This window comes from Paenibacillus uliginis N3/975 (assembly GCF_900177425.1).
In the GTDB taxonomy this organism is placed as follows: domain Bacteria; phylum Bacillota; class Bacilli; order Paenibacillales; family Paenibacillaceae; genus Paenibacillus_AQ; species Paenibacillus_AQ uliginis.
On sequence record NZ_LT840184.1, the window covers coordinates 4749376 to 4864718 of the forward strand.

General features: G+C 45.4%; 116 protein-coding genes, 1 tRNA gene and 1 other annotated feature (2 of these 118 only partly in view). Of the genes, 45 read left to right on the forward strand and 72 right to left on the reverse strand.

Features of this window, described 5'->3' with window-relative positions; genetic code table 11:
• Together B9N86_RS22365 and B9N86_RS22370 are read left to right on the forward strand one after the other, a co-directional pair.
• Positions 1 to 379 carry the end of a class I SAM-dependent methyltransferase gene (locus tag B9N86_RS22365; protein ID WP_208915330.1) on the forward strand. It extends 386 nt beyond the left edge of the window, so the window shows 379 of its 765 coding nt (coding positions 387–765); the start codon falls outside the window, past its left edge; it ends in the stop codon at positions 377 to 379.
• 48 nt (positions 380 to 427) lie between these two features.
• Positions 428 to 647: a binding site (T-box leader), on the forward strand.
• A gap of 40 nt (positions 648 to 687) precedes the next feature.
• Entirely contained in the window at positions 688 to 2550 is a 1863-nt protein-coding gene (locus tag B9N86_RS22370) for an arginine--tRNA ligase (RefSeq protein ID WP_208915331.1), read from the forward strand.
• A 61-nt stretch (positions 2551 to 2611) separates the two neighbouring features.
• On the opposite strand, the gene B9N86_RS22375 is transcribed toward B9N86_RS22370, so the two are convergent.
• Together B9N86_RS22375 and B9N86_RS22380 are read right to left on the reverse strand one after the other, a co-directional pair.
• Positions 2612 to 3055, reverse strand: coding sequence for a hypothetical protein (locus B9N86_RS22375; protein WP_208915332.1), 444 nt, complete (start codon positions 3053 to 3055; stop codon positions 2612 to 2614).
• A 193-nt stretch (positions 3056 to 3248) separates the two neighbouring features.
• Positions 3249 to 3322 (reverse strand) — tRNA-Arg (locus B9N86_RS22380).
• Positions 3323 to 3484: 162 nt separating this feature from the next.
• Here B9N86_RS22380 and B9N86_RS22385 point away from each other — a divergent pair.
• Positions 3485 to 3778 carry a magnetosome magnetite crystal formation protein family gene (locus B9N86_RS22385; RefSeq protein WP_208915333.1) on the forward strand — a complete coding sequence of 98 codons (294 nt, stop codon included), beginning with the start codon at positions 3485 to 3487 and terminating at the stop codon, positions 3776 to 3778.
• Between the two features lie 85 nt (positions 3779 to 3863).
• Here the strand turns inward: B9N86_RS22385 and B9N86_RS22390 are convergent, their stop codons facing one another.
• From B9N86_RS22390 to B9N86_RS22400, 3 genes are all read right to left on the reverse strand, one after another.
• A complete protein-coding gene (locus tag B9N86_RS22390; RefSeq protein ID WP_244562799.1) occupies positions 3864 to 5336 on the reverse strand; it encodes a copper amine oxidase N-terminal domain-containing protein in 1473 nt (490 codons plus the stop codon).
• Positions 5337 to 5663: 327 nt separating this feature from the next.
• Positions 5664 to 6026, reverse strand: coding sequence for a hypothetical protein (locus B9N86_RS22395; RefSeq protein ID WP_208915334.1), 363 nt, complete (start codon positions 6024 to 6026; stop codon positions 5664 to 5666).
• Positions 6027 to 6040: 14 nt separating this feature from the next.
• Positions 6041 to 6364, reverse strand: coding sequence for a hypothetical protein (locus B9N86_RS22400; protein ID WP_208915335.1), 324 nt, complete (start codon positions 6362 to 6364; stop codon positions 6041 to 6043).
• A 161-nt stretch (positions 6365 to 6525) separates the two neighbouring features.
• Between B9N86_RS22400 and asnB the strand changes: the two genes are divergently transcribed.
• Positions 6526 to 8370: an asparagine synthase (glutamine-hydrolyzing) gene (gene asnB, locus B9N86_RS22405; protein ID WP_208915336.1), complete on the forward strand. Its 1845-nt coding sequence runs from the start codon at positions 6526 to 6528 to the stop codon at positions 8368 to 8370.
• A 193-nt stretch (positions 8371 to 8563) separates the two neighbouring features.
• Here the strand turns inward: asnB and B9N86_RS22410 are convergent, their stop codons facing one another.
• From B9N86_RS22410 to B9N86_RS22420, 3 genes are all read right to left on the reverse strand, one after another.
• A complete protein-coding gene (locus B9N86_RS22410; RefSeq protein WP_208915337.1) occupies positions 8564 to 9184 on the reverse strand; it encodes an XTP/dITP diphosphatase in 621 nt (206 codons plus the stop codon).
• 3 nt (positions 9185 to 9187) lie between these two features.
• Positions 9188 to 9946, reverse strand: coding sequence for a ribonuclease PH (gene rph / locus B9N86_RS22415; RefSeq protein WP_208915338.1), 759 nt, complete (start codon positions 9944 to 9946; stop codon positions 9188 to 9190).
• A 95-nt stretch (positions 9947 to 10041) separates the two neighbouring features.
• A complete protein-coding gene (locus B9N86_RS22420; protein WP_208915339.1) occupies positions 10042 to 11094 on the reverse strand; it encodes a GerMN domain-containing protein in 1053 nt (350 codons plus the stop codon).
• A 162-nt stretch (positions 11095 to 11256) separates the two neighbouring features.
• On the opposite strand from B9N86_RS22420, the gene B9N86_RS22425 reads away from it, so the two are divergent.
• On the forward strand, positions 11257 to 11814 hold the full coding sequence (locus tag B9N86_RS22425) for a phosphatidylglycerophosphatase A family protein (protein ID WP_208915340.1): 558 nt from the start codon (positions 11257 to 11259) through the stop codon (positions 11812 to 11814).
• 65 nt (positions 11815 to 11879) lie between these two features.
• On the opposite strand, the gene B9N86_RS22430 is transcribed toward B9N86_RS22425, so the two are convergent.
• From B9N86_RS22430 to B9N86_RS22470, 9 genes are all read right to left on the reverse strand, one after another.
• Entirely contained in the window at positions 11880 to 12938 is a 1059-nt protein-coding gene (locus tag B9N86_RS22430; protein WP_208915341.1) for a LacI family DNA-binding transcriptional regulator, read from the reverse strand.
• Positions 12939 to 13116: 178 nt separating this feature from the next.
• A complete protein-coding gene (locus B9N86_RS22435) occupies positions 13117 to 14145 on the reverse strand; it encodes a Gfo/Idh/MocA family protein (protein ID WP_208915342.1) in 1029 nt (342 codons plus the stop codon).
• 177 nt (positions 14146 to 14322) lie between these two features.
• On the reverse strand, positions 14323 to 14949 hold the full coding sequence (locus B9N86_RS22440; protein ID WP_208915343.1) for a hypothetical protein: 627 nt from the start codon (positions 14947 to 14949) through the stop codon (positions 14323 to 14325).
• 31 nt (positions 14950 to 14980) lie between these two features.
• Complete coding sequence (locus tag B9N86_RS22445) at positions 14981 to 15883, reverse strand: helix-turn-helix transcriptional regulator (RefSeq protein WP_208915344.1); 903 nt, start codon at positions 15881 to 15883, stop codon at positions 14981 to 14983.
• A gap of 323 nt (positions 15884 to 16206) precedes the next feature.
• Entirely contained in the window at positions 16207 to 18648 is a 2442-nt protein-coding gene (locus B9N86_RS22450) for a glycogen/starch/alpha-glucan phosphorylase (protein ID WP_208915345.1), read from the reverse strand.
• 26 nt (positions 18649 to 18674) lie between these two features.
• On the reverse strand, positions 18675 to 19778 hold the full coding sequence (gene glgD, locus B9N86_RS22455) for a glucose-1-phosphate adenylyltransferase subunit GlgD (protein WP_208915346.1): 1104 nt from the start codon (positions 19776 to 19778) through the stop codon (positions 18675 to 18677).
• 21 nt (positions 19779 to 19799) lie between these two features.
• Positions 19800 to 20975, reverse strand: coding sequence for a glucose-1-phosphate adenylyltransferase (locus B9N86_RS22460; protein WP_208915347.1), 1176 nt, complete (start codon positions 20973 to 20975; stop codon positions 19800 to 19802).
• A 365-nt stretch (positions 20976 to 21340) separates the two neighbouring features.
• The gene (locus B9N86_RS22465; RefSeq protein ID WP_244562800.1) at positions 21341 to 22351 is read right to left on the reverse strand and encodes an MBL fold metallo-hydrolase; all 1011 of its coding nucleotides are present in this window, start codon (positions 22349 to 22351) and stop codon (positions 21341 to 21343) included.
• An 11-nt stretch (positions 22352 to 22362) separates the two neighbouring features.
• Positions 22363 to 23112 (reverse strand): class I SAM-dependent methyltransferase, encoded by a 750-nt coding sequence (locus B9N86_RS22470; protein WP_208915349.1) that lies wholly within the window; start codon positions 23110 to 23112, stop codon positions 22363 to 22365.
• Positions 23113 to 23334: 222 nt separating this feature from the next.
• Here B9N86_RS22470 and B9N86_RS22475 point away from each other — a divergent pair, with 222 nt between their 5' ends.
• Together B9N86_RS22475 and B9N86_RS22480 are read left to right on the forward strand one after the other, a co-directional pair.
• Entirely contained in the window at positions 23335 to 23961 is a 627-nt protein-coding gene (locus B9N86_RS22475) for an FMN-dependent NADH-azoreductase (protein WP_208915350.1), read from the forward strand.
• Positions 23962 to 24216: 255 nt separating this feature from the next.
• Complete coding sequence (locus B9N86_RS22480) at positions 24217 to 25227, forward strand: phosphotransferase (protein ID WP_208915351.1); 1011 nt, start codon at positions 24217 to 24219, stop codon at positions 25225 to 25227.
• Positions 25228 to 25395: 168 nt separating this feature from the next.
• Here the strand turns inward: B9N86_RS22480 and B9N86_RS22485 are convergent, their stop codons facing one another.
• The 3 genes from B9N86_RS22485 to B9N86_RS22495 form a co-directional block, all read right to left on the reverse strand.
• On the reverse strand, positions 25396 to 27111 hold the full coding sequence (locus tag B9N86_RS22485) for a proline--tRNA ligase (protein WP_208915352.1): 1716 nt from the start codon (positions 27109 to 27111) through the stop codon (positions 25396 to 25398).
• Positions 27112 to 27458: 347 nt separating this feature from the next.
• Positions 27459 to 27764: an ArsR/SmtB family transcription factor gene (locus tag B9N86_RS22490; protein WP_208915353.1), complete on the reverse strand. Its 306-nt coding sequence runs from the start codon at positions 27762 to 27764 to the stop codon at positions 27459 to 27461.
• A gap of 2 nt (positions 27765 to 27766) precedes the next feature.
• Positions 27767 to 28822, reverse strand: a complete 1056-nt coding sequence (locus tag B9N86_RS22495) for a flavin-containing monooxygenase (protein WP_208920639.1) — start codon at positions 28820 to 28822, stop codon at positions 27767 to 27769.
• Positions 28823 to 29049: 227 nt separating this feature from the next.
• Between B9N86_RS22495 and B9N86_RS22500 the strand changes: the two genes are divergently transcribed.
• From B9N86_RS22500 to B9N86_RS22510, 3 genes are read left to right on the forward strand one after another with little or no spacing between them, the layout of a single operon-like run.
• Positions 29050 to 29301, forward strand: a complete 252-nt coding sequence (locus tag B9N86_RS22500; protein ID WP_208915354.1) for a FeoA family protein — start codon at positions 29050 to 29052, stop codon at positions 29299 to 29301.
• The gene (locus B9N86_RS22505) at positions 29298 to 30044 is read left to right on the forward strand and encodes a FeoB small GTPase domain-containing protein (protein WP_208915355.1); all 747 of its coding nucleotides are present in this window, start codon (positions 29298 to 29300) and stop codon (positions 30042 to 30044) included. Before B9N86_RS22500 ends, B9N86_RS22505 begins: the two co-directional genes overlap by 4 nt.
• Positions 29995 to 31380 carry a nucleoside recognition domain-containing protein gene (locus tag B9N86_RS22510; protein ID WP_208915356.1) on the forward strand — a complete coding sequence of 462 codons (1386 nt, stop codon included), beginning with the start codon at positions 29995 to 29997 and terminating at the stop codon, positions 31378 to 31380. Before B9N86_RS22505 ends, B9N86_RS22510 begins: the two co-directional genes overlap by 50 nt.
• A 391-nt stretch (positions 31381 to 31771) precedes the next feature.
• Here the strand turns inward: B9N86_RS22510 and B9N86_RS22515 are convergent, their stop codons facing one another.
• The 3 genes from B9N86_RS22515 to B9N86_RS22525 form a co-directional block, all read right to left on the reverse strand.
• Entirely contained in the window at positions 31772 to 32035 is a 264-nt protein-coding gene (locus tag B9N86_RS22515) for a hypothetical protein (RefSeq protein WP_208915357.1), read from the reverse strand.
• Positions 32036 to 32162: 127 nt separating this feature from the next.
• Complete coding sequence (locus B9N86_RS22520; protein WP_208920640.1) at positions 32163 to 33983, reverse strand: APC family permease; 1821 nt, start codon at positions 33981 to 33983, stop codon at positions 32163 to 32165.
• Positions 33984 to 34166: 183 nt separating this feature from the next.
• On the reverse strand, positions 34167 to 34391 hold the full coding sequence (locus B9N86_RS22525) for a helix-turn-helix domain-containing protein (protein WP_208915358.1): 225 nt from the start codon (positions 34389 to 34391) through the stop codon (positions 34167 to 34169).
• A 278-nt stretch (positions 34392 to 34669) separates the two neighbouring features.
• Here B9N86_RS22525 and B9N86_RS22530 point away from each other — a divergent pair, with 278 nt between their 5' ends.
• Genes B9N86_RS22530 through nagA form a run of 3 tightly spaced genes read left to right on the forward strand, consistent with a single transcriptional unit; the run spans position 34670 to position 37461 of the window.
• Entirely contained in the window at positions 34670 to 35545 is an 876-nt protein-coding gene (locus B9N86_RS22530; RefSeq protein WP_208915359.1) for a MurR/RpiR family transcriptional regulator, read from the forward strand.
• 3 nt (positions 35546 to 35548) lie between these two features.
• Positions 35549 to 36277: a glucosamine-6-phosphate deaminase gene (gene nagB, locus B9N86_RS22535; protein WP_208915360.1), complete on the forward strand. Its 729-nt coding sequence runs from the start codon at positions 35549 to 35551 to the stop codon at positions 36275 to 36277.
• A complete protein-coding gene (gene nagA, locus B9N86_RS22540; RefSeq protein ID WP_208915361.1) occupies positions 36274 to 37461 on the forward strand; it encodes an N-acetylglucosamine-6-phosphate deacetylase in 1188 nt (395 codons plus the stop codon). The genes nagB and nagA overlap by 4 nt, the downstream gene beginning before the upstream one ends.
• Positions 37462 to 37546: 85 nt before the next feature.
• Here nagA and B9N86_RS22545 read toward each other — a convergent pair whose 3' ends face one another.
• The 15 genes from B9N86_RS22545 to B9N86_RS22615 form a co-directional block, all read right to left on the reverse strand.
• Positions 37547 to 38608, reverse strand: a complete 1062-nt coding sequence (locus tag B9N86_RS22545; protein ID WP_208915362.1) for a YhcN/YlaJ family sporulation lipoprotein — start codon at positions 38606 to 38608, stop codon at positions 37547 to 37549.
• Positions 38609 to 38702: 94 nt separating this feature from the next.
• A complete protein-coding gene (gene rfbB / locus B9N86_RS22550) occupies positions 38703 to 39728 on the reverse strand; it encodes a dTDP-glucose 4,6-dehydratase (protein WP_208915363.1) in 1026 nt (341 codons plus the stop codon).
• A 4-nt stretch (positions 39729 to 39732) separates the two neighbouring features.
• Positions 39733 to 40290 carry a dTDP-4-dehydrorhamnose 3,5-epimerase gene (gene rfbC / locus B9N86_RS22555; protein ID WP_208915364.1) on the reverse strand — a complete coding sequence of 186 codons (558 nt, stop codon included), beginning with the start codon at positions 40288 to 40290 and terminating at the stop codon, positions 39733 to 39735.
• Between the two features lie 170 nt (positions 40291 to 40460).
• Positions 40461 to 41636: an ATP-grasp domain-containing protein gene (locus B9N86_RS22560; protein WP_208915365.1), complete on the reverse strand. Its 1176-nt coding sequence runs from the start codon at positions 41634 to 41636 to the stop codon at positions 40461 to 40463.
• On the reverse strand, positions 41633 to 42766 hold the full coding sequence (locus B9N86_RS22565) for a DegT/DnrJ/EryC1/StrS family aminotransferase (RefSeq protein WP_208915366.1): 1134 nt from the start codon (positions 42764 to 42766) through the stop codon (positions 41633 to 41635). The genes B9N86_RS22560 and B9N86_RS22565 overlap by 4 nt, the downstream gene beginning before the upstream one ends.
• A gap of 27 nt (positions 42767 to 42793) precedes the next feature.
• Positions 42794 to 43822 carry a glycosyltransferase family protein gene (locus B9N86_RS22570; protein WP_208915367.1) on the reverse strand — a complete coding sequence of 343 codons (1029 nt, stop codon included), beginning with the start codon at positions 43820 to 43822 and terminating at the stop codon, positions 42794 to 42796.
• Positions 43823 to 43840: 18 nt separating this feature from the next.
• Entirely contained in the window at positions 43841 to 45046 is a 1206-nt protein-coding gene (locus tag B9N86_RS22575) for a glycosyltransferase family protein (protein WP_208915368.1), read from the reverse strand.
• 4 nt (positions 45047 to 45050) lie between these two features.
• Positions 45051 to 45302: a hypothetical protein gene (locus B9N86_RS22580; protein ID WP_208915369.1), complete on the reverse strand. Its 252-nt coding sequence runs from the start codon at positions 45300 to 45302 to the stop codon at positions 45051 to 45053.
• 20 nt (positions 45303 to 45322) lie between these two features.
• Positions 45323 to 46648: a glycosyltransferase family 2 protein gene (locus B9N86_RS22585; protein WP_208915370.1), complete on the reverse strand. Its 1326-nt coding sequence runs from the start codon at positions 46646 to 46648 to the stop codon at positions 45323 to 45325.
• Positions 46645 to 47682, reverse strand: a complete 1038-nt coding sequence (locus tag B9N86_RS22590; RefSeq protein ID WP_244562801.1) for a GT-D fold domain-containing protein — start codon at positions 47680 to 47682, stop codon at positions 46645 to 46647. Before B9N86_RS22590 ends, B9N86_RS22585 begins: the two co-directional genes overlap by 4 nt.
• Positions 47683 to 47799: 117 nt before the next feature.
• Positions 47800 to 48936, reverse strand: coding sequence for a CgeB family protein (locus B9N86_RS22595; protein WP_208915371.1), 1137 nt, complete (start codon positions 48934 to 48936; stop codon positions 47800 to 47802).
• A 39-nt stretch (positions 48937 to 48975) separates the two neighbouring features.
• Positions 48976 to 49686, reverse strand: a complete 711-nt coding sequence (locus B9N86_RS22600) for a sugar phosphate nucleotidyltransferase (protein WP_208915372.1) — start codon at positions 49684 to 49686, stop codon at positions 48976 to 48978.
• Positions 49687 to 49716: 30 nt separating this feature from the next.
• The gene (locus tag B9N86_RS22605; protein ID WP_208915373.1) at positions 49717 to 50445 is read right to left on the reverse strand and encodes a glycosyltransferase family 2 protein; all 729 of its coding nucleotides are present in this window, start codon (positions 50443 to 50445) and stop codon (positions 49717 to 49719) included.
• An 11-nt stretch (positions 50446 to 50456) separates the two neighbouring features.
• Entirely contained in the window at positions 50457 to 51599 is a 1143-nt protein-coding gene (locus B9N86_RS22610) for a glycosyltransferase family 2 protein (protein ID WP_208915374.1), read from the reverse strand.
• A 4-nt stretch (positions 51600 to 51603) separates the two neighbouring features.
• Complete coding sequence (locus B9N86_RS22615) at positions 51604 to 52350, reverse strand: glycosyltransferase family 2 protein (protein ID WP_244562802.1); 747 nt, start codon at positions 52348 to 52350, stop codon at positions 51604 to 51606.
• A 252-nt stretch (positions 52351 to 52602) separates the two neighbouring features.
• On the opposite strand from B9N86_RS22615, the gene B9N86_RS22620 reads away from it, so the two are divergent.
• The 7 genes from B9N86_RS22620 (at position 52603) to B9N86_RS22650 (ending at position 59657) form a co-directional block, all read left to right on the forward strand.
• On the forward strand, positions 52603 to 53004 hold the full coding sequence (locus tag B9N86_RS22620) for a CHRD domain-containing protein (protein WP_208920644.1): 402 nt from the start codon (positions 52603 to 52605) through the stop codon (positions 53002 to 53004).
• A 224-nt stretch (positions 53005 to 53228) separates the two neighbouring features.
• Entirely contained in the window at positions 53229 to 54140 is a 912-nt protein-coding gene (locus tag B9N86_RS22625; RefSeq protein WP_208915376.1) for a right-handed parallel beta-helix repeat-containing protein, read from the forward strand.
• A 109-nt stretch (positions 54141 to 54249) separates the two neighbouring features.
• On the forward strand, positions 54250 to 55158 hold the full coding sequence (locus tag B9N86_RS22630) for a right-handed parallel beta-helix repeat-containing protein (RefSeq protein WP_208915377.1): 909 nt from the start codon (positions 54250 to 54252) through the stop codon (positions 55156 to 55158).
• Between the two features lie 247 nt (positions 55159 to 55405).
• A complete protein-coding gene (locus tag B9N86_RS22635; protein WP_208915378.1) occupies positions 55406 to 56326 on the forward strand; it encodes a right-handed parallel beta-helix repeat-containing protein in 921 nt (306 codons plus the stop codon).
• A 266-nt stretch (positions 56327 to 56592) separates the two neighbouring features.
• Positions 56593 to 57501 (forward strand): right-handed parallel beta-helix repeat-containing protein, encoded by a 909-nt coding sequence (locus B9N86_RS22640; protein WP_244562803.1) that lies wholly within the window; start codon positions 56593 to 56595, stop codon positions 57499 to 57501.
• A 143-nt stretch (positions 57502 to 57644) separates the two neighbouring features.
• Complete coding sequence (locus B9N86_RS22645) at positions 57645 to 58655, forward strand: glycosyltransferase family protein (RefSeq protein ID WP_244562804.1); 1011 nt, start codon at positions 57645 to 57647, stop codon at positions 58653 to 58655.
• 57 nt (positions 58656 to 58712) lie between these two features.
• A complete protein-coding gene (locus B9N86_RS22650) occupies positions 58713 to 59657 on the forward strand; it encodes a phosphotransferase (protein ID WP_280174952.1) in 945 nt (314 codons plus the stop codon).
• Between the two features lie 63 nt (positions 59658 to 59720).
• Here B9N86_RS22650 and B9N86_RS22655 read toward each other — a convergent pair whose 3' ends face one another.
• From B9N86_RS22655 to B9N86_RS22665, 3 genes are all read right to left on the reverse strand, one after another.
• The gene (locus B9N86_RS22655; protein WP_208915380.1) at positions 59721 to 61253 is read right to left on the reverse strand and encodes a glycosyltransferase; all 1533 of its coding nucleotides are present in this window, start codon (positions 61251 to 61253) and stop codon (positions 59721 to 59723) included.
• On the reverse strand, positions 61246 to 62610 hold the full coding sequence (locus tag B9N86_RS22660; RefSeq protein WP_244562805.1) for a nucleotide sugar dehydrogenase: 1365 nt from the start codon (positions 62608 to 62610) through the stop codon (positions 61246 to 61248). The genes B9N86_RS22655 and B9N86_RS22660 overlap by 8 nt, the downstream gene beginning before the upstream one ends.
• Before the next feature lie 66 nt (positions 62611 to 62676).
• Positions 62677 to 63369, reverse strand: a complete 693-nt coding sequence (locus tag B9N86_RS22665; protein WP_280174953.1) for a glycosyltransferase — start codon at positions 63367 to 63369, stop codon at positions 62677 to 62679.
• 233 nt (positions 63370 to 63602) lie between these two features.
• On the opposite strand from B9N86_RS22665, the gene B9N86_RS22670 reads away from it, so the two are divergent.
• The gene (locus B9N86_RS22670; RefSeq protein WP_208915383.1) at positions 63603 to 64895 is read left to right on the forward strand and encodes a UDP-glucose dehydrogenase family protein; all 1293 of its coding nucleotides are present in this window, start codon (positions 63603 to 63605) and stop codon (positions 64893 to 64895) included.
• A 17-nt stretch (positions 64896 to 64912) separates the two neighbouring features.
• On the opposite strand, the gene B9N86_RS22675 is transcribed toward B9N86_RS22670, so the two are convergent.
• The 16 genes from B9N86_RS22675 to B9N86_RS22750 all read right to left on the reverse strand — a co-directional run bounded on the left by B9N86_RS22675 (position 64913) and on the right by B9N86_RS22750 (position 77747).
• Complete coding sequence (locus tag B9N86_RS22675) at positions 64913 to 65596, reverse strand: PIG-L deacetylase family protein (RefSeq protein WP_208915384.1); 684 nt, start codon at positions 65594 to 65596, stop codon at positions 64913 to 64915.
• Positions 65597 to 65806: 210 nt separating this feature from the next.
• Entirely contained in the window at positions 65807 to 66391 is a 585-nt protein-coding gene (locus B9N86_RS22680) for a GNAT family N-acetyltransferase (protein WP_208915385.1), read from the reverse strand.
• Positions 66388 to 66621 carry an acyl carrier protein gene (locus B9N86_RS22685; RefSeq protein ID WP_208915386.1) on the reverse strand — a complete coding sequence of 78 codons (234 nt, stop codon included), beginning with the start codon at positions 66619 to 66621 and terminating at the stop codon, positions 66388 to 66390. Before B9N86_RS22685 ends, B9N86_RS22680 begins: the two co-directional genes overlap by 4 nt.
• Complete coding sequence (locus B9N86_RS22690; RefSeq protein WP_208915387.1) at positions 66621 to 68330, reverse strand: HAD-IIIC family phosphatase; 1710 nt, start codon at positions 68328 to 68330, stop codon at positions 66621 to 66623. The genes B9N86_RS22685 and B9N86_RS22690 overlap by 1 nt, the downstream gene beginning before the upstream one ends.
• A gap of 33 nt (positions 68331 to 68363) precedes the next feature.
• Complete coding sequence (locus tag B9N86_RS22695; protein WP_208915388.1) at positions 68364 to 69548, reverse strand: phosphotransferase; 1185 nt, start codon at positions 69546 to 69548, stop codon at positions 68364 to 68366.
• 132 nt (positions 69549 to 69680) lie between these two features.
• Entirely contained in the window at positions 69681 to 70406 is a 726-nt protein-coding gene (locus tag B9N86_RS22700) for a WbqC family protein (protein WP_208915389.1), read from the reverse strand.
• Between the two features lie 57 nt (positions 70407 to 70463).
• Positions 70464 to 71057: a GNAT family N-acetyltransferase gene (locus B9N86_RS22705; RefSeq protein ID WP_244562806.1), complete on the reverse strand. Its 594-nt coding sequence runs from the start codon at positions 71055 to 71057 to the stop codon at positions 70464 to 70466.
• Positions 71017 to 72234 (reverse strand): glycosyltransferase family 4 protein, encoded by a 1218-nt coding sequence (locus tag B9N86_RS22710; RefSeq protein WP_208915391.1) that lies wholly within the window; start codon positions 72232 to 72234, stop codon positions 71017 to 71019. Before B9N86_RS22710 ends, B9N86_RS22705 begins: the two co-directional genes overlap by 41 nt.
• A 179-nt stretch (positions 72235 to 72413) precedes the next feature.
• The gene (locus B9N86_RS22715) at positions 72414 to 73502 is read right to left on the reverse strand and encodes an aminoglycoside phosphotransferase family protein (protein WP_244562807.1); all 1089 of its coding nucleotides are present in this window, start codon (positions 73500 to 73502) and stop codon (positions 72414 to 72416) included.
• 137 nt (positions 73503 to 73639) lie between these two features.
• Positions 73640 to 73981: a hypothetical protein gene (locus B9N86_RS22720; RefSeq protein ID WP_208915392.1), complete on the reverse strand. Its 342-nt coding sequence runs from the start codon at positions 73979 to 73981 to the stop codon at positions 73640 to 73642.
• Entirely contained in the window at positions 73978 to 74304 is a 327-nt protein-coding gene (locus tag B9N86_RS22725) for a hypothetical protein (RefSeq protein ID WP_208915393.1), read from the reverse strand. The genes B9N86_RS22720 and B9N86_RS22725 overlap by 4 nt, the downstream gene beginning before the upstream one ends.
• The gene (locus B9N86_RS22730; protein WP_208915394.1) at positions 74304 to 74615 is read right to left on the reverse strand and encodes an alpha-helical endospore appendage domain-containing protein; all 312 of its coding nucleotides are present in this window, start codon (positions 74613 to 74615) and stop codon (positions 74304 to 74306) included. The genes B9N86_RS22725 and B9N86_RS22730 overlap by 1 nt, the downstream gene beginning before the upstream one ends.
• Positions 74616 to 74650: 35 nt before the next feature.
• The gene (locus B9N86_RS22735; protein ID WP_208915395.1) at positions 74651 to 74986 is read right to left on the reverse strand and encodes a nucleoside-diphosphate sugar epimerase; all 336 of its coding nucleotides are present in this window, start codon (positions 74984 to 74986) and stop codon (positions 74651 to 74653) included.
• 103 nt (positions 74987 to 75089) lie between these two features.
• Positions 75090 to 75749 (reverse strand): glycosyltransferase family 2 protein, encoded by a 660-nt coding sequence (locus B9N86_RS22740; RefSeq protein ID WP_244562808.1) that lies wholly within the window; start codon positions 75747 to 75749, stop codon positions 75090 to 75092.
• Positions 75750 to 75950: 201 nt separating this feature from the next.
• Positions 75951 to 76532 carry a WIAG-tail domain gene (locus B9N86_RS22745; RefSeq protein WP_208915397.1) on the reverse strand — a complete coding sequence of 194 codons (582 nt, stop codon included), beginning with the start codon at positions 76530 to 76532 and terminating at the stop codon, positions 75951 to 75953.
• Positions 76533 to 76601: 69 nt separating this feature from the next.
• The gene (locus tag B9N86_RS22750) at positions 76602 to 77747 is read right to left on the reverse strand and encodes a glycosyltransferase family 4 protein (RefSeq protein WP_208915398.1); all 1146 of its coding nucleotides are present in this window, start codon (positions 77745 to 77747) and stop codon (positions 76602 to 76604) included.
• 188 nt (positions 77748 to 77935) lie between these two features.
• On the opposite strand from B9N86_RS22750, the gene B9N86_RS22755 reads away from it, so the two are divergent.
• Positions 77936 to 79039 carry a YheC/YheD family endospore coat-associated protein gene (locus B9N86_RS22755; protein ID WP_208915399.1) on the forward strand — a complete coding sequence of 368 codons (1104 nt, stop codon included), beginning with the start codon at positions 77936 to 77938 and terminating at the stop codon, positions 79037 to 79039.
• Between the two features lie 152 nt (positions 79040 to 79191).
• Here the strand turns inward: B9N86_RS22755 and B9N86_RS22760 are convergent, their stop codons facing one another.
• Together B9N86_RS22760 and B9N86_RS22765 are read right to left on the reverse strand one after the other, a co-directional pair.
• Positions 79192 to 79587 (reverse strand): helix-turn-helix transcriptional regulator, encoded by a 396-nt coding sequence (locus B9N86_RS22760; protein ID WP_208915400.1) that lies wholly within the window; start codon positions 79585 to 79587, stop codon positions 79192 to 79194.
• Between the two features lie 186 nt (positions 79588 to 79773).
• The gene (locus B9N86_RS22765; protein WP_208915401.1) at positions 79774 to 80466 is read right to left on the reverse strand and encodes a hypothetical protein; all 693 of its coding nucleotides are present in this window, start codon (positions 80464 to 80466) and stop codon (positions 79774 to 79776) included.
• Positions 80467 to 80802: 336 nt separating this feature from the next.
• On the opposite strand from B9N86_RS22765, the gene B9N86_RS22770 reads away from it, so the two are divergent.
• The 6 genes from B9N86_RS22770 to queF all read left to right on the forward strand — a co-directional run bounded on the left by B9N86_RS22770 (position 80803) and on the right by queF (position 84783).
• On the forward strand, positions 80803 to 81231 hold the full coding sequence (locus B9N86_RS22770; protein WP_208915402.1) for a hypothetical protein: 429 nt from the start codon (positions 80803 to 80805) through the stop codon (positions 81229 to 81231).
• Positions 81232 to 81273: 42 nt separating this feature from the next.
• A complete protein-coding gene (locus B9N86_RS22775; protein WP_208915403.1) occupies positions 81274 to 81978 on the forward strand; it encodes an AIM24 family protein in 705 nt (234 codons plus the stop codon).
• Between the two features lie 299 nt (positions 81979 to 82277).
• Positions 82278 to 82955 carry a 7-cyano-7-deazaguanine synthase QueC gene (gene queC / locus B9N86_RS22780; protein ID WP_208915404.1) on the forward strand — a complete coding sequence of 226 codons (678 nt, stop codon included), beginning with the start codon at positions 82278 to 82280 and terminating at the stop codon, positions 82953 to 82955.
• Positions 82955 to 83446, forward strand: coding sequence for a 6-carboxytetrahydropterin synthase QueD (queD, locus tag B9N86_RS22785; protein WP_208915405.1), 492 nt, complete (start codon positions 82955 to 82957; stop codon positions 83444 to 83446). Before queC ends, queD begins: the two co-directional genes overlap by 1 nt.
• The gene (gene queE, locus B9N86_RS22790) at positions 83439 to 84239 is read left to right on the forward strand and encodes a 7-carboxy-7-deazaguanine synthase QueE (RefSeq protein WP_208915406.1); all 801 of its coding nucleotides are present in this window, start codon (positions 83439 to 83441) and stop codon (positions 84237 to 84239) included. The genes queD and queE overlap by 8 nt, the downstream gene beginning before the upstream one ends.
• Before the next feature lie 46 nt (positions 84240 to 84285).
• Positions 84286 to 84783, forward strand: a complete 498-nt coding sequence (gene queF / locus B9N86_RS22795; RefSeq protein WP_208915407.1) for a preQ(1) synthase — start codon at positions 84286 to 84288, stop codon at positions 84781 to 84783.
• A 47-nt stretch (positions 84784 to 84830) separates the two neighbouring features.
• Here queF and B9N86_RS22800 read toward each other — a convergent pair whose 3' ends face one another.
• From B9N86_RS22800 to B9N86_RS22810, 3 genes are all read right to left on the reverse strand, one after another.
• Positions 84831 to 85742: an EcsC family protein gene (locus B9N86_RS22800; protein ID WP_208915408.1), complete on the reverse strand. Its 912-nt coding sequence runs from the start codon at positions 85740 to 85742 to the stop codon at positions 84831 to 84833.
• Between the two features lie 235 nt (positions 85743 to 85977).
• The gene (locus B9N86_RS22805) at positions 85978 to 86445 is read right to left on the reverse strand and encodes a Dps family protein (protein WP_208915409.1); all 468 of its coding nucleotides are present in this window, start codon (positions 86443 to 86445) and stop codon (positions 85978 to 85980) included.
• Between the two features lie 201 nt (positions 86446 to 86646).
• Entirely contained in the window at positions 86647 to 88116 is a 1470-nt protein-coding gene (locus tag B9N86_RS22810; RefSeq protein ID WP_208915410.1) for a potassium/proton antiporter, read from the reverse strand.
• A 155-nt stretch (positions 88117 to 88271) separates the two neighbouring features.
• Here B9N86_RS22810 and B9N86_RS22815 point away from each other — a divergent pair, with 155 nt between their 5' ends.
• From B9N86_RS22815 to B9N86_RS22830, 4 genes are all read left to right on the forward strand, one after another.
• On the forward strand, positions 88272 to 89420 hold the full coding sequence (locus B9N86_RS22815; RefSeq protein WP_208915411.1) for a GNAT family N-acetyltransferase: 1149 nt from the start codon (positions 88272 to 88274) through the stop codon (positions 89418 to 89420).
• A 203-nt stretch (positions 89421 to 89623) separates the two neighbouring features.
• Positions 89624 to 89998 carry a PilZ domain-containing protein gene (locus B9N86_RS22820; protein ID WP_208915412.1) on the forward strand — a complete coding sequence of 125 codons (375 nt, stop codon included), beginning with the start codon at positions 89624 to 89626 and terminating at the stop codon, positions 89996 to 89998.
• Positions 89999 to 90146: 148 nt separating this feature from the next.
• A complete protein-coding gene (locus B9N86_RS22825; protein ID WP_208915413.1) occupies positions 90147 to 91100 on the forward strand; it encodes a hypothetical protein in 954 nt (317 codons plus the stop codon).
• 72 nt (positions 91101 to 91172) lie between these two features.
• Positions 91173 to 91412, forward strand: coding sequence for an NHLP leader peptide family RiPP precursor (locus B9N86_RS22830; protein ID WP_208915414.1), 240 nt, complete (start codon positions 91173 to 91175; stop codon positions 91410 to 91412).
• 95 nt (positions 91413 to 91507) lie between these two features.
• On the opposite strand, the gene B9N86_RS22835 is transcribed toward B9N86_RS22830, so the two are convergent.
• Positions 91508 to 93397, reverse strand: coding sequence for a sensor histidine kinase (locus tag B9N86_RS22835; RefSeq protein ID WP_208915415.1), 1890 nt, complete (start codon positions 93395 to 93397; stop codon positions 91508 to 91510).
• A gap of 183 nt (positions 93398 to 93580) precedes the next feature.
• Positions 93581 to 95524: a sensor histidine kinase gene (locus B9N86_RS22840; RefSeq protein WP_208915416.1), complete on the reverse strand. Its 1944-nt coding sequence runs from the start codon at positions 95522 to 95524 to the stop codon at positions 93581 to 93583.
• A gap of 243 nt (positions 95525 to 95767) precedes the next feature.
• Here B9N86_RS22840 and B9N86_RS22845 point away from each other — a divergent pair, with 243 nt between their 5' ends.
• From B9N86_RS22845 to B9N86_RS22870, 6 genes are all read left to right on the forward strand, one after another.
• Positions 95768 to 96952 carry a carboxylate--amine ligase gene (locus B9N86_RS22845; RefSeq protein WP_208915417.1) on the forward strand — a complete coding sequence of 395 codons (1185 nt, stop codon included), beginning with the start codon at positions 95768 to 95770 and terminating at the stop codon, positions 96950 to 96952.
• A 23-nt stretch (positions 96953 to 96975) separates the two neighbouring features.
• Positions 96976 to 98460 (forward strand): UDP-N-acetylmuramoyl-L-alanyl-D-glutamate--2,6-diaminopimelate ligase, encoded by a 1485-nt coding sequence (locus tag B9N86_RS22850; protein ID WP_208915418.1) that lies wholly within the window; start codon positions 96976 to 96978, stop codon positions 98458 to 98460.
• Positions 98450 to 99166: an aspartate/glutamate racemase family protein gene (locus B9N86_RS22855; protein WP_208915419.1), complete on the forward strand. Its 717-nt coding sequence runs from the start codon at positions 98450 to 98452 to the stop codon at positions 99164 to 99166. Before B9N86_RS22850 ends, B9N86_RS22855 begins: the two co-directional genes overlap by 11 nt.
• Positions 99167 to 99391: 225 nt before the next feature.
• The gene (locus B9N86_RS22860) at positions 99392 to 99910 is read left to right on the forward strand and encodes a hypothetical protein (RefSeq protein ID WP_208915420.1); all 519 of its coding nucleotides are present in this window, start codon (positions 99392 to 99394) and stop codon (positions 99908 to 99910) included.
• A gap of 444 nt (positions 99911 to 100354) precedes the next feature.
• The gene (locus B9N86_RS22865; RefSeq protein WP_208915421.1) at positions 100355 to 100747 is read left to right on the forward strand and encodes a hypothetical protein; all 393 of its coding nucleotides are present in this window, start codon (positions 100355 to 100357) and stop codon (positions 100745 to 100747) included.
• A 167-nt stretch (positions 100748 to 100914) separates the two neighbouring features.
• Positions 100915 to 101613 carry a peptidylprolyl isomerase gene (locus B9N86_RS22870; RefSeq protein ID WP_208915422.1) on the forward strand — a complete coding sequence of 233 codons (699 nt, stop codon included), beginning with the start codon at positions 100915 to 100917 and terminating at the stop codon, positions 101611 to 101613.
• 98 nt (positions 101614 to 101711) lie between these two features.
• Here the strand turns inward: B9N86_RS22870 and B9N86_RS22875 are convergent, their stop codons facing one another.
• A complete protein-coding gene (locus B9N86_RS22875; RefSeq protein WP_208915423.1) occupies positions 101712 to 103850 on the reverse strand; it encodes a class I SAM-dependent methyltransferase in 2139 nt (712 codons plus the stop codon).
• 166 nt (positions 103851 to 104016) lie between these two features.
• Between B9N86_RS22875 and B9N86_RS22880 the strand changes: the two genes are divergently transcribed.
• From B9N86_RS22880 to B9N86_RS22890, 3 genes are all read left to right on the forward strand, one after another.
• Positions 104017 to 104736, forward strand: a complete 720-nt coding sequence (locus B9N86_RS22880) for a 3-ketoacyl-ACP reductase (RefSeq protein WP_208915424.1) — start codon at positions 104017 to 104019, stop codon at positions 104734 to 104736.
• Positions 104737 to 104898: 162 nt separating this feature from the next.
• A complete protein-coding gene (locus tag B9N86_RS22885; protein WP_208915425.1) occupies positions 104899 to 105822 on the forward strand; it encodes an AEC family transporter in 924 nt (307 codons plus the stop codon).
• 23 nt (positions 105823 to 105845) lie between these two features.
• A complete protein-coding gene (locus B9N86_RS22890) occupies positions 105846 to 107030 on the forward strand; it encodes a MalY/PatB family protein (protein WP_208915426.1) in 1185 nt (394 codons plus the stop codon).
• A gap of 138 nt (positions 107031 to 107168) precedes the next feature.
• Here B9N86_RS22890 and B9N86_RS22895 read toward each other — a convergent pair whose 3' ends face one another.
• Both B9N86_RS22895 and B9N86_RS22900 read right to left on the reverse strand, forming a co-directional pair.
• Positions 107169 to 107693 carry a hypothetical protein gene (locus B9N86_RS22895; protein ID WP_208915427.1) on the reverse strand — a complete coding sequence of 175 codons (525 nt, stop codon included), beginning with the start codon at positions 107691 to 107693 and terminating at the stop codon, positions 107169 to 107171.
• Positions 107694 to 107896: 203 nt separating this feature from the next.
• A complete protein-coding gene (locus B9N86_RS22900; RefSeq protein ID WP_208915428.1) occupies positions 107897 to 108262 on the reverse strand; it encodes a hypothetical protein in 366 nt (121 codons plus the stop codon).
• A gap of 202 nt (positions 108263 to 108464) precedes the next feature.
• On the opposite strand from B9N86_RS22900, the gene B9N86_RS22905 reads away from it, so the two are divergent.
• A complete protein-coding gene (locus B9N86_RS22905) occupies positions 108465 to 109055 on the forward strand; it encodes a M15 family metallopeptidase (RefSeq protein ID WP_208915429.1) in 591 nt (196 codons plus the stop codon).
• 549 nt (positions 109056 to 109604) lie between these two features.
• Here the strand turns inward: B9N86_RS22905 and B9N86_RS22910 are convergent.
• Together B9N86_RS22910 and B9N86_RS22915 are read right to left on the reverse strand one after the other, a co-directional pair.
• Positions 109605 to 110222, reverse strand: coding sequence for a TetR/AcrR family transcriptional regulator (locus B9N86_RS22910; RefSeq protein ID WP_244562809.1), 618 nt, complete (start codon positions 110220 to 110222; stop codon positions 109605 to 109607).
• Positions 110223 to 110299: 77 nt separating this feature from the next.
• On the reverse strand, positions 110300 to 111058 hold the full coding sequence (locus B9N86_RS22915; RefSeq protein WP_208915431.1) for a hypothetical protein: 759 nt from the start codon (positions 111056 to 111058) through the stop codon (positions 110300 to 110302).
• 201 nt (positions 111059 to 111259) lie between these two features.
• Here B9N86_RS22915 and B9N86_RS22920 point away from each other — a divergent pair, with 201 nt between their 5' ends.
• Together B9N86_RS22920 and B9N86_RS22925 are read left to right on the forward strand one after the other, a co-directional pair.
• Positions 111260 to 111916, forward strand: a complete 657-nt coding sequence (locus tag B9N86_RS22920; protein WP_208915432.1) for a futalosine hydrolase — start codon at positions 111260 to 111262, stop codon at positions 111914 to 111916.
• Positions 111913 to 112776: a 1,4-dihydroxy-6-naphtoate synthase gene (locus tag B9N86_RS22925; protein ID WP_208915433.1), complete on the forward strand. Its 864-nt coding sequence runs from the start codon at positions 111913 to 111915 to the stop codon at positions 112774 to 112776. Before B9N86_RS22920 ends, B9N86_RS22925 begins: the two co-directional genes overlap by 4 nt.
• 119 nt (positions 112777 to 112895) lie before the next feature.
• Here the strand turns inward: B9N86_RS22925 and B9N86_RS22930 are convergent, their stop codons facing one another.
• Genes B9N86_RS22930 through B9N86_RS22940 form a run of 3 tightly spaced genes read right to left on the reverse strand, consistent with a single transcriptional unit; the run spans position 112896 to position 114736 of the window.
• The gene (locus B9N86_RS22930) at positions 112896 to 113408 is read right to left on the reverse strand and encodes a mismatch-specific DNA-glycosylase (protein WP_208915434.1); all 513 of its coding nucleotides are present in this window, start codon (positions 113406 to 113408) and stop codon (positions 112896 to 112898) included.
• The gene (locus B9N86_RS22935) at positions 113409 to 114212 is read right to left on the reverse strand and encodes a nucleotidyltransferase domain-containing protein (RefSeq protein WP_208915435.1); all 804 of its coding nucleotides are present in this window, start codon (positions 114210 to 114212) and stop codon (positions 113409 to 113411) included.
• A 20-nt stretch (positions 114213 to 114232) separates the two neighbouring features.
• Positions 114233 to 114736, reverse strand: coding sequence for an LURP-one-related family protein (locus tag B9N86_RS22940; RefSeq protein WP_208915436.1), 504 nt, complete (start codon positions 114734 to 114736; stop codon positions 114233 to 114235).
• Positions 114737 to 114909: 173 nt separating this feature from the next.
• Between B9N86_RS22940 and B9N86_RS22945 the strand changes: the two genes are divergently transcribed.
• Positions 114910 to 115343: the 5' portion of an RNA polymerase sigma factor gene (locus B9N86_RS22945; RefSeq protein ID WP_244562810.1), read on the forward strand. 103 nt of this gene lie beyond the right edge of the window; 434 of the gene's 537 nt are visible here — the first part of the coding sequence; the start codon lies at positions 114910 to 114912; the stop codon falls past the right edge of the window.

Consider the following 115343-nt stretch of genomic DNA (forward strand, 5'->3'; position numbering starts at 1 on the left):
TGAATTCGGTGGAGCCGGCAATATCGGGATGATTGCGGAGGCTATACAAGAGGTGTTATCATCCCAATACGGAATCGACACGAACAGCCGCAATCCATGGTACTACCCTAGTATTGGCGAATACGCTTCATTATTAGAGAAGACAGGGTTCAGGGTCGCACTGGCTCACCATTTCGACCGTCCAACCCGGCTTCTCGGCGGTGAAAATGGCATTAAGGATTGGCTTACTCATTTTGGCGACAACTTTTTCATTGGATTTACGCCGGACGACAAGAAGAATGCTATCGAGCATATAAGTCAGCTTACGAAACATTCCCTGTGGAAAGACGATGCATTTTATGCGGACTATAAACGACTTCGAATCGTTGCATTCAAATGATAGTTGATTTTCACGGTAGATTGGTTATAATATGAAAAACTCGAATAACGCAGTTCAATGATTGGGAGAGTACTGATCGACGTCTATGTCCAAGTGAGCCGGGAGAGTGGGAACCGGTACAGGCTCGGTCACGAAGCGGACCCATGAGATGGTCTTCTGAAACAACTAGTAGGAAGACCCGGCTTACACCGTTATTGTATTGAAGTGGTTAAACCTATGGTTTAGCAACGAGAGTGGTACCGCGAGCGCTATTGTCCTCGTCTCTTATGAGATGAGGGCTTTTTTTATTTTCTAAGGGGGAACTAAAAATGTTAAGTCAATTCATCACTACAGGCATCGAACAAGCGGTGCAGCATGTTGTGTCATCAACTCCAGGAGCGGTTCTGCCAGATGTTTTACAAGTACAAGTCGAGCAGCCTGCAAATATGGACCATGGCGACTATTCCACGAATATTGCCATGCAGTTAGCCAAAACCCTTCGCAAGGCACCGCTGAACATCGCTGAGCAAATTAAAGTTCAGCTTGAACAAGACAAGTCTTTTGCAAAACTGATCCACCATATCCAAGTTGTGCCGCCGGGGTTCATAAATTTTTATATGGATTGGTCCACATGGGCTCAAACGACTTTTGAGCTTCCTCAATTACCAGCGGAAAAGGTTGTAATCGAGCATACATCCATCAACCCGAACAAATCAGCACATATTGGTCACCTGAGAAATTCTTGTATCGGAGACACACTCGTTCGGTTGATGAGAAAAATCGGATACGAAGTGGAAGTTCATAACTACATTGATGATCTCGGCAATCAGTTGGCGGATACGGTCGTCGGCATTCAGAACATTTCCTTATCCAAAGAGCATCGCCGTTTCGGAGATTATTGCTGGGATATATACTCCGCGATCAACAAGGCTTATCAAAATGACCCGGAACTGGTTCACCAAAGAACCGATGTTCTTCATGCACTTGAGGAAGGTAACCAAAACCTGTCCTGGGTCGGGTTGCTTGTAGCTGAGAGGATTGTACGTGAGCACATCGAAGAAATGAAGCAGTTCGGTATTGAATACGACCTACTTGTCTGGGAAAGCAATATCGTCAGAGAGGGATTTTGGGTATCTGCATTTGAGCTGCTGAAGCAGACCTCCTTGTTCCATCAGGAGACAGAAGGTAAACTCGCCGGCTGCTGGGTATTAAAGCAATCGCAGGAGTCCGGGGATGACAGTGATACAGAGCACAGTATAGATAAGGTACTGGTTCGTTCTAACGGCATATTAACCTATACGGCAAAAGATATAGCATATCATTTATGGAAATACGGCTTGCTCCAAAATGACTTTATGTACAAAAAGTTTGCAGGCGAAGTATGGACGACCAGCTCTCACGGTGAGCATCAACAGTTCGGTAAAGCCGATATGGTTATCAACGTCATTGATTACAGACAGCAATATCCACAGGCGATGGTCAAGCAGGCGCTTGAAGGACTAGGGTTCACCACGGAAGCAGAGAAACTGCGTCATGTTAGCTATGGCGTTGTATCCTTAAGCCCGTCTGCTGCAGCGGATCTTGGCATTGACACCTCTGACGGTAAAGCCTCTTACGCTATGTCCGGCCGTCAAGGCATCGGCATTAAAATAACAGAACTGATCGACCTGATGGAAAACGTCATCGAAGAATCTCGTTCGGACAAGAACGGCTTGTCCAGCCGGGATATCGCCACGGCTTCCATCCGCTACTACCTGCTGCGTTTTGCTCTGCAAACCGAGGTCGTATTTGATCTAAAACAAGCTACCGAAATTTCCGGAAATACAGGCGTTTATCTGCTCTATTCCTATGCTCGCGCCCTAAGTGTACTGAACAAGGCCCATGACAAAGGTGTGATGCCATTCGTACCGGAGCAGTTCCCTGTTCTTGAAAAAGCAGAGCATGCTCTGCTCAGACATATCAGCACATGGCATGATTCACTCTATGCGGCGGGTAAAGAACTCACGCCAAGCTCTCTATGCAATTACGCATATGAGCTGGCCTCGCTATTCAACAACTTCTACGGGGCATGCCCGATCCTCAAGACGGATGGTGACGTGCTGAAGTTCCGCGTATGGCTAACCTCTATTTTCAAAGAAACGCTTGGTGAAGCATTAGAGGTTCTTGGACTGCCGACGCCGAGCCGGATGTAACATCATTTAAAAGCCCCCGTTCCTTGTCTATACAAGAAGATGGGGGCTTCTACTATTCTGATTATTGCAAACCTCGAACTGTCAGTTTAACGTTGTAGCCTTGCTCGTTTTTGCCGACTTCCGCAATCGTCCAGTTGACAGCCATAGTCTGTTTCAATCGCTCCAGCTGTTCTTCCTGCAGAGGAAGACCTTCAATAATTCCTTCACCAACTGAGAAATCGGATTCCGAACTTAAATGGAAAGCTTCTTCAAGCCATATTTTCAATCCGTTTCTCGTGTTGAACGTAATCCGGTATCCTTCTGTCTCGGCCTTCTCCAAATCTTCCCCATGCTGCTCGGCATAGCTAAACAGCTCCGTATAATCGAAATGGCCGTTTTGTGCGACATGAAATGCTTCGACCTGACCTGAACGGATAGCCTGCAAGAGTTCTTCCGCTTGCAGTCCGCATTTTCTCGCATGCTCCAAAAGAATAGCAGTGTGCTGCGAAATTTTCGTCTCTGACATCTTTGCTCTCTCCTTTTATGTATGATATTTATAAATTCACCAGTACGGTACCAAAAGGATGTCAGTTTACGCACCATCCTTTCTTGCTGGACACTATTTCAGTATAAGACTTTTTGTTCAAATTTGCAGTAAGTGGGGTTCTCACCTTCTGGAGTACGTGAAAAAACCGCCATAAAGGCGGTTTTACTTTGGACGTCCCAGAAGGGATTCGAACCCCTGACCGACGGCTTAGAAGGCCGTTGCTCTATCCAGCTGAGCTACTGGGACATATGTATGTAAGATAAGACTTAAAACAGTAACGAAATTTATTATATCGCATCTTCGCCAATTTTCAAACAATTATTTGTGAGAACAATGTGACTTGTGAATCAGCTCGCCGCTGGCAGGGTAATATGAATAACAAATGACAAGATCGAAAGGGGACTCTCTATGCGGCAATTACTTTCATCATTATCGTACTTTAGCATCTTTTTCGCACCATTTATATTGCCGATCATTGTATGGATCGTCGCTAAAGATGCCTATGTAGAAAAACATGCCAAACGCGCCCTACTCTCTCACCTCTTTCCGGTCATTGCAGCTATCGTGCTAATGATTATGGCCATAAATGCAGGTTCATACGGTGCGGTAATTGGATATGTGTTTCTGTTCGGGGTTATCTACTTCGGTGCTTTTGTATACAATGTGGTCCAAGGAATAAAGGTACTGCGGGAATACGCATAAATAGCAGCCAGCATTTTGTTATGCTCAGGCTTAATATTTGAAATCATAGAAAGGACCAGGCATAAAGCCTGGTCCTTCATCTTTTTTATTTTGTCGTAATCAGCACCATCTGCTCATTTTTATCCCACTTGACCTCACAGCCGAGCGCTGCCGCTACAAAGCGCAGCGGAACCATCGTTGTCCCCTTCACCGAACGTGGTGCGATATCAAGAGCTACCCCTTTACCGTTCACCGACGCCTGTTTTGAACCCATCTTCAACTTTATTTTAGTCGATCCCTTGGTGGAATTAACTGTCTGTGATTTCTGATCCCACTTGACGGAAGCCTGAAGCGACTCGAAAATCGGACGCATTGGAACGAGAACACTGCCGTTCACCATAATTGGCGCTTGGGCATAAGATTGCAGCTGGCCGTTTATTTTAATGCGAATCGGTTCTGCACCAATCTCTCGTCCCGCTTCATCATAATACTTCAGCTTCACACTGCTTACGCGGCTGTCGTAATCGATCCGCAGCGTTGTTGTTTCATGATCGAGCATGTACATCGAATCGGTTTCCGATCCGAGAGAACGTCCTTTAGCATCATAAGCGGTAGATTTAACGGTAATCCGCTGTGCCTTCGTTCCGTTCTCCACTCCGATTGTCACAACCAGCTTATTGTTGATCCGTGTTCTTCCCTCGGCAATAATCTTAGGTGTCTGGCTGCTGCCGGTCAAAAACACTTTAACTCCGCTGATAGCTTTACCTGCCTCGAGTTCTGCTTCAAAGTTAGCGATTTCCTTGTCTGTCAGGTAACCGGTCGTAGTATTAACTTCAACTACTTTTCCGTTTGAGTTACTACCTACAATAATGACCCCAACACGGCCGCCTTCATTTCGGTTTTGAATAGATCCGGTAATGATGAGCTTGCCGTTCTCCAAACGGCTTCCTGTCTGAAGAAGCTTTACAGCGTCCTCTGTTGAATCAATAACCGAAACCTTCACACTTTTAATCAGATTTACAGCTTTCAGTTTTATTCCATATGTAGTGACCTCACCACTAGTCATGTAGCTGTATGCCGACTTTACTTCAACCGCCTTGCCGGATGCATCATAACCGACTGCCATCATCCCTACACGGCGTCCCTCATTTGCATTTTGTACAGCACCCGAAACCTCAATGCTTCCATTTTCCGTACGTGTCCCGGATTCGAGCAGCACCGCTTGGCTGCCTGCCTGTCCTGCCGGAAGTACTTTTACATCTTTAATCTTGCTTCCGCTTTTGAGGGCAACTTCGAAAGTTTCGATTTCATTGCTCATAAGATAGGCTGAATCCCCTACGACCTCAATTGCTTTGCCGCTCTCGTCGTATCCGACCACTACAAAGCCCGCCTCTGTGCCCGATCCGCCGTTGCGAACATCAAAGCTGACCTGCATCTTGCCGTTGACCAGCTCATGAGATGATTCTACTACTGTAACACTGGAAGCCTCATCAGCTAAAGCAGTTGGCTGCATCTGTCCGAATGTCAATACCGCCGCCAACATGCCGGCTCCGATTGTTTGGATCCATCGCTTGTTCAATTTTATCTCTCCCTATGAGTAGTGTTAAAAATTGTATTGCACTAAAGCAACATTATAGGGATAGTAAGCTGTCAAGCATATAGAAGTAAAGCCCTATTTCCAAGCTCTTCATAAAAAAGTACAACTCTGGTACGCTATCCCCAATACTGACTGTAATCGGTCATAAAAAAAGTCTGAATTCTCACTTCTATTTTGCGAAAAAATGAAAAAGCCAGGGTCAAATGTGACAGAAATCAACGTGAAAAAGAGACCATGCCCCTTTCTGGGCGTGGTCTCTTGATATTCTTGGGGGGTATTCTGCTTAAGGTCCCTCTCCCGTCTGCTCCATTATGGCGTAAACCCGCCATTAAATCGTTCATTTAACTGCTGATTCAATGTGCCATAGGATAAAAGTTGCTGTCTGAACTCTTCCCGTTCCTCTTCAGCCGAACCCACTGTGCTGTTCTCAAACGCGGCGTCCGTTGCATCCTCATAAGCGGTGTGCATGCTGTTGTCAAACCAGTCATGCTCCAGAGAGGCATCACTGCGAACCACTTTCATTAGTTCGTAACCTCCCATCGGTGCCGTCGGGGCCAAGTAAGCCAGAACTACAGTATCCGCTCCTGAAGCAGGGTGAACTTCCACTTCAGCACAAGGTGTACCGCTTACGTCCGTCATACGCCGGATCTTTGCGTCTTTAATAGAGTACATATTCATTTCTCCTTTTAGTTGTCAGTAAGATGAGAAAGCAACCGAAACTGTTCCATCTGGTTGCGGGTATCAGGCGTTCCCAGACGGTAGATAGACATATACACACGGTCCAGCGAATTCTGGAACAACGCATTTGTACTCTGCTCAGGTGTATCCGGCCATGGAAATACATATCCCGGGAAGGCTTCCTCTTCCTTTTCCTGCATTAAACCCAGCTCCATCCGCACTTGCTCAGCTTCCTCCGGGGTGGCCTCAATCTCCCATTCGTAAGAGCTCTGCCCTTGCTCTGTTAAAACCGAGCGGCTCTGAACGGAAACATAATACGTCGACTTGTCCATGACGCTCTCACTCCTTCGCTTTGGATTCGTCCTCCCTCATAGTTTTCGTTAAAGGACAGACATTTTATGCCCTGCTTCGGCATATATCTGTATCACTTTGGCGATTTAGATCAAAAAAAGAAGGACAGCGTATGACAAAGACAAAGAGAGGATGAACCGTCATGTGCGGAATAACCGGATTTATTCAATGGAGTGGCGACTTAACGCAGGATTCGGAGCTTCTAGTTAGAATGACAGATAGCATTGCCCACCGCGGACCTGACGGATCAGGCACCTGGATTTCCAACCCATGCGCATTCGGTCACCGACGGCTCAGTGTTATCGATCCGGAGAATGGTGCCCAACCTATGATCATTCACCAGGAGGAAGAAGTATACGCCATTGTATATAATGGAGAGTTATATAATGCGGCGGAATTGAAAGACGAACTTATCCGAAGAGGACACCGGTTCAACACGAAATGTGACACGGAGGTACTGCTCGTCTCCTACATCGAATGGGGCCCGGACTGCCTGGATCGGCTGAACGGAATATTTGCGTTTGCGATTTGGGATAGTGTTAGAGAGCAAGTGTTTTTAGCCAGGGACCGGGTCGGGGTTAAGCCGCTGTTTTACAGCTATATTGACGGGACACTCATATTTGGGTCTGAGCCGAAGGCATTGCTTCAGCATCCAAAGGTAGAGCCTGTTGTCGGTCCTGATGGCTTAGCTGAGGTGTTTATTGTCGGTCCCGCAAGGACACCTGGACATGGCGTTTACCGAAATGTATCGGAACTGAAGCCTGGTCAGGCGATGGTATTTAATCAGGGAGGTCTACGGACCTACACGTATTGGAAGCTTACAAGCAGACCCCATGAGGATAATGTGGAGCAAACCGCAGCCCATCTCCGTGATCTGCTCTACGATACCGTAGAGAGACAGCTGATATCCGATGTTCCGGTCTGCTCACTTCTGTCAGGGGGACTTGATTCCAGCGCCCTTTCCGCCATCGCTGTAGAATACTATAAACAGACGGGCCAAGGTCAAATTCATACGTATTCCGTAGACTATGTAGATAACGACAGACATTTTCAATCTCATTCGTTTCAGCCAGGGGTTGACGCTCCCTGGATCAAGCGGATGCATGAAGAGCTTGAAACGAAGCATCACTGGATTGAATTCGATACCCCTGAGCTGGTTGAAGCTCTTGATGTGTCCACCCAAAAAAGAGATCTTCCGGGTATGGCCGATGTCGACGCTTCCTTACTCCTGTTTTGCCGGGAGATTAAAAAAGGAGCGACTGTGGCTATCTCCGGTGAAGCCGCGGATGAAATATTCGGCGGATATCCTTGGTTTCACAGAGAAGAAATGTTGAATGCCGGAACATTCCCCTGGTCTGTCGCTCCGGATATGCGTGCAGGGCTGCTCTCCCCTGAAATCCGGGAATGGATTCGTCCCCTTGAGTACTTGAGTGACCGGTACAGCGATGCCGTGGCAGAGGTTCCGACTCTGGCGGAAGAAAGCGGCCAGGAGTCAAAAATGCGCATTATGTCTTACTTGAATATCACCCGCTTCATGCCAACGCTGCTTGACCGGAAAGACCGCATGAGCATGGGCGTCGGATTGGAAGTACGCGTACCCTACACGGATCACCGTCTGATTGACTATGTATGGAATGTCCCTTGGAGCATCAAAACAACAGGCAACCGGGAAAAAGGCATACTTAGAAAAGCGCTGGAAGGCGTACTTCCTGAAGATGTGCTATACCGCAAAAAAAGCCCCTATCCAAAAACGCATAATCCCAACTATCTGACAGCTGTCAAACAGCAGGTTCTTTCCATCTTGGATGAGCCTTCATCTCCAATCCTGCCGCTCGTAGACATTGCAAAAATCAGGGAGCTCGCCTCCTCTCCTGATGCATCCTCCAACCTGCCTTGGTTCGGTCAGCTGATGTCGGGGCCCCAGTTGTTTGCATATCTGGCCCAAGTGAATTATTGGCTGAAGGAGTACAATGTGGCCATTCGGTAAGGTTGATAGGCATGTGCTGTTGAATCATCGCAAGGCTAACTCCAACTATAAGTTCCAATAAATATTACAATTTTGCAAATGTCACACTTGAATTGAAAAAAGGATATTTCCCACCATTTCTGAATGGTTGGGAAATATCCTCTATGTACAGCAAGCGGTAATTCTGAACCACCGCTTACATTCAATATCGCTTCTATTGCAGTTTTGCCACTAGCTGACGCAGTGCGTCACCCCGATGGCTAATCGACTGTTTCTCTTCCAAAGTTAAATCGGCCATAGTTTTCTCGAAGTGAGGAACATAAAATAACGGATCGTAGCCGAAGCCTTTATTTCCTGATGGCTCTGAAGTAATCCATCCATCAACCGTTCCTCTCGTCTCAACAAACTGCCCCGTCACCGGATCATACAGCACCAGAACGCAGACAAACTGCGCGGAACTGAGTAGCGGCTGTTCCGTATCTTCACCAAGGCGTATCCCTTCAAGCTCAGCCAGGAGCTTGCGGTTGTTATCTTCATCCGCTCCATGCTCACCGGCATACCGGGCAGAATATACACCGGGTTCTCCATTTAGCGCCTCCACGCACAGGCCTGAATCATCTGCCAGGACAGGCATGCCTAGTACGTCTCCAACTTCTTTGGCTTTTTTCATCGCATTCTCGGCAAAAGTCTTTCCGTCTTCCACCACATCCGGAAGTTCAGGATAATCAAAAATGCTGACCACTTCTTTACCGAATGGTGCAAATGCATGAGAGAATTCCTTAATCTTGCCTTTATTTCGTGTTGCAACGATGATGACATTTCCCTGAAGCTTCATAGATTACACTCCGCTTCTGGTGCTGACTGTGCCAATCTTAGCAGCTATAGGTCCAAGAACCTCCTGCTGGCGGGCAATCAGTTCACGGATTCCTTTTTCACCAAGTTCCAGAATCTGATCGAGTTCTTCACGTGAAAACGGGCTATCCTCCCCGGTTCCCTGTACCTCGACAAATTTGCCGCTGCCGGTCATCACGAGATTCATGTCCACTTTAGCCTTCGAATCTTCTTCGTAATTCAAGTCAAGAAGTGCCTGCCCCCCGGCTACACCGACACTGACGGATGCCAAATAATCGGTGATCGGGAACACAGCCAGCTTATGCTGCTCTGCTATTTTATTTACCGCAATCGCCATTGCCACGAATGCACCGGTAATGGAAGTAGTCCGGGTACCGCCGTCCGCTTGAATAACATCACAATCCAGCGTAATCGTACGTTCACCCAGCGCATGCAGATTCACAACGGACCTGAGCGCTCTACCGATCAGCCGTTGAATTTCCATCGTCCGGCCACTGAGTTTACCCCGGTTCGCTTCCCGCTGATTACGGGACTGCGTTGCCCGCGGCAACATGGAATATTCCGCTGTCACCCAGCCCTTTCCTTGTCCTTTCAGAAATGGGGGAACCTTCTCGTCCACGGTAGCTGTAATCAGCACCTTGGTCTCCCCCATTTCGATGTACACGGAGCCTTCCGCATATTTATTCACATGGGTCGATAAATTCATCGGTCTGAGCTCGTCGCTCTTGCGTCCGTTAGATCTCATGTTTTCTGCCTCCTACTTCTTATCGCAATCCTGATTAGCATCCCCTATTCTACCAAAGTGCTGGCATAAAAGCACCCTTTGGGTAAGCCTATCCTTTATATAGGAATTTCATTAATATGCTCTGGCCGGCTAACGGGTTCATTATAATTACGCCCATCATCACCCTTTACTTCCGTCAGGTCGTTCATCTGGATCTTCACTTTGACGTTATTCGAATTCTCTGCGACCGTCAATACGACCGCCTGAAGCATTTCAGACGGAATCTCGTCCCCTTGTTCAAACATGCTTTCATTCAAGGAAACGGTAAGCGAACCATCCTCGTTTTTATCTACCGCTGCGACGGACGTCTCACTGGTCATCACATGCTCCAGACCATCTCCATGCTGCGGACCTCGGATCAGCTCATTCAGTGCTGCTGTTACCGAATCCTGCCCGGATGCAACTAGGCGGGTCACCGGAACATAGTACTGTATCCCTGCTGGAGATAAGCCTGAAAAATAAACAGTTACCGGTGAAGATTGAGAGTACTGCGTATCATCTGCTTTTTGCAGATTGATTCCCATGGTCCTCGCCAGCGGACGATCCAGAGGGGTACGGTTAACAGGCATTTCATTCAGTTTGGCGCCTTCCATCCATAGCTGTACTTTATCAATTCCCTCATGACCCGTAAGAGTCCAGGTAAGAGCCTCTAAAATTTTGCGTTCATCCTGAGCTTTATACTCGCCAAAGGATTGATTAAATTCGACGACAGCCATTTTGTTTTCCTTATCGACCGTCACATTGACCTGTGTTCCCGCTGGAAGCACACCGCGGAAGCCTACGGGAATATAACCAGCATAGGCTCCGCCGTCAACCATTACTTCCAATGCACCAACAATAGGGTCTTTCCCTTCTTCTTTGGGAATCCCCAAGGTGACCGGAGCCAGCATGCCTTTCTGATCCGACAGATACACTGTTGTCTGCAACCCGATCTGGCCTTGCACCGACTTGCCTGAAACGGCGTTCAACATCTGGGACTCCACTTGCGCAGGCGGCGGATCAATAGCCTCCGATTCTTTCCCTCCGAATGGACCGCAGCCGGACATAATAATCGGAACAGCGAGAAGTCCGGCGGCTGATATCCCGCGAATATTGCGTTTACGTGTCATGTATTGTTCCTCCCTACATTTTGTACAGGTTGTACTCTTATGTATACGAGCCCTTTTTCAAAACATGCCCCTTCGTTTCCGGTTTCTGGACAAAGTGGCAAAGAAAAAAGTACAATCAGATATATAGAACCATAACAACCACTACAATAACGGGGTGAGATCATGGCCGACGCAAAAATACCTTATAGCCTGAACAGCAAGAAGGTCGCAGAAGCGACAACCAATCTGCTCCACGAACGAGGAGTTACCATGCAAGAAATCGCAGAGCTGGTAATGGTCCTCCAAAAGAAATACTACCCGAACCTGACCATGGAAGAATGTGTTGAGAATGTAGAAGCGGTGCTCAGCAAACGGGAGGTACAAAACGCCGTGCTGACAGGCATCCAATTAGATATGTTGGCGGAAGAAGGAAAGCTCCTCTCTCCGCTTCAGGATATGTTAGCCAATGACGAAGGACTTTATGGTGTAGATGAAATTCTGGCCTTTTCCATCGTCAATGTATATGGCAGCATCGGATTTACAAACTACGGTTATATTGACAAGTTGAAGCCCGGAGTATTGGAGCGGTTGAATGACAAAGCCGACGGAAATATCCACACCTTCCTTGACGATATTGTTGGAGCTGTCGCAGCTGCGGCCAGCAGTCGAATCGCACACCGTAAACAAGAGGAACGCGAGCTTGAAACGACCGGAACAACCGAAGAGGACAATAATTTATAATGAAAAACCGGGTACCGTCCATTAGGATCGGTACCCGGTTCTTTTCGCTACCTCTACCAGCCCATTTACTCTTTATCCTTCATGGAGGAGATTGACTCACGATGAATAATGGAAGCTGCCATATAGACTGTTTCATTCGGGAAATCGTGATACTTTATACTGTGCAGTATAAGTTGTACAGCTCTTCTACCCATAATTTCCTTCTCCACATTCACTGTAGTTAGACCCGGATTGGTATGGTAAGCGTCCTCGATATTGTCAAAACCGGTAATGGAAATATCATTCGGAACCTTAAGCTTCAGATCGGATAAGGCTCTTATAGCACTGATTGCCAGCGAATCATTGGCGCATACGAGTGCAGTAGGCAGATCATCATTTTTCCGGGATTCTAGCAGGATGGATTTAATTTCTTCGGTATGCTCTACCCGATTCTCTCCATTTAAATGGCACAAAGGATCCTGACGGTCAACAATCAATCCATACTCTTCCATCGCGTCCTTAAAGCCGTTCCATCTGCTTAGAAAACTTTGTGAATAATCCATGTTGCCTACAAACCGGATCTTGCGATGATCCATAGATAGCAGGTGATGACTCAACTGATAGATACATTCCCTGTTGTTAGAGAACAAGCGGATGGCTTCGACCAGCGGATTTCCAGAGTCGACAAGCACGATAGGAACCTGCAGTCTACTGATTTCCTGGAGTACCTGGCTTTCTACCTCACCAACCCCGATAAACCCTTGAATATTGCTCTTATTCACAATAGACAAGAAGCTCTCCGCTGTCTGATCCGTAATGACAACCCCTTTAATGTCTACTGACTCGAGCTCCTGCATAATTCCATCGACAATTCGCCCCCAATAGAGCGAGTCTTTAAATTGATAGCGGGTATTGGAAAGCAAAACAACAATCGTCTGAGCAGCGCTAGCTGTCTGGCTGTCTTCTTCCTCTCCAGTCCTTGCCGTCCGGGGATTGAAGCGGTATCCCATTTTAACAGCTGCCTGCAGGACCTTCTCCCGCGTTGCCGCGTTTACCCCTTCTTTACCGGAAAGAGACTTGGAGACGACATATTTAGAAACGCCGACTGCCTCAGCAATATGCTGCATCGTTACTTTATTGCTCATGATTCTTTCCACCCGTTCATTAGCTAGTTTGTTATTTGAAAGTTATTATAGCATATACAAGTAGAAACGGTTTTACCGTCCTTTACAGACGGCGACCGTTTCCGCGAGAAATATAAGTCAAGTATAAAAAAGACAGACCCTGATGGAGGACCTGCCTTCGTTCTGCTAAGCGATTCTATTAGAAATATACACGCTGCTTGCTCTTACCTGACTCATAAATGGCTGCCACGAGTTTTTGTGTTTTCAAAGCTTCGTGTCCGTCTACGGTTACCTTCACGCCATTTTCAAGTTCTTCGTAGAAATCTTTAATCTGTTTACTGTGGCTCACGCCCCAGTAGTTCTTAACACCTTCACCGTAGTCGATCGATAAGCTTTCGTCTTTATCAGCCGACAGCGTCGTTCCATTGTTGTAAAGAACCGTTCCTTTGTCGCTGTATACGCGGGCGAATCCGTTTTCACAGTGAAGTTCAACTTCCACAGGTGCATCATAGCTATGGTAGTTGATCGCATAGAAAGAAGCCAGAACACCATTGTTAAAAGCAATCACACCTTCAGCACTGTCTTCCACATCGATCAGCTCATGTGTGCGGTTCTCAATATTAGCGCTAACATACTTGATCTCATCATTGATGAACCATCTCATCTGGTCCAACGTATGAATGGCCTGATCGATAATGACACCGCCGCCTTCTTTGTCCCAAGTCCCTTTCCAGTCACTCTTACTGTAATATTCATCAGAGCGCTTCCATGTTACTGAACATCTCGCACCAAGAATACGTCCCAGTCGTCCGGATTCAAGCTCGGTTTTAATAAGCTGTGAACCAGGGTTCCAGCGATTTTGGAAAATTACGCCGAAGGTCACGTTGTTATCTTCACAGGCCTTTATCATCTGCTGGGCTTCCTCGACGGTAATACTCATCGGTTTCTCTGTGAGCACATGCTTGCCTGCTTCCGCTGCAGCAATAACCATAGGAGCATGCAAATAGTGCGGAGTGCACACATGCACAACATCGAGATCCGCTTCCTTGATCATTTGGTTGTAATCCAAATAGTAGTCACAGTTATATTTCTTAGCAGCATTTTTAGCGCGGTCCTCTTTCACATCTGAAACAGCAACGACTTCTGCCAGCCCGCTCAGCTGGACAGACACCGCATGCATTGGAAAAATGTTACCGCATCCAATAATGCCGACTCTTTTCTTCTTCACGTTTAATCAGTCCCCCCACCTACCCGTAATAATTGAAAGTTTACAAGAGTTGGAGATGAACTTCAACCTGAAAAAGCAAGAGCATTCGTCGATTTGAAAGTAACAGCCGCAGCGTATCTTAATTTCATTCCATATATCTGTCTATACCTTCAGTTTCCAAGATTTAAATGGAGATCGTTATCCCGATCCGCTCTCTATTCGGTGTTCCCCGATCCCCAGAGCACTCGCATCCGTCTTCTCCTTCTTAACCATTTCCCGTTCCAAAGTGGTCAGAACCAGCATGACCGCACTCATGATCATACCCAGCGTCAATCGGCCCTGCACAGAAATCAATCCACCGGGTTCGAGTAAATCTGCAATCCAGCCAAGAACTGCTGTTATCAGCAGCGTGTGAAGTACAAGGAGTGAGATACGGAGAAGCTTTTGCTCCGTAAGAAAAAACCAATGTATGAGCGGATGGATAACCACCGTGATACAGATGGAAACAGCGGCATACCAGACTATGACATGCTTCTCTTCCGGCAGTCCCAATCCCGGCAGCCATTGTCCCAGCAAGGTTAGAATAAGCAGAAATTTTGCCACAATAACTCCTACCGCCAGAATGGAAAAACCAATTCCTTTTATCACTTCAAAGGTCATCATCTCCGAGGCCTTCAACTTCCCCTTCTTCCAAAGTGATGCAAGCTCTTGGCACACCGCCAAAATCACAGCGGCAATCAGCCACCACAGCCGATCAACAGGCATTCCTCCTTGAAAAAGTTCCTTGATGATTTCACCAATCATCTTTATCGCTTCAAGCAGCATATGATATCCTCTTCCATTCTTATAAGTATGTCTATGAATTCATCTCCAGATTTACAGGACCATCCGGCAGGTTATATTCCTCTACGGGTTCATTAGCGAACATATTACTGGAAGGCACCTTATGATCCACTTCTTCAAGACGGATCCGGTCGATCCATACCGTTCCCGGGCCGATCAGCATCACGCCAAAAGCAATAGCCGCGCTATGTTCAGGAACATCCAGGACAACGGTATGCAGCTCCCAGTCATTGGTTCCTATAATGGGCCGATCCTGCATGTTATCAAACTGCAGCATTTCATTTTCTGGTCCGTCTACCCGCATCCACAGCCCTGCACTTACCGCCACATTGTCCGTTTTTACAAAAGCAGAAAACCGGATACGCTTGCCCAGATAATGATTGGCTTTGAATATCTGCATCATCGTCCCAAAGCCTTCCTTATTAGCATCCTCACCTGCATGAACCCGTCCTGAGGTTTTTCCCTGATGCACAACCTCCGAGTTTACCCCCATCTCATATTCCTCGGGATGGCTTCCACCTTTAATCCAGCCTTGGGGCAGTTTTGTGGTCATTTCCTTCTCCTCCTTTGGTGTCATAAAAGATGAATAATAGTTTCGGTACTGCTTTGGCGGCATGCCGAACATCTTCTTAAACGCCCGAGTGAATGCCTCTTGTGTGCCGAATTTATACTCGATGGCAATATCCAGTACCCTCTTATCCGTACGGGCCAATTCCCCGCCTGCGTGGGTCAGCCTTCGCTGCCTAATATATTCTGTTACACTCATGCCAACAATGGACTGAAAAATACGGTGAAAATGAAACATCGATACTGCCGCATGATTCGCTACATTTTCCAATCGAATATCCTCTAAAAGATGCTGTTCAATATAGCTGACTGACCGGTCAACTATATCCTTATATTCGTTATAAAGCATTCAACCTTACCTCCGGATCCGTCGATAAATTCAGTATAGCAAAGGAAAATCCTACATTTTTGATCTTTTTTGCGATACTTGGAGTCTCCGGTAAATGCAAATATGGGGGTGTCCCAAGTAGATTTTTTAAATAAGGAAGTAGAAATATTTCAAAAAAAGCAGGCTACCCAAGGATTCATCCTTGGGTAGCCTGCTTCCTCTTGTTCAATGTTTCAAACAGATGGCACACCTTTTCCTACAACTTCATTTTGTTTAGCAGAGAGGACGAATCGATTCCGGAGAAACGGCAGCGGTAAAGCTTTCCAAAGGAATAATTTAAGAAATTACACATTGATCGACGGTCGAACCGGACGGATATCCCAAATATCCGATGCGTATCGATTGATGGTGCAGTCGCTGGAGAAATGTCCTGCGTGGGCGATGTTCACAATGGATTTGGTTGCCCAAGCCTGCGGGTCAAGATAGGCCTGATCAATTCCCGCCTGCGTTTCGGCATAGCTGTTAAAATCACGAAGTACAAAAAATTCGTCGTTATGGTCCAAAATGGACTGATATATGAGCCCGAACTCCCGCTCGTGACAGCAGAACGGACCAGAAGAGACCAATTGATCCATGACACGTTTAATCCGAGGATCCTTCCCGTACACATCTCTGGCCAGATAACCACCGTATCTATAGTAATCCAGCACCTCTTCCGACCGTAAACCGAACAGGAACATATTATCATCTCCGAGCATCTCGTACATTTCCACGTTCGCTCCGTCCAGTGTTCCTATCGTAAGTGCACCGTTCAGCATGAACTTCATGTTACCTGTACCTGAGGCCTCCTTACCGGCCGTGGAAATTTGCTCACTCAGATTGGCGGCGGGGATGATCTTCTCTGCTAACGACACCGAATAGTTTTCCAAAAACAACACCTTCAGCTTGCCGTTTACTTGCAGATCTTTGTTCACAACATCTGCGACCACATTAATAAGCTTGATAATGCTCTTCGCCAGATAGTAACCTGGTGCCGCCTTAGCACCGAATATAAAAGTCCTCGGTACACGGTCTGCTGACGGAGTATCCTTGATTTCATTGTATAAGTGCATGACGTGCAAAATGTTCATCAACTGTCTTTTGTATCCGTGAAGCCGTTTCACCTGAACATCGAAAATAGAATCCGGATCAATCGTTATCCCCTGCTTCTGAGCGATATACGCAGCAAGCCGCAGCTTGTTGCTACGCTTGATACTCATGATTTGTTCCTGGAATGCCGAATCGTCTTTGAATGACTCCAACTTTAGCAACTGGTGCGGACGCTTGATCCAGCCTGTGCCGATGCTTTCACTAATCAAATGACTGAGCTCCGAATTGGCATGCATCAGCCAGCGGCGATGAGTAATTCCGTTCGTCTTGTTGTTAAAGCGTTCTGGAAACAGTTCGTAAAACGGCTTCATAACATTTCGCTTCAGCAGCTCCGTATGCAGTCCGGCTACTCCGTTTACACTGTAGCTGCCAACAATGGCCAGATGGGCCATTTTCACTTGATCACTCTCGATGATTGCAACTTGGGATACCAGATCCTGACGGTCCGGAAAACGTTCAAGCAGCATGCCGCAGAAACGTTTGTTAATCTCTTCGATGATCATATACACACGCGGCAGAAGTTCACGCACCATATTGGCAGGCCACTTCTCCAGCGCTTCGCTAAGCAACGTATGATTCGTGTAAGAAACCGTCCGGTTTGTAATATCCCAAGCATCATCCCATCCGTACCCCTTCTCATCAATCAGAATACGCATCAGCTCCGGAATGACCAGTGTAGGATGCGTATCGTTGATGTGGACAGCGACCTTATCCGGCAGTTCACTATATGGAAGTTCTAATTTATCGAACGTCCGAAGTACACTTTGGAGTCCAGCCGAGCACAGAAAGTACTGCTGTTTCAAGCGGAGCAGTTTGCCCTCGTAGCCCGAGTCATCCGGGTACAAAAATTCGGAGATCGATTCCACCGAACGATAATAGTCTAAAAACCTATAATAGCTATTATGGCCCTCGATCTGCATTTTAGAAGGGTCCATTGACGATTCTGCACTCCACAGCCGAAGGGTGTTCACATGAGGGTCTTCGTAGCCGATAACTGGCACATCATGCGGAACAGCCCAAACCTTCTCGTAGTTAACCGTATCAAAAACGGTCCGGCCGTTGTCTTCCCGTACCTCAACCTGGCCCCAAAAACGAACCTCGACTCTTTTATCCGCACGGCGCTCTTCCCAAACATTACTCTTCTGCAGCCAATTATCCGGAAGCTCAACCTGATGACCGTCGATAATTTTTTGCTCGAACAGGCCGTACTTATACCGGATTCCACAGCCGTGACCTGCGTACTGCAAGGAAGCAAGAGAATCGAGGAAACATGCTGCCAGGCGCCCTAATCCTCCGTTCCCAAGACCAGCATCCGGCTCCTGTTCCTCAATTTCCTCCAGACTCCAGCCCAGATCGAGCAGTCCGTCCCGGGCCGTCTCAAGCAATCCAAGGTTTAGCAGATTGTTGCCCAGAAGCCGACCGATCAGAAACTCCATCGAGAAGTAATATACCTGCTTCTCCTCCTGTACTTTATAAGCCTGATTGGTCTCTGCCCACTCACGGCCGATAGATTCACGAATGAGCGCACCGAGAATTTTGTATATATCGCCTGCCGAAGCTTCTTCAATATTTTTTCCCAAACGACTAACCAGCTGTTCTTTGAACGCAATTTTGAATAATTCCTTGTTGTTAAACAAAAGAAGCTTCCTCCTGACGCTTAAGTTTAGATCGCAGTGTCTTTAGCAACAACAAAAGGTTTTCTCACATCGCCTTGAAGCTTGCGCCCCCTAGAAATGATCACGTCTTTGTCCAGAATTACGTTTTCAAGCACCACATTCTCTTCAATGATACATTTTTGCATAATGATGGAGTTATGAATCCGGGCCCCTTCTTTCACCTGTACACCGCGGAACAATATGCTGTTCTCGACAGCTCCGCCGATCTGGCAGCCGTTCGCCACCAGGGAATTGCTAACATCCGCTGTCTTGAGATATTTGGCTGGTACCTCATATTTGATCTTCGTGTGAACCGCCTGTTCACGGAACAATGAGTTGTATTTCTCTGGTTTAAGCAGATCCAAGCTATTGCGGTAATAGCTCTCGAGCGAGTTGATGACCGCATGATATCCTTTGTACTCGTATCCGGTAATTTTTAGTTTATTCCGGTTTTTCTGAATGGCATCTCTGAAAAAATGGCTTTCCCCATGGGCGATGCACTGTTTGACGAGTTTTAGAAACAGTTCCTTCTCCATAATGAACATTTCCATATAGACGTTGGAGTGATCTCCTTCACGATGGATGTCTGTCACCCGTCCGCTTTCATCCACATCTACACGGGTACAGGACTGGTGCTCCGGCAGAAGCTGATCAACCTTAGTGTAAATAAGAGTGACGTCCGCCCCCTGCCCCAGATGATATTCATGGGCATCACAGAAATCAACATTGCTTAAATGCTGGCTTCCGGAATACACCACATATTTGGCCGAGCCGCGTTCGAAAAAGTCCTGATTGTTATGAATATGCTGAAGTTCACCTGTGGACACATCCGACGGATCATTCCAATCGGGAGGTAGGATGAACAGTCCGCCCCTCTTACGGTCTAGATCCCACGGACGCCCCTCGCCAAGATGGTCCATTAACGACCGGTATTTGCGCCGGACAAACAGCGCGATATCCAACACACCGGCATGCATCATATTGGACATGACAAAGTCGATCAACCGGTACCGTCCGGCAAAAGGTACAGCTGCGCCGCACCGAAAATACGTCAGCTCATTTAATTGATCAAGTTCATGATCCAAATTAATGACACCCATGAGTTGCTTCATGAAACACACCGTCCTTTTTTATTAAATAGTAGGGGTTGGAGTTGCTACCTTAATCTTCGGTGCAGTTTCATCATCATTCGTGATCAATAATATTTCACTGTCGTCTTCCCGGTCTTCGCCAATCACTGTACCGTCTTCAATCACCATATTCTCAGTAATAATCGCGCGGTGGATACGCACATTGCGGCCGATTCTTACCTGCGGCATGATCACGGAATCCGTCACCACACTGCCTTCCCCTACTTCAACACCATAAAAAAGAACAGAATGATTCACTTCTCCGTATACGGAACATCCCTCATTGATCATACAGTTCCGCACTTTCGCCCCAGGAGCGATGTACTCGGCAGGCTGATTGGGGTTACGTGTATAAATCCGCCAAGCAGGATCATTCAGATTCAGCTCCGAAAGCTCCGACAACAGATCCATATTGGCCTCCCACAGACTGGCTATGGTACCTACATCCTTCCAATAACCTTGAAATGGATAAGCATAAAGCGTCTTACCCTCAGCCAGCATAAGCGGAATGATATCTTTGCCAAAGTCGTGGCTTGTATCCGGGTTGTCAACATTTTGCAATAAATATTTTTTCAGCATATCCCATTTAAACAGGTATACTCCCATGGACGCCAAGGTGCTCCTAGGTTTAGCCGGTTTTTCCTCAAACTCATAGATACGTAGATCATCATCTGTATTCAGAATCCCGAAACGTGTAGCTTCCTCCAAGGTCACGTCGATGACCGAAATGGTACAGTCTGCATTTTTCTCCTTGTGGTAGTTCAGCATACGCTCATAATCCATCTTGTAAATATGGTCGCCAGACAGGATCAACACGTGCTCCGGATCATATTGTTCAATAAATTTCAGGTTACGGTAAATCGCATCAGCTGTTCCCCGGTACCAGCTTGTTCCGTCTTCTCTCTCGTAAGGCGGCAGCACGTACACACCTCCGCTACGCCGATCCATGTCCCAGTCACTCCCGACACCTATATACGAATGCAACACAAGCGGTTCATACTGTGTCAGCACACCAACCGTATCGATGCCTGAATTAGAACAGTTGCTCAGCGGAAAATCAATGATCCGGTATGTACCTCCAAAATAAACCGCAGGCTTCGCCAGCGTCTTCGTCAACCCTTTTAGACGTTTACCCTGTCCGCCCGCAAGCAGCATGGCCACTACTTCTTTTCTCTTCATGGCTGATTCTCCTTTATTCATATTAAGGATCTAGTTAAGTCCTGAAGACACGAATACGCAGCATGAGTGGTGGGCTTCTGCCAGTTCAGGTTGCATGTGCTATACAGCCCCGGACCATACGGACAGTCCCCCTACTCATAATTAAACGGGAACTTGCTTAGGAATCCGAAAAGGAAGAGAGTGGGTAAGTTGCATCATTATGAAAATAATAGTTCGTACGATGTATAGGTGGGTGTGCCTGTTCAACAGGCCCGGCCGCTTCGCGGATGAGCCTGTGTTTAAACAGGAATATGAGAGAAGAAGTGTTTTCATTCATAGATGAAAAGAAGGTTTTGTGAATGGTAAGGCGGGAAAGGCTCCGGAAGTTATCTGTCTGCTGCTGCAAACCGGTAAACTCCCGCTTCCGTCGCCCTTTGCTCCGCCCGGCCCTGGCGGGCAAGCTCGGCGAGATGAGCCAGCGCTTCGCACATAGCGAAGCGCATCTGGTGAATGCCGAGCTTATCGCCGAAGAGGGCTATGCAGACCTCGAAGGCGGTAAGGCTGTCGGCAGCGGACAGCATGCCGGCGATGGCCGTTAGGCGCTCCTCGTGGTGGAGGAGGAGCGCGTCAATCCGTTCACGGTAATGCGTGAACGGGTGGCGGTGTCCGGGATACGCAGCCCGGACATGCAGTTCCCGGAGGCGGCGTAGCCCCTCCAGGAACTGCCGCAGCGGCTCGGCGTCGCTTCCGGGTACGAGGCTGACGTTAGGAGAGATCTGCGGCAATACGGCATCACCGCAGATCATGACGCCGCTGTCCGGGTGATAGAAGGACAGATGCCCTGGTGCATGGCCAGCGGTCTGAAACGGAAGCCATACACGGTTCCCCATGCGCATCGGCATATCTTCGCTTATATAAGATACTTGAGGTTGTGGAGATACTTGTGCGATAAAGCTGTTTAGGTGCTCAGGCATTTGCCTGAGCCATGTTTCCGGCATACCATGAAGAGCAAAGAACGCAGGCATCTTTTCATTCATGCTGGATGCACGGGAGCCTCCTCCCCACATCAGTCCAGCCTCTTGGTGGGCACGCTCCGACATCCATACCTTAGCTCCGGTGTGCTCCTGGAACCAGCCTGCGAGCCCGTAATGATCTGGATGATGGTGGGTGAGTACGATAGAAGAAATATCCTCCGGTCTGATCCCGAGCGATGTCAAAGCATCATTCCATTCCTGCTCAGAGATTTTCGTTCGGGGACCAGGATCGATTAGCGTAATCCCCTCCTCACCCCGCAATAGATAACTGTTAACCCAACGTAGCGGTGACGCCAATGTGATCTTGACTTGTACAAGCCCATCATCATCGAAATGTGAAATTGCCGGTCTTCGCTCGCTCATTTCATGCCCCATCAGCGCTGCTCCGCAGGACGCCGACCGAAAAATATCATCCGTGGAGACGTTTCGGGATCATATTTTTCATCATCATAGCTTCCATGAACCTGTTCGATGTACAAGCCTACCTCTTCTACCATCGACTTGAATGCATCATATGTATAAAGCTTTACACGTTCGTTATAATGACGCGTTTCTCCGCCACTTAGATCCGTGATTGTAATCTCCTTTTTGACGTAGCCGTTCTCTATCTTTCGTCTCTCATCAATCCGCTGACCCTCGAATTCCCGAGAAGACTCCGGTACAAGGTTCTGCTCCACATAGGCAGGATTCAGAAAATCGATAATAAATTGTCCGTCCGGCTTTAGGACACGATAAATCTGCTGCAGCACCTTGATATGTTCCTCATCCCTAGTAAAATAACCAAACGAGGTGAACAGGTTGAGTACAGCGTCAAACTCGTTATCTTCCACCGGCAGGTGACGCATATCGGAAGCAATCCAGGTAACCGCTTTGTCCTGATCCAGCTGTCTGGCTTCCCGAAGCAGCACATCAGAAAGATCGATGCCCGTCACGTGATAGCCCGCTTCCGATAAGGCAAGGGAATGGCGACCCATTCCGCAGCATAAATCCAGTACTTTCGCTCCTGCCGGCAGGCGCAGCCACGAAGCCATTTTCTGCACCTCATGAGCAGCTCCTTGAGCGTCCCGGTGCTTATATACCAACAGGTAGTCCTCTCCAAAACTTTCTTCATACCACTCCGTCATCGGTTCCGTTCCCCCTGTTTATCTCTATTTCCTCCTAATATATGTATACATTTGAGATTGTTTATTACAGATCATTGTACCGTCTTTACGGTATTTCGCAAGGCTACGGCGTTCATTCTACACCTTATGAGGTTAATCACAGGTATGCTCTCCAAGATTTGCTATACTACGATCACATTCTACAAATTTTAAGTATTTGGTACGGAAAGGAGCTGCCTAATCATGGCACAATTATTGTACGTTAAAGTTAATCCAAAAGTAGACGAGGCCTCTTACTCCACCCGTCTTGCCCAAACCTTCTTGGATGCATATCAAAGTAATCATCCTGAGGATGAAATCATAACGCTTGATCTTTACCGTTCAGACATCCCGTTCCTTGATGTGGACGTATTCAGCGCCTGGGGTAAATTCGAAGTCCAAAGCGAATTGACTCCACAGGAGCAGGACAAGGTTAAACGCATGAACGAGCTGACCGATCAATTTCTCGCAGCAGATAAGGTCGTCTTCTCAACGCCATTCTGGAATCTCAGCTTCCCGCCTATGATGAAGGCTTATATTGATACGATCTGTGTCGCAGGAAAAACATTCAAGTATACCGAGACAGGTCCAATCGGACTCGTTCCGGATAAACCGGTTTTGCTTGTGGAAGCACGCGGCGGACATTACTCCGATGGACCGGGGGCTGAAATGGAATTCTCGCAAAAATACCTGAAGACCATCATGAACTTCATGGGCGTCCAGAACTTCCAGCACTTGCTTATCGAGGAGCTTTCCGTTGATCCAAATAAAGCGGAAGATATTTACTTCAATGGGGCGGAAGAAGCAAAAAACCTCGCTCAACGGTTTTAAGCAAAGCGAAGCATTTTAAACCAAAACCACCAAAGCGACTTATGTTAAGCACACTATAATTAGGAGTAGATAATAACGTATCCCAACGTTATTACCTACTCCTTTTCTTTTAGCACAAGACGATGGTTCGGAGTTTTCACAAGGCTGTCATTCGCTCCGCTAACGGACAGTAAAATTTAATAAGATCTGTTGTTTTAAGAAAAGGATTGTAAGGTTAAGTATAGAAATTCATTAACCAAGGGAAGGTGATAGAGAATGGATCTACAACTCGCTGAACAACAGGTGAAGAAGTGGGCCGAAGCAAACTCATATTCATTAGGGTTAAATGACTCGAAGATCGAAGCCAAGTATATTTGGAATCCGGGGGGATTTGTCAATCAGTCCTATCGCATATCTGATGGAGAAACGATTCGACATGTAAAACTCGCCCCAGAACAAAGAGCCCCCCATCTTAAACAATGGGCCGTCATAAGTGAACATCTGACAAACAATTATAAAGCCCCGCGGCTAATTGAAGAAGTAACACAAGAAATTATACCCGGGTTTTCTTACGGTTTGGTGTTTGATTTTATCGAGGGAAACCCGCTAAGTTCCATCTCCAATCCAATACCAGTGATTGAAAAGGTCCTGAAAGCACTAAACCAATTACATACGGATAATGAGATCAAAACGATGATCGCAAGTGAAACTAAAGGTTTAGGTGAAGGCCATTCTTATTCCGAGGCATTTATTGAGGAGTACATCACTCGATTCGAAGAAGACTTGCAAGTCATTAGATCTGAAAAACATTTGCTTAACTTCGTGTCAAAAGATTCATTGGATTGGTTCGATTCTGAAGTTGAGACATTAAGACAGATTGCAAATAAGAACCCTTCTTTTCAGAAAAAAGCGACTGACGTAGTACATAATGATTTGAACTGGCAAAATCTCTTAGTAAATGATAACCATGATTTTTGGATTATCGACTGGGATGACTTAGCTGTAAGTGGAGATGCTGCAATGGATTATTCCGTGCTGCTTTGGCCGCTGTATAACTCAAAAGATTGGCCATTTTGGAAAGATCAAGTTATTGGTTTAGCTGGCAATGAAATATTAGAACGGATTGAGTTTTATTTCAGAGCCAAACTACTTGATGACGTGATTGATGTGCTTGCAGATTATGTTGAGGCAGAGAATATACCAGACGTGAAAGAAATGACACAGAAACGGGCTAAAGAAATACATCTTCGTGCTTACCCCGAATATCTTAGGCTATATGCAAGGTAATATCTTATCGTTCCTCGCTCAAATCTCGGAAACGATTGTTCAAAATCAAACCGGCTACCGTTGTCACGGAAGCCGGTTTTGTCAATCAGCAATAATTGTCTGACCTCATAAAGTCTTGATCAGTTGCCACCTGTAACGGTGGTTTTTTGCATTTACTTACATCTATTATTAAAGTTTAGCTTCTCGGATACGCCGGACTGCCTCCACTACAGGCAGGTTCACTTTCTCGCCGTCCGAACCGATAAATTCCACCTCGCCCGATGCAGCTCCGCGGCCAACAATAATGCGGGATGGAGCCCCTACCAGATCGGCGTCCTTAAATTTCACCCCGGCCCGATCGTCCCGGTCATCCAGCAGCGTCTCAATGCCTGCGCTTGTCAGCTCACGGTAAATTTCTTCCGCCAATGCCATCTGAACTTCATCCTTTACAGCTACCGGAATAACATGAGCCTGGAAGGGAGCCACGGACATTGGCCATACCAGCCGTTCGTCTGTAATGCTCTGCTCAGCGATGGCGGCCATGACACGAGATACGCCAATGCCGTAACAACCCATAATGACCGGCTTCTCCCGACCATCGACATCGACATATGACGCGCCCAAGGAGTCACTGTATTTGGTTCCTAGCTTGAATACATGTCCGAGCTCAATTCCCCGGTGGAACAACAGCGGCTCACCGCAGCGGGGACAGCTGTCACCTTCGGCAGCATTCCGGAAATCTCCGGTAAACTCCAGCGAAAAGTCGACTCCGGGGCGGACGTGTAACAGATGCATATCAGCCTCGTTCGCTCCGGTGATCCCTTCCAGCATGGAAGCAACCTCATTATCCACCAGCAGCTGCAGCGAGAGTCCTACAGGTCCGGCAAAACCGACCGGAGCGCCGGTTGCGAGCCGTACCTCCTCAGCTTCCGCCAGTTCAATTGTCTCTGAAGAGGTATAAGACTTCACTTTGACCTCGTTTACTTCACGGTCTCCGCGTACCAGCACTGCAACCAGCTTGTCATCGGTCTTGTACAGCAGCGTTTTAATTAGCTGATCAGGGCTCACTTGCAAAAACTGTACCAAATCTTGAATACTCTTCACATCGGGAGTTCGTACGGTTTCCATCGCTGGTAGCTCAGTAGTACCTTCGCCTGCTTGAGTGCTCTTTCCCTGCATAACGGTTGCCATCTGCGCCTGTTCCAGGTTGGCCGCATACTGACACGAGCTGCAAGATACGATGGTGTCTTCCCCGATTTCAGCCAAGGCCATAAATTCATGAGTCTCGCCTTGTCCGCCAATTGCCCCTGCGTCAGCTTCTACTGCCCGGAAGTTCAGACCGAACCGCCTAAAGATCCGCTCATATGCGTTGTACATATTCCGGTAAGAAACATCCAGCCCCTCCCAGTCACGGTCAAAGGAATAAGCGTCCTTCATCAAGAACTCCCGACCACGCAGCAGTCCGAAACGGGGACGTCTTTCATCTCGGAACTTCGTCTGAATCTGATACAGATTGACCGGCAGTCTGCGGTATGAGGAGATCTCTTGGCGTACCAGTGATGTAATAACCTCTTCATGTGTAGGCCCAAGCACAAATTCCCTTTCATGACGGTCATGAAGCCGTATAAGTTCAGGTCCGTAAACTTCATATCTGCCGGACTCCTTCCACAGCTCAGCAGGTTGAACTGCTGGCATATGAAGCTCCTGCGCACCGGATGCATCCATCTCCTGACGGATAATGCCTTCGATTTTACGAAGAACACGCCATCCGAGCGGCAGATAGGTATAGATCCCGGAAGCCGTCTGGCGGATATATCCTCCCCGGAGCAGCTGATGATGACTGAGCGCCTCTGCTTCAGCCGGCACTTCGCGTAAGGTAGACATAAATAATTGACTTTGCCGCATGGCTTTCATCCTCCTCTTCTTTCGTGAAAACACAAAAAAGCACATCCGTCATAAGGGACGAATGTGCTCGTGGTACCACCCTGTTTCAATCTTCCACCGTTTGTTCAGGGGGAAGATCCTCTTGACGGCGGTAACGGGCCGTACCGGCTCCGCTGCATGGCAGCGCAGCAACTACAAGGGAGGAAGAACGCAGTCGTACATGAAAGCCTTTCAGCCAAGGGCCTCCTCTCTGTTACGCCGTATCTGCGGACTTATGTCCTTGATCAAGGTTGTTCACGGAATTCATTTTTCCATACGTTACATCCGAAAGGTCGAAATGTCAATAGTACCGTTATCACAGTGTATTCCTAGCACGAGATATGCTCCAACACCTGCCGCAATATACCAATGACATGATCATCCTGATACGTATAATAATACGTGTTTCCGTCACGCCGATATTTCACCAGTCGTAAGCTGCGCAAATGGCTCAGTTGATGTGATACCGCAGACTGGCTCATTCCAAGCACCTCGGCAATATGACCGACAGGACACTCCTCCTGAGATAATAAATGAAGAATCCGGATCCGGGTAGGATCGGATATCGCTTTAAGTAGGCGGGAGGCTTCAAGTGCTTGTTCCTCCTGCAAAAGTTCGTGCATCTCTTTTTCCATGATCATTCCCTCTTTTCATTCATAGCTTCCACGATTATGCGGGCATCACGTCCGACCCCTGCAAGCAGAGCTGAACCTCTGTGGGTTTGCCACGGTAACCCGACGAAATATAGATGATCTACCGGACTGACTCCACGGGAATGGAGAACCTGTCCATCACTGTCCAGAGCTCCTTCGATATGCAGCCAGCTGTAGCGGGATTTAAACCCCGTAGCCCAAATAATGTTACGAACCGCCAGCTCCGAGCCATCCTGAAAAAGGACCCCTGAGCCACTCACATCCACGGTTCTCTTTTTTAAGATCACTTTACCGCACCTGACCGCTTCTTTCAATTCATATCCGAAAATCGGATCACCTTTTCTCCGTAGCCGCCTTCCGATCCAGGACGAAGATGCTGCCTTTAATATACCTAGAGTGTCCAACCACCAAAAAATACTCTTGGTTCCGATCTTAAGCGGCAAATATTTCGGCTGCTGACCAAGCGCCAGGTAGGTTTTCCGTCCCTCTGAAAGCTCTACCGCAATTTGAGCACCGCTGTTGCCTCCCCCAACGACGAGTACATCCCCTTCCTGAAGCTGTGACGGATGTCTATAGGAGGAAGAATGCATCTGGAGAACATTATCTGATACCTTCTGAGAATACGTAGGAACGTTCGGCTGCTGAAACGGACCTGTCGCAATGACCAGCTTCTTGGCCTGGTACTGACCTTGGCTGCTGTCTATTATAAAAATACCTCGTTCTTTGCGTACAGAGGTGACATCTGTTCCGAATTGAATAGGAAGCCTAAAATGCACTGCATATTTTTGCAAATATAAAGACATCTCGTTCTTGTCTGGAAATCCGTCTGACTCCCCTTCTAATGGAAACCCTGGAAGTGCATTGTGAGACCTTGGCGTAAACAATCTTAGCGATTCATATCGTCCCTGCCATACTTCACCTGCTCCCATACTGCGATCCAATATCAAAAAATTATTATTCTTCGCACGACTGCGGCTTAACCAATATCCTGCAGCCAAACCCGCCTGTCCTGCGCCAATAACTACCGTGTCCCATACCATAATCATCACCACAATTCATATGAATAATTGCTCATATATAGATATAACACGTTTTTGAACGGACGTAAACGAAAATTATATGAAAATTGAAGCGTTTCTCTTTTTTAGATGAAAAAATGTCGGTCTCTCCGTTGACATTATGTCGGGATGAGCATAATATAAGCCTAAAGTTGCATTCAGGAAACAATCTAAGCTCGGCCCAATTAAATAGGGAGAGGTTAAACTTTATGGACGAGACAAATAATTATCAAAATCTGCACCAGGCAGCGCTCGGACAGCGGTTTCTGGTGAAAAAGGTGGATATCCAGGGTGAACTGAAGCGACGACTTCTGGATCTTGGATTCGTACAGGATTCGGTCATCGAAGTGCTCAGAGCAAGCCCTTTGGGAGATCCCACCTCATATAGAGTGGCAGGCACAGTCATTGCATTACGGAAAGAGGAGAGCCAGTTAATATACGGTGAGGTGATAACATCATGAGATCTTTTACCATCGCCCTAGCGGGAAATCCCAATACTGGAAAAAGTACGTTATTCAATGCTCTGACAGGGCTAAAGCAGCATACCGGCAACTGGTCAGGAAAAACGGTTAGTCTAGCAAGCGGTTATTATGAATTTAAAGACGTTCGGTTCGAGTTTGTGGATCTGCCCGGAACTTATTCCTTATTCTCCAACTCCTCGGATGAGGAAGTAGCGCGTGATTTCATCGTATTTGAGAAGCCTGATGTCACGCTACTTGTACTTGATTCTACCGCACTGGAAAGAAGCCTCAATCTGGCCCTTCAGGTGCTTGAAATGACCGATCGCGTGATCATCTGTTTAAATTTAATGGATGAAGCGAAGAAAAAAGGGATTAAGATCCATGCCGGGAAGCTTTCCAAAAAACTCGGCGTTCCGGTTATCCCTATCTCGGCAAGAAACAACGAAGGATTGGATGTATTGTCAGACCATTTACTCAGAATGTGCTTGGGCGAAATCCAGACGACTCCTTACCGAATGAAATACAACGAACAGCTTGAAAGTAATATCGCCAGATTAGAGAGCGAAATCACAGATATCGTAGGGAATGACTTTCCAACCCGGTGGCTCGCGATTCGATTTCTGGACGGCGATAAGAAACTAATTTCTACACTTCAGGACAGGATCTCCGCTCAAGACAAAGGGGGTGTAAACTATGGAGCAGCTAAAACGCTTAGAAGCTCTAACAGCCACCATTCCTGCTGACCAAATTGATGGTGTCCGTGAGACGATTGTCGGAGATTTATTCAAAAAATCCAGGGAACTTTGTAATGAAGCTGTTACGGTGACTGACAAAGACCGCCTGTATCGTTCAGAGCGGCTGGACCGTATCTTCACCTCCAAAGTGTGGGGCTTTCCCATTATGCTCGGACTGCTCGGCATTTTGTTCTATCTGACAATTGCGGGCGCTAACGTGCCATCCTCTATGCTTGCCAGCTTTTTCGGATGGGTGGAAGGATATTTGACGCTCGGTTTCGAGGCTGTGAATGCGCCGGCATGGCTCCACGGTGTACTCATTCTCGGACTTTTCAGGGGTACCGCATGGGTGGTAAGCGTCATGCTTCCTCCTATGGCGATCTTCTTCCCGGCGTTTGCCCTTCTTGAAAACTACGGGTATTTGCCCAGAGTTGCCTTCAACCTGGACCGGTTATTTAAGAAAAGCGGCGCCCACGGTAAGCAGTCCCTGACGATGGCAATGGGATTCGGCTGTAATGCCGCAGCCATCATGTCTACCCGGATTATCGAATCTCCCCGGGAACGTATGCTAGCGATTCTGACCAATAACTTCGTTCCGTGCAACGGACGCTGGCCGACATTGATACTACTTGCTTCTCTGTTTATGGCCGCAGGCTTTTCCGGTGGAACCCAGACACTCGTTACCGCTTCTGTTGTCATGGGGATGGTGTTGATCGGCATTGTTGTCACGTTAACCGTATCGTGGGTACTGTCCAAAACCGCATTAAAAGGTGTGCCTTCCCACTACACGCTGGAGCTTCCGCCTTATCGGAAACCTAAAATCTTGAACACGATCCTTCGTTCTACACTGGACAAAACGGTGTATGTTCTCCGGAGAGCCGTGATCGTGGCGGCGCCAGCAGGCGTCTTGACCTGGATACTGGCCAATATCTATATAGGTGACACTAGCATCCTGCTGCATTTTGTCGGCTTCCTGGACCCGTTCGCCCAGGCGCTCGGGCTGGACGGCTTTATCCTGATGGCTTTCATTATCGGGATGCCGGCCAATGAGATCGTTCTACCAATCCTGCTCATGGGTTATCTCGCTACCGGTTCGTTGACCGAAGTTGAGGATATGTTTGCGCTGAAGCAAATTTTCCTGGATCAAGGCTGGACGTGGCTGACGGCACTGAACATGATGCTGTTCTCGCTTCTTCACTACCCTTGCGGAACAACCCTTGTTAACATCTATAAGGAAACCAAGAGCAAAAAGTGGACATTTCTGTCCTTTGCGATTCCGACTGCCATTGCTATCGGCGTGACCTTCACCGTGGCTCAGGTCGTTCGGGCCTTGGGCTGGGTGTAAAGTTTGTCAAATCAAAAAGCAACCAGATACCCGTTAATTCGGATGTCCAGTTGCTTTTTTTGATTACATAGCTCGTTATTTGTAAGACGCTCCCCGTACGTATCGTTCCTCCGATCGCTGTTGTCCCCGAATTTTTTGAATTCATTTCAACTGTTAAAATTCGGGGACAAAGCTAATGCTTACGAAGTAGCTTCCCTTTGGGAAGCTTTTAGGCGACCGCTGCCGCTTCTCCGGAATCGTTTCGTCCGCTCCGCCGCTTCGATGTAAAAAAGAGATCTGATTGTATATCAATGCCCTGACTCACACCAGTATAAATGCCCCGCCCTCTGCTAAAAAGGAGCACAGACATATTTCTGGCATACTGTACTCCCCGCAAATATAATTCGTTCTCTCATACCGGGTAAAGTTCCTCGTGCTTTTCTGCTGTCCGTTTGCATTCTTTACACAATCCTCTAACGATTCCCGCATCATTGGCATAGAACGTCAGAGGCTGCAACTTTTTGCATCGGCTGCAGGTCTGCCCATTGGCATCCTTTAATTTTTTCTTCTTATGTAATGACACCACGTTGCTGTGCCGTCTCCTGGATAATAATGAATACAACAGAACCAGCAATACGATGGCGGCAATGATGACAAACAGTATAATAAGCTTCATCTCTTATCCCCTCCCCTACCAATATACCACTTCCTTCACACAAAAAAGCCTTCTTTTCCCCGCATAGCGGTTGAAGAAGGCTTTCGTCATGCAGTTGATTGCAAGGAGTGTTAGTGCATCAAAGCGATCATTTCTTAAGGTGATATGGAACGGTTGTAATAATTACATCTTTACGATAAAGCAAGTATGTACGGATCATAAAACTTGTTTGGTTATGCAGAAAGTTATGCCAGCCTTTCTTTGGAATGAACTGGGGAATAACTACCGTAACCTGATAATTGGCTTCACTCGCTTTTCGATGTACCGTATCGATAAACTTGCTCAAAGGTTGGATGATGCTCCTATAAGGAGAATTTAAAGTCACCAACCTCACATCAGGTTTCCATTTCTGCCATTTTTCCTCGAATCGGATTTCATCTTCTTTTTCAAACGGAATATATACAGCTATGATCTGTTCCGCTGACAGGGATTTAGCATAGTTTAGGGAATGTTCAACAACATGCGTAATTCCCGATACAGGTAAAATAATGACATTTCCCTCAATCGGCACAGTTGGTTCGCTAGTTGTAAGCCGCAGTTGTTCACCTACCGCTTCGTAATGCTTCTTTATACGATAGAATAAATAAACGATAAGCGGCAAGAAAACAAAGACAGGCCATACCTGTGTGAATTTAGTTAAAAAGAACACGATTGTAACGGTAAAACAGATAATGGCACCAATTGTGTTAATAATCAGTTTTGGAATCCAACCTGTTGGTTTTTCACGAATCCATTTCACCATCATGCCTGTCTGAGAGAGTGTAAATGGGATGAATACACCCACAGCATAAAGTGGGATCAACTGCTCGGTTTGTCCTTGAAACGAAATGATCAACACGATGGATAATAAACCAAGAAAGATGATACCATTGGAATATCCCAGTCGATCCCCCCGTACGGTGAACATTTTTGCGATAAACTTATCTTTGGCAAGATTAACAGCAAGCAATGGAAACGCCGAATAACCGGTATTAGCGGCAAGAATCAAGATTAAAGCTGTCGTTCCTTGGATGAAAAAATACATAAAGTTTCGTCCGAAGGTCTGCGCTGCGATCTGTGAAACAACCGTCTGCTCTACAGTAGGCGTAATCCCGTAATAATAGGCTAAGTACACAATTCCCGAAAATAACAGCGCAAGCAAGGTTCCCATCGCCAGTAACGTTTTAGCCGCATTATTCGGAGCAGGATCTTTGAAGTTCGGAATGGCATTCGAAATCGCTTCAACTCCTGTTAAAGCAGAGCTTCCCGAGGCAAAAGCTCTGAGGAGTAAAAATATAGTCATGCCTGTTACTGGAGTACCAATTGGCGCATGCAAATCGGGTGAAACACTACCCGTAAAAATGTTGTATACACCAACACCGATTAAAATAAACAGTGCCAAAACGAATAAATAAACGGGATAAGCTAAAATTGAAGCAGACTCGGTAACCCCCCTTAAATTTAATAGGGTAAGAAGAAGTACAAAGACTACAGCAATGATAACCTTGTGCTCGTGTAGACTCGGAAAGGCGGATGTTATGGCATCCGTACCTGCGGACACGCTGACAGCTACTGTTAATATATAATCCACCAACAAGGAGCCTCCAGCAACAAGTCCAGGGTATACCCCTAGATTCTGCTTGGATACCATATACGCTCCTCCACCATATGGATAAGCAAAAATAATTTGGCGGTAAGATAAAATAAGCGCGAGTAATAAAATCAATACTCCAATCCCAATCGGTACCGAATACCAAAATGCTGATACACTTACGGTGATTAAAACCAACAGTATTTGCTCTGGACCATATGCAACGGACGATAAAGCATCAGAGGAAAGAATGGCAAGTGCCTTTTTCTTATTAAGTTTTTGTTCCCCTAATTGGGTAGATTTCAGAGGTCGCCCAACCAAAAACCTTTTTAATGTCATCGTTTCTTTCCACCACCAGTTTGAAATTCGGGACATATAGTATACTGTCCTTGTAGTTTATTCATTATCCGTTATAACCGATAACCTCCTCACACCTCTCTATTCTCTCAAACAAAAAAGCCTCCTTTTCCCCGCATAGCGGTTAAAGAAGGCCTTCGTCGTACAGGTCGACTTGCAAGGACGTTAGATCTTTAGTTCTCCCAGTTTGATCAATTCTACAACGGCTTGCGAACGGCCCTTGACGTTCAACTTTTGCATAACGTTGGAGATGTGGTTACGCACCGTTTTCTCGCTAATGAACAACTGCCCGGCGATGTCGCGAGTGGTTTTGTCCTGTACTAGCAATTCAAACACTTCACGTTCACGGTGGGTTAACAAAAACTTGCTGCTATGGTCATTCCCCTTCAATGGTGTCACCCCTCCTTGCCCGGGTATGTGTGGTCTAACAAGGTTAAGGGATACAGTCAACTCATAGTATGTCAGAACAGGAGTGAAGGTGCGGAGTGTAATACAAATTGGGCTAAAATTCTGGACAAGAGGTTTTTTATCCTTGATTCCTTCAAATCCATCCTCTATGATGAGGATATAAAAATAATTTTCTTATTTAGTGGGATAATAACAAAATAATTTTCACGACAACATTTTCCAGTTCAATCACTTGATTCCACTATTAAAGGAGGCCTGTGATGGCACCTATCCTGCATATTATCGCCGTGGAAAAAGATCGCCTGCCCCGGCAGGAGCGGCGGCTTGCCGAGTTTATAATGGATGGCCCTTCAGAAATCGTTCATATGGGCATCAAGGAACTGGCAGACCAGTGCGATGTGAGTGCCGCAACCGTGACCCGATTTTGCAAACATTTTGATTGTAAAGGGTATCCTGATTTCAAGGTCAAACTCGCTGCAGAAATGGCCCATGCCGAAATGACATCACGTTCAGGCAATACAAGATATCAGGATATCGTGGCCGGTAACCCGCTGGCTGACATCGTACAGGCGATTGAAGCGAACCATATGACTTCGATCCAGGATACGACCTCGCTGCTAGATTTAGGGCAGCTAGAACGTGCGGTTGACGTACTGTGCCGGTCTAAGCGTATTGATCTGTACGGTATTGCCACCTCATCTATTGTCGCTCAGGACTTTTACCAGAAGCTGATCCGGATTGGAAAAAACTGCACCGCATTTGCTGATTCGCATATGCAGATCACCTCTGCGTCAACCCTGACGTCTAACGACACGGCCATCGCTATTTCATATTCAGGTGAAACACCGGAAACGATCGATGCCCTGTCCTGCGCCAAGAATGCCGGCGCTTTTACGATTAGCATTACCTCGTACAGAAGCAGCGTCCTGTCGTCCTTATCTGATATTGCACTGTATTCATCTTCCCTAGAGGAAGGTATGCGGCGCGGGGACATGGCTTCACGCATCGCTCAGCTTCATATCATCGATATTTTGTTTATGGGAATGGCCAGCCGGGACTTCTCTACCTATGTTCCCCGTCTGGAGCAGTCATATCATAATGTACAAAATTACCGCAAAAGCCGAGGAGGTCAATAATCAGTGAACATCTACATTTTCGAGAATGAAGAGGGCTTCGTACAAACCGCAGCCAATCAAATCACCAGCCTGTTGAATACTAATCCCTACGCCAAACTAGGTCTAGCTACTGGAAGTACTCCCGTACCACTATATGCCAAACTTATTGAGATGCATCGTCAAGGTCTCGTAAGCTTTGCCGGAGCAACAACTTACAATCTGGATGAATATGTAGGACTGCCCGAGAACCATCCGGAAAGCTACCGTACGTTCATGAACGAGAAGTTATTTAACCATGTAGACATCAACATTGCACAGACACATGTGCCTAACGGAAATGTAGCAGACCTTGAAGAGGAATGTCGTTCGTACGACCAGATGATGGAACAAAATGGTCCGATCGATCTTCAGCTGCTTGGTATTGGCCACAACGGCCATATTGGCTTCAACGAGCCCGGAGATGTCCTTACCAGTGGTACGCATGTCGCCCCGCTGCAGGAGAAAACACGTAAAGCCAACGCGCGATTCTTTCCTTCGATCGACGATGTACCGACTCATTCCGTTACAATGGGTGTTGGATCGATTATGAAAGCCCGTCAGATCATGCTATTGATTCGTGGTGAAGACAAGGCAGAAATCGCACAACGTGCATTAACAGGACCGATTACTACAGAGTGTCCGGCATCCTTGCTTCAATGCCATCCGAACGTAATTGTGCTACTGGATCAAGGCGCAGGGAGATATTTCAAATGAGCAGTGCAACCGAAACCAAGTTAACACTGTTGTATGGTAAAGTATTAACTCCTGAGGGGTTGCAGGAACACGGCGTGCTCGCTATGCGCGGCGAACATATCGTATTTGCGGGTGAAGTCTCAGCTCTCCCTGCTGATCTCGATCAATCTGAAGCTACTGTAATCCGGGAATCCGATGGATATATAATTCCCGGTTTTATCGATATTCATGTTCACGGCGGTAATGGTGAAGATTTCATGGACTCAGATAAGGAAGTACTGGATACTATTACTTCCTATCACTGTTCACAGGGCACAACAGCTATGCTGGCCACAACCATGACAGCACCGAAGAAATCAATCGACTCCGTCCTTAAAGAAGTAAATGAATACCGTGAGCAAGGAATGCCTTATACTCGTCTGGAAGGAGTTCACCTGGAAGGTCCGTTTATCAGCCCTAAATGGCCGGGCGCTCAAAACCCGGAGCATATCGTCACTGCCAACATTGACTGGCTGGAGGAATGGGAGCAAGCTTACCCGGGTCTTGTAAAGCAAGTTACGCTCGCCCCTGAACGAGAAGGTGCGCTAGAAGCGATAACCTGGCTTAAGAAGCATAACATTGTGGCTGCTCTTGGTCATACGGATGCTTCTTATGACGAGGTGTTAAAAGCTATTGATGCCGGGTTAAGCCACGGTGTGCATACCTTTAACGCCATGACAGGACTCCATCACCGCAACCCGGGCACTGCCGGAGCTATGCTCAGTGACGACCGCCTCAGTGCTGAAATCATAGCAGACGGCATTCACGTTCATCCGGCAGGTGTGCGCATTTTGGAACGGATGAAGCAAGGACAGAACCTGATCCTCATCACAGACGCGATGTCAGCTACTGGAATGCCTAACGGAGAATATACCTTGGGGGATCTTCCGGTTATCGTGAAAGATGGTGTAGCTACACTGAAGGGCAACCGTGATAGCCTTGCAGGCAGCACACTGACGATGATCAAAGGCTTCCACTTCTTGATCCGCGAAATTGGACTTAGCATGGAACGTGCATCCGAAATCGCCAGCTTGAATCCGGCCAAACGGCTCGGTATCAACCACCGTACCGGCTCCTTTAAAGAGGGCTATCAGGCTGATGTACTGCTCTTAAATTCCGACTTGGATATCGATGGTGTCTGGGTACAGGGTAATCGTAAATATTAAGATGTTAATTTCCTTCATGGAAAAATCAAAAGCTCTTGCCATCTGTCGGCAAGAGCTTTTTCATCAAATCCCAAGTTAACTTGTATTAACGGTTAGTCCGGTTGTTGTTATCAAACAGTCCATCATTGTTGTTGTTGAACATGTTACCATTACGATTGTTCACATTCAAAGGGAAAATACGGTTAATGTACGCTCCAATATCACGCGTGATGTCCCCTGTTGCTTCTGCTACATTCCCAACATATCCGTTACCGTTACCATTACCATTTCGGTTACCGTCTACATTGTTACCGGCATAACCAGTTGATTGATTGTAAAAATCAGAATCGGCGGATACATATACCTGATCACAAGAAGGAACCGTCTTACGAACTTTACTACTTACAGATTCACGTACATCCTTCGGTACGCTGTTTCCGTTCATCATACCACCGTTACCAGTCGTGTCGTTCATCATGCCGTATCGCCCGGTTGTGCCATCTGTACCATTGGTCCCCATCAAGCCTGTACGGTTCGGCCCCATTGTATTATAGCCTCTTACGCCAAAAGTACCGTTTCCGGTAGTACGACCTAATCCTGTGTTGTTATCAAGTGTTCCCGTTGAATTTGTTCCCGATGGATGCATCGCAGATGGATTCGTTCTTGAAGGATATGTTCTCGTTGGATTGGTTAATCCACGCAACAGCCCCATACTGCCTGAGCCGGTAGTGCCATAAGCACCGTCGTTACGGTTTCTAGTGGTCCCGTACGTTGACATTGGACCCGTTCTTCCCGTGCTCATCCCGGTCATATTACCGTCAGTTCTGTGTTGATTGTCAAGTGACAGCGCCACATATGCCTTATTATTGGCAACAAATACATGCGCATCCCGCACACCTTTAACTTTAGAAACTTTACTGGACAGTGTTGGACTATACTTCAGATTAGTTAGATCATGCTGCGTACCGTTGTAGTTGTTGGTTCCCAAGTTGTTGGTTCTCGTGTTGTTGGTTCCAAACATGTTAACGCCGGTACGCCCCGTATTTTTCGTCGTAATGTTATTAGTACGTGTTGTGTTCCCAGCAGGAGTACCGCACCCCGCTAGCCCGGCAATACTGACGATCATTGCGGCCGACAGAGTTAAGCTGAGGGCTTTGGATTTGATCATGATTCATCCTCCATCTCTATAATAGGTGTGTACTGACACCGTATAGGATGGCCTTGGTTATAAAACGTATGCTGAAAGGTTTTGGCATTGAGCCTTACTTATCCACTATCCCCCACCTGTTTTTGTATTCCTTATCGACATGGTTCTTATAATCTCCTGAGATCACTTGGTCCAGCCATGCGACGTTATCCTGATACCATCGAATTGTGTTTCGAATACCGCTTTCGTAATTGTATCTCGGACTCCAACCAAGTTCATTCCGAATTTTATCCGCATCAATGGCGTATCTACGATCATGGCCAAGACGATCCGCGACATGGCGAATCAATGATTCAGGCTTGTTCAGCACTTCCAATATGGTACGGATAACCTGCAAATTATTTCTTTCATTATGTCCGCCAATATTATATATCTCGCCATCCTTCCCCTTACGTAAAACCAGATCAATCGCTCGGCAATGATCTTCCACATACAACCAGTCACGAATATTCATCCCATTGCCGTAAACCGGAAGTGGTTTGTTTTGCATTGCATTGTATATCATAAGGGGAATGAGTTTCTCCGGAAATTGATAAGGACCATAATTGTTCGAACAACGGGTAATATTGACTGGCAAACTAAATGTTTCATAATAGGCACGCACGAGCAAATCTGCGCCTGCCTTACTTGCAGAATAGGGGCTGTTTGGCTGAAGTGGTGTATCTTCGGTGAATACACCGGTATCTCCCAGTGTCCCGTATACTTCATCTGTTGATACCTGAACAAATTTGCGGAGGCCGTACTCTTTAGATAAATCCAGAAGCGTCTGAGTCCCTAACACATTGGTTTTGACAAACAATTCGGGCTGTACAATACTCCGGTCAACATGCGATTCAGCTGCAAAATTGACAACCGCATCAACCCCCTCCTTGAAGAGAGGCTCTAATGATGCCCGATCAGCAATATCTGCCTTCACAAATCGGTACTTCGGATGTGGTAAAATGTCCGCCAGATTATACAGATTTCCAGCATACGTTAATAAATCCACATTAATCATTTCATCTAGTGGATATTGAGCCAGCATATAGCGAATAAAGTTACTACCTATAAATCCCGCTCCTCCGGTTACAATAACTTTCATATCCTCACCCTTTGTAATCAAAATTGTTCTCTGCCGCCACTAAAGGCGGATGCTTCGAATCCTTATCTGAAAGAACAGGTTTATAAACGGGCCATTCGATATTCAAATCTGGATCATTCCAAGCGATTCCGCGATCATGTTCAGCCGAGTAATAGGCATCAACCTTATATAGAACTTCACAATCGGGCACAAGAGTGCAAAAGCCATGGGCAAACCCTTGAGGAACAAGCAGTTGCCGATAATTGGATGCAGACAAAACAAAACCTTCCCATTGGCCGAAAGTAGGTGAACCTTTTCGAATATCAACAATGACATCAAAGATCGCACCTCTCGTCACGCGAACCAGTTTCGTTTGCCCTTCAGGAGCCAGCTGATAATGAAGCCCTCTAAGGACTCCAGCATCGTAGGACAATGAGTGGTTATCCTGAATAAAGTTATAACCAATGCCGGATTGCTTGAGTGTATGTTCGTTGTAACTCTCTAAAAAGAATCCACGATGGTCGAGATGAACCGTCGGTTCAATTAATTTTGCACCTTTCAGCTTTGTATCTATGATCTTCATTATTTTCCTCCGATACAGTTAGTCATGTATCACCTGTCGGTTCATAGCGGTCTAACAGCCTTATAAATATCATATGTCTGATTTATGTGCCGAGTATAGGCAGAAGGGGAACCATTTACGTAAAAAAATCCCGATCATCATTGAGAGGATCGAGATTTCATTGTTTATCATCACTTTAATTGTACATTTATATTTCCTTTAACTTCATTCAATCGATTCATAACCTCATCTAAACGGCCGCCTTTGACGATTATTTGCCCGATCCGATCCGTACCCACTCGGAATTTGTTTATTTTGTCACCTATATTGTAATCAAAAGATATTTGAATAATATCTACATGACTAGCGTTCCCATTCACAAGTTCAGTAATTTCACCCTCCTTGTCGGATAACAAGAGTTCACAGGCACAGGGTTGAAAAGACTGGACAGAAAAAATAGGGTTCATATGGAGAGCAGCCCTAACCATCTGTTCATAATAATCGAATCCATAGAAAGTAGACACTAGTTCCGGCAAACATGTTGCTCCCGCTCTACCCCCAATTTCAAGAACAAACACCTTTTCGTCTTTTAAAATAAAATCTGCATTAATCGCGCAATTATTTAGTTGCAGCGCCAGAATGCTTTGCTTTAACTGAGAGAATAGATCCTGCTCCACCTCATCTGGTAACTCGTAAGGTACATAATGACCGATAGGCACACCGGCGTCTCCATAAAACATAAGATCACCGTGCGGCATAATAAATTGAATCTCGTTATTATACACAAAAGCTTGTGCTCCAAACTCGGTTCCTTCAATAAATTCTTCAACGATAAAAAAATCGAGTTTTGTGTCTCTTCTCACTTTTTCGTATGCGTAATCCACTTGTTCTATATCCGTTACCTTCACAATCCCCTTACTCGCTCCACTGTCTACAGCTTTAAAAATGAGAGGCAGCGACAGTACTTCGAAGGCAGCATAGGCCTCCTCTTTATTTTTGACTTTTACAAATTTGGCGGTTCTCACGCCATGCTCCATAAAAGCCTGTTTCATTTCCCATTTATTTGACGATAGCTGGGCAGACTCGTAGTTCAAACCGCTAACCCCGATTTCATCAACTACCTTGCCAATCGACTTTACAGCCACATCCGTACCTGTCGTACATATTCCATCGATTCCTTCAAGTCGGGCGATTTCCGCTACTTTATCTGTATCTGTTGTATCCTCATAATAAACTTTATCAGCCCAAGCAAATCCTGGGTAGTCTCCCTGCCTACTCAGAACAATGACGTACAATCCCATCTTTTTTGCTGTTTTAATTAAGGGAAGCTGGGAGATGCCTGCACCTAATACCATCAGTTTTTTCATGGTTTAAACTCCCTGATGCGGCTTATGATCCGTTCTTGGTCTTCTTCTGTTACATTCGGATGAATAGGGAGGGTGAGAATGCTTTTCCAGATTTCAGAGGAAAGCGGAACGACCGCTTTTAAATGGAGGTAGACTGGGTGAAGATGACATGGATAATAATGAACACCTGTAGCGATGTTATGTTCTTGCAGATGAGCAATCATACGATCTCTCAAGGCTTCTTCCTTGAACTTAATCTGGAACAAATGCCATGCGCTTTTCGTATCCGTTTGTTCCTGAGGAAGCTCGATCCACTCCAAATCTTTCAACTCCGACTGATAACGTTCAGCTATTTCCCTGCGTCTTCCGTTTAACCGATCCAGCTTGCCCAGCTGAACCAGACCAATGGCTGCCTGCATATCGTTCATATGATATTTGTATCCTACCTTATCAACGAAATACTGCCAGGCGTACACTTTTTCACTGGAGGACCGTATCCATGTATCACGTGAAATACCAACCCATCTCTTCTCGCGAAGTTTCCGATTCATCCACTCTGTATTGCAAGTGATAGCCCCGCCTTCACCGCTGGTCAAATTCTTAACCGCGTGGAAGCTGAAACAAGTAATCTCGCTGGTCGATCCGATTCGTTTCCCTTTATACTCTGCACCGCAAGCATGCGCGGCATCTTCCACCACCTTAATTCCCTTCGATTGTGCTAACTCATGTATTGCGTCCATGTCGCAAGGATGCCCCCCCATATGAACGACAATAATAGCTTTGGTCTTATCCGTAATTTTTCGTTCAATATCAGCTGGAGATATATTCATTGTAGATCTGTCGATATCTGCAAAAACCGGAGTTGCACCAACATAACTCACAGCGTGAACCGTGGATATGAATGTGATCGAAGGTACGATGACCTCATCACCGGGCCCGATTCCTAAAATATCCATAGCCAGATGGAGCGCAGCCGATCCGGAATTGAGTGCCACCGCAAAACGGCTGCCAACAAACTTGGCAAACTCTTGTTCAAATTGTTCGGTTTTAGGTCCAAGACCAAGCCATCCGGAACGTAAAACTTCCGTCACCGCGTCGATTTCCTCTTGGCCGATGCTTGGTTGAAGAACGGGTATCAGTTTATGATCCAAGTGAACCTCTCCTTTCGTTATCCCCAGTTATTCCGACATAAAAATTTGTGAACGCCACCGCTCAGCACAAGCTTCCACCGAGAAATTTTCCCAGGCTACTTTTTCCGCATGATCTGCAATGTTTTGCCGCAGTTCCGGCTGTTCGATCAGCTCGACTATAGCCTTATACCACTCTTCGCTTGTTTCCGAGACAATCAGACCACTTTCTTTGCCCTGAACCCATTCTTCGTATGCCGGAGAGGAAGTGTAGATGCCCGGGATTCGGCAAGCCGAATATTCGCGGAATTTATTATTGCTCTTACAATCGTGCAGCAGTGTTCGCTCGAGCGGTGCCAATCCAATATCCCAGCTTGAACGATAAAGACGTTTCAGAAAATTTTTATAATTTTCATCATAAGGTTCTGTGGACACCTGTGGTTTATCTGTAAGTTCTTCCGGAGCGTATCCACAAAACTCAATTCTCACTTTATCCCCATACTTCCTTATGACCTCATCAAGTGCCTTAATAACAGGTTCGAAGGCCACCGGTTTTCTCCCACCTTCATAACCAATAACAATTTTGTCCTCTGCTTTTCTGTTCTTTTTCAATCCGGATAAGATCGAAAAATCAACACTTCCTGGAAAATATACAAGTTTATTCGGTTTAAAATGCGTGTCGAGATGTTTTGCAAAGAAACCTGAGGCGACTTTTACGATTTGAGCGTTTTTAAGAAACTTGACATACGTCTTTCTTCGCGACGATTCATGGTAATATCTCCCCATATCCGAAGTAGGGGACATGGCTAAGAAATGATCGTCGATGGCATACACTGTTTTTTTTCCCATCTCACGGGCCATTTCAAGAAGTTTATACGCTTCTGGCTGAACCGTGCGAAAGAAGATGACGATATCCGCTGCTCCTAGTCTTGATTTGTCTACATCATTATCTGATCTGACATCAAACTGGCATACTCCGTTTTGTTCAAGATGCCTGAGCGGCTGCTCAATGCCAATTTTATATGATGCGATTTTTTCCGATCCGATGATGAGTACGTTCATATCTCCTCTTCTTCCCATTCTCAATCACCCCCTAATTTATATTTTGAATATAAATCTCTTCCAGTTATCCAGACATGTATTCAGTGAAAAATGCTGTCTTACCGCCATCCCCGCATTTTCCTTGATACGTTGCCTCATCGGCGGATCTTCAATCATAGCCTTGATCCCTTCATACCAAGCCTTCTCGGTATGTTCAACGAGATAGCCTGATTCACCCTGGGTAACCCAAGGAACATAAACAGGGGACTTTGAATAAATTCCCGGAATTTGACAAGCGCCATATTCGCGGAATTTATTGTTCGTTTTCCCCTTGTTAAAGGAGTTATTGGCAAGTGGAGCTATGCCTATATCCCAATTACACCGATTCAGTTCCTTCATGAAATCCTTGTATTCCATACCTCCACCTTCATATTTAACGCTTGGATGATTGACAAAAGACTGAGGAAGGTAACCGAAAAACTCCAGCCTCACAAATCCCCCATAGTAGTCGAGTATCTTGTTCAGCGCCGGTATGACTGGAGCGAAATCCTCCTCTTTTTCGCCACCAGCATAACCGATTACAATTTGTTCCCGCTCCCGGTCCACCCTACGCTGTTGATCGAGCCAGTCAAAATCGACACTGCCCGGAAAATATATAACATTTCTATTGAATCTTTCCTGAATATAGGTGCCGAGATCCGGAGAATCTACTTTAATGGTCTTCGCGTTTCTTAAGAACTTGATAAACGTCTCTTTCCGGGCCGGATCGCAATAGTATTGTCCAACGGGGGTTGTCGGTTGAATTTCCAGAAAATTATCATCGATTACATATACAGTTCGCTTCCTGAGTTGATGGGCCAACTCCAGCAACGTATAGGCCGAAGGTTCAACATTGCGGACAAACACGATTGTGTCAGCAGCGGCTATCATTTCTTTACTCACTTCATGCTCTAACTTCATGTCATATTGTAAATTCTCACGTTTTTTCAAAGCACTGAAAGGTTGGAGAACCCCAATCTCAAGGGAAGGAATCAATCCGGCCGCGATCACAAGAACATCTGTTTTGGGCAGGTCAGACTCGATAACTGTCACTGCGTGATTAGAAACGACTTGGGCTGCTGTGCGTCCATGCAGAAAACCTTCCTCTCTTCCTCTTTGAAAACCGTCGATACGTCCTTTTTGATAAGCATTTAGGGTAACAGCGGGCTGTTTCTGTTGTATATGGCGGCGTGTTCTAGTCCTCTGTTTTTTTCTCAGAGCCATCTTATCATTCTCCTTTATAAGCTTCTTGATGGCCGGCGTCCATACCCTCCGTGTAGCCAACGTTAAATCCTTCATTGTAAGCTTCATCAAACCCCTTGTCATAGGATTGATTGTAGTCAACCGCTTGATGCTCAGGTGTGACTATATTCAGTCTTCTTCCCGTTACCGCCCTCCTTCTTCCGGTCAATCTCCTTCCTTTTAACACTCTTCTTTTCGATCTAAACTTCACGTTACGGCTTTTTTTAACTCTTCTCATGGATTTCACCCTCTGCTCATTTAAATGTTATCTGCCTTAATCACCGGAGGCGGGATAACTGGTGCCCCCTCCTCGTAATCCCGAAGTTCATGAGGATTCACTGACAACGGTTGATAGGAGTCCAGGTACCAAATAACTAATGTGTGTCGATTCAGAAACCGATGCAGCTTATTCCCTTTACGCTGAAATACACTGCCATCTCGCACTTTCACAAGCCTACCTTCTATATCCCAGTCGTCATGGACTGAATCATACACTGCCTTCTTGCGACGATTCACTTCCTCCATAGAGATGGTTTCACCAAGATGCCAATTCCGGAGATCAACCTGGGATACCCGAACGGCCTGAATTCCGCTTGCTCCATCAATCGGATAACGGCTCCCTTTCTCTATCCAATACGTTCTCGAACCAGCTCCTTGCACGATCACACAGGTTGGGTATGAATCAATGGTTTGAAGGTTTGAGTTATCCATGTTACGTTGCCAATCAAGAAGCAGCATGCCATGAGGATCACTCCATTTATTGGAGTAAAAGTTCAGATTGTTAGCATATACTTGATCAAATCTGGAATTTAATGATTTCATACTCACACTGCCGTAATGATGGATAAAGGTATCATTTGCAATAATAAGCTGCATTCCCAAAAGCCGGACACGCAGTCCATAGTCGTCATCTTCACAATTCCCGATTTCAAAACCTTCATCAAAATAACCTAATCGGATAAAATCTTTCCGCCGGAGCAGCATGCAAAAACCTGTTAATCGGTTTGTTACGGACCAGCGCCGAGCATCAGATTTATTGTATAATTGAGAAAATTGCTGCATCTCCTCTGTATTCGTGTAACTGACATCGATTAATTGATCCCCACTGATGTAATTCGTCACAGGTCCAACAATTCCGAACTGTGAATTACTGTGCAGACAGGCAAGTAAGTTGGACAGCCAGTTCGTGGTAACGACAGAATCATTGTTCAAGATCATCAAAGTTGTTCCCTTTGCCATCATAAGCCCCTGGTTTACTGCCCCCGCAAACCCCAAATTTTCTTCATTGATCCGGAATCGGACCCCTTGAGCCGACTTAAGATACTCTGCGGTTCCGTCAACAGATGCATTGTCGATAATAATCAATTCATATGGCTCATTTGTATATCGGAGAATACTTTCGATACACTCCTTCAAATAATGAAGCTGATTATAAGTTGGAATGATGATGCTCGTACCTTCAAAGTAAGTTGTGCTGCGGATGGCTCCCTCTGTTTTTCCACGCCTGTACCCATCCGCGTAACCAGTATCAAATCCTTTAAGATAGCCGTCTTTGTACCCTTGATTGTCATGCACCCTGTTCATAAGACTGACTCTCCTTGAGCTAATGAATCAGCCAGATGTCCGAAGTCAAGTGCAACTTTGCCTAACTCAGAAGCAATACGCTGAACGATAATTACAGCCGGAATGCCGGCTCCGACGAGTGCAATATCGAATTCACGGGCAGCGGATATTTCATGCATGACTCTCTGGATATCCCGTATTCCATCCACAGGGGTAACGACACCAGTCACACGGACACCGTTTTCTTCAAGTACCTTCGAAAGCCCAGGAGCTGAGTTTCCCACGATTAGCACACGATAGCCCGAGAGTATCCCCCGAATAAAACCTTCCAGATGCAATGCATAGTTAATTGTCGATAAAGTCAATTTCAGGTTTCGGTAATCAATGCCATGAGCTTTCAATACGGAAAACGCAAGAGGTTGAAAGTTGGATAGTCGCAGTTTTGGAATTCCTACAATATCCGCTTTTCTAATAGCCGCAGCCAGCATATCCCGGGCCGTAAGATCCGGCAAATTAACACCGGAATAACTTAAAAAATGTCCTTCTTTCCGCACCTCTTCCTCACTCATCACAACTTCCTGTGCCAGCGTCAGCAATTCTCCATCTCCCAGGCGAATAACAGACAAGGATGAGCGCTTTTTCAGAGCACCCCTAATCTTCCCCGCAATTTCCGAGGCACTGAGAAGTCTATAATTGTGCGAACTCATGTGCTTCATGCCAACTTCGATAATCTGTCGAACTGAAATTCCGGGGAGAATCTCGAGTTCTGGGAGGATAGAGTCCACAATACCCTCTCCTCCGTCATATAATCCTTTTTTGTACTCATCGTCGGAGCTTTCATATACGACTTTGTCGGGCACCGGTTGCACTATCGGCACGGTTTGCATCGCCCTCATCCATGCCTCGTCATAACCGGAATCGAAGCCTTGGTTAAACGAAGCGGACGCTTGCTCCAACAACTTCTGTTCACAATCACAATCGGATGGTACGAAAACTTTGCCGGAGGATGTTCTCCGTCGCTTGCTGAATTCTCGCTTAAGAATACGTTTCTTCACTTGCCTTTTCCTTATTTTTCCTAAGCGCTGTCGTATGGTGATCACCCCATCTTACGCTCAATATATTCTTTTTAATGAAATAGGAAACGGGTATACCCATCCATTTTCACCTATCGACTAAGGAAAAATGATGTCTAACATGGAGGTCAATCTTTTATGGTAGGTATGATCTCTTCTCGTTCTCATCAAGCTGTTAAAGGCCATTTGTTGTCGTTCTTCTTCATGCTGCAAATAATATTCAATCTTTTCTACCAGCTCATCATAAGAACCATAGGTTCCGATTTCAGTTCCCGTGGAATATAACTGACCTAGATCCTGACGTACATCGGACAATTGAAGTGTGGCGCAGCCGGCTATTTCAAATGTTCGTGGATTGACGGAATGAGCTGGTATTTTGTAGCCATTGGCATTAATCGTATCGTCATCTGCTGCGCGGTGAAGGTTAATTACTATTTTCGCTCCATTGTAATAACTAGCCGTATCTTCAGGAGTCATCCAATCGCCAAGCTTGATTTTTTCAGACAGGAGGGAGTAGTTTTGCAGCCGATCCCACCACCATCCGGAGATAACCACCTTTTTATTTTTTAAAAACGGGGCGAGTCGATCGATTGCCTCTACCCGGTTCCAAAATGCTGTCCCAATAAAACAGATGTCGGATTGATAAGAAGTGGGTACGTGTTTGGGGTGAAAAACATTCGGATTAACCGCGAATGGAAGGTGATAAACCTGCTGACATCCTAACTTTCGGTAAAAGGACAGGCAGCTTGATTCAAGCGTAAAAATATAATCGTATCGGGGCGCAATCGATACCGTCCAATCCGTGTAGTACGGATCGTCGGTAAACCAGACGGCCGTTCTAAATCCGTTTTGTCTGAGCCTCTTGACGGTATCAGCCTCCAGAACTACTCCGTTCAGAACGAGCACAAGATCGGGTTGCGCTTTTTTAGCCAGAGCAACCACGTCTTCCGAAGGATTAGCAACCGTAAGCTTACGGACTAAATCGTTAAAAGCGTCAATTACCGCCTGGTCCAGCGCTGGATACGGAACGCCGATACCCGCGGTCACATATAGAATATGGAGATCCCTAACGGGTACTTTGTTCTGCGGTAGTGTGCGTAGGGCGGCTTTGGAAAATCCGATCCGGTATCCCTCTCTGCGTCCCTGCTCAAAACCGTCTTCGTATCCTTTTTGTTTCGCGGATTGCTCCGATAACCACGCTCCCTGCTGTAACAAATTCACTTCTGTTGTTTGCATGCAGTCAAGCCTCCGGATTCATTCTTTCTAACATTACTTTCATTTCATGAGCCGGTCGCTAGCTTGATGCAAAGACTGGAAGGTTCCTGCATCCGTCCACCATCCGTCTAAAACGTCATAGGCAAGTTGTCCCTCAGATGCGTACACGTTGTTAACATCGGTGATCTCCAGTTCGCCGCGACCGGAAGGTTTAATGGTCCGAATCTTATCAAAAACAGCGGTATCATACATATAAATGCCGGTTACACAAAAATCTGATTTTGGCTTTTCAGGCTTTTCTTCAATCATTAAAATTTTATCTTCTTCCAGAATAGGAACTCCGTATCTCTTAGGGTCATGTACTTTTTTCAAAAGTACACGAGCTCCCTCTGCCTGTTCGCGAAAGGATTGAACGTACGTTGTTAGAGGATTCTCGAACAAATTATCCCCGAGAAGTACAACGAATTTTTCATCCGGCTTCATGATAGGTTCGGCGAGTGACAACGCTTGGGCAATCCCGCCGGCCTCTTCCTGAATTTTATAGGTGATTCGAACTCCCCACTCCTTTCCACCGCCCAACAGTTCAGTGTATAAACCTGCAGAATGCTTGCCAATCACCAATAGAATTTCTTCGATACCCGCATTTCGCAATTTCTCTACCCCGTGACAAATCATTGGAATTTTTCCGACAGGCAGCAAATGTTTATTTATTATTTTTGTCAGCGGGTAAAGACGGGTGCCGGTACCTCCTGCCAGTATGACGCCCTTCATATAACCCTTCCTCTCTGCAAAGAAATCGACCTATACATAGATCGTCGGGTCGATTCCCCATTTATCCATAAATTTTTGGCGATTACGCTCAATAAGGCTTTCCACCTTGCTCACATCCTTTTTGCCGAAGCTGGCACTTCCATGATGAAATATAAATACGTCACCCGCGATTCTGAACGTATATCCTGCTTGCCTCGCCCGATAACAGTAATCATCGTCTTCAAAATGACCGGGGGAAAACTGTTCATCCAGCAATCCGATTTGATCCATTAACTCCCGTTTAAACAAAAAGCATAAACCGACTATGCGATCCACCTTAAGCCACTTTCGGGAATCCGGTGCATTCAGCTGTTGTGCCATCTCCTCTACATTGGTATACGGCATATCGATCTGTTGCTTGCCGCTTGCATAATTCGTCAGCGGCCCGACAATGCCGATGTCTGCACTACTGTGTAGACAATCCAGCATATTTTCCAGCCAATTCCGTGAAACGATAACGTCATTATTTAGAAGAAGGAGTGTATCACCGGTAGCGATTTTCAATCCTTTATTGCACGCTGCAGGAAAGCCAACATTATTTGCGAGTGAAATGAACGCAATTCCCTCCTGCCGGCATACATCGACAGTTCCATCGGTTGAACCATTATCGACAACTATGATTTCATACGGTTTTTCTGTATATCGTTTAATGGAATAAACACAATCCTTAAGATATTCCCTTCCATTATAAGTTGGGATAATAATACTTGTTTTTCTCATGCCATCCACCTTCATACCTTGGTTATTTGGCGGTGTCTGATCTGGTCCGGGAACGATAACCTTGGGCCTTTCAAATCGATTACCGTTTTTAAAGCTTCGATATGGTCTCCAATGATCATGTCAGAAACGGAATTATAGGGACCAACATTTCGCGTTCTAAGCCGATTTCTTGTAATCACATCCACACTGGCGGGTGCGTTTATGGACAATCCCTTTTCCATAGCAATAACCTGTGCTTTCGGAGGGACCGCCAAGTTACCATACCCGATTATACGTGCTGCTTCCTTCCTCATTGCATGTGGGACCGCAGTAAGCGAATTCGCTTCGAGATCCTCCCTGGACATCGACCGGTTTATAAATTCCTTGACTGTGGTCACGTAATCTCGACCGGAGAATAATCCAATGTAAGGAGAGATATTGTTCAATGCAATATCCATTCCTCTTTCTACGGCATCAATGAAAGGTACGAGATGCTCCGCCAGCACCGGAAAATCACCGTCCAGAAATAGTAAAATATCAGAATCGGCCAACTTTGCCCCTATCGCTCTGCCAACATCGTGACCTAAAGCTTGTTGGTAATGAACGATTATTGCATTCGATTGATTTCGGATCATTTCAAAGCTCTCATCCGTCGATCCGTTCACAACAAAAATAATTTCATGCAGCGTCATTCGATGCAGCTGTTCAATCACTTGAAGAATCGTATCTTTTTCATTCATGACCATGACGATCGCAGCTACCGTTTTATCTGTTGGAAGTAATACACGATTACCAAAATACACTTTTGAATGTTTACAATATCCTTCCGCAAATTTGGCAGCGGTTGCGTAGTAAACTGGCCACGGCAGTGGTTTTACAGAATGATACCAGTGATTCCAGCTTTTATTTACTTGTTGATAAGGACTCATCTCCTTCTCAACCGAGCGTGAGCTCTCTTCTGCGGTTGCCGCCTGGTAACCCGCTGTATAAGCTCTTTCCTTCCAATAGTTCGAGACCCTTTCTGTATTTAATTGCTTTCTTGAGGTTTGACTAAATTCGGTTTCATGATCGTAATTCCGCTTTTTCTTTCTGATTGATTTTCTAGGTGGTTTGAATTTTCTTCTAAAGGAGTTTGAGAAGCCCTTCGCTATTCGTCTCCGTTTTCTGTTTGCCATAAGATCACCACACGCTCTCTCTGTTACGTGTCAGATCTGACCGATTGCCCCGCACACCAGACTTTGAGATAAACCAATCTATCGCCTCCAAATGATCGCCAACGATAAGTCCCTCAAGCGGATCATTTCCTTTGGTTCTTCCTCTTCTAGGATTGGTTTTCCCTACATCGATCTCATGGACACCTCTTACGTTCAAGCCTTTATATATAGCTATGGCTTGAGCCTTCGGAGGAACAGCTAAATTATCGGTACCAATCAGATCCCTCGCACGACGGCTCATTGCATGCGGGATCGTGGTTAAGGAGGCGCCTTTCAACCCAGGATTCGAGACCAATATATTTAACGCATGTTTGGCAAGTACAACACTGTGGACGTGCGTCTTGCCGGTCGGTCCCAAATACTTATTTAAGGCCACATCCACGCCATTTTCCACCGCTTTTGTCAAGGGTATGAAATCCCTTGTCTTAATAACGATGTCAGCATCGGTAAACAGCAAAATGTCACCCTTGGCCTCTCCGGCACCGATACTTCGCCCTACGTCCTGCCCAAGTGCATGCGGTAAACGGATGACTTTCGCACCGATCCTCTGTGCAATTTCAGCCGTACCATCTGTGGAACCGTTCGCAACAACGATGACCTCTGTCTCGGGATGCACCTGATAAGCTTGATGGATCACCGCTGCAATGGTCTTCCTTTCGTTCATGGCAGGAATGATGACTGACACCTTAGGGCTCTCTGCGTTTCTGATCATGAACGGATATTTCCTTGTCTTTGATCTCTTTGCGGGGCGCGCAGGAATTCGTTTCGACATGTTTCTCACCTGCCAAGTTTGTTTTAAAGTAAACTTCTCCCCTCATTTTATGTATAGGTTATTTTACTGTAACGGCATTCGTACCTTAAGGCGAAATAAAACGAAATTGGTGATTTACCCGTAGACCAATAAACATACCATTCTATTTTTCTCGAATAAAATACAGCATCACTAGAAGGGGAGTGAAGACTTATCAGAACATTCAGAGCAACATTATTAGGCCGTAACGAGGTACCAGCTGTAAGAACGATAGCCTTTGGAAATGCGGTTTTTCAGGTTAACAGAACGGGTACCCAACTGCGATTCAGACTTGTGGTCAATAATATTAACCGTGTAACCCAGGCTCATATTCATCTTGGAAGAGTCGGACAAAATGGTCCGATTGTCGCCTTCTTGTTCGGTCCATCCAAATTCGGCATATCCGTAAGACGTGGAGTTATTCGGGGCGTCCTGACAAACCAAGATTTGATCGGTCCTCTGCAAGGCAGAACGATTCGTGATCTGGTCCGTGAACTCGAACGAGGTAATGCTTATGCTAATGTGCATACCATCCAAAATCCGGACGGGGAAATTCGCGGACAGATTCGCCGGTAATAGATTTCCTGCTGAGTCAATTAAACCTCCAAAACCACAGTTACAAAGGTGATGGAGGTTTTACTTTGGCAGTAAGATCATATGATCCAACCTATCTTTTCTACCATAAATTTCAAATTGTGCGTTTCGTCTCATCCATCTGCCTGTACAAAACTCTTTCCCTCTGCATTAACTGTTAATAGATTAAGAAAATCTTAATCAATTCTATTTTAGGAGGTAGATTAATGGCCACAATTTCAGTCTTCCCTTCACCAACGGGCACACCGATTGCAAGTGGGGTTGCTCAAGCCGTAGCCGGCGATGTCGTAGTCGTGTATGACGGAACGTATACGGAAACATCGGTCACGATATCCGTTTCCAATGTTAAAGTGGTAGCTAAAAATGAAGGTAAAGCGGTACGCGAAGGATTAAATGGTATCGCTAGTGCTTTTATCGTCACCGCTGCTTCAGGCGTCGAAGTTAACGGATTCGTTATTCAAAACTACACAGCAAACGCTATTGATGTCACTACCGGTTCGAATCACCGCATTGTTGGAAACACCATCAACAATACGCTAGGGATTGGCATTAACCTTGCTACTGGTACCGGACACTTGGCTTGGAGAAACAAGGTAGACAATGCTGGCGGCTCTGCAGGTATAAATGTAGCTAGCGCTAGCAGCTGGATCGCACAAAATGTAGCCTACGAAACAACAGGACCGGGTATTTTGTTGGCTGGTGCCAACAACGGAGCTGTCGGTAATGTCGTTTCTGAAAATGACAGCTACGGTATTTCAAGTACCGCAGCAAACAATTTCATTTATGGCAACACCGTTGAGCTCAACACAACGGGTGGAGTGAATGTTACTGGAGCCGACACGGTTCTGCTCCGCAACTTGGTAGAAAAAAACACAGGAAATGGTATCACTGTTGCTGGTGCGAACGGATATTTGGGAGGAAACGACTCGGATGAGAACACTCAAACCGGTATATCTATAAGCTCAAACTTTAACAGTCTGGAATTCAACGAGATGGAATTCAACAACAACTATGGACTGGTCATTTCAGGCAATGAAAACACAGCATTCGGAAACCGGTTCACAGGCAATCAGCCTACTCAAATCTCCATCACAGGTCAGGATAACAATTTGTTCTAAAGCTTTTAGACTTAATCCATTTGCTTGCTCACCATCCATGTGTTGGGAGCAGGCATTTTTTTTTGCAGCGGGAAAATCTTAATCCATTCTGTTTAAGGAGGTAGAAGTTATGGCCACGATTTCAGTCTTCCCTTCACCAACAGGCACACCAATTGCGAGTGCGGTAGCTCAAGCCGCAGCCGGCGATGTTGTATTAGTGCACGATGGAACGTACCCTGAGCCAGCGGTTACGATATCGATTTCCAATGTTAAAGTAATAGCTATAAATGAAGGTAAAGCAGTTCGTGAAGGATTCAATGGTGTGGCTAATGCTTTCATCGTCACAGCCGCAACAGGCGCCGAAATTAATGGATTCGTCATTCAAAACTACACCGCGGACGGCATTGAAGTTACTATCGGTTCGAATCACCGCATCATTGGTAACACCATCAACAACACGCTTGGTATTGGCATCAACCTTAATATTGGTACCGGACACGTGGTCTGGCGAAACAATGTACAAAATATTGGAGGGTTTGCAGGTATTTATGTAGGTAGCGCTAGCAGCTGGATCGCTCAAAATGTTGCCTACAATAACACAGGGCCAGGCATTTTATTGAACGGTGCAAACAACGCGGCTGTCGGTAATGTTGCTTCCGAAAATGACAGTTACGGCATATTAAGTAGCGCAGTAAACAGCTTCATTTATGGCAACAAAATTATGCTCAATACAACTAGTGGAGTAGTTGCCGCAACGAGTAATGTTCTGCTCCGCAACTTGGTAGAAAAAAACACAGGAAATGGTATAAGCATCACCGATGCGAACGGATTTTTGGGAGGAAACGATGCCGATGAGAACACTCAAACCGGTATTTCCGTAACCTCAAACTTTAACAGTCTGGAATTCAACGAGATGGAATTCAACCAAAACTATGGATTGAGCATTTCAGGCAATGAAAATACCGCATTTGGAAACCGGTTCACAGGCAACCAGCCTACTCAAATCTCCATCACAGGTCTGGATAACAATTTGTTCTAAAGCTTCTTGTCTTAAGCCACTCCCTCTGCTTGCTCTCTTCCATCGTGTCGGGAGCAGGCACTTTTTTTGCAGCAGGTGTTTAGCATGCATCAAGGGTTCAGAAGGACCATTCTTCTCCAACCTCTTCGTTATCTGGAAGATGTGTGTTTCATCTCATTTATCTGCCTGTACATAACTCTTATCCATTGCATTAACTGTTAATAGATTATGAATATCTCAATCTATTCTATATAAGGAGGTAGAATTAATGACCATTATTTCAGTCTTTCCTTCACCAACAGGCACGCCAATTGCGGATGCGGTAGCTCAAGCCGCTGCCGGCGATGTTGTATTAGTGCACGATGGAACGTATTCTGAGCCAGCTGTCACGATATCCATTTCGAATGTCAAAGTCGTAGCTAAACATGAAGGTGGGGCGGTACGCGAAGGATCCAATGGGGCAGCTGCTGCTTTCATCATCTCTGCTAACTCAGGGGTCGAAATTAACGGATTTGTCATTCAAAACTACATCGCTGCCGCTGCTGGTATTATTGTTGTTACGGGTACAAATCACCGCATAATCGGGAACACCGTCATCAACACGCTTGGTGCTGGCATCAACCTCAATGTTGGTACCGGACATGTGGTCTGGAGGAACAGAGTACAAAATTCCAGTGGCGTTTCAGGTATTTTTATAGCGAGCTCCAGCAACTGGATCGTGCAAAATGTAGCCTCCAAAAATACAGGCTCAGGAATATCGCTTGGTGGTTCAAACAACGCGATTGTTGGTAATGTTATTTCTGAGAATGGCAGTCCCGGCATATCAAGTATCGGAACAAACAACAATTTCATTTATGGTAACACGGCTACGCTTAACTCAATGGGTGGAGTGAGTGTTACCTCAGCCGGTGCTGTTCTGCTCCGCAACTTAGTAGAAAAAAACACAGGAAATGGCATCAGCGTCGCCGGTGCGAACGGATATTTGGGAGGAAACGATTCGGATGATAACACTCAAACTGGTATAGCCATAAGCTCAAACTTTAACAGTCTGGAATTCAACGAGATGGAATTCAACCAAAACTATGGATTGAGCATTTCAGGCAATGAAAATACCGCATTCGGAAACCGCTTCAAAGGGAACAAGCCTACTCAAATATCGATCACAGGTCAGGATAACAATTTGTTCTAACAACTTTTTGTTAGAAGCCCGGCATTTTGCTTGTTCTCTCCATTCACGTGTCGGGAGCAGGCTTTTTTTGCTGCGGATGTTTACCGTCCATGATCGCTTCAGACCGATTCACGTTCACGTTAACTTATCTTATCTATCAATAAATACAAAATGTGTGTTTCATCTCATCCATCTGCCTGTACATAACACTTTTCCAATGCATTAACTATTAATAGTTAAGAAAATCTTGCTCATCTTACTCCATTCTGTTTAAGGAGGCAGATATAATGATGATTTTAGTCTTCCCTTCACCAACAGGTACACCGATTGCAAGTGCGGTATCTCAAGCTGTTGCCGGCGATATTGTATTAGTTCATGATGGAACGTATCCGGAGCCAGCAGTCACGATATCCGTTTCGAATGTAAAAGTTATAGCCAAAAATGAAGGTAAAGCGGTACGCGAAGGATTTAATGGTGTCACCAGTGCTTTCTTAGTCTCAGCTGCTTCAGGCGTCGAAATTAACGGATTTGTCATTCAAAACTACACCGCGAACGGTATTGATGTTGTTCCGGGTTCAAATCACCGTATTATTGGAAATACCATCAACAACACGCTTGGTATTGGCATTGTTCTTGATATTGGTTCCGGAAACGTAGTTTGGAGAAACAATGTACAAAATGCCGGCGGCGCTTCAGGTATTTATGTAGGGAGCGATAGCAGCTGGGTCGTACAAAATGTAGTTTATAATAATACAGGACCGGGCATTCATTTGGTTGGTGCAAACAGCGCGGTTATTGGTAATGTTGTTTCAGAAAATAACAGTTACGGCATATTAAGTACCGGAACAAACCATTTCATTTATGGTAATACTGTTACGCTCAATACGTTTACTGGAGTTATTGTTCCCTCAAACAATACAGTTTTGCTCCGTAATTTGGTAGAAGAAACCACAGGAAATGGTATACGCATCGCCGGCGTGAACGGATATTTGGGAGGAAACGATGTAGATAATAATACCGAAACGGGTATAAATATATCCTCCAACTTTAACAGTCTAGAATTTAACGAGATGGAATTCAACCAAAACTATGGACTAACCATTTCAGGCAATGAAAATACCGCATTCGGAAACCGGTTTACAGGGAACCAGCCTACTCAAATGTCCATTACAGGTCTGGATAACAATTTGTTCTAAAACTCCTTGTCCTTTAGCCAAGCAATCTGCTTGCTCTCCATCACACGTCGGGAGCAGGCACTTTTTTTGCAGGTGTTGTTTACCGTACATGATCGTATGCGGTTTGTTATCCCGGTATTTTAAACCCAAGATTGGAGGTCATTATGGTGGGTAAAATACTTATTATCGGTCCAGAACGATCCACCTCATACCAGATCATTCTTCTTCAACCTCTTCGTTATCTGGAAGAACTGGGATACTTCACCTTTGATATCCAATCGCATAAACAAGCAACAAAATCTTCCATTTCTTCCTACGACATCATCATATTTCTGAGAAGCATTGAACCCGATACACTCCGTTGCTTGGAATGGGCACATCTTTTAGGAAAGAAGATCATTTATGTCATTGATGATCACTTCCTTGCGATTCCGACAACAACCCGAATAGGCCAGCTATACAGTCAACCTTCCTATCAAAAAACTTGCACTACCTTTTTAGAGACAGCACATGTTGTCAAAGTTGAATCTCCCATAATGTATGAGTTGATACGACAGCAATTTAACCCACATGTGATATATTTCCCTGGGTGTGTTGATTTCTCATTTTTCAAGCCATGGAACAAAAGAAAGAAACATGAAGGGCAGCTCGTGATCGGGTACGAAGGAGCCAAAAAAGAAAGTTCTTTCCAACCTGTCATAGCCGCAATGAAACAAATTATGATGGAGTATGGAGATATTATTCGACTGGAATTTTACGGTTATTGCCCCGCAGAATTGAAAGACCACCCTAATGTAACACATATGGAACATAACGAGGATTATGGCCAGTTTATGAAACAGCTGTTTCAAGCCAACTGGGATATCGGCTTGGCACCGATGGAGGATAAGTTATACTACCACTGTAAGAGCAACGTGAAATTTCGCGACTATGCCTCCTGCCATATTCCAGGTATATATTCCTTATCGCCCGTGTATCGGGAATGTGTGTTCCATAAACAAACCGGATATTTCGTCCCTCAAACTAAACAAGGGTGGTACCTCGGAATTCAAGAAATGATAAATAACCCACAAATGCGTAAATCAATTTCAAAAAGAGCTTTAAAAGTCGTAAAGAAGCACCATACACTCAAGCTTTGTGCTGCCAATTGGAAGAAACTCCTTCATGACCTGTAGACGGGCGTAACGATCAGCAAGTATGTATGAACATTTTCTTGTGAAAAGGGTGATATTATGCTTTCACTAAATCATGCCTTATCCATACTAAACCAACATTATGACATCGATCATCCGAATGTGGAATGGATCCAGAACGAACCGGATAAAGTCGTATGGAAAGTAAGCGATAAGAATAGAACCTATATCTTGAAAAGTGATTTCAAAAAAAACAGTTCCCTCATTCCTTCCATTTATCTGCAATACGAACTGTCCCTTCAAGGGTTGAATGTTCCCGAGGTTATTCCAACGAACCGACGGAAATTATGTGTGAAGCTGAATAATCGTATTTATTTTTTGTCTAGGTATATCCATGGTGAACCAGCAACCATATCCGAACGAACAAAAGCCATTGGGGATTTCCATCAACGGGCCAGATTGCCCCATTCATGGCAAGCTTATCAAAAGAAAACAGCAAGCCCAATGACCAGCGCAAAAGAGTGGATTGAAGATTATGAAATGAAAATAAACCAACTGAAAAAGTGGGAAAAAGATTACGCTATACAGCACATTCAACCGTGTATACAATTGGCAGAAAAATGTCTGAACGTTTCTTCAGAGAGAACCGCTGATCTGGCTAATCACATCACAAAAGTGAATGAAAGTAAGTGGCTGGTGCATGGCGATTTAACCCATAGGAATGCAATAAAAACGAAATCAGGCGACATATGGCTCATTGATTTAGAACATTCGAAAGTGGATTCTCCCGTGAAGGATATTCGTTTTTTATTACCAAAAATCATGTTATCTTCTCATTATGGAGCATACTTTTCACGATTCTTGGTCGGAAGATCTTTTGAGGAACTCTACTACATGGACTCTATTTTCCCTCACAGCCTCCATTCCTATATCGGGGGAGTAATTAGACAGAAGAGACTTCCATTGAAACGTTCATCTATTCAAGAGCTAGTATTAAAAGAGCTTCATAAAGATGAAATGATAAGCAAATTGTGGAGTGGCTAAGAAATCGAAGTGAAAACAAACAAAAGGGGCGAGTTGTATACCAACCGCCCCAATTACATAATATTATGGTCTCAATAGCTTCATTCTGTCCACTTTCGACTTTTGTTGGTGTTTGCTCCATTTGAAAAACTCGTTATCACGGATATAGTCATCGATTAGAGTAAATGGAACCTTGGTTTTCCATGCAATGTAATTAAAACTGATTTGATCTCTTTTACTGTAGCTTATAATTTGCCTCCACCAAGCTGTCATCGTTCGGATCACGACCAGATCATTATGACGCCTTAAAATAACTCCGGACTCAATCAATCCATTGTTTTTGGGATACCCCGCCTGCTTATATAATGAAATCTGTTTTAAAATAACATCTTTCCGGTCCTTACCCAAAGTAATGCACGCATCCGCTTCTTTGTAAATACAATTCCGGATAGAATGTTTATAGAACGCTGACGGTAACCCAGAACTATATTTTTCGATAAAAGCATCTATATCTCCGATCACTCTAATATTCCCGTCTACCCAGACGCTATGTTCATAATCTTGAAAAAATAGATGAGGCATAATTTTCACCCATCTAGCTTGCCTTGCCGGATCAACAAATATTTTACCCAGCAATATGATTTTCCAGGAGGATGATTTTAATAAAGGATTATCTGTAAAACAATAATAATCGCACTTTTCACTCATCTGTACAGGATCCTGCAGCCTGTCATAATTTCCGGTTATGGCTGTATAAATCACGTTTTTCCGCTGTTTTCCTTTATGAATATGCTGCCTGCACTCTAACAACCATTTTATTTTATCTCTTGTCTCTTGGAGGTGTTGATGATCAACCATTTTTTGAATCGATTGCTTTACTTCTTTCATGCCGTGCTTGCGAAAAAGGGCAGCTTTGCCACTCTGGGCCAATTGCTGCCTTCTTTCCGAGCCAAAGCTTGCCGATTTTTGATGATAAATATAACAATGATTAGCAACTTTCAATTTAAAGTTAGCGCCGCGGGCACGAATACAATAATCATCTTCTTCACCGTACCCGATCGGAAAGTTGATCTCATCGAAATAACCGATTCTTTCGATGACCTCTCTCTTAATCATAAGGCAAAAGCCGTTTAGAAACATCGTTCTAGGAAATATCTTCTCAGAAGCGTAGTAGACCAGCTCAGCCATCTGATCGACCGTCATATGGGGTTCTAATCCATTTTCACTGCTGTTCATGCCCGGTACAGATTGCCAGCTGGCCGCATTAGATAGCGGGCCAACGATACCGATTCTTTTATCCGACTCCATGGTTTCCGTCATCTTCTCCAGCCAACGTGGGGTAACAATCGTGTCGCTATTTAGAAGTACGCAGTAACGGGAAGTTGACTTCTTCAACCCTTGATTTGCTGAAGCGGTATAACCACGTGCTTTCTCATTTCTTATGATTGTACACGGATATTTCTTTGCAAACTTCTCTAAATATCGTCTCGTCGCATTGTCACTACCATCGTCGATGATGATTAGATTGATTTCTTGGGAGGTTTTACTCTGAACAGAATCCAGGCATACCTTTACTACATCTAAACCGTTATGCACACATATGACAACATCAATCAAAGCTGTCCCTCCCCTCCATATCAGTCTGAAATATTTCATCCCGGAGGAAGGTGTTTCCGTATCTCTTGTGACCGCCAAGCAACATGATATTCCCTTCTAAGGGTTTGGTCACATTTCTTGTGTCATAGAGTAAAGCAGCGTTCTCTACAATAAGTGGATAATCGATTGAACTATGATCCGTTATGATGACAACCAAGTCAGCCTCTGCAATAGCTTCCGATGTCAGCTCAACAGAATATACCATTTGTCCGTCGTTCTTAAAATGCGGAATGTGCGGATCATAGTAGGTTACATTCGCCTCTTTTTGCTGGAGAAGCTTGAACACTTCCAGAGCAGGCGATTCACGAAGATCATTAACATCTTTTTTATATGCCATGCCGATACACAAAATATTAGAATTTTTAAGAGGTTTTTCATATTCATTGAGTATATCTGTTATTTGAGAGACCACGTATCTGGGCATATTGCTGTTGATGTCATCAGCCAATTCAATGAACTTGTTGTGAAATCCAAACATTTTAGCTCTCCATGACAGATATATAGGATCGATCGGTATACAATGTCCGCCTATACCCGGTCCCGGAAAAAAAGGAATATAGCCAAACGGCTTGCTTGAGGCTGCGTCGATGATCTCCCAAATATTAATCCCCATGCGGTCACACATCAACGTCAATTCATTTACGAGAGCAATGTTGACGCTGCGAAACGTATTTTCCAGTAATTTAACCATCTCGGCAGCAGCCGTAGAGCTTACTGGAATAACTTCTTGAAGGAAGGAGCCGTAAAACTGAGCGCCAAGTTCTGCACACACAGGTGAGATTCCACCAATGATTTTAGGGGTGTTTTTCACATTGAATTTGCGGTTTCCCGGATCTATCCTCTCTGGAGAATAGCACACGAAAAAATCTTTCCCTGCTTTCCATCCCATTTCATCTTCGATAACCTTTTGGATTAATTCTTCCGTCGTTCCCGGGTAGGTTGTACTTTCTAAAATGATAAGTGTATCTTTCGTCACATACTGGATGATCGAAGCAACGGCGGATGAAATCATTGAAACGTCCGGCTCTCTGGTTTTATTAAGCGGAGTAGGTAAGCAAATGATCACAACATCGGCTTCCGCGATAGAAGAGAACTCATTCACGGCATGCAGACGTTGATGAATCAGCGTTTGAATGTCTTCATCTTTTATGTCCGAAACATACGATTTCCCGCTCTGAAGCTGATCCACTTTATCCTGATCTATATCGATTCCGTACACCAGATAACTGGCTCGTGCAGCTTCAACTGCCACAGAAAGTCCTACATAACCGAGTCCGATCACCACTGCTGTCGCTGTCCGATTCCTTATCTTTTGCAAGATTTCGCTCATCCTTGTTACCCGTCCTTTCTTGATGATAGAATTTTTCTTGTAAATCACCGGACATTAAACACTTTTGGTTATAAGCAGGACATAGTTATCGGTGTACGATATTAATTTGCATTTGGCCATATAATTGACTGTGCTTAATTGTTGCGTATGAGACTTTACATTTTTTCTGCGAACACATACATAATTGTATTTGGAGGAAGAGAAGATGCGAAATCCTTTAGCCTTGCATCTTCTAAGGAAATCAGCATCACTGGCACTGACAAGCTGTTCGTTGAATTTGATTTTGTCCCATACCGATTTCTTAAACAGCAAAGTCCCTCCTTTGACATGCCTGCGGTACTTTTTCTCGCCCCCCTTCCGAAACAACATCAGTGCATTTTCACCCTCAAAATACAAGAATGATGTATGTTTGCCAACGATGGAAGCCTTTGATTTATTAAGCGTATTGATCGCCTCATTTAAGTAGTCGGGTGCGTAATAATCATCATCGTCAAATTTTGCAACCAGATCATATTTGGCTTTCCCGATTCCATAATTTAAGCATTTGCCAAGCTTACACTTTTCAGAGAGTTGGTATACAGATACATTTTTATGTTTCTTCGCTTTTTCCCTCCAGATGTTTATATCCATATCATCATGGTTCAGTACGATAATCATCTCTTTATTCTCAAAATTTTGACGCACATAATTGCTGAATATGTTTTTCATAAAAGAAGGTCTCATCGTACAACAAATGATAGAAATCAACGCAATCCTTCCCTTCTTCTCACATCATCACTTGGTTCAATTATCTACGCTAAAGACCCAATGATAGTGAATCCACTTTACTTGTTAGAATATGAAATCTGCTTTGGAAGAGAAACGGCGATTTCATCAGTCATATAACCCATGTCATTCCTTGATTTTCTTCATAAAGTGATGGTAACAAGCTTGTTGGAGCATGTTACGGTCTTACTTTTCAGAGGGAGTGTGACTGATAAGTGGATATTTTGGTGGTAGGTACAGGATATGTAGGTACAACAACTGCTCTGGTGCTGGCAGAAATGGGGTGGAACGTAACAGGACTTGATTCGGATCAGATCAAGTTAAACCTCCTTCTGCAAGGCCGTATTCCTTTTTATGAGGAAGGGCTTGAAGATCTATTGGAGAAACACTTGCAGTCCGATAAAATTAATTTTACTTCCATAACAGACCAAGCCATCAAACACAATGACGTCATTTTCATTTGCGTAGGTACCCCATCCCGGTCAGATGGCAATGCAGATTTACAATATGTGAAACAGGTAGCCATGGACATCGGGCGCTATATGAACAGCTATAAACTAATCGTGATTAAGAGTACCGTTCCCGTTGGTACACAAGAGATGGTGGAACAATGGATCCGCTCTGCGCAATCACATGTTTCTCCGTTTGATGTCGCTTCTAATCCTGAGTTTTTACGTGAAGGTAAAGCATTATCGGATGCTCTATATCCAGATCGGATCATCATCGGGACCGATAGTGATCGTGCTGCCGAGCTCCTAAAAGAGCTGTATCAAACGATGCAGTGTCCCGTTGTCGTCACAGCACCTAAAACGGCCGAGCTGATCAAATATGCCGCTAATGCCTTTTTGGTCACTAAAATTTCTTACATTAATGAATTATCCAGACTGTGCGACAAGCTCGGCGTTAATGTCAAGGAGGTGGCTCACGGCATCGGTCTTGATCCTAGAATCGGTTCCAGCTTTCTTCGAGCCGGCATCGGGTATGGGGGTTCCTGTTTCCCCAAAGACGTATCTGCTTTGCTTCGATTAGCAAATGATCAGGATACCCCGTTAACCTTGTTGAAACAAGCAGTGTCTGTTAATCAGACTCAATATCTTCATTTACTGGAAAAGGCCCGCACACGCATTGGAGCCTTTAATGGAAAAAAAATTTCGATACTGGGTCTTGCTTTTAAACCGGATACCGACGACATTCGAGAAGCCCCAGCAATTCGGATAATTCAGAAACTGCTTAGCGAGAGGGCACTTATTAGCGTCCATGATCCGATTGCAAAACTTCCTCAGGAGCTTATTCATGAATCAGTTACGTCCTTCAGTTCTCCGGAACAGGCTTTGGAAGGTGCGGATGCCGTATTTCTGTGTACAGAATGGAAAACATATCTATCTATCGATTGGGTGCATATAAAACAGATCATGAATCAACCGAATCTATTTGATGGCAGGAATCTACTGAATGCGAAGGTTATGGAAGGAATGGGTTATTATTATCAAGGGGTTGGATATCCGTAAATGTAGACGCCCATCTTTTATATGAATGTAGCTCTTAGAAGATAATATTTTTCCGCATACGCAAAGCCAACTTCCATTCCACGTTTAGCCGCCCACTCCTTGACCGATTCCGGTGAGATTAAATGCCTTGGCTCGCGCAGCTGCGATTTATGTTTTCGCAACGCCCCCACTTTTTTGTCTACCGTTTCGCTGATATCCAGATACAATTCTCCAACGTCTGTCAACTTAGGATGCTGCCACACAATAAGAGGATACTCATACATAGCGATGACTTTATAGTTTCTGTCTGGAACAGGACGCAGCCCTGCCATACAAGCTTCATATAAAACCTGATGATCTTGATTGAAACTAGGATAAGGAATAAATACCATCGTCGGTTTAAACTCCAATAAATACCGATCAATTTTCGTTATGATTTCTTTTTTCGGGAGGGTATCCAATATACTTTCCTTGTCGTCAAACATAATATCCCAGTTGGTACAGCCAAGATATTTTAACGCCTTATAAAACTCCTTCTTACGTGTGTTTACACTCACAGGTTGCTCCCTGTGCCAAAAAAATGAATTTCCGACAGAAGCCAGAACGACCTTAACTGTGTTATTGTATCTGCAAGCTTTTTCTATCAATCCACCGCATCCTAGTACCTCATCGTCAGCATGAGGCACAAATACGAGAATCCTCTCTTTTCCTGATTCAAGCATCTTCTCACCCCTTTTATCATCTAGATATTTGCGGAAAGCCTGTCCTCACTCATCCTTTATTTATTTATATGAAACTTTCAGATCATATTCTTGGACTTTACAAAGATTATGCAGATAACATGCATCCGTAACAAAAAAAGACAGCGAATGGTTTCGCTGCCCCGAAACGTGCAAGAGAATTGAACAGTGAAAAATTAGACCACGGGCAAATTATCCATCAGTCTCCTCCATAAGCAGACGTTCTGCCAAAATAGCTGGTTTCTCCAATCGTTCTTGAATTAAAGGCCAGTTCTCCTTTGTTGCCGTATGGATGACCATATCATAAGAAACGCCTTTTATGGTTAAACCGCCGCGTTCGATCCCTGTACGGGGCAAACTACAATTGTCATGAAAAGACACGACGCTTGCATTGTCAATTACCGTGTTGGAATAAATACTGGACAAACCTAAAATATCAAATGCGACATGAAAAATAAGCCACACGCTGGCTGGCGCGGCTGGAACCAACGGGGAGATAATCCACCTGCCCCAATTACCGCTTTGATCTGCGATATCATAGATCGCGATTGTGCCGACAGCTTTTCCTGATAATAGCTCGATACAGAAGTAATAATCGCCGACTCGATGAAAGTACTCCTCCAGCCATGATTCATGGATGGAGAAACGGGAATCGATTTCCCCGATATACCTGGACAATTCAGGAGATCTTCTAAGTTTGAAAATAAACTCGGCATCGTCCATCGTTATCGGCCTTAATCGAACCCCGAAGCGTTCTACTATGATGTTATGCTTCACGATTTCACCTCTATAATCTCAACTAAATCATCCAAACTCGTTATTCCTGCAACCTCCCTGATCGAGAAACGAACATTAAATTGCTCTTCAAGACGGAGAATGAGTTCCATATGCTTCAATGAATCCCAGTTCGGTATTTCCTCACGTTTCGGATTTTCATCCAATGACAGCGTCGTGTTCAGCACCTCGGACAGAATGGATCCGATTTGTTCACGTAACTCATTATTCATTAGTTCACCTCCACCTTGGCAGGATGATCCCTGCATGCAGCTTTCACACGCATCAACAGATCTTTAAGGGATTGTGGTTCAGGAGAGTCCCCTACAAAGCGCTTCAACCAGTCGAGCGCAGGAGCATTCCGCGGTCCTTGGATGGTATCGATGTTCAAATGCTGAACTCCACGAGTTATTAATTGTTCCAAAACCCAAGCGAATGTCACCGTTTCTATCTCCCGGCCAAGCGCTCTGCAGCTAAAGAGCGTTTCGATCAATTGTCCTTGCTCTCCTTCTATCCGACATACAAAAGCACCGATTATACCACTGTCGGACAAAACATCAGAGAGAGAAATCGTAACACTTAAATAATGGTTGATATCCATGACTTCATTAACTTCGCTTTCGGTCATCCGCCTTAATGCCAAGTTAAACTGATTCGTTTTACGGCTTAATTCATACAACCGCTTAACATGGGAAGGATCATTCTCATAAACCGTTATACGCATCTCCAAGCTATCCAAGTATGCGTTATAATCAGATGCCTCCTGCCTAATTCTCTCCCGCCTTTGATTCGCTTGAATATCGGTTGTTCTTGATAAAGCCGCATCATCGGGATGAAGTTGATACAGTCCCGGATAATGACACAACCCATTCATTGTCGCTTGACCGTTTCGTTTTGCCCGGAGCAGATGAACTTCAGGCCGTGTGGCTGCCATCTTGATCAATTCAGCTGGATTGTCATCCACAAACAAAAAAGCGGAGGGATCGATATTCAATATTTGTGCCAACTGATCCAGATTTTCTGTTTTCGTCCGCCAGTTGGCACAAACAGCCGCAAAATCATCCCATTTTAAAGGAAAATCATCCCGCTTCCCAAACAACGCTTTTACGTCTTGTTCCTCATTACGGCTGCACAACGTTAGCAATATACCCGACTGTTTAAGCCGAAGCAGCAGCCTCTGCAAAAGATGATGACCTTCAGTTAGTGATACCCTCTCAGCTCCCTCTTCTCCTAGAACCCCGTTGTAAAGTGTATCATCAAGATCCAGGGCAATCGCTTTAAGCCGGGGTGAAAATGTAGCTGGAAGCAGATGAACACCCAAGTGACGGGATATGATAATCGTTGCCTCGTTAGAAAACGGATAGTTGCTTATTTCTTCATTTCGGTAATCGTAGAAGGAGTCAGAACCTTCTTGGACCAGCGCAGCCAGATCAATCAACACGCAGCCTGTATTCTGTTCAATCAATTCTGATATATGCGCATTTAAATTGCGGAACCATCCTTTATCGCTTGCAGAAAAACTAAATAAGGTATCTTTTACTCCGAGAGACTCAGGCCAGTTATTTACCCATATCGGTTTATTCGTTACATCGCGTAATTTTTCAATCCTCTCCTGTAACCAATGAACGGATTTCTGTGCTGTCATCGATTTTAAATAGATTCGCCAATCCATCCAAATGATAAAGACATCAGCTTTCAGATCTCCACCAAATCCTGTCAGAGCAGCATCGTAATCAGAGTAATCGAAGTCGACATCAGCTTCCCATAACCTGCAAAAAGGAGGCATTAAGTTCGCAATAAACTCAAAGGGCATCGTTCTGTCCACTCTGATTTGGAAGGTTTGACGGGAGGCAAGCTTTGGGCTTCCGGCAATCTGAGCTCGAGTGGGAATGGAACACAATAAAGAATCTGCCAAATCAAGATAAGTTAAAACATGATTCATGCACATACCTCCTTTTGTGTTATTAGGTAAACCTTAATACAGACCCAATTCCTTACCCCAGACTTTGATTTTCTCTAAGTAAACATCCAGCAAATAGGCAGTCTTCACGCCATCGATTCCCCATTGAAGCTGATTATACAAACTTCGTTCCAGCACACGTTGTAAATAAGCCATTTTATACAAATGAATTGGATTAACATCGAAGGCGATGCCGTACTTGAGCATTTCTGCGGCATATAGAGATGCACATCGCTCGATCACCAATTCTTCGTCGGCTCTCCAATCTTTCCGGTACGCAAAAAATACACCGATCAAATTGAACATGTCGAACCAGCAAGGTGTAAAACGTGCGCCTTCCCAATCGATAAACTTAATATTCCAGTTCTGTTCAGCCACATTGTGGCAACCCATATTTGGGGTCTGCAGATCATTGTGGGTAACACTTTTACCTGCTTGGATAAGCTCAGGGAAATAAATCGGCCCTTTTTTCAAAATGCGCTTCAAATCGTTATAACTTGAACTTAGTCTCTCCTTAAATTCAGGATGGTCCATTGCTTTATCCAAATATTCCAAAGTCTTCTCTTGGTGCTTCATACGTTCTGCAGATAAAGCGTCCGATTCATATCGAGGAAGCCAATCCTCATATACATTCCACTTGTTGTAAAAATTATCATTGTAGGTTAGAGCATGAAGCTTGGCTAAGGAAGGGATAATCAGATCAAAATGATCTGGCGTAAAAATAACTTGACCTTTTACTTGAGGGACATATTCCATAAATACCCACACATCATCACCGTTCATTCCCTCTAAAATCAAATATATCGTAGGCATTAAATCCGGTAATATCGAGCTGACCTTACGATACATGTTTAGTTCAGTAAGCTTTTCATCAATGATAGGTGGTTTAAAAATTTTTAAAATAATAGGATACGCTTGTTTGTTCGCTGCTGATACCTCCAGCTTCCAGATCGCACTTTTAAATGTTTCTTTCAAACATTCCATTTTCCGGTCATTTAATACGACAGATGAGCCAAAATGGGACGTAAACTGTTCGGCGCAATGAAGCTCTCTCCATTTCAGACTTATATCGTTAAGAGGCGGGTTATCCAACAATACTTTAGCATCCTCAAGCCCTTTTATATATCCGTCTTGTTTACCCTTATTAAACCCATCACTTTTGCCCTGCTCGTATCCACCTGAATCATGTACATTCGCCATATTCATAGTCCTCCACTCCATATTCCTTCTATATCCTATGTTGAGAACCGCCATCGTGACATAAAAAAAACGTCTACACGTTCTGATCTCTATAAAAAAAACACGAGCACTGGGCTCGTAATTAGTTGCAGCTTATCTGTACTCTTTCCATCCGTTCAATCCTCCTGAAAGAAGCAGTTCTCTACATTCATCCAAGCTCACATTAGCCATAAGATCCAAGATGGACAGGTTCGGGACAAACGTCCCGTTGCTTTGCGGATATTCAGGACACTTCCAGTTTTGGACGATAATGCTCAGGTTTCGACTACGGAAATGTCCCAAGTCCACATATTGTTCGAATCCTTTACCGCCACCAACATAATGGGTGCCTTTCAGTTGATAAACCATTTCTGCAATTCGCTCAGACGCTTTCATGTTCTCTGCCAAGCTGATTGAGCTGACCACTTCGCCTTGCCAACCTAACTGACGCAGCATGTGAATCGTAAACTGTTCGCAAAATAGCCTAAAGCTGGAATTCATCTGTTGATGATGCTCTATATATTCGACGGCAGCAGACCAAATCGTCTTAAAGTAAGGGCTTTTGCCATAAGCATGGCTGAGTGTTGATTGAAATTTAGATATCCAGTCTTGATGGTACGCAATGGATGCGTCATTAATTTTTACACGGTTACCACCAAGAACCGGTACAACAAAAATATGCTCACGGCCGTTCACTTTCAGAGGAACCCGAGTTTGACCCACCTTCCTATTTAGCTGAACATCATCAAGAATAACCCAAACATCGCTATTCATAATGCGATTGAAGTAATGAAGAGGGGGGAAAACATTCGGCTGATAAATGCATATTATCTTTAGCATCTCTTCGTCTCCTCCGTCATGGTAATTCCGGTCAAAAGGTTTCCCTAACTGGCAAACTTATTTATCGAAATGAATCAACGCATAGCTTATGCCATACGAGTCCTTGAAATGATCATCGAATATTTGCATATCTGTTCTTCCCAATTGCTTAAAATGATGTGTCATATAGGATTTATCAGCGACCTGGGCACCGAGCTTCTTTACAAAAGGCAACGATAATTTATGGTCTGTACGGATGATGCCTGTGAGTGTATTATATTGGGGCATATTGTTCCATTCCTGAAAAAGCTGTAACATAAGCTTTCTGCCTATATTTTCACCGGGATGCTTGGGATGAACAGCAACCCGGTGGACATGGATAACACCCGGCAAGGGTTCGGAAGAGATTGAAAAGGCGATAAGTTTATCCATATCCTCCTTCACCACACCAAAACTTGTATCATACTTTCCCGGCAGCTCTGAAAGAAAGTGGATCTCTCCCCATTCTTCGGTCGAATATAAGTGCCCTCGCTTCAAATAAACAAGATGCTCCAACTCGAGCAAATCAGATAGATAGCGCTGGATATTGTTCTTATCCAACTTAATAACGGACAGACCTTTATCTAACATTTTACGCTTCACTCCTAACGGCTGCTTTAGATACCGGAGCATGATTATAAATATCAAGCACCTCATTCGTCATTTTCTCAAGCGAAAATTGTGTCATACCCCATGCTTTAGCTTCCTCGCTCAAACGTTTTTGCATATTCGGCTTTTCTAACAATTTTCTCATTTGTCTATAGAGCGCACGACTATCATCTGGAGGAACCAGAAATCCGTTTTTGGAGTGTTCCACCATTTCGGTAATCCCGCCGGCCTGGGAACCAATAATTGCTTTACCTGCAACGAACGCCTCTACTAATGAGTAAGGATAGTTATCCTGGAGGCTTGGGATTACAAAGATATCGGCTTGTTTCAAAAGAGCAGGAATATCACTGCGCATTCCTAAAAATTTGACAGAATCGCCTAAACCCAATCGTTTGGCTTTTTTCTTCAACGCTCCTTCATTCTCTCCCCTTCCTACAATCCAGCAAACCCAATCGCTGCGTTTCTTTTTCAACTTTGCCAGTGCATCTAGCAATACATGCTGCCCCTTCACTTTCTCCAGTCGTCCAGTACAGATAATGATAGATTTGTCAGAAGGGCTTTTTAGTCCAGTCTTCTTACTCATCTGACGTTGAAAAGCTGCGACATCGATTCCATTCGTAATGACCTTCATGTTATCCGTAGGGATTGCACACTTTTTGTACACATCCAGGAGCCATTTCGAAGGAACGATCGTTGCATCACATTGCTGAATGACTTTTGTTTCAAAAGTCGATACGAGATCCCAGCCGGTAGAGTTCGGTCTTATATAACCATAGTAATAGTATTCGGCCGTAACACAGCCATGCACCGTCAGAATTAAAGGGGTAGCGCGGGGCTTATAATGGTTCAAAATACTGGCAGAGACAATTTCTTGAGCATGGATGATTTGATATTGCGATACATCTACCATTTTGACAGCATCAAAAAACTTCGTAGCCTCATCCCGTATATTGCCTAAATATTTCAATGCCTGATTTCCAATCCAGTTGGATGGTAATACTGAGATTTTTCTTGTGCCCGCCCTTTTTCTTTTTAACGGATATTGGCGGTCGCCTTTAGTGATACAATACTCACCATGATCTCTGGCCAGGATGTGTACTGTGTGGCCTTGCTGTTCAAGCCCCAACTTTAATTCATGCATATACTTCCCAAGTCCTCCTCTGGGGGGATAGGCATATATGGTTGTGAGCAGTATTTTCACGAAGTATTCCTCCTTTTTTCTATTAAAGTCTGATTTATACTATGCCAATCTTCTAAATCTTGAAGGGTATACTTGAACTATTTATTTGCAAATAGGTAAAAAAAAGACCGCATTTTCGCGGGTTTAAATGAGTTAAGACATATGTGTTTATTCAAGAAATTAGCGACCGCAAGAGCAGGTTAATACAGTTCTAATTTTTTTCCGAGCACTTTTATTTTTTCTAAATAACTTGGCAGCAGCTTCGCCTCTTTTTTGCCGGTTACCGCCCAGTTCAACTGAAGGTACAAGCTTTTCTCAAGTATTTTTTTCAAATAGGCCATCTCATATAATTTCATGGGATCTATATTAAATACAACACCATTCTTTCTCATCTCATTCGCATACAAATGAACACATCGATGAGTGATCACCTCTTCTTGATCTTTCCACTCTTTCCGATAAGCCAAAAAAACGCCAACCAAATTGACGAGATCATACCAGCAAGGGGCATATTTCGCACCTTCCCAATCGATAAATTTAATGTCCCATTTGTTTACATTTACATTGCGACAGACGATATTGGCGGTGTGCAAATCCCCGTGGATAATGCAGCAACCTGCTTTTCTCACCTCTGGAAAATATCCAGGTCCTTTCTTCAGCAGAGCCCGCAATAGGGAGTAATATGGCTTGATTTTAGTATTGAGATCTTTCTTCTTCATCGCTTCGCCGAGATAATAAAGCGTTGATTCATTTAGACGTACTCTTTCCTCATGTGCTTCCCTGGAATCAAATCGAGGCAGCCAACCTGCGAATAAACGTTCCTGCTGAATAAATCGTTTATCCATCGTAGCCGCATGAAGCTTTGCCAATGTCGGAATGATCTTGTCAAAGTGATCAGGGTTATACTGTACCCTCCCTTTAAGAGGTTCAATATGTTCCATGAACACCCACAAGTCGCGACCGCTTACATTTTTTTTGGTCATATATACTTTTGGCATGAACGGCTGCAGGATTTTTCCAGCTTTACGGTATATATTTTTTTCAACTGTACTTTCCGGACGAGCTTCTTTCAGTTGTTTAGAAATTTTAAGTATGACAGAAAAGCTCTTGTTATCAGCATCAATAACCAATTTCCAGATACTGCTCTTGTATGAGTCTTTTAAGCATTTTATTTTTCGATGATTTAGTGTTACTTCCTTCGCCGAAAGAAACTGGAATGATTCAGAAAATTTCATCTTACGCCATGTTCTTCGAATCAATCGCTTGTCTATTTTGCTGGTCCGATTCACTAGCCCTCACTCCATTTTCGCTTTTAAACATTCTATGTCGACAAAAGATACGCGGATCATTCATTCGCCTAGTTATAGAGCAAATATTCGTTATTCGTCTTACCTAAAAAAGAAAAGGCAGCCCTATGTGAAAAAAGCTACTTCACATTTGACTGCCTGTACGGCAATGATGAAGTTGATGCTGCAAAATGCCCATCTTCGTAGCCTTGGGCAAATCCAACTTTAAAATCATCATTGTATGCCTCATTATATCCTTGATTAACAATCGGAGGACGTTCGGGGGAGATAGACCGCCTTCGCCGGGTTTCCTGTCTGATTCTGTAACGCCCTTTGGCACCGTGTCGCTTGCGCTGCCCAAATTTCATACCGTAACGTCGCTTTGTTCCTGCGAACGTAAGGCCACGCCTTGCCCGAGGCGACGATTTTTTACTTCCGGAATGAAGTCTTAACCTGTTGCTTTGCCCCTTTGATGCCTTCATACCAAATCCTCCAGTACCCCCAGGTTTCTCTCTTCCAACATATCATCGTTTCGGTATGCCGAACATTCGGGTTTTAACCAGGGTGATGCTGGTTTGCCTAACTTGGAACGGTTTAGCCGTATGCCTGTCAGCATCTCGGCCATTACAGACTGATAGGCGTTAAGCAGCCGGATATTCTCGGCGAGTTTACGTGCAGTAACATCGGAGTGGGCTGTTATCTCCGCAATATTTTCCAATATGCCAGCCAATGCATCCTGACTTCTTGCGATGGATGAGATCATAGCGACTTTAGCCTCACGCTCCCGGTATAATCGTGCTTTCATCAATCCTGATCTCCGAAATCAAACGCATCAAACCCCATACTGTCAGCATTATCATCCTCCGAGGTTCCCATAGCAATACGCAGATTACGGCACAATCCTGATCCGATTCGTGTCAATCCCTCGATCTGCTCTACAATCTGCTCATGAATAGATAACGAATCCTTCAATTCGCCACCATCAGAATATTGAGTCGAAACCCATTGGCGAACTTTCTCCGCTTCAACAGCCTTCCCTTGCAAAATAAGATAGGTGTTACGCTGAATCACAACAGATGCATCCAAAATCCGTAAGAAAGATTCCTCTTTGCTCATGTACGTTCCCCCTATACCAACCAACATTGATTCTTCTATTCTTCTGCCTGTTCATTTGCCCTTAACTCTTTCATCGCGACTTCCAAAGTGTCTGCCACCATTTGCTGCATATCGGCCATCGCGTTCAAATAAGCTGCAATACTACCGTTTACTTGCTCCACCTGACCTTCACTTGATTTCGTTTCATCAGAGGATTGAAGTTGACGATTAGGTAACGAGTGTATATTAGGGGGCTGAAGTTGATGATTGGGTAACGAATGTATAATCTGGGCCATGCGAACTGCTGCATGCCGCTGGGCTTCAAAGATTCGCGCCATCTGCTGCTGGGAATGCGAAAGATGCTCCACCATATCATTAATTTTATTCTCCAACTTGGAACTCTCCTTCAATTTCTTTTTTTCAGCATATGCGTGAACAAGCTGACCGGTGCAAACATCTATACATACGAAACTATCAACACTTCAACACTTCGGATCAGATGAATCTACCGGAAGCCTCCACCATGATTCTATTCTGATTGGGGATACGCCCTAGCCATTCACTTACACTTTCTTTCAAAGTTGCAAGACCTTCATCCCACCAACCAATATCGGATAATAGCTCCCTTCGGAACAGAAAACAGCTAACATTCATTCGAGAAAGGACATCCTCGTTCCCGGAACGAACATATATTGTTTTCACCGATGACTCTCTCTCGAGTTCGAGCATTAGATCAATCATCCAATTATCGGTGTTAGGCGAGACACCTATCAAAACGGCCAATATCTGGCCATGTGCAGCGAATACTGCCTTGTTTAGAACACCGGCAATACCTTCACCGTTCCTAGCCGCAATATGTCTTACAGCCCCGGTTCGCTTCTGTAAATATTGCATGGTTATCTCTGAAGATCCGGCATTTGCAACAATCAGTTCATACGGATGTGGAGTTAAGGCTTCGATTTTTTGGATTGTACCCATTACATCTTCTCCAGGAAGGTGGGCCGGTATAATGATACTAGTCCCATTAAAAGGACGACGGCTGTCTTCTTTTCCGATCTGAAATCCTAAGGCATAACCAGCCTGAAACCCTGATTTAGGCATCTTTTCCGTCTCCATTTCAGGAAGAACAGCAGATAAAGAACTTCGCAATTTCATGCTCCGTCTTCTCATCGTAAACTGTCTTTCATATGATCAGCCTCCCAAAAATCTATTCCTATTGTATGTCCCCAATTCCTCTCTGTGACGGCATCTGTACGGTCTATTCATAATATCAGTCTTATGTATGAGCTTGATTTGGACAGGGCCCTGCGTAACACGAAAGGATGGGGGAAATCTGCTTCCTCCACCCTTTTTTACTTAAAGAGCCGTACTGCCAATGGCAATCCAGGACAGCCATCCTTCCGAAATCAAAGAGCCCTTATTCCGTGTAATTCCGATTACTGCCTCCTGCTGCCGCCGGGTTTGAATGCAAGCATGAAATGCCGGGTGATTACACGATGCAATAATCACATAATGCTCATCTCGATAGGATGACGGAAGCGGTACTGTAACATGGATAACATCCTGTTTCTCAGAAAAGGAAAAGGGTGTATTTCCGAATTGCTCAAGTACATTCAGTCCAGAAATCGCTTGTACTGGATTAAAGGTAAGATGAACAGGATGGACCGAATCAAGAGCCAGTTTGGAAGATATAACCGATTCCGGTGACAGGTGAATACTGTGCACAGTATAGTCCTCAAGAGCCTCGCTTCTTACACTGCGATGCCGAAGATGAGAGGCACTTATACTGTCATCCGCCAACGCGTGTTCAGGCGCATCACCATTTGAATCTGCCCAACTGTCTGACGTCCCCCTCACTGCCAATGTCTTATGATGGTCACCGTACCGCTGAAAAGGTCTTCTCCCTCTCCTTCGTGCGATCCTTCTGACTTTGTTCACAGGCGGCTCTCTCCTCTGTTATCATTCGTTACATCATCCTATTCCGTAGTTCCTGCCGCTGTCACAACCTTATATATTTTGCATCAACCGAACCCATCGCTCTGCCGTATGGTCCCATCTGAAACGCTGGCGTACTGACTCCCGCCCTGCCATCCCGATTTTTGTCCGGAGAAACTCATCTTCGAGCAGTCCATTTATCCTTTCAGTCAATCCGGTGGTTAGATAATCCGACGGAATCAAAAATCCGTTCACTCCATTTTCCACAATTTCGGGAATACCTCCCGCACTTGAAGCAATAACAGGGGCCCCTGCTGCCATCGCTTCCACATTAACCAATCCAAAAGCTTCTCTGGGTGAAGAAGGTACAACCACAATATCTGCGAGCGCATACCAGTCTGCAATACCGGGATAGGGTACAAACGGGAGGAATGTTACCCAAGACTGATATGATTTCGCAGCATTTTTCAACTTCCGGATATAAGATGTTTCTCTATCCGATCCATAAGAGGCACTGCCAATGATCAGTAATAGTACCTCAGGGTGCTTGTTAATGATCTGTGGTAGAGCTTCAATCAGATGATGAACCCCCTTATCTGGAATTAGACGGCCGGCAAACAGAATAATACGCCGCCCTTTCCATCCATAGTGAGCAAGTTTTGCCTCTCTGAGTGCCTTTGCAACCGGACTGAACGGAGGGGGAAATTGCTCCAGGTTAACCCCGAGATGATTAATCGTTATTTTATCTTCTAGCCAAGGATGATATGAGACAATATCCTCCAACAGAAAACGACTGTTAACTACGATTCCGTCCATCATGCTGGCTATTTTACCAAAGCTTTGTCTGTTCATATATGGAGGGCTGATAAACGTATTCGAATGCAAAGTTAGCACAACCTTAACACCTGGAAGTTGCATTTTGAGCCGCTGTGCCAAGAACGGTCTGTTGTGAATTTCAGCGACTTCCGGTTTCCACTGGTAAAGTCTGCGCAGCAAGGATCGATAATAAGATGCCCCGGATGGCAATCGATAACATGGAACCCCATTAATTGTTCCTTTTGGCGGGAGGCCTTTCCCCAAAACTCCATATATCCTAATCTCCATTGCCTCTTGAACCAAGGGTACCGTCTGTTCCACGACCCGTTCAACGGAGCTGCTCCTTCCCGACGGAATAACAAAAGACCCCGGTGTCACTACCGCAACCTTCCGCAAGCTCATAACTCCACATCCTTCTCACATCATACTTCAGCATATACCGGAGGAGGGTCTATTGGTGACAAATAGGAAGTGTTCGAACAGAATAGGCGGTAACCTCCCGACACCCGTCCATCCGGGACAGGTTACAAGCCGCATAGAATGACAGAGAATAAGCTATTGTCAAAAAAGTTGTGACAAGGAGGATGACCATGCAGCCGCAATATGTCGGCATCCTGCTCAATGACAGCACGTATCGCGGTATTCCGAACGGGAAGACCGGTACAGAATCTATGGAGAATTATCAAGAAGCGGCCGAGATGTACGGACTGATTCCTTGTTTCTTCAGAATACAGGACCTATCTTTGGAAACCTGCACAGCTGCTGGTTACATCCGGACAACGTCCGGCTATTCGCTAACCGAGCTCCCAATCCCGCGTGTAATACACAACCGAGCCATTTATCGTGATAAACAGGCTCACCAATTGATCGACCGGCTCCTCTCGTGGGGAATTTTCATCTACAATTCCAGTACCCGGTATGGTAAGGACACCGTTCATCTTATGCTGGAAGAAGATCCAGTGATCCGCCCTGCTCTTCCGCAAACGGTTCGTGCTAATGCTGCGTCGATTCGTTCTATGCTTGAGCAGCACGGAGATCTTATCCTGAAACCGTGCCGCGGGAGCGTTGGACTCGGTATCATGCGGCTGCGTAGGGACAAATTTCATGACCATTTTACGTACTCCCGCTCTTCCCCTTCGGCTAAGGGTTGGAGAACGGTGCGTTTATCCAGAGGAAATCTGCCGCTACTACTGCGGAAAAGAATACGTGCTCTCCCTTTTCTAGCCCAGCAGCGAATTCCACTGGCTGAGTATGCGGGCAGGCCTTATGATATTCGTGTCACAGTACAACGGGGACTACGCGGAGTCTGGGAAGTAAGTGGAATGTTCGCCAAGACGTCACCGCCTCGCACCTTCGTCTCGAATATCGCTCAGGGAGGATCAGCTTATCCTGTGCGTGAAATTTTCTGTCGTTCTTTGCCGGGTATGCCGCCGGACCTACTAATTGAACGTACGGCACATTTTGCGATCCAAACCGCCCGTTCCCTCTCCAAGCACATGCCCTATGCGGCTGACTTCGGCATGGATGTCGCTGTCACTTCGGAAGGACTGCTATACTTTATTGAAGCCAACGGGCGAGACCAACGTTATGGATTCCGGGAGGCCGGAATGGAAGAGGTGTGGAAAGAGACCTACCGCAAACCGATGGGATTTGCACGTTACCTGCTAGATTCGGGGATCTGGCCAGCGTATTAAAATTTAGCAAGCATAAACGGCTTTGCCGTCTTTGACAGGCAAACTTACGTTTCGCGGAGAAATCTAAGGTTGAAGTATCGTTCCGAACTTATACTTTCTTAGTAAAAACAGCGATTCCCTCATGGGAACCGCTGTTTTCTGCTTGTTATATGTCAGGATTCCGTGTAGTCTTCACGGTCTCCACTCTGAAACTCCGCCTTTTCGGCACTTTGTTTATAAACGGCAGCCAACACTTTCTCATAAGCACCCTCGAAACATTCGGGCAGAATCGGTTTCATTTCATCCAACACAGGCAAAAGTTTGTACAGTGCCTGAACTTCTTCCTCCGTCAATCCCAATGGGTACATTGCAAAATGACCGATAAACGTATACCCACGGCCACGGCCTTTATGGGTAATAGGAATGTGCATCGCGCTCAGTGCGTCCATATCCCGGTATATGGTTCTCTCGCTAGTTCCGCACCGTTCCGCAAGCTCCCTGGCTAATATACCCGGTCTTGCCTGAACGAGCGTAATAATTCTCATCAGTCGGATCAGTCGGTCTGTCATCTGCATTCTCCCTATCATATCTAGTAAATTAGACTTATATAACAAGACTTTATACTAGTACATTCGACCCCTATATCTATATTCCTTCTTTACCGACTATTTAATTAGAACTATTCCGATTATGCTTTTAACAACTTGATAATAAGCCTAAAGTCCCTTCGATTGGTAAACAACTTGCATTAAACATCAAACCCCCACACCAGAAGCTGCATAGGAGTCCACAAACGCATAACCCAAGTTATATAAAATTTCTGCTTCCCTTAAATAATCAACGTCACCTAAACGAAGGGCATATAAAAGCATTTCATCTGCCCGACGGCGAATTATTTCTTCCCCTTCCACCAAATAGCCTCGTTCATATGCTTTAAGAGCGTTTTCAACGATAGAAGGATTTTGAAGCAACTTTGTGTATTTCTCTACACGAAGATCAATCGTCTTATGAAAAATGGCTGTGTGATTGCTGAACTGCAGCGAAATTGTGCGTGAAGGCAATATGACATGTCTGTGCATTTCATCCATATAAGTCCATAGAGCTGTAACGACAGTATGAATCCCTGATGAACGCGGAGCAAATTCAAATTCCAACACGATTTGTTTGGCCATTCCTTCCAATAAACAGCCCAGGTTCAATGTAATATTTCGATCGTTTAACATCTCAGCTTTATATCCATATAAAGCATTAATCCGAACGCCAGCCCCCAACTGAAGATGAAGTTGGACTTGTTCGACAACACGATTGAAAAATGTTCTTTGTTTTCTCGGCCGTGCCGCGGTTCCTCGCCACTCCACCAGCAAATAGACGTGATTGGCGCCGCTTGCGGCTACATGGTTTCTACTCCATGTAAAATCCGTATACAAGCTCGACTGCAACGCACCCACCTCTTTCTTATTCTTCTATTAATGTACCAATTCGGATGGACAGCTTCCTGTCACGGAACATATGTTCCCATCATAATTTCGACAAAAATAGCACTTTTATTCTTGACTGGCATCTTTTTCATTCTTTAATCCACGAATGTACACAAAAAAACCCGGAGTAATGCCTCCAGGCTTTCATTCTTATTCGTTTCCCCGTCCAACCAATTATTAAATGTCGACATTTTTTTACTCCATATGACAAAATAATATCGGGTAAATGGTATTATAGGAACTTGAAGGCAGCTGTTTCGTATAATATTTCCATGATGATTCTATTATATTTAGGCGGTGATCCCGATGGACAAGCTTAGAATTTTAAAAATAATAACTCTTCTCCCGCTGCTTTGGGCAACTGGTAGTGAACTCTTCGATAATGGGCACACCGCACATGCGGGATACTTCAATGATGTATATGACAATTTCCAGCAATTTTCGGAATTGCCTGATGAGATAAGCGAATTAAAAGATCGTTACCAAAACGCGCTTAAGGACCTGGACCGCGCCCGGATCGACACCGAAATCTATCAGAAGCAAAATGCCGATTTAGCCGAACAAAACCGCCAGCTTACTGAAATGGTAGAGCAGCTTCAAGAAGCTGAGGCAGCAAGAGCTCGAAACTCCGACCGCTTGAAGACGATTGCGATTACGACCGCTGCCCTCCTTGCCGGTTATTTTATACTGATACGGGTTCTCCGCTTCGTAATGCGGCGTACCAACCGGTTCTGATATTGCTTGTTGTCACTGTTGTTTATAAAGGGGGAACTACATATGATCATCCGGATGGAAGACGCCTCCGGTAATGGCGCAGGCCAAGCGGTCACTTTTTCGCTTCAAGAGGGTGATGTTGCCCATATTCTGCATCCAGACCAGATCGTCGCTTACCGCGGCCCGTCTCATGGGCGTAGCGATAAGCTTATGAATGTTAAGGGAATGTACCGCAAGCAGAAACTGATTCGGGCGGACATCAGCGGGCCGAGCCAGTTTACTGCAGCTCTCCCCCGCGGCTTTAACATGCGGGAGATTCAACTGACGGACAATCAGGACATGCTGTATGACTTCCGCCATGTGTTTTTTTATACGAAAGGCATTAACATGCAAACCCGAATTTTGAAAATCAAAAATATGTTCATCACGCGTGACGCCGTCAAAATGAAATTCAGTGGAATCGGAAGCATCGGCATTCTTACCCAAGGCCCGGTCTGTGAAGCCAAACTGCATCCGACCGAACCATTGTATGTGGACGCCGGCAGCATCATCGCCTATCCGGAGAATGCCAAGCTGGAATTGACCGTATACGGCAATCATTTGGCGAGTCAACATATGAATTATCATTGGAAGCTGACGGGCGAAGGCTCTGTCTTGTTTCAGGCAGGGCGGCAGAACCAACAGTTAGAGCGGGAGATGAATGATGAGGGCATCATAAAACGGTTTTTAAGGGAAGTAATCCCGTTCGGTGGTGTATTTATCAAATAGAAACATCGTGTTATAATGAGACTCATGTGGTTACAACTACGGTTGTTAACTGCGCTGACAATAGAAGACAATCCATGCGCCTGCCGCGTGGGAGAGGTTCGTGAACTCCCTCTATAAAAAACTATACTGTCTTATATTTCTCGCAGAAACGCCGTCGCCCTTTTGAAAAGGACAACGAAGTCGTTTCTTCTTGTATGATAAGGCTTGTTTTTTTACGGACTCAGTTCAAGAACTTCTCTTTCTTCTTCAGGCCAGCCCTCTGCTGCCTGCTATCATTTGAAGAATGAGAGGTTTTTTGTATGCTTAAAAATGAAAAAGCGGTTGTCGTATTCAGCGGTGGCCAGGATAGCACTACTTGCCTGTTTTGGGCAAAAGAACAGTTTGCCGAGGTTGAAACCGTGACCTTTGACTATGGACAGCGACACAAATATGAAATACAATGTGCGGCACAAATTGCCGAAGAACAAGGCGTCAAGCAAACTGTGCTTGATATGAGCCTCTTGAATCAGCTTGCGCCAAATGCGTTAACGCGCAGTGATATGGAAATTAAAGAAGGTGATGATGGTGTACCGAACACATTTGTTGACGGACGCAATCTTCTGTTTCTCAGTTTCGCGGCTGTGCTCGCCAAGCAGGTCGGTGCCAGACATTTGGTTACCGGCGTATGTGAAACCGACTTTAGCGGATATCCCGACTGCCGGGACAATTTCATTAAATCACTGAATGTAACACTTAACTTAGCAATGGATTATCCATTTGTTATCCATACACCTCTCATGTGGCTCGATAAAGCCGATACATGGGAGCTGGCCGATCAGATGAATGCACTGGATTATGTGCGTCAGAACACGTTAACCTGCTACAACGGGATTAAAGGTGACGGCTGTGGCGAATGCCCTGCCTGCCAGCTCAGAAAGGCCGGACTGGACAAATATTTGAGCCGCCGGACGTTACAGATTAAAGGAGGGGTTCAGTAATGACCCGTCAACCTGGAGCTTTTCGCATTGTAGAGCAACTGCAAAAACTGGGTGAAGATATCGATACCGGAAGCCTTCGCTACCACCGTAAGCGTGTGCTCGTCTCCAAGGAATTCACTTTTGACGCGGCCCATCATCTGCACGCATATGAGGGTAAATGCAAAAATCTGCACGGACATACGTATAAAGTTGTATTCGGAATCAGTGGAAAACCGGACGAGGTCGGAATTACCGTTGATTTCGGACAAATCAAGGAGATCTGGAAATCCGCAATTGAGCCCTTTCTGGATCACCGTTATTTGAATGAAACACTGCCCCCGATGAATACAACGGCCGAAAACATGGTGGTTTGGTTATATGAACAAATGGAACTGGCTCTAACACAACAAGAAACCTTTACACAGCAGGAGACACGAACCGAATTCGTACGGCTCTACGAAACACCGACCAGTTATGCTGAAGTTAGACGGGAGTGGATGGAACATGAGTAACAGCGAAACACTTTCTCCGGCTAAGCTTTCTTCTGGAAGTTCGGCAGCTGCGAGCGTTATTGACCGGCCGATTCCCGTCATGGAAATCTTCGGACCAACCGTTCAAGGAGAAGGAATGGTCATTGGCCGCAAGACGATGTTCGTTCGCACCGCTGGCTGTGACTACCGCTGTTCCTGGTGTGATTCGGCGTTTACTTGGGACGGCAGTGGAACCGATTCGATTTCCCGCATGAATCCTGAAGAAATCTGGCAGGAGTTATTCCGCTTGGGAGGCGACCGTTTTGATCATGTTACACTTTCCGGAGGAAATCCGGCACTACTGTCCCAGCTCGATGGATTAGTAAACGTCCTGCACAGCCATGGAATAACCGTAGCTGTGGAGACTCAAGGCTCACGTTGGCAGGATTGGCTCATTGACATTGACGAAGTGACCATTTCGCCGAAGCCGCCAAGCTCAGGGATGAATACCGATTGGACCAAGCTTGACGATATGATCTCCCGGCTGTCAGCACGTGCCCCTGGACGCTCCTTCAGTCTTAAAGTCGTCATCTTTGATGATCTCGATCTTGCTTACGCCGAGACCGTTCACGAACGCTACCCGAATGTTCCTTTCTATGTGCAAACGGGAAACCCGGACGTAAGTACAACATCCGAAGCGTCTTCACACATCTCGGGATTGCTTCAGCGCTATGAACGTCTCGTTGATGCGGTGATGCAATCCGACCGTCTGAATGACGTTCGGGTACTGCCTCAGCTTCATACCTTGGTGTGGAGCAACAAACGGGGCGTATAAATCCATTCTGAACAACTAAAACATGCGAATAAAGGAGTTTGAAAATATGGCTGGAAGACAGCGCGATGAAATGGAAGACATTACTCTGCTCGGTAATCAAGGTACCAAATATCAATTTGAATACGACCCAAGCATACTTGAAAGCTTTGATAATAAACATCCATACCGTGACTATTTCGTAAAATTCAACTGCCCTGAGTTTACGAGCCTATGCCCGATTACAGGCCAACCGGACTACGCCACAATCTATATCAGCTACATTCCGGATATCAAAATGGTTGAGAGCAAGGCACTGAAACTGTATCTATTCAGCTTCAGAAACCACGGCGATTTCCACGAGGATTGCGTTAATATTATCATGAACGATCTAATTAAGTTGATGGATCCTCGATATATTGAAGTCTGGGGCAAGTTCACTCCACGCGGTGGAATCTCCATTGATCCATACTGCAACTATGGCCGCCCAGGTACGAAGTACGAGGAAGTGGCTGCACATCGTCTGATGAACCACGATATGTATCCTGAAAAAGTAGATAACCGTTAGTACCAAAAACCGGAGCATGCTAAGTATGCAGCTCCGGTTTTATTCTTCTAAAGGGGGGATTCTATATTTTTCAGCCGCCCGGTGACTCTGCGCTTTTTATACAGCATTTTCCCTGCCTCGGCTACATCTCCGATCGTACCTTTGTTACTGATGGAGCCAAATACAATACCGGCAATCGGTATAAGCTGAAACAGTTTTTTCATACCGAAGCTGTCCGTGTAAGACTGCACTACTTCACGCCAGCCCTGAATCTGCGAAAATACCTGATCCGAATTGCTCTCATCATCAAATGCCGCTAGTTCCTCCAACACTGCTTTCTTACCGACAATGTCAGCCGATGAGAACTGCAGGCACTTGACAATAAAGACGCGCTCCCGCGGGTCGTCAGGGTCATATCCGTAACACAACGCCATTTCCTGCAGCACCCTCAGAGACTGTCCCAATACGAGTGGTATATCAGCAGCCATCGTAAATATGCCCCCAATTCCTGTTGCGGCTCCTTGAGCAGCAGCGAACTTAACCCTCTTGGCAGTAATACCATCAGCAACCGTATCCATTACACCAATAGGGAGCTTGGAAGCCTCCCCCAAGGACAGCACTCGTTCTGCTGAAGTATCGCTGCCACTCGTGGTATCATCCTCTGCCTTACTGCCGGCGCTGCGTTCTGCTTCAAGGGAGCTTTCCATTCCTTCGCGCCCATGTGCGGCTGTCTCAGTCAGTATGATCAAAACCGACTTCTTCCTTACGAGATACTTACCTCCGGATTGAATGAAACCGCCAACTTCATTCAGCGCTTCACCCACTTTATCGCGGACTATTTTCGGGGTTAGCCGGTCCAGAAGCATAAACGGAATCCGTCCGATTTTTTCCCAAAAGAAAACGTCCTTCTGTTCCTTTTCCCATTTTTTTATCGTCTCCAGCTCTGATTCCAGATACTGCCTTGATTCCATATCGTTCATTCTCTCTCCCCCTTATTTGTCTATGAAGGTTATACGCACAAGTTCCAAGAATGACGCGACTATTTTTTATAAGAAAAACGTTTATCGACGTACCTCAAGAAGGCAGACCGCACTAAGTGGTAGTTTTTCTTGCGAGATAAGGATGTAGTTTACTCCGAAGTCTATACTTTTATCTAAAAAGCACAAAAAAAGCCGTCCAAATGGACGGCTTCATGATCCTTCATGAAAAACACTATTATTTTCCCAGAAACGCGCTGAGCATCCAGTTCTGCTTCTCCACCTCGGTCATCATACCTGTCATCAGATCAGCCGTTGGATCATCACCCTGTTCACCCGCAGATTCAATACCAGCTTTCAGTCCCTCTACAATCACTTGGAAGTCAGCGACCAAACGTTCAACCATCTGCTCCGCACTAGTCTCTCCAGAAGCTTCTTCAATGGTGGCAAGCTTCAAATATTCAGCCATCGTTGCTGCAGGTTTACCGCCAATGGCGAGCATCCGCTCTGCAATCTCATCTACATAACCGGCAGCGGTATTATATAGTTCCTCAAATTTTGCATGCAAGGTGAAGAATTGAGGACCTTTAACAAACCAGTGATAGTTGTGAAGCTTTACTCCTAGCAGACTCCAGTTTGCAAGCTGTGTATTCAATACAGCATTCAGATCGTTTGTTGTTTGTACATCTTTAGTCAGGTTACTCATTTCAACATACCCCTTTTCCAATGTATTATATTTAGACTTATTCTAATTCCTTGTATTGAGTATATCATACTATATCTGCATTAGCAAAAGAGTTTGGCATTATTCAGATGAAGTTAGGATGAAGATTTTGAGCCCTATTTATACCCAAATGTTATGTTGGCACACAGGAACGCGCTGTGAAATACATCATACACAGCCAAACTATGATTTTTCCAAGCCGGACCCGGTTAACCCGAAAATCGACTTCATTTGTCTCCTCTTTGTTTTAGGGCTCATCACATATACGGTATCTCCTTGTTCAAGGATCGTGTTGCCTTTCGGCGTAATGATTCGGTCCTTACGGATGATCGCCGTAAACAAAATATCATCGGGAAGATTCAGGTTCTGAATCTCCTGTCCGATCACCGGCATATTGTTCTGAACTTCAACATGGTTAATTTCGGAATTGGCCTTCCCCAATGCAAATAGCTCCAACAAGGACGGTGCCTGCGGTTTATCCTTTTCAATCAGCTTCAGCTTGACTGCCAATGGCGAAATCGTAGTCCCTTGAATGATCGCTGAGGTCAGAACGACAAAAAACACGACATTAAAAAACATCTGTCCTCCCTCGATCCCAGCGATAAGCGGATAAGTCGCCAGTACAATCGGCACCGCTCCCCGGAGCCCAGCCCAGGCGATCATCATCTTTTCACGAAATGCAAACTTCGTGAACAACAAGCTAAGTAACACACCGATAGGACGGGCTACAAACATAAGCAACAAAGACAGCAGCAAGCCCTGCCAAGCAATGCTCGTCAGTTGATTTGGGAATACGAGCAGACCCAACAGCACAAACATCGCAATCTGCATCATCCAGGCAAATCCCTGATTAAAGGCAAGAATCGTCCGCCGGTATGTCAGTTCTGTATTTCCAAGCACCAAAGCCATAACATAAACGGCCAGGAGTCCACTGCTATGAATCAGTTCGGCAGCGCCATACGTCAATATTGCAAAACCAAGCGCCATGACGGGATAAAGTCCGGAAGAATCAAAATTAATCCGATTGATAATATATACTGCCAGAAATCCGACCAGAATTCCGACAACGAGGCCGAGACCCATCTCCATGAAGAACGATAGGATCATGCCGCCAATGCTGATATCCGGGGCCTTAATCCATTCGATTAAGGAAACCGTCAGAAAAACAGCCATAGGATCGTTGCTCCCGGACTCCGCCTCAAGTGTTGACGTTATTCTCTCCTTAATATTCAGTCCACCAAGGACAGAAAAAACCGCTGCCGCATCAGTCGATCCAACAATGGCACCGATCAGTAAACCCTTTTCGAGAGATATATCCAGTATGTAGGTAGCGCAGAGCCCGATAACTGTCGTTGTCAGCAGAACGCCCACCGTAGCCAGTGATAAAGCAGGCCCCAGAACCGGCCTGATTTCCTTGAACTCGGTCTGCATTCCCCCTTGAAATAGGATGACAATCAAAGCAAAAATCCCGACCAGTTGCGTGATCTCCGCATTATCGTAATAAACGTAACGGCTCAAGATCATGCCCAAAGCAATAAACAGAACCAGTGCCGGCATTCCAAACCGGGCTGAGAACTTGGTCGTCAGCACACCCGTTAACAAGAGCAGCGCAGACACCAATATGACAGTATCAACAAAGCTTAACAAGTTCATCCCTCCGACTTGAAGACTTGCTATATATTACCCTAAAAAAGACAGGACAAGTCGATCAATTCTTTAAAAACGTTTGTTGGCGTTGGCCGCGCCGGATATTATACTGGAGATATCTGTATTTATAAAAAGAAAGACAAGGGAGGCATCAAGCTACCGTGAACATTAAATTAATGGAATCCCAAGCCTTAAACCAAGCCGTGGAATTGTCAGACCGTATCTTCCTAAAGCAACCGGAACAGCCATCCATGGGACAATCCTTTCCTATGATTTTTGAACCTGGCATCAGTCATTCCTATGGAGCTTTTGATGCTGAAGGTAAGGTAACTGCATTTATGGGCCTTGTCCCGTTTACGATCCGTACTGAGGCTGCTATGCTGAAGACCTTTTCCATTGGTTCTGTCTGTACGGACCCTGACAGCCGCGGAAAAGGGTTAGCTGGAGAACTGCTGAATCAATGCAAGGCCCATGCCGAGCGTTCAGGAGCATCCCTTATTTTCATTTCTGGAGCCCGGTCTCTTTATACTCGTGCAGCTTGCCGACACTTCGGTCGTGCCATGCAATATCGCCTGACACCTCAGGATACCCTTCAACTAAAAGGCAAGCTGCAGGGTCCATATCAGGTTCGCGAGATGACACCGGATGATATTTTCAAAGTCCATGGATTGATCGAGAAACGTACAGCCGCTTATGTTAGCTCTGCAAATGAGCTGGATAAGCTTCTTGGGGCAAGCGCCTTTTCGAATGTGATCCGGCTAGAGCAGAAAGTTCTCGTAGCCGAGCAGAACGGTACTCTTGTTGCCTTCGCCATAATCGGTGTACCAGGAACTACGATGACGCCTTCCAGACCAGCAACGCTAATCGAATGGGCCGGACATGACGAGGCTGCGGCATATTTGTTATCTGAGGCTTTTGACCGCTACGGCCTGCAAGAGCTAATCGTGGCACTCCCATGGCAAGACCGAGAGCTGTCAGTCTTGTTGGAAGCAGCAGGCTCTGAAGTCCAAAATACGCGCAATTCCGGAACACTATATCTCGTTAATGGCCGGGAGCTTCTGCGTCAAATTGCCCCTATGCTTCCTGAGGAAGCAGCAGGCATTCTGCAGGCTGAAGGCGATCACGGACCTTATTTATATAAGCAAGACGGGGAGACCGTCATATTAGATGATGAGGGACTTCTTTCACTTCTATTTGATCCAGAATCTCCTCACCGAACGACAATAGCAGAAGCCGGCGATACAGTAGTTCATGGCTTTACGCTTCGCCCGATCCCGCTGCCGTACACGGAAGGATTGCAATATATTTAAGCAGACTCACCTACAATAAAGCCCCCGACATAGTCGTCGGGGGCTTTATTGCGTTTGCGAATTCCCTCATGAACGATATTCATGCTATCTGAGCGTTCCGATATTGGGGACATAGAGATCATGCTTCAGTAGGATAGATTTACCATACCGATTCCGATATAATCGAGACAGTCATTGATGAGAACACTTTAGGAGGAAGATCATTGAATCTTCGAAAAGAACCATTTCGTTACTTATTTACTGAGCCCCATCCTTGTCTGCTCGAATTGACAGAATTTAATGGAACTCCTGTGAGCAGTAAGCCCGCCGAAGCAGTACTCATTAATCTGAGTAAAGGCGGATGCAAAATTGTTTCCGGCTTAAATCTTCATGCTGATACTAACCAAGTGGTGGTGAAACTTCATCTTCCTCTTACTGAAACACCGATTCTGTGTCCGGCGACCATTCAATGGCAGCGGGCTCAAGATTCCACCCGGTTTGAATATGGCTTGCAGTTCCAGCTTCCTCCATCAGAGAAAGAACGTATTTTAGTAGATCTTAGAACACTCGCCGCGGAACGCAAAATCGTAGTGGAATGACACATAGACCTTGCCATATTGGCAGGTCTTTTTTTATCCATAGTATTTGTAAATATTTAACTGAATAGGGATTTGTGATAATATAAGATAGCAAGCTGGCATATTCACATCGGGTAGACGTTAAAAATTTTAATAGGCTGGTGATGCTATGGATTGGTTTAAACCGTATGAGAAAGATTTAGCCGACGTTTTTGCGGAATGCGGCGCCAGAATCGCTAATTTCCCTCCCCCTCTGAACCAAATCGGACTCCAGTATATGCAAAAATTTGATGTATTTCAGCAGGGCAGTGCCAAAAACTACATTTGTTATCTTCTCCCCTTCTGGATGAAAGACCTGACCATCCTTCCTTCAAGCGTGTATCACAGTCTTTCGACCGCCAACATCTTCGGAATGCTCTACTTCTTCATTCAAGATGATATTATGGATACCCTGCCAGACCATTACACCCCGGGTATGTGGAAAAATCAATTGGCGCTGGCCAACCTTCTTCACGCAGAATTCATAAGTATATACCTACAGTTCTTCCCTGCCGAGACACCGTTCTGGACCTACTATAGAACCTATATTCAAGAATGGTCCGAAGGGGTTATTTACGAGAGTCAGCATGATTACTTTCAACATGACCCCATCCAGATTGCCAAAAAAGCCGCACCTGTTAAGCTTGGAAGCACAGCTGCACTGCTGCTTGCAGACCGCCACGACCTCGTCCCTGCGGCAACCGATCTCATGAACCACGTCCTTCTCACCCTACAAATGATGGACGATTGGGCTGATTGGGAACAGGACTTATCTGACGGAAGCTACAACTGTCTGCTGTCTCTCATCAAGTCGGAATACAACCTCCCACGCAGCCATACGCTATCCATCGAAGAAGTACATCGTGCTGTATACCTTCACGAATCACTCAACCATTATGTAAGTATCGCATCCGCTACTCATCTAAAACTCCTTAGCATAAACTTGGATGCCCCTCACGTCATATCTTTTCATGAAATGCTTGTAGACGAACTTATCTCAGAAGCGGGAAACATCGAAAACGGCCGTAAAATGCTTGAGCATGGTGGTTTAAACTATTATTTGTCTTCATTAAACAAAATTTAATAGATTTTATAATTATTCCATGGTATTCTTAAGAAGTAAATAAAAACCATTTTATTTGAAAGGGTGATTCTAATGACGACAGAAGCCATCTTTCAAACACAGTTGATTCAAAAAGCATGGGAGGATCCAAGCTTTAAGGCAAAATTGCTTAGTGATCCAAAATCCGCCATTAAAGAGGTACTTGGCGTATGGATTCCCGACCACATCCAGATTAAAACCGTTGAAGAGCAGTCGAACGAGCTGTATCTCGTCATCCCGCCGAACCCTTCCGGAGTGATCAAATCCGAGGCCAAGGAAAAAGCCATCTGGTAATGACTACATAATGTATCCTAAAGAATACATGTTCACATTATAATTCTGTACACAAAGAAGTGGGGACGAGCCGTCCGCCACCGCAGCACCAGGCATTAACTGCCAGCTGCGGGAAGCGTAATAACGGCTTCCGTCCCCACTCCTTTTTTGCTGCTGTAATGAATGTTTCCTTCCATGGCCTCAATAATCCGGAATGTGACCATCAACCCCAGGCCGGTGCCTTTGGTTTTATTAGAGAAATATGGCTCACCTAGTCTGGTAAGAACATCTGCGTCCATCCCCTCCCCATCATCCTCTACATGTATAAACACTTGTTCCTGCACGACATATGCCCGAATATGTATTTGACCCTCTCCATCTAATGCTTCAATGCTGTTCTTGATAATGTTAATAAGTGCCTGCTTGAACTTGGATGAATTCCCCTGGATACAAATATCATCCGGGATATCTACCGTAATTTTGCCTCCCTGCAAATGAGCCAGCGGAGCCAGTATCCCTTCAATATGCTTGAACTCGTCCGACACCTGTAATACCGCAACTCTACCGTATTCAGGTTTGGCAAAGGTAAGAAAATCCGTAATAATGCCTGATGCCCTGTCCAACTCTATCATTGCCATATCCAGATACTCACGCTCTGCAGCTTTGGACTTTCCGCTTAATAGTTGCAGAAATCCCCTAGTCACTTGAAGTGGATTACGCACTTCATGTGCTACCGATGCAGCCAATTCGCTAATGATATCCATCTTTTCTGAGCGCTGCAGCTCATTGTTAAACATTTTTAGCTCTTTGGAGTACTTTATAATCTGTTCATGATTTTGTGCAAAGACTCGTCCCAAAATAATGATTAAAGCCCCTATAAATCCAGCTACGCCCCATTTCCACAGAAAAAGATGATAATCACCTCCGCTTACAAAAAAACGGATCAACTCGCCCAGGCTGATGCCAGCAAATATAGCAAAGCCGATGTTAAAAATGACAGCGTCCTTGTTCCCTTTAACCGCATATACCATCGAGCTTACGAATAGAAGCATAAATTGGATGATCATCATAAATCCAAGCACCTTAACGGAAAAAAAGTAATACATTTCGTTGAAACGGTCGGACGACAGGTAGTTTAACAACAGGAACAGAAGACAAAAGGCTGAATACCCCATTTGGAACTTACGCAGCTTTCGAAGCAGTCCATTTTGTCCTGGACCGAACATTTTTTCGAAAAACAGACTGAAGGAAGGCAGCAGAATCAGTAAAGATATGTCATAAAGCTGTGTAAACAGCCTGCCGTAATTCTCAAATAACGTATAAAGGAAGGGGGAATAAGTAAATACAAGTATCCCAACAGACAATATGACTAGAGATAAGGAGAACACACTTACCATGTAGCGTCTATTTAAAAATATCGACCAGACTAGCATTACACATGCGATAAATATAAAGGTACAGCCAAGAACAATATCCACCAGATTGTTTTTAACAAAGCGGGTAAGCAGCGTATGAAAATCCCCTACATATGCTTTATCCTGCATGTTTACATAATCTTTTGACATTACGACCCGTATATACAAATTTCCAGCTGTCAATTCTTCATACAAGGGCAGAAAAATCTGGTTCCTCTTATAGTTATAAGTACGGCTGGATTCATACAATTTCACCTCATCAGCAAAAATTGAGATCTCCTTACCGTAAATTTTATCAAGCAAAATGCTCGGGGTTGAGGTATCCACAGCAGGAAGTTCCATCTTGATCCATACCGCTTTTGCCGAAGGTGGTTTTAAAATTTTGGAAGCAGCAGGCTGCCACTCATCAGCCGGAACATTCAAAGGCACCGACTCTGATGAATCTCCTGCGGAATCGCTCCATAGTATAGACCAGTCCGTAATGTTCAAGGCATCTGTCGATTTTCCATGTGCAGTGCCAGAAACGCAATATAATAGAGCTGCTGTAAAAATAAACAGTAAAAGCACCCTAAATTTCAACGTAAACTTCATCGTACACCTCAACCATAGATTTTAGGCGACCTTACATGATTAACTGTGAATATGTGTTTCTGAATTATTTCTGAAATAGATTCGATAAACGTATCAAAATTACCTGCAAAATTTCCGAAATTTGAAAAAATATTCCTGATATGTACGCAATAACATAAAAAAAGACACCTCATGGTGTCTTTTTTATTCCGTATCTCCATCATTTATCTGTAGTGAATGCATCTCTTCTTCAGACGGTGCCACAGGTATACTGATAACAACCTCCGTACCAATACCCTTATGACTTGTAAAATAGATGCTTCCTTTCATTGCTTCAATAATTCGAAAAGTAACCATTAATCCGAGCCCAGTTCCCTTGGTTTTGTTAGAGAAATAGGGTTCTCCGAGCCGGGAAAGCTCTTGCATATCCATCCCGATTCCGTTATCCCGAACATGAATAACAGCCTCTCCCTTGTCTATATAAGCCCATATCTTGACCGTTCCTTCTCCATCCAGAGCTTCAATGCTATTTTTGACGAGATTAATCATCGCTTGTTTGAGCTTTGATGAGTTGCCCAGAATGTGTATCGTTTTGGGTACTTCCAGATGGATCGTGCCGCCGCCAATGTTGGCCAGAGGTATTAAAATCCCAGTAACATGCCGCAGCTCATCAGACAAATTTATTTTCGCTACCTGCTCCAACTCAGGCTTGGCAAAGGTAAGAAAATCGGTAATAATCCCTGAAGCGCGATCCAGCTCATTAAGAGCCAGATTTAAATATTCCTGCTGATCCGGGCTCGACCTCTCTCCAAGTAGCTGCATAAACCCTCTCGTCACCTGTAGGGGATTGCGGACCTCATGAGCAACGGAAGCTGCAAGCTCACTGATGATCTCCATTTTCTCAGAGCGCTGCAGCTCGTTATTAAACAACTCCAGTTTCTTCGAATATTTAACTACTTTTTCATGACTACGAATAAATTTCTGACCCAGCATGACGATTAGGGATACTATAAATCCTAGCACGCCCCACTTCCAAAGAAAGAAATGGTAGTTGCCGTTATTCACGTAAAAAGTCAACAGATCCCCCAAAGCTGTAACGGCCAGTAAACTGAACCCTACAGAAAAAATATATGCGTCCTTGTTTCGTTTAGCCGCATAAGTGATCGTAGTTCCTACCAGAAGCAATATCTGCAGGATCATAATAAGCCCCAGTATGCGAGCCGAAACCAGATAATAAGCATTATAGAATTGGTTACTGTTCAGCTGATTGACGATAAGGAATGCAAAACAAAATGCAGAGTAGATCAATTGGAATTTTTTCATATGACGAATTAAGCCAAATGGACCTGGTCCGTATATTTTCTCAAAATAAAATGTTAACGAAGGAACTAGGATAAACAGAGACATATCAAACAATGTGACCCATACCCTTCCGTATTCTTCATAGAAAGTATACAGAAACGGTGAATACGTAATAAGAAGAATTCCGTAAGAGCAAATGACCAGACTAAGAGACAACCATGTTGTCCTTGGCTGTCTCGGCAAAAAGAAGCAGCTAAAAAACATGACTATGGCAATAAAGAGAAAAGTGCTGCCCATGACAAAGTCACCCAGATCCCTCCGGATGAAGTTTCCTCGCAGATCCTCATATTCTCCGATGCTCATGCTACCTTTAATACCGTTCGAATCCATCGGTGTTTCAAGCCATATGTAAAGTGTCTTTCCCATATCCCCTCGCTGAACCGGAAGCAGCAAACGATGGTTGGTATACATATATTTGCGGTGGGATTCAAAAATAGGTTCCTCCTCCACGAAAACCCGGACGTCCCGACCCTCCACTTCATCGAGCAGAAGAGCTGGATAATTCCATTCATTTTCAGGAAGGGCCACTCGAAACCAGGCGGAAAAAGCATCTTCAGGTCTGGAAAGTCTTTCTTGGTGTTTAATATTGACCCAATCCGGAGAATTTTTCACTTGAGCTGGGGATACCACCGCTGCCGGTCCTTTTACATCCCATCTTACTTGCCAATCAGGGACAAACGTATGTGCTTCACGTCCTTCGACGTTCAGTGGAGTCGACAATAGAAGAAGTACCACCAGCAGTACAATTTTGATCCATACGACGAAATATTTAGGCACAGCCTTCATTCGGTTAGCACCTCTACCCCTGTTCGTAATTAAAGCAAACTACCGTTTCGCATTTAATTCATTGTAACTCCTATCAATATATCATGAATTCGGAATACTGTTATTTATTTTTGACCGAAAAACTAGGAACCTCTATCCAAAACAAAATCTCCCAATGAATCAAATCTATTTGTAATCTATGTAATGAAGAAGTATTATTATTATTTGATATGCTCTTAAAATACTGTATCGGGATGTGCATTCATGAACAACAAAGTGGTAATTTTAGGTTGTAACTATTATATTGGTCTGAGCACGATTCGCTGCTTGGGCATTCATGGCATTCATACGGTCGCTGTCGACTATTCAAATAAACATGCTTACGGTGCGGAGTCAAAGTATACTTCGGAAAGATTGATCGCTCCACATTATAAGGAAGAAACACAATCTTTCATCCGATTTTTAATTGATTATGCCCGTAAACAAAGCTCTCCTCCAGTTCTTATACCATGTCATGATTCCTATGTTGAAATCATTGACGAGCATTTGGATGAGTTGAGAGAATACTATCTTATTCCGAACTCTGAACAAGGTCTCTATACCAAAATGATGAATAAAGAGGTTCTTCACCGGCTTGCTGAGGAACACGGAGTAAACGTACCGGAGACGGTTCGTGTAAACGAGGACAACTTCTTCGAGAAGATTGAATCGACAATCAAGTTTCCTTGTATCGTCAAGCCAACGGATTCACCTTCCTTTGTAGCTAAGTTTCGCCGCAAACTGTTTAAAGTGCACAACAAGCAAGAACTTGTTGAAGCGCTCAATAAGGCAGCGGATGCCGGGCTGGAAGTCATCGTACAACGTATCATCCCCGGCTTCGACGATCACATGCATACGTTCGATGCCTATCTGAATCAGGACTCTAAGGTTACGAATTGGGTTACATGCCAAAAGTTCCGTCAATATCCTATCAACTTCGGCGCTTCAGTCTATACCGGACAAAAGTATGTTCAAGAGCTATACGACATCGGTGCACCGTTCCTGGAGAAGATGGGCTGGAAGGGTTTTGCCGAAATTGAATTTAAAAAGGATGCCGAAACGGGTAAATTTTACTTAATCGAGGTTAACTGCCGGATCACGAACCTGAACAACCTGCTTTATAAGGTCGGAATGAACATTCCTTATATCACCTATATGGAGCTAACAGGCTCACCTCAGCCTCCTAGTGCGCTGACAGAGAATACAAACCGTGTGTTCTGGTATGGATATGAAGATATGCTTGCTGTACGTGACTATATCAAAACAAAGCAATTGACCGTGGGTCAGGTGTTCAAATCGCTGTTCAAACCGAAAGCATACGCCATTTGGGACTGGAAGGATCCAAAGCCGGCCTTTGCTTATGCGTCTATCATCGGTGGGAAAGTATTTAATAAGTTATTTAGAAGATAAGATATGGAAAGGAGCTGTTCCCATTGCGATTAGCTTCCATAGTGCAAGGCCTCGACTTTGATCTCGTGAAGGGCGATCTGAATATTGATGTGGATGCAGTCGCCTTCGATTCCCGGGAAGTGATACAAAATTGCGTTTTTGTCGCCGTATCCGGCTTCACGGTAGACGGCCACAGTTTTATTCCCAAAGCTATCAGTCTGGGCGCTACAGCCATCATCGTGGAAAAAGATGTACAGGTTGACGAATCCATTACGGTACTAAAAGTTCGGGACACTCGCGACGCGCTTGCGCTCCTATCGTCTAACTTCTACGGGAGACCTACGGATCAACTGAACATGATCGGCATTACAGGTACCAACGGTAAAACCTCGATCAGTTATTTCATGAAATCCATTCTGGAGCAGGCAGGCAAACATGTAGGTATTATTGGTACGATCGGAACAATGATCGGCGATCAGCTGAAGAAGAACAAGAACACGACGCCGGAATCATTGTATTTACAGCAGATTTTTGCCGATATGGTAAGTTCAGATATCAGTCATTGTGTCATGGAGGTCTCTTCCCATGCATTGAGTCTCAAACGAGTGGCGTACAGCCGTTTCCACACAGGAATCTTCACGAATCTAACACCGGACCATCTGGAACTGCATAACAGCATGGAAGAATATTTTGAGGCCAAATCCCTGCTGTTCGATCAGACATCCGATTACAACATCATCAATGCAGATGACCCATACGGGAGAAGATTGATTGATAAAGTTAAGCATTATAAATCGAAGCTTGTTACATACGGTATTGACAGTAAGGCTGATGTGTACGCCTCCGATATCCGTTATTTCATAGATTCTACCATTTATAATGTGCACACCCCGGCTGGAAGTATTGAGATCAAGGTTAACCTCCCGGGCGATATCTATGTGTTGAACAGCCTTGCTGCTATCGCTTGCGCATACTGTAGCGGCATCGACCTGGAAGTAATCAAGAACGGTATACAAGCGGTTGAAGGCATTAAAGGCCGTATGGAAGTTGTTTACAAGGATAAGAACAATCTGGTCATAGTTGACTTTGCTCATACAGAGGACAGCCTGGAAAAAGCGCTGTTAACGCTTCGCCCTTACGCAAAAGGCCGTATTATTCTGGTATTCGGCGTTTACGCTGCAGCAGGTGAGCTTGGCAGCGACAAGCGCAGCTCCATGGGTAAAGTAGCGGCTAAACACGCCGATCTATCTATCGTCACCTCAGACAATCCTAAGGATCAGGATCCAGATGCGATTATTTCTGAGATTGTGGCTTCTATGGAAGCCGCAGGAAGCTCTTACAAAGCCATTGTGGACCGCAAGGAAGCTATCGAGTATGCTCTCACGATCAGACAGAAGGACGATATCATTCTGATCACGGGAAAAGGTCACGAAACTTCACAGATCATCGGAAAAACGGAGATTCCTTTTAACGAAGCTGAAATTGTGAACGAATTTATAAAGAGGCAGTTGTTGAATAATGGATACTAAAAAGTTAGGCGTCATCGGCGGTATGGGCCCACAAGCCACCTCGGTATTTTTTGAAAAGGTTATTGAGAATACAGCGGCTGAGTGCGATCAGGATCATATTGATATGCTTATTCTGAATCACGCCACCCTGCCCGATCGAACCAAAGTCATCCTAGAGGGACGCCGCGAGCTATTCTTGGACGCCGTGGCGAATGATTTCAAACTGCTGGAACTGGCTGGTGTCGCAAACATCGCTATTCCGTGTAATACATCCCATTATTTCTATGACGACATGCAGCAGATGACCTCTGTCAACATCATTAATATGGTTGACGAGACGGTAAAGGAAATTCACGGGCGTTATGGCGACGGCAGCAAGATTGGTATTCTGGCGACAAATGGTACGGTCAGCAGCGGAATCTACCGTGCCAGCTGTGAAAGATACGACATGAAGCTATACGAACCAGCTCCTTCACTTCAAAGTGAGGTCATGGACATTATTTATAACGATGTAAAAGGCAGCAAAAACGTAGATCCAAGCAAGCTGGAATCCCTTATCCATCAGCTGGTGTATGAGGAGCGCTGCCAATGTGTCATTCTCGCATGCACGGAGTTGTCCTGCATTGAATTAAGTAATTTCTACAAGGAATGCTCCATTGATGCGATGGAAGTGCTCGTCAATCGCTCGATTACGTTATCGGGTAAGCAGGTAGCATCTGATAAATAACGGATAATTATTAAAATGAACTATTCTTTTATACAATTGAACGAAAAGCCCTCTCTTCAGGCAACACCTGAAAAGAGGGCTTTTTGCTCATAAAGCGGCTTCAAGAGGGACATCATAGAACGATAGTAATGGGTTATCCGTACAATCGTGGGATTCATTCCCCGTACAGCGGGTAAAATCCAAGAATAAGAATGTGGGACTAAATTTTGAAAGGGGATGTGTAAGATGCGTGAGAACGCTGATCATAGCGGATTCAGCCAGAACGAAGCTGGCCCTGCTAACGCGCAAAGCGGAGATGGCTTAAAACTGGATACAAGCGCGTTAGAAGCATGGCGGGCAACCGGGGCTGAACGTAATAACCGAACACTCGGTGAAGAGTCTACCGTCAATAATACGGACAGACGGATAAGCAGAGAGTATGAGGAAAAAAACGGTCTCGCGGCTGAAACGACAGGCAAGCTCCCTCTGGATCATGTTCCGGCAGATGCGGCCTTTTCACTCGGAACAGATGCCAGTGAAACCTACCTACGTCGTAATCCGCCTCCAGATGATTTACGCGAATCGGAATCGCCAGTCGAAGAAGAGGCTCCGCTCGAAGATGTACCGGATGCGGATGAGATCCAAGCTGACACCCCTGTTGATCCTGCTGCCCTTCAAGATCCTGACCAACATGGTATCGATCTGTTAAACGGTGTTGGTGGTGTGGACGATGAGACCGGACGCGAGCTGCCTAAGTATTTTTAATCGTAGGGTAGAAAAAGCAAAGAACCGCTTCCCTAACGAGGGACGTGCGGTTCTTTGCTTTTTCTCAAGAGATAAGAACGTACAACATCGAAGTAAACAGCATCTTTATCTCGCAAGAAAAACATGTTAATTTGTATTTCTATTTCAGAACAATATATCGAGCAATCCGAGTATAGCCGCCCATAATACAACACCGATTGCGGCTCCCCACATCAATCCGATCCATAGGTTCCCCTGCTTTTCCAACGGATGTTCCCCCTGGTTACAAATTTCGTTAATAACCAGTATAGTCATCAATTCAAAATCTATACTAATTTATATGTATGGAATCCCGCAAAAATCAGTCACCAGAATGACAAACCTCACCGGACAGCTTTATGCTAGTCACCCATCTCTACCCTATCGTCATATTATAATGCATATGACCATGGAGGGATGGTATGAATGAAGGGAATCCTGTCATTACACGGAGACCGCAACATCACACTTCAGCAGCGACTTGCTACATTGAAGGGACATCTTGTCGAAATTAACGCGCCGAATACAGGACTTGAGCCAGGTCGTCTGGAATTTGTATACAAAGCGAATTTTATTCGAGTACAAGGCGAGCTGTTTGTTCCGGCCAGTTTAAATTCTATCCGCGTCTTTGATATTAAACCACCCCGTCGGAGCGCGTTGGTGGGCGTTCGAACCACGTTCCCAAGCGGCAGTGCGTTCAACCGAATCCGTCTGGTACGCATTGGTTCCGATTTTATCGAACTACAGGGAAAAGGCAAGAACCCTTCCCGAATTCTGTTTCCGCTAAATAAAGTGGAGGGAATCTATCGGGCGCTGTAAAAGTCAGCCTCTAATACGCTCATCAGGCACGATCATGATCCTCGGGACTTGTACAAGTTCGGGGATTTTCTTTTTTTTGTAACTGGACACGGTTCGGTCGTTTTGTCCATGGGGCAGGACATATGATAAAATACTACCATCATCCATACTTAGGGGGAAACGTTACGATGAAACAAAGAAACAAATTATTAACTGTCCTTCTGTCCCTGATGACCCTACTGGTGATCGTAACCGGCTGCGGCGTGGACGAAAAGAAGGAAACGAACAACAACACGAGCAATGCAGGCTCTCCTGCACCGGCTGAGGAACCAGCCACCGAGAAAAAAGTAGTTCCCGATCCTAATGCAAGCCACCCTGTCGTCACCATTGAAATGGACAGCGGTAAAAAGATCACACTTGAGCTTTACCCGGAAGTTGCTCCTAATACGGTTAACAACTTTATCTCTCTGGTGAAGCAAGGCTTTTATAATGGGACAGGCTTCCACCGTGTTATTCCCGGCTTCATGATTCAAGGCGGCGATCCGGATGGAACCGGTATGGGAGGTCCCGATTACAGCATTGCCGGAGAATTCAACGCTAACGGCTTCCAGAACGATCTAGAGCATACTCGCGGAGTTCTCTCTATGGCCAGAGCTCAGGATCCGGATTCCGCCGGCTCCCAGTTCTTTATCATGCATGCTGACTACCCTGATCTAAACGACCAATATGCTGCTTTTGGTAAAGTAACGGAGGGTATGGAGGTCGTTGATGAAATTGCCGGACTTCCAACAGGTGAAAACGATCGCCCTGCTGACCCACTTCCAACAATGAAAAAGGTTACGGTTGACACACTGGGTAAAGATTATCCCGAGCCTGAGAAGAAATAACAGTTCAAGAGGACAAGAATGCACCCTGATGCAGTCTTGTCCTCTTTTGTTAAGCTCATCTAACCGTATCGATTCATAGTCCCAACTTAAAGAATCCCTCAGGCTTTTTCAATAACAATCAGACATGTGCTATCAGGAAGTGAAGCCGGATTCCCCGTCTCATCCATCAATTGTATCCGACCAGTCAGTGCTTCGGTGTAACCCTCCTGCAGAAAATGCAGGCTCACCACAATCTTAGCCTCACTTCCCAAGGTTTCACGGATCACAGATTCGTATTGCGAAGGGGTGAAGTACCCGAACTGTTCCTGTACCTCATGTACATAAGCTTCCTCGCCCCATGTGTACGTGTATAAAAACTCCATGGCATCATTTACTGGCATACTGACCTCATTATTAGACAGCTTCTGATAAGCAATCTTTCGTCCTTTAAAGTCATCCGCATATCTTGATAGCCACAGCATTCCATCCTCTTCAAGAAACCGGATACGACGAACCTGCTCCTCCGGCTCTGTCATGATGCCATCCCGGATAATGATCCGCCCGCCAGGAGACAAAACCTCATAAGCGCTTTTAAGTGCGGCTGCCACAGTCGATGGGTTGAATCTGGAGCCTCCCAATTCTATATATGAGTACAACTCATGCAGAATGGATGAAAATATGACCGTATCCACACCGCCTGGTTCCAGATAGTCCCTTAGATTCAATGCATCTCCCTTAACGACTTCCCAGCTTCGCCCTTCCAATCGTTTTCGTTTCTCCAGCGCCTCAATCACATTGGACGATATATCGATGCCTACTGCACGTACCTCCGGCATCTGCTCCTCGATCAGATCCAGCATGACACCTCCACCTGGACCGATATCTACCACACGGGAACCTGCAATATAGTCCAGGATAACCTTTTTATAATCGCCGGAGCTGTTCATATCCTGTAAATAGGTTTCCTCGTTGTGAAAACGATCATATGCATCCCGGCGCAGGCCAAATAGGTCAAATAGCATCAGCACTGCTTTTTCATACAGAGGTGATTTTTCCGCTTCAATACAGAACTGAATCAGCTTCTCGGCCGCCGGAGAAAATTCAAATGTGAGGAAGACAGTGTCTTCTAGACCTGCTTTCTGCTCCAGACGGTGACGCAGATGCGGACTCGATCCGGCAGCGCCCTGAAGACAAGACGTCCAGTCCATTTGACTCAAATACTGCTCTATCATCCGCTTTTTATATACGTTTAACTTTTTTATGCCCTTGTAATCGTAGTACATATCGTTCATGAGCGGTTCAAAGCTCAAATGCCGGACAGGATTTCCGTATGACCTTCCCGCACCCGTTGATGATTCTGCTCCCTCGTTAGGCGTCAATCCGAAGAGTTCGATCTTTCCGTGCAGACCGAGTATGAGAACTTTAAGGAATTCGTCAACTGAGAAATCCTGCAGTGCTGCCTCGACGAACCACAGGGTCAGATCAGCAAGCGGGGCCAAGGCAGATGATAGATCACATTCCGATTCAATCCGGGATAAGTCCGAGTGAAAGGATTCCCCCTTCCGGATACATCCTGCCCGCAGCCGTTCCAATCGTTTAATGTATGTCCGTTCCTCCGGATCCCGTCCCTCGGCGATGGCCTTTATGATCTCCTCCGTCTCGTCCTGCACGCGGTTCCACAGCTCCTCGGACACACCACCCATGATACAGCGGTTCAGCGGAAGCAGCAGCCGGACAAGCTCCTCTGAAGTGAGAAAGCGTGACTTTACCAGATTCGTTAAGGATTGATTTTCTTGAAAGACAACCTCCCCCCGGATATACTGGCCCACAAGACCGTGCGTCATAATAAGGGTATGAATGATATTGTGTCGCAAGCTCATTTCACCATAACGTTCTTGAATATGTCTGGCGTACAGCTCTCCCGAGCCGATATTATGAACAAACAGATTCACACCCGATTCCTGCCACCTGATCCGATCTCGGAGAGTGCCTCCCTTAGCCGTTTCCGACCATACAAGCACCTCCTCCAGCAGCTCTCTGATCCAAAAAGACACCGGAAGTCCATCCAAAATACACAGTGTTTTCTCTACATAATCAAGCACCGGATTGGCTTGTGTCAGTTCACCGATCGAAGTAATCCGCTCCAGGTTTACAATTCGTTCTTCCGCCGAAACTATCAATTTTAGCCAGGCATATTTTTCTACAACTGAAAAATCTCCCGCTCTATAGGCTGTTGTAGCATCCAGTGATCGCAGCATTCTTGTTACACTCCTCGTTCATAATGTCGTATGTACCGACCGGATTTTCGTCGTTATGATTATAACAGAACAGATATCCGACATGGCACCTGATTTGGTAACGGGGCACTGCACGGGGTATACTGGTAGATGAAAACCATATTATTATTGCTAAGGAGTGAATAGCATGAGCTTAAAAAATAAAACAGCTATCATAACCGGTGCAGGCAAAGGCATCGGGCGAGCCATAGCAATCTCCCTCGCAAAGGAAGGCGTGCACGTCGGCCTCGTTGCCCGGACAGCCGCTGATCTTGAGTCGCTGGGACAATTCATCACAGAACAATACGGGGTAAAAGCGATTACGGCGATTGCCGATATTTCTGTTCAAAGCGAAGCGGAAGCTGCCTTTGCTGCCATTAACCAGAAGCTGGGCGCAATCGATATTCTCATTAACAATGCAGGCATCGCCCAGTTCGGAAATCTGCTCGAAATGGAGCCGGAGCAGTGGAAACGTATCGTAGACGTCAATCTCATGGGTACATATCACATGCTGCGTACCGTGCTTCCGGGCATGATCGAGCGTAGTAAAGGCGATGTGATCAACATCTCCTCCACCGCCGGAGAACGCGGCTTTGCAACGGGCTCAGCATATAATGCTTCTAAATTCGCCGTCATGGGACTGACCGAAGCTGTACTGCAAGAGGTGCGGAAGCACAACATTCGCATCACCGCACTTACACCAAGCACCGTTAATACGGATTTAGCCGTTAACGCAGGTCTGAAAATTGGCGAAGAAGACCGGATGATGCAACCGGAAGATGTTGCGGAACTGGCACTTGCCGCACTTAAGCTTCCCCCTCGAGTATTTGTTAAAACAGCAGGCATCTGGACAACCAACCCCCAATAACATAAATACTAAATTATTTAAGCCGTCTATCCGCAAGGGCATGAGACGGCTTTTATTTATCGTTTTCACCCGTGTGAAAACAACAGCGACATGATATAATGACTGGGTGCTGGGTGCTTACCCACATAGTGTTTATAGTAAGAAAGAAGATGAACAACATCCATGATTACTGACATTATTCTGGAAGTAGTCCTACCCATCTTTGTCCTGATCGGAATCGGAATTCTGATGCAACGGGCATTTCAGCTCGACCTATATACGTTGGCCAAGATCAACTTCTATTACATCACACCAGCTGCTGTATTCATGAGCATGTATGAATCTGAAATGTCGCCCAAATTGCTGGGAACCGTCACACTGTTCTATGTAATATATGTAACCGCTCTTTATATCATTGGACGTATTACCGCCAAACGCCGCAAATTTAGCCGCGGAATGAGGGCTGCGTTTACGAATAGCCTTATCTTGGACAATTCGGGAAACTACGGACTTCCGATCAATGACCTTGTGTTTAAAGGCGATCCGTTGGCTGGCTCTGTTCAAGCCTTGATTATGTCCCTTCAAAGTCTGCTTACATTCACCTATGGTGTCATTTCCATACAGGGAGCAAAAACCGAAGGATTATACCGACACGCAATCATCGGATTTCTAAAAATGCCGGTATCCTACGCGCTGATTCTGGGGCTGCTGCTGCATGCCTTGGACGTACCGCTGCCTGTCTTCGTCTCCCAGCCACTGATGTATGCAGACCAATCCTTGGTAGCTATCGCGCTGCTCACGCTAGGTGCTCAAATTATCAAGTATCCGCTCCGGCTGCGTAGATTCGATGTATATCTCAGCGTAGCACTCCGGCTGCTTGCCGCTCCGGCCATTGGAATTCTCATTGTGTTCACTCTCGGTCTTGAGGGAATTCCCGCCCAAGCCCTTATTATCGCCTCAGGCATGCCGGTTGGTGTAAATACATCCATCCTTGCGGAAGAATATCAGAATGAACCCGATTTTGCTGCACAAACCGTGCTCTTGTCGACCATACTGAATGTTATAACCATCACAGGCTTAATTTCCTTGGCTAAGCTTGTAGCTTAATCATACTCGTTGGAGGAGATCACATGAATTTTGACTTAACTATTAACCGCACCCGTACTGCTTCCCTGAAGTGGGATAACATACCAGCCGTATTCGGAGTGGATGACGCCCTTCCGATGTGGGTCGCAGATATGGATTTCGCTGCACCGCCAGCCGTTGTCCGTGCTATGCATGCCCGTGTCGAGCATGGTGTATTCGGCTATACACTTCAAACCGAAACCTACCGTGAAGCGATCACCAGCTGGATGGACAAACGCCATAACTGGAGCATTAAACCGGAATGGATTCAGTACTGCCCCGGTGTAGTACCAGCACTGAGTCTGATCGTGGAAGCATTCACAGAGCCTGGTGATCAGGTTATCATCCAGACACCTGTATACCCTCCTTTCTACAGCGTCGTGAAAGATCATGGACGTGAGCTCGTACAGAATCCACTAATTCTGACTGAACAAGGCGATTACGTGATGGATTTCGAGGACCTCGAGCGGAGTTTATCCGGCGGACGGGTGAAAATGATCATATTGTGCAGTCCCCATAATCCGGTAGGCCGGGTATGGACCAAAGAGGAATTGTCCCGTATAGCGTCTTTGTGTGAACAACATGACGTACTTGTCGTATCAGATGAAATCCATGCCGACCTGATCTACCAGGCAGGATCACACACGCCATTCGCCTCTCTTTCAGAAGACGCAGCAATGCGCTCCTTCATCTGTACAGCTGCGAGCAAAACGTTTAATATTGCCGGATTGAACACGGCCAACATCATCATTCCGAATGATACACTCCGCCGTAGATTCGACAAAGCGCTGCAGCGCTACGCGCTCGGGTCGATTACTCCAATGGGTGCCGCTGCTACGGAAACTGCTTACCGTGAAGGTGGAGAATGGCTGGACGCTCTGCTATCCTATGTCCGGGGGAATATGGAGTACATTAGAGACTTTATTCAAGAACACATGCCTGAGGTGAAGGTAAAGCTACCCCAAGCCACTTACCTACTCTGGATTGATTTCCGAGGGCTCGGGATGAGTGATGAAGATCTGAACCGCTTCCTCGTTCAGAAGGCCAAGATTGGCATGAACAGAGGTGTTACTTTTGGCAAAAGCGCCGAGGGCTTCATGCGTATGAATATGGCCTGTACCCGTGCTACAGCGGAAGAAGCCATGTCGCGTCTGAACGCTGCGATTACACAATGGCGTAAAGAAGCTTAATAAAACGCATATTATAACCACAATAAAGAGGGACTCCGTTAAGGATCCCTCTTTATTGTGGTTGTGTACTACTAACGGCTATAATCGGCTGGCAGACAAACATTTACTTATAATAAGAGTAATATATTTAAAGCTGAGTCAAGACCAACCGGTCGTGTTCGTACCTGAGGTCAAGTCATTCTGCTCGATATCTCCGTACACCGTCCCACCGCCGTTTTGCTCACGTCCCGCCTGATAACTGGCATCCATAATCGCACCGTTCAGCTGATGGAGATGTCCGCTTACCGCATCCATCTGTTTAAACACCTGTCTGTGCTGATATGCCTCAGGGTAAGCACTTTGCTGATCTGGATCATTCATTTGTTCAAACGAAGTCTTCTGATCTCCCAGAACTTGACGGTACCGCTGTGCAGTATCAGAACGAATTTCCGAGACGATGTTCTGCATTCCATAAAGCGCCATACGACAATTGACTAAATCTTGTCTCAAGGTCTCCGAAGTTTCAGGTGTGATTTGGGATTGGACGGTCTTTAGCTCCGCATCCATCTGACCTAAATCGTTTAAAACAACGGCCAGCTGATCACAATTTCCGCTCTGCTGCATTTCTGTCAGTACCATGGATACCTGGCTCAATTTGCTTGCTATCGATTGAACACTCGTCATAAAAAATCTCCCCTTTAACTAACTATGTACCTGTTATTTGCTTTTAGCATGTAGAAATCGCTCTATCCTTATACATCAAGTTCATTGCTCCGTTTCACCGGTTATCATGTACCGCAAAATACCCATGCCCACTAATAGAGGACATGGGTATTTATTTAAAGGGATCAACAATGGGTGCACATACGGTGGAGGTTACGTGCATTTTAATATACTTTTTTAGCCAGTTCTTCTGGCGTGTAACGGTGAGCGGCAACGATACGTCCGGAGGCATTTTTACCCCATCCGGATACAAGTACATGTGTGCTGTCTGTTCTAATCTGGACTTCGAAATGGAGAAGCTGAGAAACGTTCAATACACGGAACGCGGAGGATCCCGCAGCGAGTGTAAATGTTCTGGTGTCAACCAGTACCTTTGATCCATTCAAACGGAACAATTTGATTTCAACTCTGGCGCTGGACTGACCGTTATTCACCGCCTTTACAAAAAACGTTCTGGACTCACCCGGCAGCGTCGCAACATTGATCGCATTTTCTACTGGCCCTGTCGAATACCTTACACTTGGCCTCATTTATCAACCTCCTTTTCTTGATAATCTATCTTATGCCGTCATAGAAAAACGGTCTGGATATATTCCCCTCTCTATTAGAAAGAGGCTTTATGTCGATAGATTCTTTAGACTTGGAAAATGGATCTATTGGAATGAAGACTAAATAACCGATATAATCGTTATTAGATATTAAATGCTTGAAAGTAGGTAGGCAGAAAACGATATGGCAAAAGTGAGACGCAAAAAATCGACAACTATCATTATCATCACGATATTGCTAGCCATTATATATATGCAGCTGTCAACGTCCATTCCTGATATTTTGCCGGATCTGGATAAAGAAGACGCTCCTCCGGTTACCGGAATTCATCCTGTTGTGCTCGATCAGAAGAATAAACTTGTCGCAAAGGTAAGGGAGATTGGAATAAAAATTATTATTACAGATGGTTACCGAAGTGACGAAGAGCAGAACCGTTTATACAAGCAAGGACGAAGCACGGAAGGTGACATCGTTACCAACGCGCAAGCCGGTGAGTCCATGCATAATTACGGCCTTGCTATCGATTTTGCCCTCCAATTGAAGGACGGCAGTGTCATCTGGGATATGGAGTATGACGGCAACGGAAATGGTAGATCAGACTGGATGGAGGTCGTAGCAATTGCCAAAGACCTTGGTTTCCAGTGGGGCGGCGATTGGACCAACTTCCCGGATTACCCTCATCTCCAGATAGATTTCGGCCTTACCATACGCGACTTGAAGCGCGGAAAACGCCCTCCGGTAGATTCACATGAATATTTGGAGGCTTTGAAGTGATCATGGCGTAAAAAAGGCAGACCAATATTGACACTCCCCCCCCTAAAGGGGCAAGTCTGCTGGCGTAGATAGGATTCTTGAGTAGTTAACGCCCTCAATCCATTTCTGTTTTGGACAACTCTCAAGTTTAGGGCGTGTCATCGCCCCTCCTAAGACAGTGCATATAGCATCTTAGGCTCTCACCCTGTTACCAGATGAGACAGGTTGTTTGCTCAAATGTTTTAGCGTCTTGTTCTTGACGACTTCATACATTTTACGTGGCGAAAGAGTTAGTCGCCACAACCCCATATGTATACTATTTTCAAAGAGCGAGCATACGTTCACTATACCCTAACTAGCAGTGTAGGACAATGAAGCTGTCTAATGACAACCCTTGCCCTAAGCCGATTCATCCCAGCCTAAAGGCTAGGGCTTTTTCGGCTAGAATCTGTAAACTGGGCTGCCCTTTTGTCATGAACTGTAAGGATAATCCATTTCTTTAAGCTTAGGACGAAAAAAGGAAGGGAACCTCTCCCTCCCCTCCTCTGATGAATTCTATCTCTTGGCCCTTTAAGCCGTAATTCCGAACATATATAAATTCACAACCTGATGAGCCAAGTCTTCAGGCGTACATTTGCCAGTCAACAGCTGCTGCAGAGTCAACCGCTCAAGCGTTCCTACAAGACACTCTGCTATGATGGTCATATTGGCCTCTTGCTGAAAATACCCGTCCTTTTGCTCAGCCTTCAAGTTCTGTTCGATCATAGCTGTAAGTTCTTTCTTGACCTCACTGGCTTCCTGTCCGATAAAAAAACCGATCTGGGTCAAGTCCGGATCTCTCTCCAGAAATTCAAACAGACTGCTCAGGACTGCAGTAATCCGGCCCGGAACATCTTCACGGCTGATCCCGGCTTCCAAGCGGCCGTCTGCAATAAGTTCCTTCAACTGGGAGCGGAACTTCAACATCAGTTCGTTAAATACAGCTTCTTTACTATCGAAATACAGGTAGAACGACGGCTGGGTCAGTCCTGCCCGGGAAACAATGGTGCTGATTTTTGTCTTATGATAACCAGACCGCGCAAACTCATTGGCGGCAACCGTAAGCAATCTTGCTCTACTCTCTTGTCCATTTGCACCCTTTTTTCTCAAAGCTATCGAACCTCCGTCTCTATCTGGATGTGTACTCATTATACTCCATGCACCATATGCTTGCTAGAATGAAAGAATGCAGTCAGCAAAAATATAGCGTGCGTCCGTCAATTAACCTATTCCTTAAAAGGAATGACCGCAGTTTTGCCATTAGAATCTTGAAGCAAGTACTGATCCCTGGCTTTATACCTTCTTTCAAGTCTTTGTTCCCTGAACTGCTGCTCCATATCAGACCGAACGGCATGGTTCAAATATTCGTTGTCATCCGAAGCATCTGGCTTGATCCGAAGATCCATCTGCTTCTCGTACCGCTCATACTGCAGCTCAGACTCTCTTAATTCCGTCGGTACCCAGCGGGCCTCCATAATTTTTTGAAAGCTACCGTCTGTACTCCTAAAGTAGGATAAGATTAGAGAGTACCCTTTTAAATCCAATTGTATATTTTCAAAATCAGGTCCCATGATGTTATTTTTGACATTATTTCCCATATGTTGATTGACCGTTGCAGGAAGTGTCTCTGTTACATCATAAACCGCCAAAAACTGATAACTGTTCGTACTGGAACCGAATATTTCAAACTGATTAACGTCGGTAAGCTGCTTCAGTATTCGCTTGCTAGCGCTTTCAATTGCTCCATGACTCAGCAATACGCTCCCATTCATGCTGATTAACGCAGGTTTTCCAAGAAAGTTGATACGCTCGTCCTTCGTTAGCCAGGGTCTTGCCGCCCTTTCTTGTTTTTTCATTTTTTCTTCGGGGAAGTTCTCTTCTACAGACTCCATTACCCGTTTAGCGGTTGGGCTATTATCAAAATAAACCGTTACCATTCCAAGCACCAGAACAGACAAAATCATCACACCAGCTTTTTTAAGCATTTGGTAATCCTTTCCTTCAAACAAGTCGCTCCCTCTATTACCATTATATGTATTATACAAGCCTTGAACAGTATTTCATATCCAGTTTTTCAGCAACTTTAAAAGGTATGCTCTTATCCCCATGCTTTACAATGAAACCAGAACCATTTAACGTTAAGTTCATACGGAATATGCAAACAGCTTTATGAGGGAGAGAAGCTTATGAATGAATCTGCACAAAAAATTCTTATCGTCACAGCCGTTGCCGCAGAAAGAGAGGCCGTGCTCCGCGGTCTGGCTGGTGACGGACGTTATGAGGTCATTGCAGCGGGAGTCGGCCTTGCGGCTGCAGCATCCCGTACAGCTAAAACTCTGGCATCAGGCCATTATAAATTTGTTATTAGCGCCGGTATTGGCGGCGGATTTCCAAGGCAGGCCCCTGTCGGATCTCTGGTGGTCGCAAGTGATATCATCGCCGCAGATCTCGGCTCCGAGACACCTGATGGATTTCTCAGCGTGGACAAGCTCGGTTTCGGATCAGCTTATATTCAGACGCCGTCCAAGCTCGCGGTTCTGCTGACCGAAGCGCTGCAAGCAGCCGGTCTGATAGCAGCATGCGGTCCGATTCTCAGCGTATCGACCACAACCGGTACAAAAGCAACGGCTGAAGCACTAACTGCCCGTGTTCCTGGAGCAGCTGCCGAGGCTATGGAGGGATTCGGAGTAGCACAAGCCGCACAGGATTTCGGATTGCCTGTGCTAGAGATCCGCGCAATCTCGAACGCTGTAGGTCCGCGTGACCGGGATGCCTGGAAGATCCCTCAAGCGCTGCAGACGCTTGAAGCTGCAATCTCACAACTACCGGAGGTGCTGACATGAAAATTGCGTTTTCACCGTGTCCAAATGACACTTTTGTATTTCACGCCTGGGTACATAACCTGATTCCCGGCGCACCTGAGCTCGAAGTGTCTTATGCAGACATCCATATCACGAACCATTGGGCCGCGGAGACAGGTTCCAATGACCATGACGTCCTGAAAATATCGTATGCTGCTCTGCCATGGGTGCTCGATGAATATGCCCTGATCCCTTGCGGGGGTGCGCTTGGACGCGGCTGCGGCCCGCTCCTTCTGACAGGCGGAGCCTCAAGCGCCACAGGCTTAGCCTCTAAAGCAGCTGATCCGGCATTCCTGTCCGGACGCAAAGTTGCCGTACCGAGTGAACGCTCCACCGCTTACTTGCTGTTCAGGCTGTGGGCGGCGCAGAACGTTCCCGGCGGAATCGGTGATATTATCGTCATGCCGTTTGACCAGATCATGCCTGCCGTCCGCGATGGGGAAGTCGATGCAGGGCTTGTCATTCATGAAGCCCGCTTCACCTATCCTTCTTATGACCTTAATCTGATGACGGATCTCGGAAGCTGGTGGGAATCTGACACCGGTCTTCCCATTCCGCTCGGCGCCATCATTGCACGTCGTTCGCTTGATCTTGATCAGATTGCGGCATGGACACGTGCCTCGGTGGAATACGCCTGGGCCCATCCCGAAGCTTCCCGTGACTATGTTCTGGATCATGCACAGGAGATGGAGACGGCAGTGGCAGAGGCGCATATTGGATTGTATGTAAATCCATTTACCGCGAACCTCGGGGAAGATGGATATGCCGCTGTATCCGCACTGTTAAGCCGTGCGGCAGACGAAGGACTTGTTCCAAGAATAGATCCTGCCAAGCTGCGCTAAAGCAATAATACAAAGAGGAACGCCGAAGTTCATCATGAACTCTTGCGTTCCTCTTTGTTGTTCCCAGCGCAGCCGATGTTTCAGGGCTTTTCCTCACCATTAGTTTCTCCGTTCTCTGATCATCCTTCATTCTCTATAAAATCGCTAAGCTGCCGATATATCCCTACAATATCATCCATGGGCATCCGGACCAGGCCACTGGATGAAGGAGCGACAAATTCACGCACCTCTTTCACAACTGGTTCAGCCTGAAAGCCCCAATGCGCCTGTGATCTTCGGCTGAATTCCGTATAGACCCCCTTACCAACAAAACACGCAATTCTCGGGCGGTATTGCTCAAGCTTGGCCCGCAGTATTTCACGTCCCTGCTCATATTCATCCCGTGTAATATCCTCAGCTCCCCGGGTTGGCCTGGCTACAATATTCGTAAAGCCGTATCCCAGCTTCAACAGCTCCCCATCATCAGAGGCGTCATACAGACGAGGGGTAAGACCCGACCGGTGCAAAATACGCCAAAAATTGTTACGTGGATTCGCATAATGGTGACCCACTTCACCAGAGCGCAGGCTTGGATTGAAGCCAATGAAGAGAACCGATAGTCCGTAATCCAGATGATCCATAACCTCGTTCACTCACTCTACCTCCTTATGCCAGGCTTCCTTCAGAATACTGCGGAACAAATGGTCCAGTTCTTCATCGGAGACACGGTCAAGGCTGCTGTTCTGCATACGCTGTGCAGCAGCATCATAATACTTGATTTGCTTCTCCAAATAATCATTGATTAACGGAAGACGCGGCTCAAGAGTAAGTTCTTCACCCGACTTTTTTCGCTGAATCAGCTGATAGATTTCACTGCAAAGCTCACTATCACGCGGTACTAAGCTCTCCACCAGACTCTCGAATTGAATTGGCGGCATACTGTCGTATTTCTCAATCCAGAGACAGGCAAGGATTGGGCGAAGCACGTAGAAATATTTTTTAATCTTCACCTGCTCCCCTTGCAGATAATCGCGATAGTTTCCCTTGGCCATGTTAAGATAATGGTACAGACAAGATTTTGGCGAAAAAGTCAGCGGAGACAGCCCTCGGATCTGCTCTGCGGCGGATGTGTGTTCCAGGTATTGTATAGGTGACTCAAGCCATTCCAGCAGGGGCGGGTTTGATTTACGGAATAAATTCAAAGCCTTTTTCAGGTCCCACCCGTTAATATCCAGTCTGTCACTAATCGGCCGCTCGATCACATCTCTCTTCTCAAAGATGGATAAATACCAATCAACGGGTCTTACATATAGAAACCGTACATCGTAATCACTACTATCGGGGGAAGAAAATCCCCATGATCGGCTTCCAGACTCACAGGCATAAAGGATGATGATCTCTTCCTCATGCTCTATTTTCCGCAGCTGCTCAGTAATGACAGCATTCATGTCCTTCATCCTTTAACCCTCCTTACGTTCTACGTGGAAGCAGAAGATCCACTGCTGTTAACTCTTTTTTGAATCGCATGTACTCCCATAACGACGGCAATCAATTCCCAATCATCCAGGTGTTGACTATCGTTCTTCAGGTGGTAAGCTCCGGATTGCAGCCATCCACTGACACGATGAAACGTGGCAACGCAGCGTCCGCCCTCACCCTGGATTTCGTATTCCTTGGAGAACGCCGGGGACGTAATTTCATAAATCCCCCTTTCACCGGCATCATACTCATATTTCTTGGAGAAAAAGCTCATCCGCATTCGCAGCACACCGAGTTCATATTCATTACGGTCACACACTTCCCATTTATTCGAGAAAAAACGGAACGAACCGCTGTAAACCTTCATTCCGGTCTCATCATACACATCCAGAGAGGAACCGAAAGAGCTTTTCAAATCTACCGTTCCAACGATCTCTCCCGCTTCATTCATCACGCTCGTTTCACCTGAATTAAAAAAGTTATCTTTAAAATATAACCCCATATTAATCTTTCTCCCTTCTTATAATTTTATCTTCATTATACGTTACAGTATAAAACTTTCCATCCTGCGTGCCTTAGCCCGCACGTTCTGAAATCATATTATTTCCTCGATCGTTCCGGGAACCAAACTGCGACTCTGTTGTCTAATTGAATAGAGAGGTGAGGAGATTGGGTTTGGAGTATTTGAATAACCTGGTGGCCGCAGATAATCCCAGCTCTGTGTTGATGGAGATGATGGAGGCATACGGACAGGATGTGTGGAATTACGCTTATTTTTTGACTAGACGCCGCGATGCTGCGGACGATATCAGTCAAGATGTCTTTCTGAAGGCGCTACAGCATTTGAGACAATTTGAAGGGCGCAGTTCCGTGAAGACATGGCTGTTCGCCATTACGCGCAATCTGTCCATGAACTACCTCAAGTCCTCTTTCATCAAAAAGGTAACGCTTGTCGAATGGGTCACCCCAAAGCGCAACGAACGCTCCGCTGAAATGGAAGCTATCGGGAACATGGAAGTATCCCGGATATGGCAGCATGTATTGAGCTTGCCCGTTAAATTCAGAGAAGTGTTGATCCTCGAATTCCATTACCAGCTGCCGCGCCGTGA

Bases quoted from the DNA above. Each gene is read 5' to 3' on its own strand.
- B9N86_RS22695 (WP_208915388.1), bottom strand. From the start codon at position 69,548: ATGGCGAATGTACATGATTCAGGTGGATACGAGCAGGGCAAAAGTGAT.
- B9N86_RS22460 (WP_208915347.1), bottom strand. From the start codon at position 20,975: ATGAAGAGAAAAGAAGTAGTGGCCATGCTGCTTGCGGGCGGACAGGGT.
- B9N86_RS22630 (WP_208915377.1), top strand. From the start codon at position 54,250: ATGGCCACGATTTCAGTCTTCCCTTCACCAACAGGCACACCAATTGCG.
- B9N86_RS22505 (WP_208915355.1), top strand. From the start codon at position 29,298: ATGAGATCTTTTACCATCGCCCTAGCGGGAAATCCCAATACTGGAAAA.
- B9N86_RS22920 (WP_208915432.1), top strand. From the start codon at position 111,260: ATGAATGAATCTGCACAAAAAATTCTTATCGTCACAGCCGTTGCCGCA.
- B9N86_RS22570 (WP_208915367.1), bottom strand. From the start codon at position 43,822: ATGGGAAGAAGAGGAGATATGAACGTACTCATCATCGGATCGGAAAAA.
- B9N86_RS22585 (WP_208915370.1), bottom strand. From the start codon at position 46,648: ATGAACAGGGTGCATGACAATCAAGGGTACAAAGACGGCTATCTTAAA.
- B9N86_RS22520 (WP_208920640.1), bottom strand. From the start codon at position 33,983: ATGACATTAAAAAGGTTTTTGGTTGGGCGACCTCTGAAATCTACCCAA.
- B9N86_RS22885 (WP_208915425.1), top strand. From the start codon at position 104,899: ATGATTACTGACATTATTCTGGAAGTAGTCCTACCCATCTTTGTCCTG.
- asnB (WP_208915336.1), top strand. From the start codon at position 6,526: ATGTGCGGAATAACCGGATTTATTCAATGGAGTGGCGACTTAACGCAG.
- rfbC (WP_208915364.1), bottom strand. From the start codon at position 40,290: ATGAAGATCATAGATACAAAGCTGAAAGGTGCAAAATTAATTGAACCG.
- B9N86_RS22730 (WP_208915394.1), bottom strand. From the start codon at position 74,615: ATGAGCAAAGAGGAATCTTTCTTACGGATTTTGGATGCATCTGTTGTG.
- B9N86_RS22385 (WP_208915333.1), top strand. From the start codon at position 3,485: ATGCGGCAATTACTTTCATCATTATCGTACTTTAGCATCTTTTTCGCA.
- B9N86_RS22410 (WP_208915337.1), bottom strand. From the start codon at position 9,184: ATGAAGCTTCAGGGAAATGTCATCATCGTTGCAACACGAAATAAAGGC.
- B9N86_RS22690 (WP_208915387.1), bottom strand. From the start codon at position 68,330: ATGAATCATGTTTTAACTTATCTTGATTTGGCAGATTCTTTATTGTGT.
- B9N86_RS22775 (WP_208915403.1), top strand. From the start codon at position 81,274: ATGATCATCCGGATGGAAGACGCCTCCGGTAATGGCGCAGGCCAAGCG.
- B9N86_RS22375 (WP_208915332.1), bottom strand. From the start codon at position 3,055: ATGTCAGAGACGAAAATTTCGCAGCACACTGCTATTCTTTTGGAGCAT.
- queE (WP_208915406.1), top strand. From the start codon at position 83,439: ATGAGTAACAGCGAAACACTTTCTCCGGCTAAGCTTTCTTCTGGAAGT.
- B9N86_RS22725 (WP_208915393.1), bottom strand. From the start codon at position 74,304: ATGAAAGCACGATTATACCGGGAGCGTGAGGCTAAAGTCGCTATGATC.
- B9N86_RS22675 (WP_208915384.1), bottom strand. From the start codon at position 65,596: ATGCTTGAATCAGGAAAAGAGAGGATTCTCGTATTTGTGCCTCATGCT.
- B9N86_RS22890 (WP_208915426.1), top strand. From the start codon at position 105,846: ATGAATTTTGACTTAACTATTAACCGCACCCGTACTGCTTCCCTGAAG.
- B9N86_RS22835 (WP_208915415.1), bottom strand. From the start codon at position 93,397: ATGAAGTTTACGTTGAAATTTAGGGTGCTTTTACTGTTTATTTTTACA.
- B9N86_RS22800 (WP_208915408.1), bottom strand. From the start codon at position 85,742: ATGAACGATATGGAATCAAGGCAGTATCTGGAATCAGAGCTGGAGACG.
- B9N86_RS22420 (WP_208915339.1), bottom strand. From the start codon at position 11,094: ATGACACGTAAACGCAATATTCGCGGGATATCAGCCGCCGGACTTCTC.
- B9N86_RS22770 (WP_208915402.1), top strand. From the start codon at position 80,803: ATGGACAAGCTTAGAATTTTAAAAATAATAACTCTTCTCCCGCTGCTT.
- queD (WP_208915405.1), top strand. From the start codon at position 82,955: ATGACCCGTCAACCTGGAGCTTTTCGCATTGTAGAGCAACTGCAAAAA.
- B9N86_RS22595 (WP_208915371.1), bottom strand. From the start codon at position 48,936: ATGCAAACAACAGAAGTGAATTTGTTACAGCAGGGAGCGTGGTTATCG.
- B9N86_RS22940 (WP_208915436.1), bottom strand. From the start codon at position 114,736: ATGGGGTTATATTTTAAAGATAACTTTTTTAATTCAGGTGAAACGAGC.
- B9N86_RS22805 (WP_208915409.1), bottom strand. From the start codon at position 86,445: ATGAGTAACCTGACTAAAGATGTACAAACAACAAACGATCTGAATGCT.
- B9N86_RS22495 (WP_208920639.1), bottom strand. From the start codon at position 28,822: ATGGTATGGGACACGGTAGTTATTGGCGCAGGACAGGCGGGTTTGGCT.
- queC (WP_208915404.1), top strand. From the start codon at position 82,278: ATGCTTAAAAATGAAAAAGCGGTTGTCGTATTCAGCGGTGGCCAGGAT.
- B9N86_RS22545 (WP_208915362.1), bottom strand. From the start codon at position 38,608: ATGATCAAATCCAAAGCCCTCAGCTTAACTCTGTCGGCCGCAATGATC.
- B9N86_RS22870 (WP_208915422.1), top strand. From the start codon at position 100,915: ATGAAACAAAGAAACAAATTATTAACTGTCCTTCTGTCCCTGATGACC.
- B9N86_RS22575 (WP_208915368.1), bottom strand. From the start codon at position 45,046: ATGGCTCTGAGAAAAAAACAGAGGACTAGAACACGCCGCCATATACAA.
- B9N86_RS22645 (WP_244562804.1), top strand. From the start codon at position 57,645: ATGGTGGGTAAAATACTTATTATCGGTCCAGAACGATCCACCTCATAC.
- B9N86_RS22625 (WP_208915376.1), top strand. From the start codon at position 53,229: ATGGCCACAATTTCAGTCTTCCCTTCACCAACGGGCACACCGATTGCA.
- B9N86_RS22395 (WP_208915334.1), bottom strand. From the start codon at position 6,026: ATGTACTCTATTAAAGACGCAAAGATCCGGCGTATGACGGACGTAAGC.
- B9N86_RS22430 (WP_208915341.1), bottom strand. From the start codon at position 12,938: ATGAGCAATAAAGTAACGATGCAGCATATTGCTGAGGCAGTCGGCGTT.
- B9N86_RS22610 (WP_208915374.1), bottom strand. From the start codon at position 51,599: ATGGCAAACAGAAAACGGAGACGAATAGCGAAGGGCTTCTCAAACTCC.
- B9N86_RS22560 (WP_208915365.1), bottom strand. From the start codon at position 41,636: ATGAAAAAACTGATGGTATTAGGTGCAGGCATCTCCCAGCTTCCCTTA.
- B9N86_RS22740 (WP_244562808.1), bottom strand. From the start codon at position 75,749: ATGAAATTGCGAAGTTCTTTATCTGCTGTTCTTCCTGAAATGGAGACG.
- B9N86_RS22445 (WP_208915344.1), bottom strand. From the start codon at position 15,883: ATGCTTTATAACGAATATAAGGATATAGTTGACCGGTCAGTCAGCTAT.
- B9N86_RS22650 (WP_280174952.1), top strand. From the start codon at position 58,713: ATGCTTTCACTAAATCATGCCTTATCCATACTAAACCAACATTATGAC.
- B9N86_RS22600 (WP_208915372.1), bottom strand. From the start codon at position 49,686: ATGAAGGGCGTCATACTGGCAGGAGGTACCGGCACCCGTCTTTACCCG.
- B9N86_RS22840 (WP_208915416.1), bottom strand. From the start codon at position 95,524: ATGAAGGCTGTGCCTAAATATTTCGTCGTATGGATCAAAATTGTACTG.
- B9N86_RS22810 (WP_208915410.1), bottom strand. From the start codon at position 88,116: ATGAACTTGTTAAGCTTTGTTGATACTGTCATATTGGTGTCTGCGCTG.
- B9N86_RS22860 (WP_208915420.1), top strand. From the start codon at position 99,392: ATGCGTGAGAACGCTGATCATAGCGGATTCAGCCAGAACGAAGCTGGC.
- B9N86_RS22470 (WP_208915349.1), bottom strand. From the start codon at position 23,112: ATGACGGAGTGGTATGAAGAAAGTTTTGGAGAGGACTACCTGTTGGTA.
- B9N86_RS22705 (WP_244562806.1), bottom strand. From the start codon at position 71,057: ATGCTCCGGTATCTAAAGCAGCCGTTAGGAGTGAAGCGTAAAATGTTA.
- B9N86_RS22895 (WP_208915427.1), bottom strand. From the start codon at position 107,693: ATGACGAGTGTTCAATCGATAGCAAGCAAATTGAGCCAGGTATCCATG.
- rph (WP_208915338.1), bottom strand. From the start codon at position 9,946: ATGAGATCTAACGGACGCAAGAGCGACGAGCTCAGACCGATGAATTTA.
- B9N86_RS22615 (WP_244562802.1), bottom strand. From the start codon at position 52,350: ATGATCAGAAACGCAGAGAGCCCTAAGGTGTCAGTCATCATTCCTGCC.
- B9N86_RS22490 (WP_208915353.1), bottom strand. From the start codon at position 27,764: ATGGAAAAAGAGATGCACGAACTTTTGCAGGAGGAACAAGCACTTGAA.
- B9N86_RS22925 (WP_208915433.1), top strand. From the start codon at position 111,913: ATGAAAATTGCGTTTTCACCGTGTCCAAATGACACTTTTGTATTTCAC.
- B9N86_RS22750 (WP_208915398.1), bottom strand. From the start codon at position 77,747: ATGAGCTTGCGGAAGGTTGCGGTAGTGACACCGGGGTCTTTTGTTATT.
- B9N86_RS22845 (WP_208915417.1), top strand. From the start codon at position 95,768: ATGAACAACAAAGTGGTAATTTTAGGTTGTAACTATTATATTGGTCTG.
- B9N86_RS22830 (WP_208915414.1), top strand. From the start codon at position 91,173: ATGACGACAGAAGCCATCTTTCAAACACAGTTGATTCAAAAAGCATGG.
- B9N86_RS22635 (WP_208915378.1), top strand. From the start codon at position 55,406: ATGACCATTATTTCAGTCTTTCCTTCACCAACAGGCACGCCAATTGCG.
- B9N86_RS22760 (WP_208915400.1), bottom strand. From the start codon at position 79,587: ATGACAGACCGACTGATCCGACTGATGAGAATTATTACGCTCGTTCAG.
- B9N86_RS22720 (WP_208915392.1), bottom strand. From the start codon at position 73,981: ATGAAGGCATCAAAGGGGCAAAGCAACAGGTTAAGACTTCATTCCGGA.
- B9N86_RS22480 (WP_208915351.1), top strand. From the start codon at position 24,217: ATGGATCTACAACTCGCTGAACAACAGGTGAAGAAGTGGGCCGAAGCA.
- queF (WP_208915407.1), top strand. From the start codon at position 84,286: ATGGCTGGAAGACAGCGCGATGAAATGGAAGACATTACTCTGCTCGGT.
- glgD (WP_208915346.1), bottom strand. From the start codon at position 19,778: ATGAAGCAACTCATGGGTGTCATTAATTTGGATCATGAACTTGATCAA.
- B9N86_RS22755 (WP_208915399.1), top strand. From the start codon at position 77,936: ATGCAGCCGCAATATGTCGGCATCCTGCTCAATGACAGCACGTATCGC.
- B9N86_RS22425 (WP_208915340.1), top strand. From the start codon at position 11,257: ATGGCCGACGCAAAAATACCTTATAGCCTGAACAGCAAGAAGGTCGCA.
- B9N86_RS22475 (WP_208915350.1), top strand. From the start codon at position 23,335: ATGGCACAATTATTGTACGTTAAAGTTAATCCAAAAGTAGACGAGGCC.
- B9N86_RS22910 (WP_244562809.1), bottom strand. From the start codon at position 110,222: ATGAGTACACATCCAGATAGAGACGGAGGTTCGATAGCTTTGAGAAAA.
- B9N86_RS22855 (WP_208915419.1), top strand. From the start codon at position 98,450: ATGGATACTAAAAAGTTAGGCGTCATCGGCGGTATGGGCCCACAAGCC.
- B9N86_RS22875 (WP_208915423.1), bottom strand. From the start codon at position 103,850: ATGCTGCGATCACTGGATGCTACAACAGCCTATAGAGCGGGAGATTTT.
- B9N86_RS22580 (WP_208915369.1), bottom strand. From the start codon at position 45,302: ATGAGAAGAGTTAAAAAAAGCCGTAACGTGAAGTTTAGATCGAAAAGA.
- nagA (WP_208915361.1), top strand. From the start codon at position 36,274: ATGAGCAGTGCAACCGAAACCAAGTTAACACTGTTGTATGGTAAAGTA.
- B9N86_RS22400 (WP_208915335.1), bottom strand. From the start codon at position 6,364: ATGGACAAGTCGACGTATTATGTTTCCGTTCAGAGCCGCTCGGTTTTA.
- B9N86_RS22485 (WP_208915352.1), bottom strand. From the start codon at position 27,111: ATGCGGCAAAGTCAATTATTTATGTCTACCTTACGCGAAGTGCCGGCT.
- B9N86_RS22935 (WP_208915435.1), bottom strand. From the start codon at position 114,212: ATGAAGGACATGAATGCTGTCATTACTGAGCAGCTGCGGAAAATAGAG.
- B9N86_RS22685 (WP_208915386.1), bottom strand. From the start codon at position 66,621: ATGAATAATGAGTTACGTGAACAAATCGGATCCATTCTGTCCGAGGTG.
- B9N86_RS22440 (WP_208915343.1), bottom strand. From the start codon at position 14,949: ATGCTGCTTGAAGCGATAAAGATGATTGGTGAAATCATCAAGGAACTT.
- rfbB (WP_208915363.1), bottom strand. From the start codon at position 39,728: ATGAAAGTTATTGTAACCGGAGGAGCGGGATTTATAGGTAGTAACTTT.
- B9N86_RS22465 (WP_244562800.1), bottom strand. From the start codon at position 22,351: ATGAGCGAGCGAAGACCGGCAATTTCACATTTCGATGATGATGGGCTT.
- B9N86_RS22500 (WP_208915354.1), top strand. From the start codon at position 29,050: ATGGACGAGACAAATAATTATCAAAATCTGCACCAGGCAGCGCTCGGA.
- B9N86_RS22880 (WP_208915424.1), top strand. From the start codon at position 104,017: ATGAGCTTAAAAAATAAAACAGCTATCATAACCGGTGCAGGCAAAGGC.
- B9N86_RS22640 (WP_244562803.1), top strand. From the start codon at position 56,593: ATGATGATTTTAGTCTTCCCTTCACCAACAGGTACACCGATTGCAAGT.
- B9N86_RS22605 (WP_208915373.1), bottom strand. From the start codon at position 50,445: ATGAGAAAAACAAGTATTATTATCCCAACTTATAATGGAAGGGAATAT.
- B9N86_RS22900 (WP_208915428.1), bottom strand. From the start codon at position 108,262: ATGAGGCCAAGTGTAAGGTATTCGACAGGGCCAGTAGAAAATGCGATC.
- B9N86_RS22865 (WP_208915421.1), top strand. From the start codon at position 100,355: ATGAAGGGAATCCTGTCATTACACGGAGACCGCAACATCACACTTCAG.
- B9N86_RS22370 (WP_208915331.1), top strand. From the start codon at position 688: ATGTTAAGTCAATTCATCACTACAGGCATCGAACAAGCGGTGCAGCAT.
- B9N86_RS22915 (WP_208915431.1), bottom strand. From the start codon at position 111,058: ATGCTTAAAAAAGCTGGTGTGATGATTTTGTCTGTTCTGGTGCTTGGA.
- B9N86_RS22510 (WP_208915356.1), top strand. From the start codon at position 29,995: ATGGAGCAGCTAAAACGCTTAGAAGCTCTAACAGCCACCATTCCTGCT.
- B9N86_RS22825 (WP_208915413.1), top strand. From the start codon at position 90,147: ATGGATTGGTTTAAACCGTATGAGAAAGATTTAGCCGACGTTTTTGCG.
- B9N86_RS22905 (WP_208915429.1), top strand. From the start codon at position 108,465: ATGGCAAAAGTGAGACGCAAAAAATCGACAACTATCATTATCATCACG.
- B9N86_RS22700 (WP_208915389.1), bottom strand. From the start codon at position 70,406: ATGCTAAAGATAATATGCATTTATCAGCCGAATGTTTTCCCCCCTCTT.
- B9N86_RS22515 (WP_208915357.1), bottom strand. From the start codon at position 32,035: ATGAAGCTTATTATACTGTTTGTCATCATTGCCGCCATCGTATTGCTG.
- B9N86_RS22530 (WP_208915359.1), top strand. From the start codon at position 34,670: ATGGCACCTATCCTGCATATTATCGCCGTGGAAAAAGATCGCCTGCCC.